At 39.0% G+C, this 115,343-nt stretch carries 104 protein-coding genes, 3 tRNA genes, 1 other RNA gene and 1 pseudogene (2 of these 109 only partly in view); 72 read left to right on the top strand and 37 right to left on the bottom strand.

The annotated features are described in order from the left end of the window. The 3 genes from AB8525_RS01770 to AB8525_RS01760 form a co-directional block, all read left to right on the top strand. On the top strand, positions 1–166 hold the 3' portion of the coding sequence (locus AB8525_RS01770; protein WP_369178235.1) for a beta strand repeat-containing protein. The gene continues 7,481 nt to the left of window position 1, outside the view; 166 of the gene's 7,647 nt are visible here — the last part of the coding sequence; its start codon lies off the left edge, out of view; its stop codon occupies positions 164–166. Between the two features lie 117 nt (positions 167–283). After that, on the top strand, positions 284–439 hold the full coding sequence (locus tag AB8525_RS01765) for a hypothetical protein (protein WP_369151063.1): 156 nt from the start codon (positions 284–286) through the stop codon (positions 437–439). Between the two features lie 49 nt (positions 440–488). Beyond that, positions 489–6,575 carry an FG-GAP-like repeat-containing protein gene (locus tag AB8525_RS01760; protein WP_369178233.1) on the top strand — a complete coding sequence of 2,029 codons (6,087 nt, stop codon included), beginning with the start codon at positions 489–491 and terminating at the stop codon, positions 6,573–6,575. A gap of 105 nt (positions 6,576–6,680) precedes the next feature. Here the strand turns inward: AB8525_RS01760 and AB8525_RS01755 are convergent, their stop codons facing one another. Further along, positions 6,681–6,830, bottom strand: a complete 150-nt coding sequence (locus tag AB8525_RS01755; RefSeq protein ID WP_369150026.1) for a hypothetical protein — start codon at positions 6,828–6,830, stop codon at positions 6,681–6,683. A 60-nt stretch (positions 6,831–6,890) separates the two neighbouring features. On the opposite strand from AB8525_RS01755, the gene AB8525_RS01750 reads away from it, so the two are divergent. The 6 genes from AB8525_RS01750 (at position 6,891) to AB8525_RS01725 (ending at position 32,643) form a co-directional block, all read left to right on the top strand. After that, the gene (locus AB8525_RS01750; protein WP_369178232.1) at positions 6,891–19,799 is read left to right on the top strand and encodes an FG-GAP-like repeat-containing protein; all 12,909 of its coding nucleotides are present in this window, start codon (positions 6,891–6,893) and stop codon (positions 19,797–19,799) included. Between the two features lie 86 nt (positions 19,800–19,885). Next, a complete protein-coding gene (locus AB8525_RS01745; RefSeq protein WP_369178231.1) occupies positions 19,886–31,537 on the top strand; it encodes an FG-GAP-like repeat-containing protein in 11,652 nt (3,883 codons plus the stop codon). A gap of 118 nt (positions 31,538–31,655) precedes the next feature. Then, positions 31,656–31,808, top strand: a complete 153-nt coding sequence (locus AB8525_RS01740) for a hypothetical protein (RefSeq protein ID WP_369149986.1) — start codon at positions 31,656–31,658, stop codon at positions 31,806–31,808. Between the two features lie 113 nt (positions 31,809–31,921). Further along, positions 31,922–32,077: a hypothetical protein gene (locus tag AB8525_RS01735; RefSeq protein ID WP_369151063.1), complete on the top strand. Its 156-nt coding sequence runs from the start codon at positions 31,922–31,924 to the stop codon at positions 32,075–32,077. Positions 32,078–32,100: 23 nt separating this feature from the next. Beyond that, positions 32,101–32,481, top strand: a complete 381-nt coding sequence (gloA, locus tag AB8525_RS01730) for a lactoylglutathione lyase (RefSeq protein WP_369178229.1) — start codon at positions 32,101–32,103, stop codon at positions 32,479–32,481. A 15-nt stretch (positions 32,482–32,496) separates the two neighbouring features. Then, the gene (locus AB8525_RS01725) at positions 32,497–32,643 is read left to right on the top strand and encodes a hypothetical protein (RefSeq protein WP_369151727.1); all 147 of its coding nucleotides are present in this window, start codon (positions 32,497–32,499) and stop codon (positions 32,641–32,643) included. Positions 32,644–32,701: 58 nt separating this feature from the next. Here AB8525_RS01725 and recR read toward each other — a convergent pair whose 3' ends face one another. The 12 genes from recR to AB8525_RS01665 form a co-directional block, all read right to left on the bottom strand. After that, a complete protein-coding gene (gene recR, locus AB8525_RS01720; protein ID WP_369178228.1) occupies positions 32,702–33,286 on the bottom strand; it encodes a recombination mediator RecR in 585 nt (194 codons plus the stop codon). Beyond that, positions 33,286–33,609 (bottom strand): YbaB/EbfC family nucleoid-associated protein, encoded by a 324-nt coding sequence (locus AB8525_RS01715; protein ID WP_369178226.1) that lies wholly within the window; start codon positions 33,607–33,609, stop codon positions 33,286–33,288. The genes recR and AB8525_RS01715 overlap by 1 nt, the downstream gene beginning before the upstream one ends. Then, the gene (locus AB8525_RS01710) at positions 33,602–33,964 is read right to left on the bottom strand and encodes a DNA polymerase III subunit gamma/tau C-terminal domain-containing protein (protein WP_369178224.1); all 363 of its coding nucleotides are present in this window, start codon (positions 33,962–33,964) and stop codon (positions 33,602–33,604) included. The genes AB8525_RS01715 and AB8525_RS01710 overlap by 8 nt, the downstream gene beginning before the upstream one ends. An 86-nt stretch (positions 33,965–34,050) precedes the next feature. Continuing rightward, positions 34,051–35,157 (bottom strand): DNA polymerase III subunit gamma/tau, encoded by a 1,107-nt coding sequence (dnaX, locus tag AB8525_RS01705; RefSeq protein WP_369178222.1) that lies wholly within the window; start codon positions 35,155–35,157, stop codon positions 34,051–34,053. Between the two features lie 29 nt (positions 35,158–35,186). Further along, positions 35,187–35,282: signal recognition particle sRNA small type (ffs, locus tag AB8525_RS01700), an RNA gene on the bottom strand. A 39-nt stretch (positions 35,283–35,321) separates the two neighbouring features. After that, a complete protein-coding gene (gene murU, locus AB8525_RS01695) occupies positions 35,322–35,978 on the bottom strand; it encodes an N-acetylmuramate alpha-1-phosphate uridylyltransferase MurU (RefSeq protein WP_369152111.1) in 657 nt (218 codons plus the stop codon). Further along, positions 35,975–36,904, bottom strand: a complete 930-nt coding sequence (locus AB8525_RS01690; RefSeq protein ID WP_369178220.1) for an aminoglycoside phosphotransferase family protein — start codon at positions 36,902–36,904, stop codon at positions 35,975–35,977. Before AB8525_RS01690 ends, murU begins: the two co-directional genes overlap by 4 nt. Beyond that, positions 36,897–37,730 (bottom strand): aminotransferase class IV, encoded by an 834-nt coding sequence (locus AB8525_RS01685; protein ID WP_369152108.1) that lies wholly within the window; start codon positions 37,728–37,730, stop codon positions 36,897–36,899. Before AB8525_RS01685 ends, AB8525_RS01690 begins: the two co-directional genes overlap by 8 nt. A gap of 11 nt (positions 37,731–37,741) precedes the next feature. Continuing rightward, the gene (locus AB8525_RS01680; RefSeq protein WP_369178218.1) at positions 37,742–38,872 is read right to left on the bottom strand and encodes a D-alanyl-D-alanine carboxypeptidase family protein; all 1,131 of its coding nucleotides are present in this window, start codon (positions 38,870–38,872) and stop codon (positions 37,742–37,744) included. A 15-nt stretch (positions 38,873–38,887) separates the two neighbouring features. Beyond that, positions 38,888–39,880 carry a lytic murein transglycosylase B gene (gene mltB, locus AB8525_RS01675; RefSeq protein ID WP_369178216.1) on the bottom strand — a complete coding sequence of 331 codons (993 nt, stop codon included), beginning with the start codon at positions 39,878–39,880 and terminating at the stop codon, positions 38,888–38,890. Next, a complete protein-coding gene (gene rodA, locus AB8525_RS01670; RefSeq protein ID WP_369179075.1) occupies positions 39,877–41,013 on the bottom strand; it encodes a rod shape-determining protein RodA in 1,137 nt (378 codons plus the stop codon). The genes mltB and rodA overlap by 4 nt, the downstream gene beginning before the upstream one ends. Next, on the bottom strand, positions 41,004–41,366 hold the full coding sequence (locus tag AB8525_RS01665; protein ID WP_369178215.1) for an Mth938-like domain-containing protein: 363 nt from the start codon (positions 41,364–41,366) through the stop codon (positions 41,004–41,006). The genes rodA and AB8525_RS01665 overlap by 10 nt, the downstream gene beginning before the upstream one ends. Positions 41,367–41,458: 92 nt before the next feature. On the opposite strand from AB8525_RS01665, the gene AB8525_RS01660 reads away from it, so the two are divergent. The 3 genes from AB8525_RS01660 (at position 41,459) to pdxH (ending at position 44,062) form a co-directional block, all read left to right on the top strand. Beyond that, a complete protein-coding gene (locus tag AB8525_RS01660; protein ID WP_369152101.1) occupies positions 41,459–41,908 on the top strand; it encodes a tetratricopeptide repeat protein in 450 nt (149 codons plus the stop codon). Further along, complete coding sequence (gene gltX / locus AB8525_RS01655) at positions 41,909–43,273, top strand: glutamate--tRNA ligase (protein WP_369178214.1); 1,365 nt, start codon at positions 41,909–41,911, stop codon at positions 43,271–43,273. A 156-nt stretch (positions 43,274–43,429) separates the two neighbouring features. Beyond that, positions 43,430–44,062, top strand: a complete 633-nt coding sequence (gene pdxH / locus AB8525_RS01650) for a pyridoxamine 5'-phosphate oxidase (RefSeq protein WP_369179073.1) — start codon at positions 43,430–43,432, stop codon at positions 44,060–44,062. Here pdxH and aroE read toward each other — a convergent pair. Next, positions 44,043–44,846: a shikimate dehydrogenase gene (aroE, locus tag AB8525_RS01645; protein ID WP_369178212.1), complete on the bottom strand. Its 804-nt coding sequence runs from the start codon at positions 44,844–44,846 to the stop codon at positions 44,043–44,045. The genes pdxH and aroE overlap by 20 nt on opposite strands. A gap of 5 nt (positions 44,847–44,851) precedes the next feature. Beyond that, positions 44,852–46,975, bottom strand: a complete 2,124-nt coding sequence (locus AB8525_RS01640) for a ribonuclease E/G (protein WP_369178210.1) — start codon at positions 46,973–46,975, stop codon at positions 44,852–44,854. Between the two features lie 35 nt (positions 46,976–47,010). Here AB8525_RS01640 and AB8525_RS01635 point away from each other — a divergent pair, with 35 nt between their 5' ends. Together AB8525_RS01635 and AB8525_RS01630 are read left to right on the top strand one after the other, a co-directional pair. Further along, positions 47,011–47,178 carry a hypothetical protein gene (locus tag AB8525_RS01635; protein WP_369152094.1) on the top strand — a complete coding sequence of 56 codons (168 nt, stop codon included), beginning with the start codon at positions 47,011–47,013 and terminating at the stop codon, positions 47,176–47,178. A 187-nt stretch (positions 47,179–47,365) separates the two neighbouring features. After that, positions 47,366–47,581: a hypothetical protein gene (locus AB8525_RS01630; protein WP_369152093.1), complete on the top strand. Its 216-nt coding sequence runs from the start codon at positions 47,366–47,368 to the stop codon at positions 47,579–47,581. 38 nt (positions 47,582–47,619) lie between these two features. Here AB8525_RS01630 and AB8525_RS01625 read toward each other — a convergent pair whose 3' ends face one another. Further along, positions 47,620–48,339: a pteridine reductase gene (locus AB8525_RS01625; protein WP_369178208.1), complete on the bottom strand. Its 720-nt coding sequence runs from the start codon at positions 48,337–48,339 to the stop codon at positions 47,620–47,622. Between the two features lie 85 nt (positions 48,340–48,424). On the opposite strand from AB8525_RS01625, the gene AB8525_RS01620 reads away from it, so the two are divergent. From AB8525_RS01620 to AB8525_RS01530, 19 genes are all read left to right on the top strand, one after another. Further along, entirely contained in the window at positions 48,425–49,447 is a 1,023-nt protein-coding gene (locus tag AB8525_RS01620) for a class I SAM-dependent methyltransferase (protein WP_369178206.1), read from the top strand. Between the two features lie 17 nt (positions 49,448–49,464). Further along, positions 49,465–49,623: a hypothetical protein gene (locus tag AB8525_RS01615; RefSeq protein ID WP_369152086.1), complete on the top strand. Its 159-nt coding sequence runs from the start codon at positions 49,465–49,467 to the stop codon at positions 49,621–49,623. A 10-nt stretch (positions 49,624–49,633) separates the two neighbouring features. Beyond that, entirely contained in the window at positions 49,634–52,129 is a 2,496-nt protein-coding gene (pepN, locus tag AB8525_RS01610) for an aminopeptidase N (protein ID WP_369178205.1), read from the top strand. Beyond that, positions 52,126–52,596 (top strand): CinA family protein, encoded by a 471-nt coding sequence (locus AB8525_RS01605; protein WP_369178204.1) that lies wholly within the window; start codon positions 52,126–52,128, stop codon positions 52,594–52,596. The genes pepN and AB8525_RS01605 overlap by 4 nt, the downstream gene beginning before the upstream one ends. Positions 52,597–52,637: 41 nt before the next feature. Beyond that, positions 52,638–52,877, top strand: a complete 240-nt coding sequence (locus tag AB8525_RS01600; protein ID WP_369152080.1) for a hypothetical protein — start codon at positions 52,638–52,640, stop codon at positions 52,875–52,877. Positions 52,878–52,892: 15 nt separating this feature from the next. Continuing rightward, complete coding sequence (locus AB8525_RS01595; RefSeq protein ID WP_369178202.1) at positions 52,893–53,168, top strand: hypothetical protein; 276 nt, start codon at positions 52,893–52,895, stop codon at positions 53,166–53,168. Between the two features lie 232 nt (positions 53,169–53,400). Then, positions 53,401–55,134: a hypothetical protein gene (locus AB8525_RS01590; protein WP_369178200.1), complete on the top strand. Its 1,734-nt coding sequence runs from the start codon at positions 53,401–53,403 to the stop codon at positions 55,132–55,134. 120 nt (positions 55,135–55,254) lie between these two features. Continuing rightward, a complete protein-coding gene (locus AB8525_RS01585; RefSeq protein ID WP_369152073.1) occupies positions 55,255–55,485 on the top strand; it encodes a hypothetical protein in 231 nt (76 codons plus the stop codon). Further along, positions 55,482–55,847: a type II toxin-antitoxin system VapC family toxin gene (locus AB8525_RS01580; RefSeq protein WP_369178198.1), complete on the top strand. Its 366-nt coding sequence runs from the start codon at positions 55,482–55,484 to the stop codon at positions 55,845–55,847. The genes AB8525_RS01585 and AB8525_RS01580 overlap by 4 nt, the downstream gene beginning before the upstream one ends. Further along, positions 55,847–56,803, top strand: a complete 957-nt coding sequence (gene dusA / locus AB8525_RS01575; protein WP_369152070.1) for a tRNA dihydrouridine(20/20a) synthase DusA — start codon at positions 55,847–55,849, stop codon at positions 56,801–56,803. Before AB8525_RS01580 ends, dusA begins: the two co-directional genes overlap by 1 nt. Next, entirely contained in the window at positions 56,803–58,050 is a 1,248-nt protein-coding gene (gene ftsA, locus AB8525_RS01570) for a cell division protein FtsA (protein WP_369152068.1), read from the top strand. Before dusA ends, ftsA begins: the two co-directional genes overlap by 1 nt. Position 58,051: 1 nt before the next feature. After that, positions 58,052–58,963, top strand: a complete 912-nt coding sequence (lpxC, locus tag AB8525_RS01565) for a UDP-3-O-acyl-N-acetylglucosamine deacetylase (RefSeq protein WP_369152067.1) — start codon at positions 58,052–58,054, stop codon at positions 58,961–58,963. Positions 58,964–59,050: 87 nt separating this feature from the next. Then, entirely contained in the window at positions 59,051–60,784 is a 1,734-nt protein-coding gene (gene ilvB, locus AB8525_RS01560; RefSeq protein ID WP_369152066.1) for a biosynthetic-type acetolactate synthase large subunit, read from the top strand. Further along, positions 60,781–61,263: an acetolactate synthase small subunit gene (gene ilvN / locus AB8525_RS01555; protein ID WP_369178196.1), complete on the top strand. Its 483-nt coding sequence runs from the start codon at positions 60,781–60,783 to the stop codon at positions 61,261–61,263. The genes ilvB and ilvN overlap by 4 nt, the downstream gene beginning before the upstream one ends. Before the next feature lie 28 nt (positions 61,264–61,291). Continuing rightward, positions 61,292–62,296: a ketol-acid reductoisomerase gene (gene ilvC, locus AB8525_RS01550; protein WP_369152062.1), complete on the top strand. Its 1,005-nt coding sequence runs from the start codon at positions 61,292–61,294 to the stop codon at positions 62,294–62,296. A gap of 55 nt (positions 62,297–62,351) precedes the next feature. Beyond that, positions 62,352–63,098 (top strand): CDP-diacylglycerol--serine O-phosphatidyltransferase, encoded by a 747-nt coding sequence (pssA, locus tag AB8525_RS01545; protein WP_369152060.1) that lies wholly within the window; start codon positions 62,352–62,354, stop codon positions 63,096–63,098. A gap of 199 nt (positions 63,099–63,297) precedes the next feature. Beyond that, positions 63,298–64,830 (top strand): 2-isopropylmalate synthase, encoded by a 1,533-nt coding sequence (locus AB8525_RS01540; RefSeq protein WP_369178194.1) that lies wholly within the window; start codon positions 63,298–63,300, stop codon positions 64,828–64,830. Then, positions 64,827–65,273 carry a hypothetical protein gene (locus tag AB8525_RS01535; protein ID WP_369178192.1) on the top strand — a complete coding sequence of 149 codons (447 nt, stop codon included), beginning with the start codon at positions 64,827–64,829 and terminating at the stop codon, positions 65,271–65,273. The genes AB8525_RS01540 and AB8525_RS01535 overlap by 4 nt, the downstream gene beginning before the upstream one ends. Continuing rightward, positions 65,261–65,959 (top strand): epoxyqueuosine reductase QueH, encoded by a 699-nt coding sequence (locus AB8525_RS01530; RefSeq protein ID WP_369178191.1) that lies wholly within the window; start codon positions 65,261–65,263, stop codon positions 65,957–65,959. Before AB8525_RS01535 ends, AB8525_RS01530 begins: the two co-directional genes overlap by 13 nt. Before the next feature lie 3 nt (positions 65,960–65,962). On the opposite strand, the gene AB8525_RS01525 is transcribed toward AB8525_RS01530, so the two are convergent. From AB8525_RS01525 to AB8525_RS01510, 4 genes are all read right to left on the bottom strand, one after another. Continuing rightward, positions 65,963–66,112 carry a hypothetical protein gene (locus AB8525_RS01525; protein ID WP_369150368.1) on the bottom strand — a complete coding sequence of 50 codons (150 nt, stop codon included), beginning with the start codon at positions 66,110–66,112 and terminating at the stop codon, positions 65,963–65,965. A gap of 16 nt (positions 66,113–66,128) precedes the next feature. Beyond that, positions 66,129–67,025 carry an ornithine carbamoyltransferase gene (gene argF / locus AB8525_RS01520; RefSeq protein ID WP_369178189.1) on the bottom strand — a complete coding sequence of 299 codons (897 nt, stop codon included), beginning with the start codon at positions 67,023–67,025 and terminating at the stop codon, positions 66,129–66,131. Positions 67,026–67,039: 14 nt separating this feature from the next. Next, positions 67,040–68,191, bottom strand: coding sequence for an aspartate aminotransferase family protein (locus AB8525_RS01515; protein WP_369178187.1), 1,152 nt, complete (start codon positions 68,189–68,191; stop codon positions 67,040–67,042). Between the two features lie 62 nt (positions 68,192–68,253). Beyond that, positions 68,254–68,457: a hypothetical protein gene (locus tag AB8525_RS01510; protein WP_369178185.1), complete on the bottom strand. Its 204-nt coding sequence runs from the start codon at positions 68,455–68,457 to the stop codon at positions 68,254–68,256. Between the two features lie 170 nt (positions 68,458–68,627). Between AB8525_RS01510 and raiA the strand changes: the two genes are divergently transcribed. Then, positions 68,628–68,921: a ribosome hibernation-promoting factor, HPF/YfiA family gene (raiA, locus tag AB8525_RS01505; RefSeq protein WP_369178183.1), complete on the top strand. Its 294-nt coding sequence runs from the start codon at positions 68,628–68,630 to the stop codon at positions 68,919–68,921. 24 nt (positions 68,922–68,945) lie between these two features. Beyond that, complete coding sequence (mgtE, locus tag AB8525_RS01500; protein ID WP_369178181.1) at positions 68,946–70,298, top strand: magnesium transporter; 1,353 nt, start codon at positions 68,946–68,948, stop codon at positions 70,296–70,298. Here the strand turns inward: mgtE and AB8525_RS01495 are convergent. Beyond that, on the bottom strand, positions 70,284–71,669 hold the full coding sequence (locus AB8525_RS01495) for a phosphomannomutase/phosphoglucomutase (protein ID WP_369178179.1): 1,386 nt from the start codon (positions 71,667–71,669) through the stop codon (positions 70,284–70,286). The two genes, mgtE and AB8525_RS01495, sit on opposite strands and share 15 nt — an antisense overlap. Positions 71,670–72,123: 454 nt before the next feature. Between AB8525_RS01495 and AB8525_RS01490 the strand changes: the two genes are divergently transcribed. The 3 genes from AB8525_RS01490 to AB8525_RS01480 all read left to right on the top strand — a co-directional run bounded on the left by AB8525_RS01490 (position 72,124) and on the right by AB8525_RS01480 (position 75,561). Continuing rightward, entirely contained in the window at positions 72,124–72,501 is a 378-nt protein-coding gene (locus tag AB8525_RS01490) for a SoxR reducing system RseC family protein (RefSeq protein ID WP_369178178.1), read from the top strand. Positions 72,502–72,564: 63 nt separating this feature from the next. Continuing rightward, positions 72,565–75,213, top strand: a complete 2,649-nt coding sequence (gene aceE / locus AB8525_RS01485; protein WP_369178176.1) for a pyruvate dehydrogenase (acetyl-transferring), homodimeric type — start codon at positions 72,565–72,567, stop codon at positions 75,211–75,213. 9 nt (positions 75,214–75,222) lie between these two features. After that, entirely contained in the window at positions 75,223–75,561 is a 339-nt protein-coding gene (locus AB8525_RS01480; protein ID WP_369152038.1) for a HopJ type III effector protein, read from the top strand. A 30-nt stretch (positions 75,562–75,591) separates the two neighbouring features. Here the strand turns inward: AB8525_RS01480 and AB8525_RS01475 are convergent, their stop codons facing one another. Genes AB8525_RS01475 through AB8525_RS01465 form a run of 3 tightly spaced genes read right to left on the bottom strand, consistent with a single transcriptional unit; the run spans position 75,592 to position 77,616 of the window. Continuing rightward, positions 75,592–76,470 (bottom strand): DMT family transporter, encoded by an 879-nt coding sequence (locus AB8525_RS01475; RefSeq protein WP_369178174.1) that lies wholly within the window; start codon positions 76,468–76,470, stop codon positions 75,592–75,594. Then, positions 76,455–76,601 (bottom strand): hypothetical protein, encoded by a 147-nt coding sequence (locus AB8525_RS01470; RefSeq protein WP_369149988.1) that lies wholly within the window; start codon positions 76,599–76,601, stop codon positions 76,455–76,457. The genes AB8525_RS01475 and AB8525_RS01470 overlap by 16 nt, the downstream gene beginning before the upstream one ends. Before the next feature lie 28 nt (positions 76,602–76,629). Then, positions 76,630–77,616, bottom strand: coding sequence for a cupin domain-containing protein (locus AB8525_RS01465; protein ID WP_369152034.1), 987 nt, complete (start codon positions 77,614–77,616; stop codon positions 76,630–76,632). An 86-nt stretch (positions 77,617–77,702) separates the two neighbouring features. On the opposite strand from AB8525_RS01465, the gene glyA reads away from it, so the two are divergent. From glyA to radA, 3 genes are read left to right on the top strand one after another with little or no spacing between them, the layout of a single operon-like run. After that, on the top strand, positions 77,703–78,956 hold the full coding sequence (glyA, locus tag AB8525_RS01460) for a serine hydroxymethyltransferase (protein WP_369178172.1): 1,254 nt from the start codon (positions 77,703–77,705) through the stop codon (positions 78,954–78,956). Between the two features lie 8 nt (positions 78,957–78,964). Beyond that, positions 78,965–79,429 (top strand): transcriptional regulator NrdR, encoded by a 465-nt coding sequence (gene nrdR / locus AB8525_RS01455; protein WP_369178171.1) that lies wholly within the window; start codon positions 78,965–78,967, stop codon positions 79,427–79,429. Then, the gene (gene radA, locus AB8525_RS01450) at positions 79,416–80,777 is read left to right on the top strand and encodes a DNA repair protein RadA (RefSeq protein ID WP_369152028.1); all 1,362 of its coding nucleotides are present in this window, start codon (positions 79,416–79,418) and stop codon (positions 80,775–80,777) included. The genes nrdR and radA overlap by 14 nt, the downstream gene beginning before the upstream one ends. 53 nt (positions 80,778–80,830) lie before the next feature. On the opposite strand, the gene AB8525_RS01445 is transcribed toward radA, so the two are convergent. Further along, positions 80,831–80,906 (bottom strand) — tRNA-His (locus tag AB8525_RS01445). A 52-nt stretch (positions 80,907–80,958) separates the two neighbouring features. Then, on the bottom strand, positions 80,959–81,543 hold the full coding sequence (locus AB8525_RS01440; RefSeq protein WP_369178169.1) for a hypothetical protein: 585 nt from the start codon (positions 81,541–81,543) through the stop codon (positions 80,959–80,961). 63 nt (positions 81,544–81,606) lie between these two features. Here AB8525_RS01440 and AB8525_RS01435 point away from each other — a divergent pair, with 63 nt between their 5' ends. Then, positions 81,607–82,155, top strand: coding sequence for an undecaprenyl-diphosphatase (locus AB8525_RS01435; RefSeq protein WP_369178167.1), 549 nt, complete (start codon positions 81,607–81,609; stop codon positions 82,153–82,155). Here AB8525_RS01435 and AB8525_RS01430 read toward each other — a convergent pair. Together AB8525_RS01430 and lptG are read right to left on the bottom strand one after the other, a co-directional pair. Then, the gene (locus AB8525_RS01430; protein WP_369179071.1) at positions 82,144–83,640 is read right to left on the bottom strand and encodes a phosphoethanolamine transferase; all 1,497 of its coding nucleotides are present in this window, start codon (positions 83,638–83,640) and stop codon (positions 82,144–82,146) included. The two genes, AB8525_RS01435 and AB8525_RS01430, sit on opposite strands and share 12 nt — an antisense overlap. A 28-nt stretch (positions 83,641–83,668) precedes the next feature. Then, positions 83,669–84,754, bottom strand: a complete 1,086-nt coding sequence (gene lptG / locus AB8525_RS01425; RefSeq protein WP_369152022.1) for an LPS export ABC transporter permease LptG — start codon at positions 84,752–84,754, stop codon at positions 83,669–83,671. 72 nt (positions 84,755–84,826) lie between these two features. Between lptG and AB8525_RS01420 the strand changes: the two genes are divergently transcribed. The 3 genes and pseudogenes from AB8525_RS01420 to AB8525_RS01410 all read left to right on the top strand — a co-directional run bounded on the left by AB8525_RS01420 (position 84,827) and on the right by AB8525_RS01410 (position 86,181). Continuing rightward, positions 84,827–84,976 (top strand): hypothetical protein, encoded by a 150-nt coding sequence (locus tag AB8525_RS01420; RefSeq protein ID WP_369150120.1) that lies wholly within the window; start codon positions 84,827–84,829, stop codon positions 84,974–84,976. Between the two features lie 92 nt (positions 84,977–85,068). Then, positions 85,069–86,032 (top strand): annotated as a pseudogene (gene galE / locus AB8525_RS01415) (UDP-glucose 4-epimerase GalE); the annotation flags it as partial. A gap of 2 nt (positions 86,033–86,034) precedes the next feature. After that, positions 86,035–86,181 carry a hypothetical protein gene (locus AB8525_RS01410; RefSeq protein ID WP_369149988.1) on the top strand — a complete coding sequence of 49 codons (147 nt, stop codon included), beginning with the start codon at positions 86,035–86,037 and terminating at the stop codon, positions 86,179–86,181. On the opposite strand, the gene AB8525_RS01405 is transcribed toward AB8525_RS01410, so the two are convergent. After that, positions 86,178–87,365: a pyridoxal phosphate-dependent aminotransferase gene (locus AB8525_RS01405; RefSeq protein ID WP_369178165.1), complete on the bottom strand. Its 1,188-nt coding sequence runs from the start codon at positions 87,363–87,365 to the stop codon at positions 86,178–86,180. The genes AB8525_RS01410 and AB8525_RS01405 overlap by 4 nt on opposite strands. Positions 87,366–87,424: 59 nt before the next feature. Between AB8525_RS01405 and uvrB the strand changes: the two genes are divergently transcribed. From uvrB to queE, 5 genes are read left to right on the top strand one after another with little or no spacing between them, the layout of a single operon-like run. Continuing rightward, entirely contained in the window at positions 87,425–89,413 is a 1,989-nt protein-coding gene (gene uvrB / locus AB8525_RS01400; RefSeq protein WP_369178164.1) for an excinuclease ABC subunit UvrB, read from the top strand. Beyond that, positions 89,410–90,183: a pentapeptide repeat-containing protein gene (locus AB8525_RS01395; RefSeq protein ID WP_369178162.1), complete on the top strand. Its 774-nt coding sequence runs from the start codon at positions 89,410–89,412 to the stop codon at positions 90,181–90,183. The genes uvrB and AB8525_RS01395 overlap by 4 nt, the downstream gene beginning before the upstream one ends. Before the next feature lie 4 nt (positions 90,184–90,187). Further along, positions 90,188–90,547, top strand: a complete 360-nt coding sequence (locus tag AB8525_RS01390; RefSeq protein ID WP_369178161.1) for a hypothetical protein — start codon at positions 90,188–90,190, stop codon at positions 90,545–90,547. After that, positions 90,540–90,755: a hypothetical protein gene (locus AB8525_RS01385; RefSeq protein ID WP_369152018.1), complete on the top strand. Its 216-nt coding sequence runs from the start codon at positions 90,540–90,542 to the stop codon at positions 90,753–90,755. The genes AB8525_RS01390 and AB8525_RS01385 overlap by 8 nt, the downstream gene beginning before the upstream one ends. Then, on the top strand, positions 90,752–91,390 hold the full coding sequence (gene queE / locus AB8525_RS01380) for a 7-carboxy-7-deazaguanine synthase QueE (protein WP_369178159.1): 639 nt from the start codon (positions 90,752–90,754) through the stop codon (positions 91,388–91,390). Before AB8525_RS01385 ends, queE begins: the two co-directional genes overlap by 4 nt. Before the next feature lie 22 nt (positions 91,391–91,412). Here the strand turns inward: queE and AB8525_RS01375 are convergent, their stop codons facing one another. The 4 genes from AB8525_RS01375 to AB8525_RS01360 all read right to left on the bottom strand — a co-directional run bounded on the left by AB8525_RS01375 (position 91,413) and on the right by AB8525_RS01360 (position 94,988). Further along, complete coding sequence (locus AB8525_RS01375; protein WP_369178157.1) at positions 91,413–91,901, bottom strand: Hsp20/alpha crystallin family protein; 489 nt, start codon at positions 91,899–91,901, stop codon at positions 91,413–91,415. 74 nt (positions 91,902–91,975) lie between these two features. Next, positions 91,976–93,499, bottom strand: coding sequence for a SulP family inorganic anion transporter (locus tag AB8525_RS01370; RefSeq protein ID WP_369179069.1), 1,524 nt, complete (start codon positions 93,497–93,499; stop codon positions 91,976–91,978). A 28-nt stretch (positions 93,500–93,527) separates the two neighbouring features. Beyond that, complete coding sequence (gene aroC, locus AB8525_RS01365) at positions 93,528–94,625, bottom strand: chorismate synthase (RefSeq protein ID WP_369152014.1); 1,098 nt, start codon at positions 94,623–94,625, stop codon at positions 93,528–93,530. Continuing rightward, entirely contained in the window at positions 94,626–94,988 is a 363-nt protein-coding gene (locus AB8525_RS01360; protein WP_369152012.1) for a GFA family protein, read from the bottom strand. A gap of 102 nt (positions 94,989–95,090) precedes the next feature. On the opposite strand from AB8525_RS01360, the gene AB8525_RS01355 reads away from it, so the two are divergent. Then, positions 95,091–95,243, top strand: a complete 153-nt coding sequence (locus AB8525_RS01355; protein ID WP_369152011.1) for a hypothetical protein — start codon at positions 95,091–95,093, stop codon at positions 95,241–95,243. A gap of 4 nt (positions 95,244–95,247) precedes the next feature. Here the strand turns inward: AB8525_RS01355 and AB8525_RS01350 are convergent. Together AB8525_RS01350 and AB8525_RS01345 are read right to left on the bottom strand one after the other, a co-directional pair. Next, positions 95,248–95,324 (bottom strand) — tRNA-Arg (locus tag AB8525_RS01350). A 207-nt stretch (positions 95,325–95,531) separates the two neighbouring features. After that, positions 95,532–95,681: a hypothetical protein gene (locus AB8525_RS01345; RefSeq protein ID WP_369150026.1), complete on the bottom strand. Its 150-nt coding sequence runs from the start codon at positions 95,679–95,681 to the stop codon at positions 95,532–95,534. Positions 95,682–95,811: 130 nt separating this feature from the next. Here AB8525_RS01345 and pyrF point away from each other — a divergent pair, with 130 nt between their 5' ends. After that, complete coding sequence (pyrF, locus tag AB8525_RS01340) at positions 95,812–96,513, top strand: orotidine-5'-phosphate decarboxylase (RefSeq protein WP_369152010.1); 702 nt, start codon at positions 95,812–95,814, stop codon at positions 96,511–96,513. A 24-nt stretch (positions 96,514–96,537) separates the two neighbouring features. Beyond that, a tRNA-Val gene (locus tag AB8525_RS01335) sits at positions 96,538–96,614 on the top strand. A gap of 62 nt (positions 96,615–96,676) precedes the next feature. Here AB8525_RS01335 and AB8525_RS01330 read toward each other — a convergent pair. Beyond that, positions 96,677–96,823, bottom strand: a complete 147-nt coding sequence (locus AB8525_RS01330) for a hypothetical protein (RefSeq protein WP_369149988.1) — start codon at positions 96,821–96,823, stop codon at positions 96,677–96,679. Positions 96,824–97,009: 186 nt separating this feature from the next. Here AB8525_RS01330 and AB8525_RS01325 point away from each other — a divergent pair, with 186 nt between their 5' ends. The 10 genes from AB8525_RS01325 (at position 97,010) to pcnB (ending at position 107,360) form a co-directional block, all read left to right on the top strand. Next, on the top strand, positions 97,010–97,522 hold the full coding sequence (locus AB8525_RS01325) for a hypothetical protein (RefSeq protein ID WP_369152008.1): 513 nt from the start codon (positions 97,010–97,012) through the stop codon (positions 97,520–97,522). Between the two features lie 107 nt (positions 97,523–97,629). After that, positions 97,630–98,628, top strand: a complete 999-nt coding sequence (locus tag AB8525_RS01320; RefSeq protein WP_369152006.1) for an SEL1-like repeat protein — start codon at positions 97,630–97,632, stop codon at positions 98,626–98,628. A gap of 84 nt (positions 98,629–98,712) precedes the next feature. Then, complete coding sequence (gene ubiM, locus AB8525_RS01315; RefSeq protein ID WP_369178154.1) at positions 98,713–99,927, top strand: 5-demethoxyubiquinol-8 5-hydroxylase UbiM; 1,215 nt, start codon at positions 98,713–98,715, stop codon at positions 99,925–99,927. Between the two features lie 175 nt (positions 99,928–100,102). Beyond that, entirely contained in the window at positions 100,103–100,270 is a 168-nt protein-coding gene (locus AB8525_RS01310) for a hypothetical protein (RefSeq protein ID WP_369152001.1), read from the top strand. Next, the gene (gene glnD, locus AB8525_RS01305) at positions 100,234–102,792 is read left to right on the top strand and encodes a [protein-PII] uridylyltransferase (protein WP_369178152.1); all 2,559 of its coding nucleotides are present in this window, start codon (positions 100,234–100,236) and stop codon (positions 102,790–102,792) included. The genes AB8525_RS01310 and glnD overlap by 37 nt, the downstream gene beginning before the upstream one ends. Before the next feature lie 84 nt (positions 102,793–102,876). Then, positions 102,877–103,203, top strand: coding sequence for a thioredoxin TrxA (gene trxA, locus AB8525_RS01300; protein ID WP_369151996.1), 327 nt, complete (start codon positions 102,877–102,879; stop codon positions 103,201–103,203). A 105-nt stretch (positions 103,204–103,308) separates the two neighbouring features. Further along, positions 103,309–104,571, top strand: coding sequence for a transcription termination factor Rho (rho, locus tag AB8525_RS01295; protein ID WP_369151994.1), 1,263 nt, complete (start codon positions 103,309–103,311; stop codon positions 104,569–104,571). Between the two features lie 83 nt (positions 104,572–104,654). Next, on the top strand, positions 104,655–105,749 hold the full coding sequence (gene lptF, locus AB8525_RS01290; protein ID WP_369178150.1) for an LPS export ABC transporter permease LptF: 1,095 nt from the start codon (positions 104,655–104,657) through the stop codon (positions 105,747–105,749). Positions 105,750–105,781: 32 nt separating this feature from the next. Then, positions 105,782–106,168 carry a preQ(1) synthase gene (gene queF / locus AB8525_RS01285; protein ID WP_369151990.1) on the top strand — a complete coding sequence of 129 codons (387 nt, stop codon included), beginning with the start codon at positions 105,782–105,784 and terminating at the stop codon, positions 106,166–106,168. A gap of 1 nt (position 106,169) precedes the next feature. Further along, positions 106,170–107,360 (top strand): polynucleotide adenylyltransferase PcnB, encoded by a 1,191-nt coding sequence (pcnB, locus tag AB8525_RS01280; RefSeq protein ID WP_369178149.1) that lies wholly within the window; start codon positions 106,170–106,172, stop codon positions 107,358–107,360. A 12-nt stretch (positions 107,361–107,372) separates the two neighbouring features. Here pcnB and AB8525_RS01275 read toward each other — a convergent pair whose 3' ends face one another. Continuing rightward, positions 107,373–107,525, bottom strand: a complete 153-nt coding sequence (locus AB8525_RS01275; protein ID WP_369151987.1) for a hypothetical protein — start codon at positions 107,523–107,525, stop codon at positions 107,373–107,375. Between the two features lie 60 nt (positions 107,526–107,585). Between AB8525_RS01275 and AB8525_RS01270 the strand changes: the two genes are divergently transcribed. The 9 genes from AB8525_RS01270 to AB8525_RS01230 all read left to right on the top strand — a co-directional run. Continuing rightward, a complete protein-coding gene (locus AB8525_RS01270; RefSeq protein ID WP_369151985.1) occupies positions 107,586–107,807 on the top strand; it encodes an exodeoxyribonuclease VII small subunit in 222 nt (73 codons plus the stop codon). Then, complete coding sequence (locus tag AB8525_RS01265) at positions 107,807–108,649, top strand: polyprenyl synthetase family protein (protein ID WP_369178147.1); 843 nt, start codon at positions 107,807–107,809, stop codon at positions 108,647–108,649. The genes AB8525_RS01270 and AB8525_RS01265 overlap by 1 nt, the downstream gene beginning before the upstream one ends. A gap of 1 nt (position 108,650) precedes the next feature. Beyond that, a complete protein-coding gene (locus AB8525_RS01260) occupies positions 108,651–110,030 on the top strand; it encodes a mannose-1-phosphate guanylyltransferase/mannose-6-phosphate isomerase (protein WP_369178145.1) in 1,380 nt (459 codons plus the stop codon). 3 nt (positions 110,031–110,033) lie between these two features. Continuing rightward, positions 110,034–111,065, top strand: a complete 1,032-nt coding sequence (gene gmd, locus AB8525_RS01255) for a GDP-mannose 4,6-dehydratase (RefSeq protein ID WP_369151981.1) — start codon at positions 110,034–110,036, stop codon at positions 111,063–111,065. 9 nt (positions 111,066–111,074) lie between these two features. Continuing rightward, positions 111,075–112,409, top strand: a complete 1,335-nt coding sequence (locus AB8525_RS01250) for an RNA-binding domain-containing protein (protein ID WP_369178143.1) — start codon at positions 111,075–111,077, stop codon at positions 112,407–112,409. 15 nt (positions 112,410–112,424) lie between these two features. Continuing rightward, positions 112,425–112,571 carry a hypothetical protein gene (locus AB8525_RS01245; RefSeq protein ID WP_369149988.1) on the top strand — a complete coding sequence of 49 codons (147 nt, stop codon included), beginning with the start codon at positions 112,425–112,427 and terminating at the stop codon, positions 112,569–112,571. Beyond that, positions 112,572–113,531: a GDP-L-fucose synthase family protein gene (locus AB8525_RS01240; RefSeq protein WP_369178141.1), complete on the top strand. Its 960-nt coding sequence runs from the start codon at positions 112,572–112,574 to the stop codon at positions 113,529–113,531. A gap of 128 nt (positions 113,532–113,659) precedes the next feature. Further along, a complete protein-coding gene (locus AB8525_RS01235; RefSeq protein WP_369151976.1) occupies positions 113,660–114,940 on the top strand; it encodes a flippase in 1,281 nt (426 codons plus the stop codon). 88 nt (positions 114,941–115,028) lie between these two features. Then, positions 115,029–115,343, top strand: the 5' portion of a protein-coding gene (locus AB8525_RS01230) for an FkbM family methyltransferase (RefSeq protein WP_369178139.1). The gene runs 405 nt beyond the window's last position; only the first 315 of its 720 coding nucleotides appear in the window; it begins with the start codon at positions 115,029–115,031; the stop codon falls past the right edge of the window.

Genomic DNA, 115,343 nt, shown 5'->3' with positions numbered 1-115,343 from the left:
CACTGCAGGTAGTGCCAAACTAACGATTGATGCTGATGGCACGGTTACAGATGATGTTGCTGATTTGGTTATCAATCTACAAGGGGTTTCTGGTATTGGTGGCTCCCCTGCTCCCGACACAGTTGCATTAGGGCACTTCATAACTGATAATCTTATTCTTGTATAAAGTAAGACACCTATAAAACAAAAACCCGCCTTATTAAAGCGGGTTTTTTTATGGAAAAATATCAACCAAAAATTTAAAAATTTAAAAACTTGAACCTAGAGAGACCTTTGCATAAATATGAATAATCATCAAAACGCCATCTTTCATCAAATTACAAACTTTTTAAAAACACCCTTAGCCCTGCTAGGAGTGGATTTAAAAAATTTCCAATTTAATAAAATCTGTCATTTTGCTAATCATCCCTATTTATGCAAAGGTCTCTTAGAGGAATAAGTAAATTATGTATAATAATAATCAATTATAACACCCAAAGGACAATCTCATGCCAGGACAAACAAAATACTTCATCAGCAACACCAACGGCTTCTTCGTCAACTGGTATTCCGATATCACCGGACTTGAATCTCACGGACAAGCATTAAAAGTATCTGGCAATAGTGGAGACGATGCCGTCTATGTAGGACAAGGCACCAAAGTCGATGCAACAGGGCTTACTTCAACAGGTGGCAATGATTCAATTTATTTAACCGGCACTTTTAACAACTACGAACAAACACTAGATGGCAATACCTACACCTTCAAAAGAACGGTTACTATTAACGATACTGAATACCAAGAAGAAGTCTCCTTCACAGCCTCTAATGGCGACAGGGTTTATTTTGCAAATGGTTTTTTTAAGATTGATATAGCAGGCAATGATGGGCTATCAAATGCAGGCGTTTTTCAGAAAATTAAATCCACTGATATTAACTCCAGTTCAAGCACACCCACCGACCCTTTAACCAGTCAACCCGCCATTGACAAAGGTGGTGCTACTAAAGTATTTATTTCTGATAACAACGGTGAGCACATTACCCCTGGTGTCAAAGGCTCAGTATTTAAGATATCTGGCAATAGTGGCAATGACACGGTTTATGTTGCCAAAGGCACAAAAGTCGATGCAACAGGACTCACCTCAACAGGTGGTAACGATGTTGTTTATTTAACCGGCACTTTTAACAACTACGAACAAACACTAGATGGCATTACCTACACCTTCAAAAGAACTGTTAATATTAACAGTACTGATTACCAAGAAGAAGTCTCCTTCACAGCCTCTAATGGCGATAGGGTTTATTTTGCAGATGGTTTTGTTAAGATTGATATAACAGGCGATGATGGGCTATCAGAAGCAGGTGTTTTTAAGAGAATTATATCCACTGATATTGACGGTAGTGAGTCAACTCCAGGTTTGGGGATTGGTTTAAGTATTACTGATGATTTAGCAGAAACAAGCATCATTAACAAGGCAAAGGTAGGCACAGATATTACCTATACTTTTACTTTTAAAGATGATGTTACTGGTTTTGATAAAACTGATATTGAAGTGACAGGTGGAACAAAAGGTGCTTTCAGTGGCAGTGGTAGTGTTTATTCGTTAGTAGTCAGAGTGACAGATAACTCAACAACTGACTTATTTGTTCGTGTGGTAAAAGATGCGGCAATTGGAGGAAGTATTGGCACAGAATACGCTAGTAATAGTCATAAAGTTGATACCGTTGTACCCAGCAAACCCATAAGTTTAGATTTAGCCACAGAGGACGATTCAGGCACAAGTAATAGTGACAACCTAACTAATAAAACCTCAAACCTCACCATCACAGGCAGTGCAGAAGTCGGTGCTACTATAAGGTTATACAATGGTACCAACACAACAGCCATAGGCTCTGAAATAGTAAAGGCTAATGGCACATTCTCTATTGATATCAGTTTAACCCAAAGCACAACTCCACACAGCATTACCGCAAGAGCAACAGATGCTGCGGGTAATGAAAGTTTGGTTTCTGATGCTTTGGCGATTACTGTGGATACTACTACTGCTACTCTCACCGCACAAGCAATGAGCGTTATCTTGGGTGAAGACTCTAACCTAGTAATTGACTTTAGTGAAAACATCAAAGCCGGCACAGGCAATATTGTCATTCATAAAGCCAGCGACAATACCATTGTAGAAACCATTGCTATTGACAATAGTAAAATTAGCATTGCTAACGATAAACTTACTATTAATCCTACTGCTGATTTAACTGAAGGCACTTATTACATCAAAATGGCATCTGGCGTAATCACCGATATGGCAGGCAATGTCTTTGCAGGTATCACTAATTTAGGTGCTGACACCACTTGGGCATTTGCAACCAAAGCACTTTCTACCACAATCGCTTGGATAGGTGCCGATGATAACTACATTAATTATAGTGAAAAAGACGCAACCGCACTCTCAGGCACAGTAGTGGGAGCAGGTACCTTATCTATTACTAAGATTGAGTTTTTTGAAGGTAGTAATACAGTAGGCACAGCAATAACTTCAGGATTACCAGCTGTTGCAGCTGACGGCACTTGGGCACTCGCACATTCTGCTATGCCATCTGAATTAGCCGATGGAAAAACCTACACGGCTGTAGTAACGCTTAGTGATGGCACCAATTCAACAACTATCACTAGCACAGCAGTAACTTATGACACCATTAACCCAACCCCAATCACGACCAATCCATGGACTTTAAGCGATACTCCAGCGGGACAATCTGCTTTTAAGACAGGCGATGTTATCAGCCTAACACTGACAATGAGCGAGACCTTGAAACTTAACAACACCACAGACTCTAAAGTGGTCATTGCAGGCAAAGACTTTGTTTTGGATAAAACTGCCTCTACAACTGCAGGTGATAAGAAACTGGTGTTTAAATATAGTGTTCAAGCTGGAGATAGCATTGCCGCTACAGACTTTGATATTGACAATCCAACAAGCGATATTACGCTAAATAATATAACAGATGTCGCAGGTAATGCACCAGTATTTACCGCTGATAGAGTAGTGTTGGCTAAGACTAAGCTTGAGTATATTAAAAAAACAGGTTCGGGCAATAATCCTTTTGAGGGTATTTATGTGGGGGATTTATCTGCACCAACCCTGGCCGATATTGACGGCGATGGCGACCTGGATTTGGTGGTGGGTGAGGCTTATGGCACCCTTAAATACTATCAAAATACAGGTACTACTTCTAGCCCTGCTTATGAAGCAAAAACTGGAGGCAATAATCCTTTTAATGGCATTGATGTGGGAAATTATTCCTCACCAACCCTAGCCGATATTGACGGCGATGGCGACCTAGATTTGGTGGTGGGTAAGAATGATGGCACCCTTAAATACTATCAAAACACAGGCACTACTTCTAACCCTGCTTATGAAGCAAAAACTGGAGATGACAATCCTTTTAATGTCATTGATGCGGGATATTCTTCCTCACCAATCCTAGTCGATATTGACGGCGATGGCGACCTAGATTTGGTGGTGGGTGAGCGTGATGGCACCCTTAAATACTATCAAAATACAGGTACTACTTCTAACCCTGCTTATGAAGTAAAAACTGGAGACAGCAATCCTTTTGATGGCATTGATGTGGGAAATTATTCCTCACCAACCCTAGCCGATATTGACGGCGATGGCGACCTAGATTTGGTGGTGGGTGAGACTGATGGCACCCTTAAATACTATCAAAATACAGGTACTACTTCTAACCCTGCTTATGAAGTAAAAACTGGAGACAGCAATCCTTTTGATGGCATTGATGTGGGAAATTATTCCTCACCAACCCTAGCCGATATTGACGGCGATGGCGACCTAGATTTGGTGGTGGGTGAGAATGATGGCACCCTTAAATACTACTACAATCAACAACCTGCTTCTGTAGATGGACAAGCCCCAACTCTAACAACACAAGCTTCGGCCGAATTGGGTGAAACCTCAGACCTGATACTTGATTTTAATGAAGACATTCAAGCAGGTAGTACAGGTAGTATTGTTATTAAAGGTAGTGATGATGGAGTAATAGCAACCATTAATATTACTGAGACAACTAAATTCAGCATTGCTGGCGATAAACTCACCATTGATGTGTCAGCATTAGGTTTAACTGATAATAAATTAACCCAAGGCAGTTACTATATCACCATGGATGCAGGCACAGTAACTGACATAGCGGGTAACGATGCTGCTGCCATTACTAAAGATACTAACCAATGGGCATTTGAAATCATCGTCCTTACTACCGACATTGTTTGGGCAGGTGCCGATGATAATTACATTAATAATAACGAGAAAGATGCAACCACACTCTCAGGCAAAGCAACTGGAATAGGCACTTTAACGATTACCAAAATTGAGTTTTTTGAAGGTAGTAATACAGTAGGCACAGCAATAACTTCAGGATTACCAGCTGTTGCAGCTGACGGCACTTGGGCACTCGCACATTCTGCTATGCCATCTGAATTAGCCGATGGAAAAACCTACACGGCTGTAGTAACGCTTAGTGATGGCACCAATTCAGCAATTAGCACTAGCACAGCAGTAACTTATGACATCATTAACCCAACTCCAATCACGACCAATCCATGGACTTTAAGCGATATTCCAGCAGGACAATCTGCTTTTAAGACAGGCGATGTTATCAGCCTAACACTGACAATGAGCGAGACCTTGAAACTTAATAACACCACAGGCTCTAAAGTAGTCATTGCAGGCAAAGACTTTGTTTTGGATAGAACCGCCTCTATAACTGCAGGTGATAAGAAACTGGTGTTTAAATATAGCGTTCAAGCCGGAGATAGCATTGCCGCTACAGACTTTGATATTGACAACCCAACAAGCGATATTACGCTAAATAATATAACAGATGTCGCAGGTAATGCACCAGTATTTACCGCTGATAGAGTAGTGTTGGCTAAGCTTGAGTATATTGAAAAAACAGGTTTGGGCAATAATCCTTTTGAGGGTATTGATGTGGGGAAAGCTTCTGCGCCAACCCTGGCTGATATTGACGGCGATGGCGACCTAGATTTGGTGGTTGGTGAGTTTTATGGCACCCTTAAATACTATCAAAATACAGGCACTACTTCTAACCCTGCTTATGAAGCAAAAACTGGAGATGACAATCCTTTTAATGACATTGATGTGACAGGTTATTCCACGCCAAACTTGGCTGATATTGACGGCGATGGCGACCTAGATTTGGTGGTGGGTGAGAATTATGGCACCCTTAAATACTATCAAAATACAGGCTCTACTTCTAACCCTGCTTATGAAGCAAAAACTGGAGATAGCAATCCTTTTAATGGCATTAATGCGGGGTATTTCCCCAAACCAACCCTAGCTGATATTGATGGCGATGGTGATCTAGATTTGGTAGTGGGTGGGAATGATGGCACCCTTAAATACTATCAAAATACAGGCACTACTTCTAACCCTGCTTATGAAGCAAAAACTGGAGATGACAATCCTTTTAATGGCATTAATGTGGGATATTCTTCCAAACCAACCCTAGCCGATATTGATGGTGATGGCGACCTAGATTTGGTGGTGGGTAAGGATTATGGCACCCTTAAATACTATCAAAATACAGGCACTACTTCTAACCCTGCTTATGAAGCAAAAACTGGAGGTAGCAATCCTTTTAATGGCATTGATGTGGGAGGTTATTCCACGCCAAACTTGGCTGATATTGATGGTGATGGCGACCTAGATTTGGTGGTGGGTGAGGAGAATGGCACCCTTAAATACTACTACAATCAACAACCTGTAGATGGACAAGCTCAACAACCTCTGTCTGTAGATGAACAAGTTCCAACCTTTACAGAAAAAACCAGCGATACCAATGTCTTAGGCGAGCCTTCAAATCTAGTAATTGAGTTTTCTGAAAACATCAAAACAAATGGTGGCATTGTTGAAATCTGGAATAGCGCAGAAAAAGTTGCAACTATTAGCATTACTAATGCTAATATTAGCGACACAACACTCACTCTTAACCCAAGTAGTTTAACTTCGGGCGTTTATTACATCAAAATGGCATCAGGCGTTATAACTGACACCTCGGGTAATGACTTTGCAGGTATTGATAATACCTCAGGTAAAACTTGGGCATTTGCATATAATTTTTATATCGGCACCGATAACGCCGATACTATAACGGGTAGTGCAGGTGACGATACTATAAATGGCGGTGCAGGCAACGATACTATAAATGGCGGTTCAGGCAGTGATATTTTTGTTTATGCAAATACAGATAATGGCGAAGACACCATAACTGGCTTCATATTTGGTGCTGGTGGCGATAAATTAGATTTAAAAGATTTTATTACTGCTAGTGGCAACCAAGCGACACTTTTTGCTAATATTGATAAATATATTACAGTGTCAGATACTGGCACTGCAGGTAGTGCCAAACTAACGATTGATGCTGATGGCACGGTTACAGATGATGTTGCTGATTTGGTTATCAATCTACAAGGGGTTTCTGGTATTGGTGGCTCCCCTACTCCCGACACAGTTGCATTAGGGCACTTTATAACTGATAATCTTATTCTTGTATAAAGTAAGACACCCATAAAAACAAAAACCCGCCTTATTAAAGCGGGTTTTTTTATGGAAAAATATCAACCAAAAATTTAAAAACTTGAACTTAGAGGAATAAGTAAATTATGTGAGACCTTTGCATAAATAGGGATGATTAGCAAAATGACAGATTTTATTAAATTGGAAATTTTTTAAATCCACTCCTAGCAGGGCTAAGGGTGTTTTTAAAAAGTTTGTAATTTGATGAAAGATGGCGTTTTGATGATTATTCATATTTATGCAAAGGTCTCTATGTATAATAATAATCAGTTATAACACCCAAAGGACAATCTCATGCCAGGACAAACAAAATACTTCATCAGCAACACCAACGGCTTCTTCGTCAACTGGTATTCCGATATCACCGGACTTGAATCTCACGGACAAGCATTAAAAGCATCTGGCAATGGTGGAGACGATGCCGTCTATGTAGGGCAAGGCACCAAAGTCGATGCAACAGGACTTACCTCAACAGGTGGTAGTGATTCAATTTATTTAACCGGCACTTTTAACAACTACGAACAAACACTAGATGGCAATACCTACACCTTCAAAAGAACTGTTAATATTAACGGTACTGAATACCAAGAAGAAGTCTCCTTCATAGCCTCTAATGGCGACAAGGTTTATTTTGCAAATGGTTTTGTTAAGATTGATATAACCGGCAATGACGGGCTATTAAATTTAAATACAGGCGCTTTTAAGAGAATTGAATCCACTGATATTGACAACAGCGAGTCAACTCCAGGTTTGGGGATTGGTTTAAGTATTACTGATGACAAGTCCGACACCGCTAAAGTTGGTGAAGTTATTACCTATACCTTTACTTTTGATGAAGCAGTTACAGATTTTGATATAAATGATATTACAGTTACAGGCGGTACAAAAGGTACTTTTGCCTCTGTTAATGGTAGTGAAAGTGTCTATACTTTAGAACTAACCCCTCCTGCAAACAGCAAAGGCATAATAAGCCTTACAGTAGCCGTTGATGCTGCTACTTCTAAAGTTAACACAGCACTAAAATCAGTTGCTGCCAGCAATAATCAAAGTTTTGATACTCAAGCCCCAACTTTGATTATCAGCGATGACAAGGCTGATGCTTTAACCCTTAAAACTGGCGATACAATCACCTATACCTTTACCTTTAGTGAAGCAGTAACAGGTTTTGATAAAAGCGTTATCAACATCAGCAATGGTGCTATTAAGACAGGTACTGATTTAATTGCCAGCACAACACCTGCTGATGCAGGTAAAGTCTATACCTTGACCGTTGTACCTAGCAGTGACCTAGATGTAGGTTCTAACTTAACAGTGTCAGTGTCTGCTAATCCTGCAATTACAGACAGTGCGGGCAATGCTTACAGCACAACAGCAGCAAATAACGAGCAAGCAATTGACACCAAAGCCCCAGTAGCAGCACTCAGTGGCAATATGGCACCTAATGCAAACTTAACGATGACCTTTTTAGAGGCAGTTACAATAAACACAGCAGGCAGTATTGTCATTTATGATAAAGCCAACTCTGACACTCTTATTACGATTGATATAGCTAACCAAGTTAGTCTTGATAGCACCAAAAAAATTATCACTATTAATCCAGGTAGTGATTTAACAGTCAACAAGAATTACTATGTCAAAATTGATGCAGGCACTTTTAAAGATACTGCAGGTAATGATTACGAGGGTATTGACAGCGATAGTGGTTGGGGCTTTCTGGTTTCTTCATTCACCACCACAGCACAATGGGTAGATGCAAGTGGCAACTCTGTTAGCGACAATGGTATCAATGCCAGTGAATTTAGCACACTTGCCATTCAAGGCACATTAACAAATTCTGGCGGTGCAACAGGCGTTGTTATCAGTGCTATTACATTTAAAGCAGCCAGTGGAACAGCCAATGACAAAGTTGTAGATACCAGTAACCTACCCACTTTTGCATCTGCCGATGGTACCGAATGGACATTAGCCAATAGTAAAATACCGACTTTAGTCAGTGGTGAGACCTATACGATTGAGATAAATTTATCTTCAACAGGCGGCGGCACAAGCACAGGTGGCAATACCACCCCTGTTTTAATTGACACTGCTGCCCCAATCATAACAAGCTGGGCAGTCAATTCACCAACAGATGGACAATCAGGCTTTAAAGTAGGTGATGTTATTGAGCTAACCATGACAACTAATGAAGCACTCTCGTTAAGCAATGCTACCAGTAGCAAAGTGACCATTGGTAATAAGGAATTTACACTAGATACCGGCAAAGGTGCCGCCAAAGCAGGGGCATCAGTAGATGAGTTAAAACAATTATTCTTTACCTACACTGTCAAAGTCGATGATAGTATCAATAAAGCAGATTTTGAGATTACCAATGAAAGTGCAATTACCTTGACAGGGGTAACCGATGTAGTAGGTAATATAGTTACCACCACAGGTACTTATCCTGTTGAATTAGACCGTAATGTTGATGGTGTTGTACCAACTATTGGAGACATTACACTAAACTGGGGAGATATTTTAAACGCTATTGAAGACAACAGAAATGGCACTGTAACAGTTGCCACAACTGGTGTAGAAAACAATCAAGAAGTCTCACTAGTTATTAACCAAAAAACTTATACAGGCACTGTTACCAGCAATAGTGCAACCATTACTGTTACAGCTACAGATTTACAAGCATTAACCCATGGACAAACTTACAGCTATAAAGTCAATATAAAAGATACTGCTAGTAACCCAGCGATAGAGAAAATAGGTGATTTTAAAGTTGATACGGTTGCACCAACCTTGACCATTACCGATAATGAAGACGCTACAACCAAAGCAGGTGAAGAAATCATCTTTACCTTTACCTTTAACGAGGTAGTAACAGAGTTTACCAAAGAGGACATTGTTATTACCAATGGCACTATTAAAGGTGGTGCTGATTTAGTATTGGTTACCACAGGTGTTAATGCCAATAAAGCCTATACCTTAGTTGTTGTGCCTAATACAGATACTCAAGGCAATCTAGAAGTTAGCGTTGCTGCTGATAAATTTGTAGATATTGCTGGTAATAGAAATATGGTTGCAGCAAATGATATTCAGGTTATTGATACCCTTGCGCCAAATGCACTCACTGCAACAGCACTTATTTCAGCTGAATCTAATGATGTGGTAGTGGACAACACTGCCCCAATCCTAACAACACAAGCTTCGGCCGAATTGGGTGAAACCTCAGACCTGATACTTGATTTTAATGAAGACATTCAAGCAGGTAGTACAGGTAGTATTGTTATTAAAGGTAGTGATGATGGAGTAATAGCAACCATTAATATTACTGAGACAACTAAATTCAGCATTGCTGGCGATAAACTCACCATTGATGTGTCAGCATTAGGTTTAACTGATAATAAATTAACCCAAGGCAGTTACTATATCACCATGGATGCAGGCACAGTAACTGACATAGCGGGTAACGATGCTGCTGCCATTACTAAAGATACTAACCAATGGGTATTTGCAACCAAAGCACTTTCTACCACAATCGCTTGGATAGGTGCCGATAATAACTACATTAATGATAGTGAAAAAGACGCAACCGCACTCTCAGGCACAGTAGCGGGAGCAGGTACCTTATCTATTACTAAGATTGAGTTTTTTGAAGGTAGTAATACAGTAGGCACAGCAATAACTTCAGGATTACCAGCTGTTGCAGCTGACGGCACTTGGGCACTCGCACATTCTGCTATGCCATCTGAATTAGCCGGTGGAAAAACCTACACGGCTGTAGTAACGCTTAGTGATGGCACCAATTCAACAATTATCACTAGCACAGCAGTAACTTATGACACCATTAACCCAACTCCAATCACGACCAATCCATGGACTCTAAGCAATATTCCAGCAGGGCAATCTGCTTTTAAGGCAGGCGATATTATCAGCCTAACACTGACAATGAGTGAGACCTTGAAACTTAATAACACCACAGACTCTAAAGTGGTCATTGCAGGCAAAGACTTTGTTTTGGATAAAACTGCCTCTACAACTGCAGGTGATAAGAAACTGGTGTTTAAATATAGTGTTCAAGCTGGAGATAGCATTGCCGCTACAGACTTTGATATTGACAATCCAACAAGAGATATTACGCTAAATAATATAACAGATGTCGCAGGTAATGCACCAGTATTTACCGCTGATAGAGTGGTGTTGGCTAAGACTAAGCTTGAGTATATTGAAAAAATAGGTTCGGGCAATAATCCTTTTAATGGCATTGATGTGGGAGGTTATTCCACGCCAATCTTGGCTGATATTGACGGCGATGGCGACCTAGATTTGGTGGTGGGTAAGTATGATGGCACCCTTAAATACTATCAAAATACAGGCACTACTTCTAACCCTGCTTATGAAGTAAAAACTGGAGATAGCAATCTTTTTAATGGCATTGATGTGGGGGATTTTGCTACGCCAACCCTAGCCGATATTGACGGCGATGGCGACCTAGATTTGGTGGTGGGTGAGAATAATGGCACCCTTAAATATTATCAAAATACAGGCACTACTTCTAACCCTGCTTATAAAACAAACACTGGAGGTAGCAATCCTTTTAATGGCATTGATGTAGGACATCGTTCCACGCCAAACTTGGCTGATATTGATGGCGATGGTGATCTAGATTTGGTAGTGGGTGAGCTTTATGGCACCCTTAAATATTATCAAAATACAGGCACTACTTCTAACCCTGCTTATAAAACAAAAACTGGAGATGACAATCCTTTTAATGGCATTGATGTGGGGCTTTACTCCACACCAACCTTGGCTGATATTGATGGCGATGGTGATCTAGATTTGGTAGTGGGTGAGGTTTATGGCACCCTTAAATACTATCAAAATACAGGTACTACTTCTAACCCTGCTTATGAAGCAAAAACTGGAGATAGTAATCCTTTTAATGGCATTAATGTGGGGGAATTTTTCGCACCAACCCTAGCCGATATTGACGGCGATGGCAACCTGGATTTGGTGATGGGTAAGGATGATGGCACCCTTAAATATTATTACAATCAACAATCTTTTTTTGTAGATGGACAAGCCCCAACTCCAACGGCTACTAACTCATGGACTCTAAGCAATATTCCAGCAGGACAATCTGCTTTTAAGGCAGGGGATGTTATCAGCCTAACTTTGACAATGAGTGAGACCTTGAAACTTAATAACACCACAGGCTCTAAAGTGGTCATTGCAGGCAAAGACTTTGTTTTGGATAAAACTGCCTCTACAACTGCAGGTGATAAGAAACTGGTGTTTAAATATAGCGTTCAAGCCGGAGATAGCGTTGCCGCTACAGACTTTGATATTGACAATCCAACAAGCGATATTACGCTAAATAATATAACAGATGTCGCAGGTAATGCACCAGTATTTACCGCTGATAGAGTAGTGTTGGCTAAGGTTGAGTATATTGAAAAAACAGGTTCGGGCAATAATCCTTTTGAGGGTATTGATGTGGGAAGTTATTCCACGCCAATCTTGGCTGATATTGACGGCGATGGCGACCTAGATTTGGCGGTGGGTGAGAGTGCTGGCACCCTTAAATACTATCAAAATACAGGCACTACTTCTAACCCTGCTTATGAAGTAAAAACTGGAGATAGTAATCCTTTTAATGGCATTGATGTGGGGTATTATTCCACACCAGCCTTGGCTGATATTGATGGCGATGGTGATCTAGATTTGGTAGTGGGTGAGCTTTATGGCACCCTTAAATACTATCAAAATACAGGCACTACTTCTAATCCTGCTTATGAAGTAAAAACTGGAGATAGCAATCCTTTTAATGGCATTTATGTGAGGAATTTTTCCGCACCAACCCTGGCCGATATTGACGGCGATGGCGACCTAGATTTGGTGGTGGGTGAGCAGAATGGCACCCTTAAATACTATCAAAATACAGGCACTACTTCTAACCCTGCTTATGAAGTAAAAACTGGAAACAGCAATCCTTTTGATGGCATTGATGTGGGGCGTTATTCCGCACCAACCCTAGCCGATATTGACGGCGATGGCGACCTAGATTTGGTGGTGGGTGAGAGTGCTGGCACCCTTAAATACTATCAAAATACAGGCACTACTTCTAACCCTGCTTATGAAGCAAAAATTGGAGACAGCAATCCTTTTAACGGCATTGATGTGGGGAATTATTCCACACCAACCCTGGCCGATATTGACGGCGATGGCGACCTAGATTTGGTGGTGGGTGAGGAGAATGGCAACCTTAAATATTATTACAATCAACAACCTTCTTCTGTAGATGGACAAGCCCCAACTCCAACGGCTACTAACTCATGGACTCTAAGCAATATTCCAGCAGGACAATCTGCTTTTAAGGCAGGGGATGTTATCAGCCTAACACTGACAATGAGCGAGACCTTGAAACTTAATAACACCACAGGCTCTAAAGTGGTCATTGCAGGCAAAGACTTTGTTTTGGATAAAACCGCCTCTACAACTGCAGGTGATAAGAAACTGGTGTTTAAATATAGCGTTCAAGCTGGAGATAGCATTGCCGCTACAGACTTTGATATTGACAACCCAACAAGCGATATTACGCTAAATAATATAACAGATGTCGCAGGTAATGCACCAGTATTTACCGCTGATAGAGTGGTGTTGGCTAAGGTTGAGTATATTGAAAAAATAGGTTTGGGCAATAATCCTTTTAATGGCATTGATGTGAGAGATTATTCCAGACCAACCCTAGCCGATATTGACGGCGATGGCGACCTAGATTTGGTGGTGGGTGAGAATTATGGCACCCTTAAATACTATCAAAATACAGGCACTACTTCTAACCCTGCTTATGAAGCAAAAACTGGAGGCAATAATCCTTTTAATGGCATTGATGTGGGAGGTTATTCCTCACCAACCCTAGCCGATATTGACGGCGATGGCGACCTAGATTTGGTGGTGGGTGGGTATAATGGCACCCTTAAATACTATCAAAATACAGGCACTACTTCTAACCCTGCTTATGAAGCAAAAACTGGAGGCAATAATCCTTTTAATGGCATTGATGTGGGGCATTATTCCGCACCAACCCTAGCCGATATTGACGGCGATGGCGACCTAGATTTGGTGGTGGGTGTGGCTTATGGCATCCTTAAATACTATCAAAACACAGGTACTACTTCTAACCCTGCTTATGAAGCAAAAACTGGAGATAGTAATCCTTTTAATGGCATTGATGTGGGGTATCATTCCAAACCAACCCTAGCCGATATTGACGGCGATGGCGACCTAGATTTGGTGGTGGGTGGAGGTAATGGCACCCTTAAATACTATCAAAATACAGGCACTACTTCTAACCCTGCTTATGAAGCAAAAATTGGAGATGACAATCCTTTTAATGGCATTGATGTGGGGTATTCTTCCTCACCAACCCTAGCCGATATTGACGGCGATGGCGACCTAGATTTGGTGGTGGGTGAGGTTGGTGGCACCCTTAAATACTACTACAATCAACAACCTGCTTCTGTAGATGGACAAGCCCCAACTCCAACGGCTACTAACTCATGGACTCTAAGCAATATTCCAGCAGGACAATCTGCTTTTAAGGCAGGGGATGTTATCAGCCTAACTTTGACAATGAGTGAGACCTTGAAACTTAATAACACCACAGGCTCTAAAGTGGTCATTGCAGGTAAAGACTTTGTTTTGGATAAAACTGCCTCTACAACTGCAGGTGATAAGAAACTGGTGTTTAAATATAGCGTTCAAGTTGGAGATAGCATTGCCGCTACAGACTTTGATATTGACAACCCAACAAGCGATATTACGCTAAATAATATAACAGATGTCGCAGGTAATGCACCAGTATTTACCGCTGATAGAGTAGTGTTGGCTAAGTTTGAGTATATTGAAAAAATAGGTTCGGGCAATAATCCTTTTGAGGGTATTGATGTGGGGTATTATTCCACACCAACCTTGGCTGACATTGACGGTGATGGCGACCTGGATTTGGTGGTGGGTGAGATTTATGGCACCCTTAAATACTATCAAAATACAGGAACTACTTCTAACCCTGCTTATGAAGCAAAAACTGGAGATAGCAATCCTTTTAATAGCATTGATGCGGGAAGTGCTTCCTTACCAACCCTAGCCGATATTGACGGTGATGGCGACCTAGATTTGGTGGTGGGTGAGCTTTATGGCACCCTTAAATACTATCAAAATACAGGCACTACTTCTAACCCTGCTTATGAAGTAAAAACTGGAAACAGCAATCCTTTTGATGGCATTGATGTGGGGATTTATTCCGGACCAACCCTAGCCGATATTGACGGTGATGGCGACCTAGATTTGGTGGTGGGTGAGAGTGCTGGCACCCTTAAATACTATCAAAATACAGGCACTACTTCTAACCCTACTTATGAAGTAAAAACTGGAGATAGTAATCCTTTTAATGGCATTGATGTGGGGAATATTTCCGCACCAACCCTAGCCGATATTGACGGCGATGGCGACCTAGATTTGGTGGTGGGTGAGAGTAATGGCACACTTAAATACTATCAAAACACAGGCATTACTTCTAACCCTGCTTATGAAGCAAAAACTGGAGACAGCAATCCTTTTAATGGCATTGATGTGGGGCATTCTTCCTCACCAACCCTAGCCGATATTGACGGCGATGGCGACCTAGATTTGGTGGTGGGTGAGGAGAATGGCAACCTTAAATATTACTACAATCAACAACCTTCTTCTGTAGATGGACAAGCCCCAACTCCAACGGCTACTAACTCATGGACTCTAAGCGATATTCCAGCAGGACAATCTGCTTTTAAGGCAGGCGATGTTATCAGCCTAACACTGACAATGAGTGAGACCTTGAAACTTAATAACACCACAGGCTCTAAAGTGGTCATTGCAGGCAAAGACTTTGTTTTGGATAAAACCGCCTCTATAACTGCAGGTGATAAGAAACTGGTGTTTAAATATAGTGTTCAAGCTGGGGATAACATTGCCGCTACAGACTTTGATATTGACAATCCAACAAGCGATATTACGCTAAATAATATAACAGATGTCGCAGGTAATGCACCAGTATTTACCGCTGATAGAGTAGTGTTGGCTAAGGTTGGGTATATTGAAAAAATAGGTTCGGGCAATAATCCTTTTGAGGGTATTGATGTGGGAAGTTATTCCACGCCAATCTTGGCTGATATTGACGGCGATGGCGACCTAGATTTGGTGGTGGGTAAGGATAATGGCACCCTTAAATACTATCAAAATACAGGCTCTACTTCTAGCCCTGCTTATGAAGCAAAAACTGGAGGCAATAATCCTTTTAATGGCATTGATGTGGGGATTTATTCCGCACCAACCCTAGCCGATATTGACAGCGATGGCGACCTGGATTTGGTGGTGGGTGAGTTTTATGGCACCCTTAAATACTATCAAAATACAGGTACTACTTCTAACCCTGCTTATGAAGCAAAAACTGGAGATGACAATCCTTTTAATGGCATTGATGTGGGGTATTATTCCAAACCAACCCTAGCCGATATTGACGGCGATGGCGACCTAGATTTGGTGGTGGGTGAGTTTTATGGCACCCTTAAATACTATCAAAATACAGGTACTACTTCTAACCCTGCTTATGAAGCAAAAACTGGAGATGACAATCCTTTTAATGGCATTGATGTGGGATATTTTTCCTCACCAACCCTAGCCGATATTGACGGCGATGGAGACCTAGATTTGGTGGTGGGTGAGAATAATGGCACCCTTAAATACTATCAAAACACAGGCACTACTTCTAACCCTGCTTATGAAGCAAAAATTGGAGATGACAATCCTTTTAATGGCATTGATGTGGTAAATTTTTCCGCACCAACCCTAGCCGATATTGACGGCGATGGCGACCTAGATTTGGTGGTGGGTGAGGAGAATGGCAACCTTAAATATTACTACAATCAACAACCTGCTTCTGTAGATGGACAAGCCCCAACTCCAACGGCTACTAACTCATGGACTCTAAGCAATATTCCAGCAGGACAATCTGCTTTTAAGGCAGGGGATGTTATCAGCCTAACTTTGACAATGAGTGAGACCTTGAAACTTAATAACACCACAGGCTCTAAAGTGGTCATTGCAGGCAAAGACTTTGTTTTGGATAAAACTGCCTCTACAACTGCAGGTGATAAGAAATTGGTGTTTAAATATAGCGTTCAAGCTGGAGATAACATTGCCGCTACAGACTTTGATATTGACAATCCAACAAGCGATATTACGCTAAATAATATAACAGATGTCGCAGGTAATGCACCAGTATTTACCGCTGATAGAGTAGTGTTGGCTAAGGTTGAGTATATTGAAAAAACAGGTTCGGGCAATAATCCTTTTGAGGGTATTGATGTGGGGTATTTTTCCAAACCAACCCTAGCCGATATTGACGGCGATGGCGACCTGGATTTGGTGGTGGGTAAGGATGATGGCACCCTTAAATACTATCAAAATACAGGCTCTACTTCTAGCCCTGCTTATGAAGCAAAAACTGGAGGCAATAATCCTTTTAATGGCATTGATGTGGGAGGTTATTCCTTACCAACCCTAGCCGATATTGACGGCGATGGCGACCTAGATTTGGTGGTGGGTGAGCTTTATGGCACCCTTAAATACTATCAAAATACAGGCACTACTTCTAGCCCTGCTTATGAAGCAAAAACTGGAGATGACAATCCTTTTAATGGCATTGATGTGGGATATTCTTCCTCACCAACCCTAGCCGATATTGACGGCGATGGCGACCTGGATTTGGTGATGGGTGAGGCTTATGGCACCCTTAAATACTATCAAAATACAGGCACTACTTCTAACCCTGCTTATGAAGCAAAAACTGGAGATGACAATCCTTTTAATGGCATTGATGTGGGGCGTTCTTCCAAACCAACCCTAGCCGATATTGACGGCGATGGCGACCTGGATTTGGTGGTGGGTGAGATGTATGGTACCCTTAAATACTATCAAAATACAGGCACTACTTCTAACCCTGCTTATGAAGTAAAAACTGGAGATAGCAATCCTTTTAATGGCATTGATGTGGGGCGTTATTCCGCACCAGTCCTAGCCGATATTGATGGCGATGGTGATCTAGATTTGGTAGTGGGTGAGGCTTATGGCACCCTTAAATACTACTACAATCAACAACCTTCTTCTGTAGATGGACAAGCCCCAACTCCAACGGCTACTAACTCATGGACTCTAAGCAATATTCCAGCAGGACAATCTGCTTTTAAGACAGGCGATGTTATCAGCCTAACACTGACAATGAGCGAGACCTTGAAACTTAATAACACCACAGGCTCTAAAGTGGTCATTGCAGGCAAAGACTTTGTTTTGGATAAAACCGCCTCTACAACTGCAGGTGATAAGAAACTGGTGTTTAAATATAGCGTTCAAGCTGGAGATAGCATTGCCGCTACAGACTTTGATATTGACAATCCAACAAGCGATATTACGCTAAATAATATAACAGATGTCGCAGGTAATGCACCAGTATTTACCGCTGATAGAGTAGTGTTGACTAAGCTTGAGTATATTGAAAAAACAGGTTCGGGCAATAATCCTTTTAAGGGTATTGATGTGGGGGATTTTTCCAAACCAACCCTAGCCGATATTGACAGCGATGGCGACCTGGATTTGGTGGTGGGTGAGATGTATGGCACCCTTAAATACTATCAAAATACAGGCACCACTTCTAACCCTGCTTATGAAGCAAAAACTGGAGATGACAATCCTTTTAATGGCATTGATGTGGGGCGTTCTTCCAAACCAACCCTAGCCGATATTGACGGCGATGGCGACCTAGATTTGGTGGTGGGTGAGCTTTATGGCACCCTTAAATACTATCAAAATACAGGCACTACTTCTAACCCTGCTTATGAAGTAAAAACTGGAGATAGCAATCCTTTTAATGGCATTGATGTGGGAAATGCTGCCTCACCAACCCTAGCCGATATTGACGGCGATGGCGACCTAGATTTGGTGGTGGGTGAGTATTATGGCACCCTTAAATACTATCAAAATACAGGCACTACTTCTAACCCTGCTTATGAAGTAAAAACTGGAGGTAGTAATCCTTTTAATAGCATTGATGTGGGGGTTTTTTCCGCACCAACCCTAGCCGATATTGACGGCGATGGCGACCTAGATTTGGTGGTGGGTGAGAGTGCTGGCACCCTTAAATACTATCAAAATACAGGCACTACTTCTAACCCTGCTTATGAAGCAAAAACTGGAGATGACAATCCTTTTAATGGCATTGATGTGGGAGGTTATTCCACGCCAAACTTGGCTGATATTGATGGTGATGGCGACCTAGATTTGGTGGTGGGTGAGGAGAATGGCACCCTTAAATACTACTACAATCAACAACCTGTAGATGGACAAGCTCAACAACCTCTGTCTGTAGATGAACAAGTTCCAACCTTTACAGAAAAAACCAGCGATACCAATGTCTTAGGCGAGCCTTCAAATCTAGTAATTGAGTTTTCTGAAAACATCAAAACAAATGGTGGCATTGTTGAAATCTGGAATAGCGCAGAAAAAGTTGCAACTATTAGCATTACTAATGCTAATATTAGCGACACAACACTCACTCTTAACCCAAATAGTTTAACTTCAGGTGTTTATTACATCAAAATGGCATCAGGCGTTATAACTGACACCTCGGGTAATGACTTTGCAGGTATTGATAATACCTCAGGTAAAACTTGGGCATTTGCATATAATTTTTATATCGGCACCGATAACGCCGATACTATAACGGGTAGTGCAGGTGACGATACTATAAATGGTGGTGCAGGCAACGACACTATAAATGGCGGTGCAGGCAGTGATATTTTTGTTTATGCAAGTACAGATAATGGCGAAGACACCATAACTGGCTTCATATTTGGTGCTGGTGGTGATAAATTAGATTTAAAAGATTTTATTACTGCTAGTGGTAACCAAGCGACACTTTTTGCTAATATTGATAAATATATTACAGTGTCAGATACTGGCACTGCAGGTAGTGCCAAACTAACGATTGATGCTGATGGCACGGTTACAGATGATGTTGCTGATTTGGTTATCAATCTACAAGGGGTTTCTGGTATTGGTGGCTCCTCTACTCCCGACACAGTTGCATTAGGGCACTTTATAACTGATAATCTTATTCTTGTATAAGGTAAACTAATAAAAAACTTAAACTTAAAGGAATAAGTAAATATGTATAATTAATAATCAGTTATAACAACACAAAGGACAACCCCATGCCAGGACAAACAAAATACTTCATCAGCAACACCAACGGCTTCTTCGTCAACTGGTATTCCGATATCACCGGACTTGAATCTCACGGACAAGCATTAAAAGCATCTGGCAATAGTGGAGACGATGCCGTCTATGTAGGACAAGGCACCAAAGTCGATGCAACAGGGCTTACTTCAACAGGTGGCAATGATTCAATTTATTTAACCGGCACTTTTAACAACTACGAACAAACACTAGATGGCAATACCTACACCTTCAAAAGAACTGTTAATATTAACGGTACTGAATACCAAGAAGAAGTCTCCTTCATAGCCTCTAATGGCGACAGGGTTTATTTTGCAAATGGTTTTGTTAAGATTGATATAACCGGCAATGACGGGCTATTAAATTTAAATACAGGCGCTTTTAAGAGAATTGAATCCACTGATATTGACAACAGTGAGTCAACTCCAGGTTTGGGGATTGGTTTAAGTATTACTGATGACAAGTCCAACACCGCTAAAATTGGTGAAGTTATTACCTATACCTTCACCTTTGATGAAGCAGTAACAGATTTTAATGCAAATGATATTACAGTTACAGGTGGCACAAAAGGCGCTTTTACCTCTGTTAATGGTAGTGAAAGTGTCTATACTTTAGCACTAACCCCTCCTGCAAACAGTAAAGGCATAATAAGCCTTACAGTAGCCGTTGATGCTGCTACTTCTAAAGTTAACACAGCACTAAAATCAGTTGCTGCCAGCAATAATCAAAGTTTTGATACTCAAGCCCCAACTTTGATTATCAGCGATGACAAGGCTGATGCTTTAACCCTTAAAACTGGCGATACAATCACCTATACCTTTACCTTTAGTGAAGCAGTAACAGGTTTTGATAAAAGTGTTATCAACATCAGCAATGGTGCTATTAAGACAGGTACTGATTTAATTGCCAGCACAACACCTGCTGATGCAGGTAAAGTCTATACCTTGACCGTTGTACCTAGCAGTGACCTAGATGTAGGTTCTAACTTAACAGTGTCAGTGTCTGCTAATCCTGCAATTACAGACAGTGCGGGCAATGCTTACAGCACAACAGCAGCAAATAACGAGCAAGCAATTGACACCAAAGCCCCAGTAGCAGAACTCAGTGGCAATATGGCACCTAATGAAAACTTAACGATGACCTTTTTAGAGGCAGTTACAATAAACACAGCAGGCAGTATTGTCATTTATGATAAAGCCAACTCTGACACTCTTATTACGATTGATATAGCTAACCAAGTTAGTCTTGATAGCACCAAAAAAATTATCACTATTAATCCAGGTAGTGATTTAATAGCCAATAAGAATTACTATGTCAAAATTGATGCAGGCACTTTTAAAGATACTGCAGGTAATAATTATGAGGGTATTGACAGCAATAGTGGTTGGGGCTTTCTGGTCTATTCATTCACCACCACAGCACAATGGGTAGATGCAAGCGGTAACTCTGTTAGCGACAATGGCATCAATGCCAGTGAATCTAGCACACTTGCCATTCAAGGCACATTAACAAATTCTAGCGGTGCAACAGGCGTTGTTATCAGTGCTATTACATTTAAAGCAACCAGTGGAACAACAGCCAATGACAGAGTTGTAGAGACCAGTAATCTACCCACTTTTGCATCTGCCGATGGTACCGAATGGACATTAGCCAATAGTAAAATACCGACTTTAGTCAGTGGTGAGACCTATACGATTGAGATAAATTTATCTTCAACAGGTGGTGGTACAAGTACAGGTGGCAATACCACCCCTGTTTTAATTGACACTGCTGCCCCAATCATAACAAGCTGGGCAGTCAACTCACCAACAGATGGGCAATCGGGCTTTAAAGTAGGTGATGTTATTGAGTTAACCATGACAACCAATGAAGCACTCTCGTTAAGCAATGCTACCAGTAGCAAAGTGACCATTGGTAATAAGGAATTTACACTAGATACCGGCAAAGGTGCCGCCAAAGCAGGGGCATCAGTAGATGAGTTAAAACAATTATTCTTTACTTACACTGTCAAAGTCGATGATAGTATCAATAAAGCAGATTTTGAGATTACCAATGAAAGTGCAATTACCTTGACAGGGGTAACCGATGTAGCAGGTAATATAGTTGCCACCACAGGCACTTATCCTGTTGAATTAGACCGTAATGTTGATGGTGTTGTACCAACTATTGGAGACATTACACTAAACTGGGGAGATATTTTAAACGCTATTGAAGACAACAGCAATGGCACTGTAACAGTTGCCACAACTGGTGTAGAAAACAATCAAGAAGTCTCACTAGTTATTAACCAAAAAACTTATACAGGTACTGTTACCAACAATAGTGCAACCATTACTGTTGCAGCCACAGATTTACAAGCATTAACCCATGGACAAACTTACAGCTATAAAGTCAATATAAAAGATACTGCTGGTAACCCAGCGATAGAGAAAATAGGTGATTTTAAAGTTGATACGGTTGCACCAGCTGTAACCATTACTGACAATGAAGACGCTACAGCCGAAGCACTTTCTACCACAATCGCTTGGATAGGTGCCGATGATAACTACATTAATGATAGTGAAAAAGACGCAACCGCACTCTCAGGCACAGTAGCGGGAGCAGGTACCTTATCTATTACTAAGATTGAGTTTTTTGAAGGTAGTAATACAGTAGGCACAGCAATAACTTCAGGATTACCAGCTGTTGCAGCTGACGGCACTTGGGCACTCGCACATTCTGCTATGCCATCTGAATTAGCCGATGGAAAAACCTACACGGCTGTAGTAACGCTTAGTGATGGCACCAATTCAGCAATTAGCACTAGCACAGCAGTAACTTATGACACCATTAACCCAACCCCAATCACGACCAATCCATGGACTTTAAGCGATATTCCAGCAGGACAATCTGCTTTTAAGGTAGGGGATGTTATCAGCCTAACACTGACAATGAGCGAGACCTTGAAACTTAATAACACCACAGGCTCTAAAGTGGTCATTGCAGGCAAAGACTTTGTTTTGGATAAAACTGCCTCTACAACTGCAGGTGATAAGAAACTGGTGTTTAAATATAGCGTTCAAGCTGGAGATAGCATTGCCGCTACAGACTTTGATATTGACAACCCAACAAGCGATATTACGCTAAATAATATAACAGATGTCGCAGGTAATGCACCAGTATTTACCGCTGATAGAGTAGTGTTGGCTAAGACTAAGCTTGAGTATATTGAAAAAACAGGTTTGGGCAATAATCCTTTTGAGGGTATTGATGTGAGGTATTATTCCACACCAACCTTGGCTGATATTGATGGCGATGGTGATCTAGATTTGGTGGTGGGTAAGGATGATGGCACCCTTAAATACTATCAAAATACAGGCTCTACTTCTAGCCCTGCTTATGAAGCAAAAACTGGAGGCAATAATCCTTTTAATGGCATTGATGTGGGGATTTATTCCGCACCAACCCTAGCTGATATTGATGGCGATGGTGATCTAGATTTGGTAGTGGGTGAGAATGATGGCACCCTTAAATACTATCAAAACACAGGCACTACTTCTAACCCTGCTTATGAAGCAAGAACTGGAGATAGCAATCCTTTTAATGGCATTGATGTGGGACATCATTCCACGCCAAACTTGGCTGATATTGATGGCGATGGTGATCTAGATTTGGTAGTGGGTGAGCTTTATGGCACCCTTAAATACTATCAAAATACAGGCACTACTTCTAGCCCTGCTTATGAAGCAAAAACTGGAGATGACAATCCTTTTAATGGCATTGATGTGGGATATTCTTCCTCACCAACCCTAGCCGATATTGACGGCGATGGCGACCTGGATTTGGTGATGGGTGAGGCTTATGGCACCCTTAAATACTATCAAAATACAGGCACTACTTCTAACCCTGCTTATGAAGCAAAAACTGGAGATGACAATCCTTTTAATGGCATTGATGTGGGATATTCTTCCAAACCAACCCTAGCCGATATTGACGGCGATGGTGATTTAGATTTGGTAGTGGGTGAGGCTAATGGCACCCTTAAATATTACTACAATCAACAACCTTCTTCTGTAGATGGACAAGCCCCAACTCCAACGGCTACTAACTCATGGACTCTAAGCAATATTCCAGCAGGACAATCTGCTTTTAAGGCAGGCGATGTTATCAGCCTAACACTGACAATGAGCGAGACCTTGAAACTTAATAACACCACAGGCTCTAAAGTGGTCATTGCAGGCAAAGACTTTGTTTTGGATAAAACTGCCTCTACAACTGCAGGTGATAAGAAACTGGTGTTTAAATATAGTGTTCAAGCTGGAGATAGCATTGCCGCTACAGACTTTGATATTGACAATCCAACAAGCGATATTACGCTAAATAATATAACAAATGTCGCAGGTAATGCACCAGTATTTACCGCTGATAGAGTAGTGTTGGCTAAGGTTGAGTATATTGAAAAAACAGGTTCGGGCAATAATCCTTTTGAGGGTATTGATGTGGGAAGTTATTCCACGCCAATCTTGACTGATATTGACGGCGATGGCGACCTAGATTTGGTGGTGGGTGAGAGTGCTGGCACCCTTAAATACTATCAAAATACAGGCACTACTTCTAACCCTGCTTATGAAGTAAAAACTGGAGATAGTAATCCTTTTAATGGTATTGATGTGGGGAATTATTCCACACCAACCCTGGCCGATATTGACGGCGATGGCGACCTAGATTTGGTGGTGGGTGAGCAGAATGGCACCCTTAAATACTATCAAAATACAGGCACTACTTCTAACCCTGCTTATGAAGTAAAAATTGGAGATAGCAATCCTTTTAATGGCATTTATGTGAGGAATTTTTCCGCACCAACCCTGGCCGATATTGACGGCGATGGCGACCTAGATTTGGTGATGGGTGAGTCTTATGGCACCCTTAAATACTATCAAAACACAGGTACTACTTCTAACCCTGCTTATGAAGTAAAAACTGGAAACAGCAATCCTTTTGATGGCATTGATGTGGGGCGTTATTCCGCACCAACCCTAGCCGATATTGACGGCGATGGCGACCTAGATTTGGTGGTGGGTGAGAGTGCTGGCACCCTTAAATACTATCAAAATACAGGCACTACTTCTAACCCTGCTTATGAAGTAAAAACTGGAGATAGTAATCCTTTTAATGGCATTGATGTGGTAAATTTTTCCGCACCAACCCTAGCCGATATTGACGGCGATGGCGACCTAGATTTGGTGGTGGGTGAGGAGAATGGCACCCTTAAATATTACTACAATCAACAACCTGCTTCTGTAGATGGACAAGCCCCAACTCCAACGGCTACTAACTCATGGACTCTAAGCAATATTCCAGCAGGACAATCTGCTTTTAAGACAGGCGATGTTATCAGCCTAACCCTGACAATGAGCGAGACCTTGAAACTTAATAACACCACAGGCTCTAAAGTGGTCATTGCAGGCAAAGACTTTGTTTTGGATAAAACCGCCTCTACAACTGCAGGTGATAAGAAACTGGTGTTTAAATATAGCGTTCAAGTTGGAGATAGCATTGCCGCTACAGACTTTGATATTGACAACCCAACAAGCGATATTACGCTAAATAACATAACAGATGTCGCAGGTAATGCACCAGTATTTACCGCTGATAGAGTAGTGTTGACTAAGCTTGAGTATATTGAAAAAATAGGTTCGGGCAATAATCCTTTTGAGGGTATTGATGTGGGAAGTTATTCCACGCCAATCTTGGCTGATATTGACGGCGATGGCGACCTAGATTTGGTAGTGGGTGAGCTTTATGGCACCCTTAAATACTATCAAAATACAGGCACTACTTCTAACCCTGCTTATGAAGCAAAAACTGGAGATGACAATCCTTTTAATGGCATTGATGTGGGATATTCTGCCAAACCAACCCTAGCCGATATTGATGGCGATGGCGACCTAGATTTGGTGGTGGGTGAGAGTGCTGGCACCCTTAAATACTATCAAAATACAGGCACTACTTCTAACCCTGCTTATGAAGTAAAAACTGGAAACAGCAATCCTTTTAATGGCATTGATGCGGGATATTCTTCCTCACCAATCCTAGCCGATATTGACGGCGATGGCGACCTAGATTTGGTGGTGGGTGAGAGTGCTGGCACCCTTAAATACTATCAAAATACAGGTACTGCTTCTAACCCTGCTTATGAAGCAAAAACTGGAGATGACAATCCTTTTAATGGCATTGATGTGGGGGATTCTTCCAGGCCAACCCTAGCCGATATTGACGGCGATGGTGATTTAGATTTGGTAGTGGGTGAGGATAATGGCACCCTTAAATACTATCAAAATACAGGCACTACTTCTAACCCTGCTTATGAAGTAAAAACTGGAGGTAGTAATCCTTTTAATGGCATTGATGTGGGGAATATTTCCGCACCAACCCTAGCCGATATTGACGGCGATGGCGACCTGGATTTGGTGGTGGGTAAGAATGATGGCACCCTTAAATACTACTACAATCAACAACCTTCTTCTGTAGATGGACAAGCCCCAACTCCAACGGCTACTAACTCATGGACTCTAAGCAATATTCCAGCAGGACAATCTGCTTTTAAGGCAGGGGATGTTATCAGCCTAACTTTGACAATGAGTGAGACCTTGAAACTTAATAACACCACAGGCTCTAAAGTGGTCATTGCAGGCAAAGACTTTGTTTTGGATAAAACCGCCTCTATAACTGCAGGTGATAAGAAACTGGTGTTTAAATATAGCGTTCAAGCTGGAGATAGCATTGCCGCTACAGACTTTTATATTGACAATCCAACAAGCGATATTACGCTAAATAATATAACAGATGTCGCAGGTAATGCACCAGTATTTACCGCTGATAGAGTAGTGTTGGCTAAGTTTGAGTATATTGAAAAAATAGGTTTGGGCAATAATCCTTTTGAGGGTATTGATGTGGGGGATCGCTCCAAACCAACCCTAGCCGATATTGACGGCGATGGCGACCTAGATTTGGTGGTGGGTGAGATTAATGGCACCCTTAAATACTATCAAAATACAGGCACTACTTCTAACCCTGCTTATGAAGTAAAAACTGGAGATGACAATCCTTTTAATGGCATTGATGTGGGGAATCTTTCCGCACCAACCCTAGCCGATATTGACGGCAATGGCGACCTAGATTTGGTGGTGGGTGAGTATTATGGCACCCTTAAATACTATCAAAATACAGGCACTACTTCTAACCCTGCTTATGAAGTAAAAACTGGAGATGACAATCCTTTTAATGGCATTGATGTGGGGATTTATTCCGCACCAACCTTAGCCGATATTGACGGCGATGGCGACCTAGATTTGGTGGTGGGTGGGAGGAATGGCACCCTTAAATACTATCAAAATACAGGCACTACTTCTAACCCTGCTTATGAAGTAAAAACTGGAGATGACAATCCTTTTAATGGCATTGATGTGGGGTATTATTCCACACCAATCCTAGTCGATATTGACGGCGATGGCGACCTAGATTTGGTGGTAGGTGAGAGTGATGGCACCCTTAAATACTATCAAAATACAGGCACTACTTCTAACCCTGCTTATGAAGCAAAAACTGGAGATGACAATCCTTTTAATGGCATTGATGTGGGGCTTTACTCCAAACCAACCCTAGCTGATATTGATGGTGATGGCGACCTAGATTTGGTGGTGGGTGAGAAGAATGGCACCCTTAAATATTATTACAATCAACAACCTTCTTCTGTAGATGGACAAGCCCCAACTCCAACGGCTACTAACTCATGGACTCTAAGCAATATTCCAGCAGGACAATCTGCTTTTAAGGTAGGCGATGTTATCAGCCTAACACTGACAATGAGCGAGACCTTGAAACTTAATAACACCACAGGCTCTAAAGTGGTCATTGCAGGCAAAGACTTTGTTTTGGATAAAACTGCCTCTACAACTGCAGGTGATAAGAAATTGGTGTTTAAATATAGCGTTCAAGCTGGAGATAACATTGCCGCTACAGACTTTGATATTGACAATCCAACAAGCGATATTACGCTAAATAATATAACAGATGTCGCAGGTAATGCACCAGTATTTACCGCTGATAGAGTAGTGTTGGCTAAGACTAAGCTTGAGTATATTGAAAAAATAGGTTTGGGTAATAATCCTTTTGAGGGTATTGATGTGGGGGATCGCTCCAAACCAACCCTAGCCGATATTGACGGCGATGGCGACCTAGATTTGGTGGTGGGTGAGGCTTATGGCACCCTTAAATACTATCAAAATACAGGCACTACTTCTAACCCTGCTTATGAAGTAAAAACTGGAGATAGTAATCCTTTTAATGGCATTGATGTGGGGAATTATTCCACACCAACCCTGGCCGATATTGACGGCGATGGTGACCTAGATTTGGTGGTGGGTGAGTATTATGGCACCCTTAAATACTATCAAAATACAGGCACTACTTCTAACCCTGCTTATGAAGTAAAAACTGGAGATGACAATCCTTTTAATGGCATTGATGTGGGGATTTATTCCGCACCAACCTTATCCGATATTGACGGCGATGGCGACCTAGATTTGGTGGTGAGTGAGAATTATGGCACCCTTAAATACTATCAAAATACAGGCACTACTTCTAACCCTGCTTATGAAGTAAAAACTGGAGATAGTAATCCTTTTAATGGCATTGATGTGGGATATTCTTCCAAACCAACCCTAGCCGATATTGACGGCGATGGCGACCTGGATTTGGTGGTAGGTAAGAATGATGGCACCCTTAAATACTATCAAAATACAGGCACTACTTCTAACCCTGCTTATGAAGCAAAAACTGGAGGTAGCAATCCTTTTAATGGCATTGATGTGGGGCGTTATTCCGCACCAGTCCTAGCCGATATTGATGGCGATGGTGATCTAGATTTGGTAGTGGGTGAGGTTTATGGCACCCTTAAATACTACTACAATCAACAACCTTCTTCTGTAGATGGACAAGCCCCAACTCTAACAACACAAGCTTCGGCCGAATTGGGTGAAACCTCAGACCTGATGCTTGATTTTAATGAAGACATTCAAGCAGGTAGTACAGGTAGTATTGTTATTAAAGGTAGTGATGATGGAGTAATAGCAACCATTAATATTGCTGAGACAACTAAATTCAGCATTGCTGGCGATAAACTCACCATTGATGTGTCAGCATTAGGTTTAACTGATAATAAATTAACCCAAGGCAGTTACTATATCACCATGGATGCAGGCACAGTAACTGACATAGCGGGTAACGATGCTGCTGCCATTACTAAAGATACTAACCAATGGGCATTTGAAACCAAAGCACTTTTTACCACAATCGCTTGGATAGGTGCCGATGATAACTACATTAATTATAGTGAAAAAGACGCAACCGCACTCTCAGGCACAGTAGCGGGAGCAGGTACCTTATCTATTACTAAGATTGAGTTTTTTGAAGGTAGTAATACAGTAGGCACAGCAATAACTTCAGGATTACCAGCTGTTGCAGCTGACGGCACCTGGACACTCGCACATTCTGCTATGCCATCTGAATTAGCCGATGGAAAAACCTACACGGCTGTAGTAACGCTTAGTGATGGCACCAATTCAACAATTATCACTAGCACAGCAGTAACTTATGACACCATTAACCCAACTCCAATCACGACCAATCCATGGACTCTAAGCAATATTCCAGCAGGGCAATCTGCTTTTAAGGCAGGCGATATTATCAGCCTAACACTGACAATGAGTGAGACCTTGAAACTTAATAACACCACAGACTCTAAAGTGGTCATTGCAGGCAAAGACTTTGTTTTGGATAAAACTGCCTCTACAACTGCAGGTGATAAGAAACTGGTGTTTAAATATAGTGTTCAAGCTGGAGATAGCATTGCCGCTACAGACTTTGATATTGACAATCCAACAAGCGATATTACGCTAAATAATATAACAGATGTCGCAGGTAATGCACCAGTATTTACCGCTGATAGAGTAGTGTTGGCTAAGACTAAGCTTGAGTATATTGAAAAAACAGGTTCGGGCAATAATCCTTTTGAGGGTATTGATGTGGGGGATTTATCTGCACCAACCCTGGCCGATATTGACGGCGATGGCGACCTAGATTTGGTGATGGGTGAGTCTTATGGCACCCTTAAATACTATCAAAATACAGGCACTACTTCTAACCCTGCTTATGAAGCAAAAACTGGAGATGACAATCCTTTTAATGGCATTGATGTGGGGTATTATTCCACACCAACCTTGGCTGATATTGACGGCGATGGCGACCTAGATTTGGTGGTGGGTGAGGTTTATGGCACCCTTAAATACTATCAAAATACAGGCTCTGCTTCTAGCCCTACTTATGAAGTAAAAACTGGAGATGACAATCCTTTTAATGGCATTGATGTGGGATATTCTTCCAAACCAGCCCTAGCCGATATTGATGGCGATGGCGATCTAGATTTGGTGGTGGGTGAGTATTATGGCACCCTTAAATACTATCAAAATACAGGCACTACTTCTAACCCTGCTTATGAAGCAAAAACTGGAGACAGCAATCCTTTTAATGGCATTGATGTGGGAAGTGCTGCCTCACCAACCCTAGCCGATATTGACGGCGATGGCGACCTAGATTTGGTGGTGGGTGAGGATGATGGCACCCTTAAATACTATCAAAATACAGGCACTACTTCTAACCCTGCTTATGAAGCAAAAACTGGAGATGACAATCCTTTTAATGGCATCGATGTGGGGTATCGCTCCAAACCAACCCTAGTCGATATTGACGGTGATGGCGACCTAGATTTGGTGGTGGGTGAGGTTGGTGGCACCCTTAAATATTACTACAATCAACAACCTTCTTCTGTAGATGGGCAAGTTCCAACCTTTACAGAAAAAACCAGCGATACCAATGTCTTAGGCAAGCCTTCAAATCTAGTAATTGAGTTTTCTGAAAACATCAAAACAAATGGTGGCATTGTTGAAATCTGGAATAGCGCAGAAAAAGTTGCAACTATTAGCATTACTAATGCTAATATTAGCGACACAACACTCACTCTTAACCCAAGTAGTTTAACTTCAGGTGTTTATTACATCAAAATGGCATCAGGCGTTATAACTGACACCTCGGGTAATGACTTTGCAGGTATTGATAATACCTCAGGTAAAACTTGGGCATTTGCATATAATTTTTATATCGGCACCGATAAAGCCGATACTATAACGGGTAGTGCAGGTGACGATACTATAAATGGTGGTGCAGGCAACGACACTATAAATGGCGGTGCAGGCAGTGATATTTTTGTTTATGCAAATACAGATAATGGCGAAGACACCATAACTGGCTTCATATTTGGTGCTGGTGGTGATAAATTAGATTTAAAAGATTTTATTACCGCTAGTGGTAACCAAGCGACACTTTTTGCTAATATTGATAAATATATTACAGTGTCAGATACTGGCACTGCAGGTAGTGCCAAACTAACGATTGATGCTGATGGCACGGTTACAGATGATGTTGCTGATTTGGTTATCAATCTACAAGGGGTTTCTGGTATTGGTGGCTCCCCTACTCCCGACACAGTTGCATTAGGGCACTTTATAACTGATAATCTTATTCTTGTATAAAGTAAGACACCTATAAAAACAAAAACCCGCCTTATTTAGGCGGGTTTTTTTATGGAAAAATATCAACCAAAAATTTAAAAATTTAAAAACTTGAACCTAGAGAGACCTTTGCATAAATATGAATAATCATCAAAACGCCATCTTTCATCAAATTACAAACTTTTTAAAAACACCCTTAGCCCTGCTAGGAGTGGATTTAAAAAATTTCCAATTTAATAAAATCTGTCATTTTGCTAATCATCCCTATTTATGCAAAGGTCTCATAAAGTAAGACACCCATAAAAACAAAAACCCGCCTTATTTAGGCGGGTTTTTTTATGGAAAAATATCAACCAAAAAATCAAAAATTTAAAAACTTGAACCTAGAGAGACCTTTGCATAAATATGAATAATCATCAAAACGCCATCTTTCATCAAATTACAAACTTTTTAAAAACACCCTTAGCCCTTCTAGGAGTGGATTTAAAAAATTTCCAATTTAATAAAATCTGTCATTTTGCTAATCATCCCTATTTATGCAAAGGCCTCTTAGAGGAATAAGTAAATTATGTATAATATAACAAATGAGAATTTTGCATACAATGTTACGCGTCGGGGATATGGACAAATCCATTGCTTTTTATACCAAGGTTTTGGGGATGCGTGTGCTACGCCAAAAGGAATATCCAAAGGGTAAATTTACCAATACATTTTTAGGTTATGGAGTAGAATCGGAAGAATGTGCGTTAGAATTAACTTACAATTGGGACAAGAGTGATTACGATATTGGTACAGGTTTTGGACATATTGCCATTAATGTAGAAGATGTTTATCGGGCAACAGTAAAAGCAAAAGAACAAAGTGTTGAAATTATACGAGAGGCTGGACCAATGAATGCAGGTGATACGATTGTTGCTTTTTTAAAAGACCCTGACGGGTATGAAATTGAACTGTTGTCTAAGTGAGACCTTTGCATAAATATGAATAATCATCAAAACGCCATCTTTCATCAAATTACAAACTTTTTAAAAACACCCTTAGCCCTGCTAGGAGTGGATTTAAAAAATTTACAATTTAATAAAATCTGTCATTTTGCTAATCATCCCTATTTATGCAAAGGTCTCTAAGTAATTTTAAGTGTAATTTGTTCAGTTGGGTGTATTTTAACTGTCAAAATATTCAAAGTTAATTGTATTCTTTTCTGCCTGATAAGGCATGAGCGATGGTATTGATGTCGGCGTATTCTAATTCGCCCCCGATGGGGATTCCGTGGGCAATGCGGGTGATGCGGACATTGAATTGTTTTGCCATATTGCTGATGTAATGGGCAGTAACTTCACCTTCAATGGTGGCGTTGGTGGCAAGAATGATTTCTTCGATGTTTTGGCAGTGTAGTTTTTGTTCTAATTCGTTTAAGCCTAGTTCAGCAGCACCAATGCCGTCAATAGGAGATAGGTAGCCGCTGAGGACGAAATATTTTCCTTTATAGGCACCACTTTGTTCGATAGCATGGATATCGGTTGGGGTTTCAACGATGCAGAGCTGGGCGTTAGTGCGGTTGTCGTTGGCACAGATTTTGCAGAGGGTTTTTTCGCTGAGTGTGCGACATGATGTGCAGTGTTTTACATGTTTCATTGCACCAACTAATGCTTTGGCGAGTTCAAAACCACCGTTGCGGTCGCGTTCTAATAGATGATAGACGAAGCGTTGTGCGGTTTTTTTACCAACACCGGGTAGGGCACAAAATGCTTGATTTAGAGTTTCAATCATTAGAAAGGTAGGCTCATTCCGCCAGGAATTTTTATGCCACCTGTTGCTGCTTTCATTTTGGCAGTAGAGGCATCGGCAATTTGTTGGTTAGCGTCGTTGATAGCGGTTAAGATTAAATCTTCTAGCATAGTCTTGTCGTTCATTACGCTATCGTCAATTTGAATATTACTTACTTGATGTTCGCCGTTGATATTGATTTGTACAGCGCCATTTGCAGCCACACCTGTGGCAGTTAGTAATTTTATTTCTTCTTGTGCTTGTTGCATATTGTCTTGCATTTGTTGGGCTTTTTTCATCATCCCTGTCATTCCACCTTTAAACATTGTTGTTCTCCTTGATTGAGTTTTTATCTATTTTTGTATTAAATACTTGTTGTAATTTTTGCACGCCTTTGTCGGCTAAAAATTCTTTTTGCAAGGCATTTGTTTTTTCATTTTTTTTCTGTGTTTCTTTTTGTGCTAAGGTTTGTTCTGTGAGTTTATTCAAGTTAATGCTCAGCGTAATGTTTTTAAAATTTGCTTGTAATGTGGATTGAATTGAGTTTTGAATTGTATCTGTTAGTAAACTGGAAAATTGCGTGTCTAAACTCAGTGTTAATATTTGCTTATCAATGCTTTTAAATAAAGTATTTTTGAGTAATATCTTGGCAGGTATGTTAAAACCAAGATTTTCAACCAAGTCCTCCCATTTTGTTTGAGAATTAATGTTAAATACTGGTTTTTCGCTATTTTTTACCGATTTTTGTACTGTTTTTTGCGCTTTTGCTAATTTAGGTGTTTTTTTTTCTGAGAATGAGATTCCGAGTGGAATGTTAGCATACGCAAAAGTGTCATTTCAAGTCCAATTTGCTCACTCGGTGCAATAGGTAGTTCCTTATTACCGTTGATGGCAATGTGATAAAACAATTGTAAGTCTTGGTTAGAAATCTGTGTAGAAAGTACTTTTACATCGTCAGAAACACCTGAATTATCAATAATTTGGGTGATAGAGATTTGATGGAATAGGGCGCTTAAATCTTTGAGTGCCTGCGTTAAGTTTTCACCTTTGTGCGACAATTCTTTCACAAAACTAATACAGGCTTTAGCATCTTGATTAATCAGGTGTTTTGCCAAAGTGATAATATCGTCGTGAGCGACTAAGCCAAGCATGGCTTTAATGTCTGCTACCATTACACTGCCGTTGCCATACGAGATAGATTGGTCAAGTAAACTCAGGGCGTCACGCATAGATCCGTTGCCAAAATCAGCGATTTGACCAAGGGCTAATTCTTCATATTTGAAACCCTCGGTGTCCATAATGAATTTTAATTGCCCGAGAATTTCTTCGTGGGTTAATTTTTGCAAGGTAAATTGCAAGCAGCGAGAAAGTACGGTTACTGGGACTTTTTGTGGGTCAGTAGTTGCGAGTAAAAACTTAATGTGTTCTGGTGGCTCTTCAAGGGTTTTAAGCAGTGCATTAAAACTGCTTTTTGAGAGCATATGCACCTCATCAATCAAGTAAATTTTATAGCGATTTTTGGTCGGCATATACTGAGCATTTTCCAAAATATCACGCATATTGTCAACGCCTGTATGCGAGGCAGCGTCGAGTTCAATAAGGTCAATGGATTGCCCACTGTCGATTTCAATACAAGTTGGGCAAGTGCCACAAGGGGTAGAACTAACACCGCTTTCACAGTTGATGGATTTGGCAAAAATTCTAGCAATAGTGGTTTTGCCGACACCACGCGTGCCTGTAAATAGGAATCCGTGGTGTAAATTATCCGCATCAAGTGCATTGATCAAAGTTTTAGTTGTGTGCGATTGACCAACCATTTCACCAAAGGTGCGGGGACGGTATTTGCGTGCTAAAACTTGATAAGGTTCGCTCATGTTAGATTCATTAAATTTAAAAGTGGCAGTGCCGAGAATAACAGCCAACACCTGAAAAAATTATTACCGTTGCTTCCTTCCGGACCTGGCGGAGTTTATAATCATTCATTGTCAGTGCACCCTCAACACTACCAAGAATGATTTTACTCAAAAATGAAAGTGTTTTAGCACTTATTAATTAATTCAAGGCGTTTAGGTGTGCCGATATCTTGCCAGTTGCATTGACAATGTTCACCAGTGATTTTTTGGTTATTTATAGCTTCTTTAAATAGAGTGATGAGAGGTAATTTTTGCTCGCTTTGTCGGTATGATGTGAAAAAATTAGGGTGATAAATGCCGATACCTGAAAAAGTGTAAGTTTGTTGTTGTGCGGGGATAATTTGATTACCGTTTAAGGAAAAATCGCCATTGGGGTTGTGTTTTGGGTTGTTGATTAATGCTAAATGTGCCAATGAGTTATCAGGGAGAATGAGAGTGGATAGGTCCAGGTCGCAGAATACATCGGCATTAATTGCCATAAAAGAGGTGTTGCCTAATAAGGGTAATGCTTGAATGATGCCGCCAGCAGTTTCTAAGGCGGTTTCTTCGAAACTGTATTGAATATTGACATTGAATTGATTGCCATTGCCTAGGTGTGTTTGAATTTGTTCACCGAGATAAGCGGTATTAATGACAATGTCTATAATACCTGCTTTTTTTAGGCGGTTTATGGTGTACTCAATTAAGGGTCTTCCGTGTACTTTAAGTAGGGGTTTTGGCGTATTTTTGGTGAGTGGCATCATACGCTTTCCTCTGCCAGCAGCGAGAATGATTGCTTTCATAAAATCTCCTTGAGTAAGGCAAACTCTGAGTATTTATTGGCAATTTGTAGCACATATTTTTTAACCAAAGGTATGTCGTCTAAATATTGATTTTTACCGTCACGAAGGGACAAGCGTTTAAAAATACCTAAGATTTTTAAGTGTCGTTGTAAGCCCATTAATTCAAATTGCTTTTTAAATTTGGAAAATTTAATTTCACTATTTGTTTGCTGGTGATAATATTGCAAGAGAATTTTAATTTCAATAGGCTCTAATTGAAGGTAAGCATCTTTTAATAATGAACACAAGTCATAGGTATTTGAGCCGATGACTGCATCTTGAAAGTCAATTACAGTAACTTCGCTGTCAAGCATCATCATATTGCGCGCATGATAATCACGATGGACAAAAACTTGTGGTGAATTGAGTGCGTTGTTGCTCAGTATTTGGAAAATATCGGTTAATTGCTGTTGCTGTTTATCGCTGATGTCCTTTGGTAAATACCAATCAATTAATAATTGCATTTCCTTTTTTAATAAGGTATCGTCATATAAAGGCAAGTCATTATAACAATCAATTGCTTGCATTTTGATGAGCTCATCAATGGCTTTTTTATACAAAGTAATCAATTTTTCTTTGCTTAGTGCTTTTAGAAAAGTCAGATTTCCCAAGTCTTCAATCAGTAAAAATCCTTGCATTAAATTGGCTTCAATAATTTTCGGTGCGTGAACATTATTAACTCGCAACATTGCCGAAATTTTAATGAAGGCTTTGCTGTCTTCTTTTTCAGGTGGCGCATCCATTGCAATAAAGGTATTATTTTCGCGTTCCACTCTAAAATAACGGCGGAAACTTGCGTCATCACTGGTGCTATTAATTACAAAATTTTCATCACCAAAGAAAGTTTCTAGCCAATCAGTGAGTGCATCAAGTCGTTTATCAGTCATTTTTCAACCTCTGATAATGGGTATAAACGCACGCCCAATATTGCCCAACTTTGCCATCATTCACAGTTTGCCCGTTTATCTGAGTGATGGGCATAATTTCACGAGTGGAACTGGAAATCCACACTTCATCGGCATTGATTAATGCATTAATATTAAAACTTGATTCTTCAATAGTTAAATCACAGGCTTGCGCACTTTCTAATGCCAAATCACGAGTGATACCTGAAAGGATATTTACCCCTGTTGGGTGCGTGTGCAAAGTGCCATTTTTAAGCATAAAAACATTGGAAGTTGCACCTTCGGTAATAATGGTCTCACGGTGTAAAATCACTTCTTCGACTTGATGCTCTTTGGCAGTTTGTGCGTATAATGTATTTGCCAGCAGAGAAGTGGCTTTGATGTCGCATCGAGACCAGCGAATATCTGACTGAGTAATAGCGCTGAAACCCTGTTCTAACATCTGCTTAGTTTTTGGTATTAATGGATTTGCTTCAATATAAACAGTTGGTGTCAGCACATCAAAACTGTGTTTTCTACATATATCAACCCCCCGAGTAATTTGAAGATAGAGCGACTGGTTGCCTGTTTCAGCATAGGTGAGTAATTGATTGAAAATTGCTAACCACTCATTTTCAATATGTGGGTTGGGGATTTTGACAGAATCTAAACTTTTTTGCAGGCGTTTTAGGTGTGCACTTAAACGGAATATTTTGCCTTGATAAACGGGAATGACTTCATACACACCATCACCAAATAAAAAGCCTCTATCCATAACGGGAATAGAGGCTTTATTTTTTGCAATAAAATTGCCGTTAAGATAGACCATTGAGTGTGTTATTACAATCCAATACTGTCTAATAGTCGAGAAAAGAAACCTGATTCAGGTGCATCTTCTAATGCAACGATAGGTAATCTTACTAACTCATTGTCTTCAAATTTAAGTACAAGATGACCGATATTATCACCTTTATTGATTGGTGCGGATAGATTGTCATTTAGTTCAATGGCTTGTTGTGACAATCTGTATTGTCCACGAGGTAAAGTGATGGCTTGTGGGCTATTAAAACCGACTTTGATTTCTTCTTTAGTTGATCCGGGAATAGGAATTACATTGTTGATTTTGCTAATTTTTTTGGTTTCAAAGAAACGGAAAGCATAATCTAAAATAGTTTGCGTTTGTTCAGTTCTGGCTTGTGTACCTGTTGAACCAAGCACCACAGAAATCAAGCGCATATCATCAACGCGTTTGGCACTGGCAACAAGATTATATCCTGCTCTTTCGGTGTGGCCAGTTTTCAATCCATCTACCGTATGGTCAGACCAAAGTAATTTGTTACGATTACGCTGTTTGATGCCGTGGTAAGTAAATTCTTTTTGCGAATACCAAGAATAAAACTGTGGAAAGTCTCGAATAGTTGCCGAAGCTAATTTTGCCATATCGGCAGCGGTGGTGTGCTGTGCTGCGTTTGGTAGGCCTGAGGCGTTTTCAAAATTGGTGTTATTCATCCCTAATTCTTTGGCATATTCATTCATATAGGTAGCAAATGTGCCTTCAGTCCCAGCGATATGCTCGGCCAATGCTACAGCTGAATCATTGCCTGATTGGATAATCATACCTTGAAGTAAGGTCTTTAATTTGATAGTTTTACCAACTTCAACGAAACTTTTTGAACCTCCTGTTTTCCATGCCTTTTTACTGATTCTTACATCGTCTTTTAGATTAGCTCTGCCATCATTAATCAGTTGAAAAACCACATAAGCCGTCATTAATTTAGTCAAACTTGCAGGCGAGCGTTCCACATTGGCTTTATTTGAGGCAATAACCACACCTGAGTCATGGTCTAAGACGATATAGGCTGCTGCATTAATTGAAGGGGCTTTAGGGGTGATAAAAATCGCTGCTTGTACATTGAGTGATAAAACACCAAAGGTGAAAATTAATTTTTTAGTAAGTGATTGATATTGCATAATTTTTTATTTTGTTTATTGGTTAAATTGTTGTTTTATTTTTTCTGAGAGATGGTAGGCCGCCATTGCATATCTATTGTCGTGATTATAACGGGTTAGCACATAAAAATTCCAAAAAGTGAGCCAATTTTCGTCAATTTTTTTTTGTGGTAGGCGAACAAAGGCTAATTTTGTTTTATTGTTAATATCAGTATCAATATCAAAACCTTGTTTACGCCAATACTTTGCAGTCATTTTTGGCTTGGAATTGGCACGCTTGGCGTGTTGAAGTTGCTTGGTATGTAGTGAGATAGGGCGAGCGATTTCACCAAAATCGTGCCAATGATGCTTGTCAAAATAATTGGCAATTGAACCAATAGCATCGGCTGGGGAAGAAAATAAATCTACCACGCCATCGTGGTCAAAATCCACCGCATAGTGACGATAAGAACTGGCAATAAATTGTGTATAGCCCATTGCTCCTGCATATGAGCCTTTGATAGACAAAGGAGCAATAGCATTTTCGCGTGACATCAATAAAAAGTTTTCCAACTCATTACGATAAAAACGCTGTCGTCGATAATTGGTAAAGGCGCGTATGGTGAGTGTTTTGAAAGTGGGGTGCGTGCCTTTTTTGGCGCCATAACTGGTTTCTATGCCTAAAATAGCCACGATAATCTCAGCAGGGACATTGTAAGTCTTCTCAGCACGCTTGAGTGTTGCTAAGTTGTCTTGCCAAAATTTCACCCCATTGTTGATGCGTGCTTCGGTGAGAAATAAGCCTCTATACTTGTCCCATGCCATTGGTGGTTTTTTCACATATTTCTTTTTGTCTTTCTTTTTAATAGATTTATCGGTAATTTTAAATTTAACGGTAGCAAAAATAGTGAGTAATTCATCACGATTAAAATCGTGCTTTTTTACCATTTTATCAATAAAATTTTGCGTGGTTTTAAAATAGGTTGCTGGGACTATTTTGGCAGAAACCAATGACGATATCAGCAATAGGGTAAGTGTAAAAAATCTCATGATAAATAGCCTGGGATTTTGTGTTTTCGGATTGACATAATAATGCCAAAACTAGCAAATAGTGTAATTAACGATGAGCCACCATAGCTAATTAGTGGCAATGGGACACCAACAACAGGTAATAGGCCTGAAACCATACCGATATTAACGAACACATAGGTAAAGAAAATCAGCGTCAAACTGGCACCTAGTAATTTGGAAAAAGTGTCTTCTGATTCAATAGAAATGACAAAACAACGCCAAATAATTAAACCATAAAAGCACAGTAATAATAACACACCAATAAAGCCTAATTCTTCTGCAATTACAGCAAAAATAAAGTCAGTTGTGTGCTCAGGTAAAAAATTGAGTTGCGCTTGAGAGCCTTGTTCAATACCTTTACCAAATAAACCACCAGAACCGATGGCAATCTTAGATTGTAGGATGTGATACCCCGCACCGAGCGGGTCAAGTGTAGGGTCAATCATTGTCATAATGCGTTTCTTTTGATACGCCATTAGCAAATAATTCCAAGCGATATATCCACCACCAAGACTACCTGCGCTGATGACACCGAAATTGAGCCAACTATTGCGTAGAATTTGAATGCGAACACCTGAGAAAAGCAACACATAACCCCCGCTTGCACCGATGAGTAATGAAGTGCCTAAATCAGGCTGTTTGGCAATCAATAAAACAATCACAATAATTGCAGCCAATGAAGTAAAAATCGATATAGGCTGCGGTGGCAGAGTTTTTTCACTCAGAATGGAGGCAATCGCAATCGGCACAATGACTTTCATTAATTCTGATGGCTGAAAGCGTATCAGACCTAAATCCAGCCAGCGTTGAGCGCCACCACTACTGGAACCAAAGAGCAAGACTAACAACAATAAAAAGATACCAAGTAACATTAAATACGGGGAATAACGCCTAAAGACACGGGGAGGTATCTGTGCAATAATCAACATCACGCCGATAGCAAAGATAAAATGTAACATTTGCTTATAAACCAAAAAGATTGATTCAGCAGAGGCACTATAAAGTATCGTTAATCCAAAAATACTAATTCCCATCAACATTAAAAACAACGGTGTATCCATTTTGAAATAATGCCAATAATGGCGTAATTTATCAATCTGTGTCATAATAATAATAATCCAACACGCCTAACATCGGACAATAATAAGTTAAAACTGTGGCAAGCAGAATCAGTGCTCATGGTTTCAACACCAATCCCCATTTGTTGAATAGCCACTTGCTGTTGTGGGTTTAAAAATTGACCTGCTGCTCCTGTGCCAACAATCAATATATCAATATCATCTTTTGAAACAAGAGGAAATAGCGTCATTTTATCTAGCTGTTTTAATGTCATTTCAACCATTTCTGTGTGATAATTAGTTGAGACAAAACAAGGTGTAGAAAGACTTGTATGTGACAATGAGATTGTTTCATCGCTCACGGAAATAACGCTATTTTGTTGATTGTCTTGTTGATTAAATTCCACGGAACTATTCTTTGATAACGATGTAATAGGGTTGATTATACCTATAACAATAACCGTGTAAAATTACACTCTTTTAAAAATACAAAATATTTATGTCAAATACCAACGAAACAGATGCATTTAGTGCAGATTTAGTTAGCGGTTTAGCTGCCTTTGATTCTAAAAATTTTACAATGGCTTACCAGTTATTAGCTCCACTTGCTGCTCAAGGTAGTGCGGAAAGCCTGTGGCGTTTAGGAATGATGCAAATGAATGGCTTGGGCATGGTGGAAAATCAACCGCTGGGTTTTGAGAATTTTGTTCACGCTGCCAAACAAGGACACGCTTTTGCACACCATATGATTGCTGTGGCATATATGACAGGTGAAGGTGTTGAAAAAGACATTACCAAGGCAATTGAATGGTTTGAAAAAGCCGCTAAATTTGGCTTACCAGGGGCAATGTATGCGTTGGGTATGCTATATGAAGACGGCAAAGAAGTGACAAAAGATTTAGAAAAAACCCAATATTGGTACGACCAAGCAGCTGCGGTGGAGGCATAAATGAAATCACGATTTGCTCCCTCCCCGACCGGTTATTTACACATTGGTGGTGCACGCACCGCTCTATTTGCTTGGGCATATGCCAAACAACAACAAGGACACTTTGTCTTACGGATTGAAGACACAGACAGAGCGCGCTCAACACAAACCTCCGTTGATGCGATTTTAGACGGAATGAACTGGCTCGGGCTTGATTATGACGAAGGCCCATTCTACCAAACCGAACGATTTGCGCGCTATGACGAAGTGATTCAGCAACTACTAGCGACAGACAAAGCCTATTATTGCGCCTGCTCAAAAGAACGCCTAGACACCCTAAGAGCAGACCTGATGGCAAAAGGCGAAAAAGCAATGTATGACGGCTGCTGTCGGCATAAAAACTTGTCCTCAGGCGTAGTGCGTTTTAAAAACCCCATCGCAGGCGTCGTTACTTTTGCAGATGCAGTCAAAGGTAAAATCTCAATCGCCAACCAAGAAATCGACGATTTAATTATTGCCCGCACCGACGGCACACCGACCTATAATTTAACCGTTGTGGTCGATGATCACGACATGGCAATCACCCATGTCATTCGTGGCGACGACCATATTAACAACACACCAAGACAAATTAACCTATATACAGCACTCAATTGGACACTCCCCGAATTTGCACACTTACCAATGATTCTCGGCAGTGACGGCGCTCGTTTATCAAAACGCCACGGTGCTGTGAGCGTGATGGCATACAGAGATGCAGGATTTTTACCCGAAGCATTACTGAATTATTTGGTGCGTTTAGGTTGGTCACATGGCGATCAAGAAATATTTTCACTTGAAGAAATTGTCTCACTATTCGACCTAAAAGACATCAACAAAGCCCCCGCAAGTTTTAATGAAGAAAAACTACTGTGGCTCAATCAAGAATACATTAAAAACGCCACCCCCGAATATCTAATACAACAACTAGACTGGCACCTCAACCATCAAAAAATAACCACCGAACAAGGCGCTGATTTGGCATCAGTCGTTGCACTATTGCAACAACGCTCAAAAACCTTGGTAGAAATGGTAGCAGGACTGAAAATGTTCTATCAAGATTTTGATGCTTTTGATAAAAAACTTGCTGACAAACAATTTAAAGATACCAAGCCACTTGCGGTATTGCTTGAAAAACTCAGCGTATTAGACACTTGGCAAGCTGATGAAATCAAAGGTTGCATCAAGCAGGTTTGTAATGACTTAGAAATTGGTTTTGGCAAAGTAGGGCAGCCCTTTCGCCTAGCATTGAGCGGCAATGGTAACGCAGGTAATATTGATGCCGTAGCCGAACTGATTGGCAAGCCAACCACACTTAAACGCCTAGAAAAAGCCATTCAGTATTAAGAAGCTCTTGTGAACAATTTATGAAACATATAAAACAGCATCTCTCCCACCCAAAAACTCGTCAAATAGTTAGTTATCCTCCTTATTTTTGGGTGAAAAATGCACTACTTTCTATATTTTCTAAGCCACACTAAGTTAGCAGGAATTTTTATGGATATTGACTTAAATCAGTTACGACGAGAATTTACCAGCACAGGTATCTCTCGTGCTGAATTAAATACTGATCCTTTTGCCCAATTTAAACTGTGGATAGAGCAGGCAGTCCAAGCAAAACTGACCCTACCAAATGCTATGAGTCTAGCCACCAGCGATGACCAAGGTATCGGCGTAAGAACCGTCCTATTAAAAACCTTTGACCAACAAGGCTTCGTGTTTTTCACCAATTACCACTCCAAAAAATCCAAACAAATAGACAACAACCCAAAAGTAGCCGCCTTATTCCCATGGTTAGACCTAGAACGACAAGTAAAAATTACAGGCACAGTAGAAAAAATCTCAACCCTCGACTCCATCAAATATTTCGCCTCCCGTCCAAAAGCATCCCAACTCGGCGCCTGGGCATCCCCCCAATCTTCAATTCTAAGCTCAAGACAAATTCTATTATCCGAATTTGATGCCATGCAACGCAAATTCAAAAAAGGCGAAGTCCCTCTACCTGATTTTTGGGGTGGCTATCGCATTGTACCCACAACGATTGAGTTCTGGCAAGGCAGAGAAAACCGCCTACACGACCGTTTTCTTTATACCTGTGAAAATAGTGAATGGGTCATTAATCGTTTAGCGCCTTAATCACAGCTTGAGCGTTGGGTTGTTTGCCTGTCCAAAATTCAAAAGCTGCCGCTGCTTGCTCTACTAACATTCCCAAACCATTAACCACCTTTGAGGCATTATTTTTCTTTGCCCATTGCATAAATGGTGTGGCTTTACCATACATTAAGTCATAGCAAATTGCACCATTTGCTACACTGTTAGGAATGTCTAACATTTTTCCACTGAGTGAAGCACTAGTGGCATTGATAATCACATCAACCCGTTCGGACTTGACTTTTTCCAATCCAAAGCCACAAGTTTTGCCATATTTGGCAAAGTCATTGGCTAACGCTATTGCTTTGGAAGCGGTGCGATTGGCAACCATTGTTCGTGCAGGGTTTTGTTGCAATAAAGGTAGTAAAATTCCGCGTGTCGCACCACCAGAGCCTAAAATAAGCACAGTTTTATCGCTTAAATCAATGCCAAGATTTTTGGTTAAGTCATTAACTAATCCAGTACCATCAGTATTTTCACCGATGATCATATTACCATCGACTTTAATAGTATTTACGGCACCTGCGGTTTGAGCGTTGAGCGTGTGTTGCGTGGCAAAATTAAAGGCGTCAATTTTAAATGGTATAGTAATATTAAAGCCTATACCACCTTTTTGAATAAAGTTAGCTGCCGATTCTGTAAAAGCGTCAATCGGTGCTAATTCCTTTGTATATTGGACTTTTACACCTACTTGCTGTGCAAATAGGGTATGAATGGTAGGCGATAAACTGTGCTCAATCGGATTACCAAAAACAGCTAGCTTATACATTATTCCTATTTGTTGCCGTCAGCGTCAGGGGTTGCATCTACCTTGTTGCCTGCGCTTGTTTTTGTTTCTTTTTTAACTTCTCTCTTAGCTTCAGGCTTAGATTTAGCGGGGCTTTCTATTTTTACAACTGCTTTTTTTATTGTTTTTGTTTTACTCTTTACTTCTTTTTTAACCTCTGGCGACTTTGCTTCCTTTTTTACTTCAGGTTTAGTGACCTGCTTTACTTCTGACTTCGCCTGTGATTTTTCTTGTGGTTTAGATGTTGCGTTATTTTGCTTTAGCTGATTGTTATTTTTCGGTTTCAGTTTTTGATTTTGTTGTTGTTTTTGGTTATTGTTTTGTTGTTTATTTTGACCGCGATTACGATTTTGATTTTTGTTACGATTTCTATTACGATTTTTATTATTATTATTTCTATTATTACGCTTTTTATTAGGCTGCTTTTTATTCTTGTCAATACCAGGCAATGATTTTAACCACTCAAAGAAAGAAAATGAAGACTTGTTTTTAGTTACTTCTTTATGCTCAGACACGCGTGTTGTTGGATGGTTGCTGTTAATCGCAGGGATGTCTCTTTTATCATTTAAACCATTGTCAGCAAGGGTATTTTGCGGTTTAGAAATACCTTGGTAACTTTTATGATGTGATTTTTTATCACCTTTTTGTTTATTAATATTAAAATTCGGAAATTGCATATACGGATTAGGCAATAAAGTGATTTTTATTCCGTGTTTGTTTTCTAAGCGGGTGATGTCACTGCGTTTTTCATTCAATAAATAAGTAATAACATCAATACTGGATTGAATTGTTAGCCGTTGCATATGATTGGAAGCATTACAGCCATCTTCAAGTTGTCTAAGAATGTTGAGCGCCAAACTTGGAACGGTTGGCGTTGTGCCACGCCCATCACAAGAGGGGCAAGTCTTTTCTACTGATTCAGTTACTGAACTCATCAGGCGTTGTCTTGACATTTCTAACAAGCCGAAGCGAGAAATAGTGCCAATTTGGATACGCGCACGGTCTGAATCTGTGGCTTTTTCCATCGCTTTTTCAATAGATTTACGATGCTCTTCGGAAGTCATATCAATAAAGTCAATCACCACTAAACCACCAATATCTCTCAGTTGTAATTGCGTGGCAATCTCTTTTGCCGCTTCTAAATTGGCATTATAGGCCGTTTCTTCAATGTCAGCACCTTTAGTGGCACGGGCAGAGTTAATGTCAATTGCAGTCAATGCTTCCGTTGGGTCAAATACGATGGTTGCACCTGAACGCAACGACACTTCGCGATCAAACACACTTTTTACTTGCGTCTCAATACCCATATGATTAAACAAAGAATGCTCGGAAACATCAAACTGTTTAATGCGGTCCAAGTAATGTGGTAGTACAAAACTAACGAATTCTTTAGCGCTTTGGAAAGTGGCTAAATCGTCAATAATAACACTATCGGTATCTTCTCTTAAATAGTCACGCAAAGTACGAATAACGATGTCACTTTCTTGATAAATTAAGAAAGGGGCTTTGCGATTTTCCGCCGCAATATTGATTGAGGACCATAATTCAGATAAGTAATCAACTTCCCATTGTAATTCTTCTAAAGTCTTGCCTGAGCCTGCAGTACGAATAATCAAACCTGAGTTATCAGGCATATTGATTTTGTTGATAATATCTTTAAGATCCGATCTATCAGATGAAGTGATTTGTCTTGAAATACCGTGACTTTTCGCATTATTTGGTGTCAAAATCATATAAGCACCCGCCAAGTTGATGTAAGTACTTAACGCTGCACCTTTATTGCCCCGTTCTTCTTTTTCAACTTGAATGATAATCTCTTGACCTTCTTTTAATACATCTGAGATGGCTATTTTTTCGCCTTTGATTTCTGCATTTGCACGCAATGCTTCGGTAACTTCCTTAAAGGGTAAAAAACCTTGTCTTTCTTTGCCGTAATCGACAAATGCAGCCTCTAAAGATTGCTCGACACGGGAGATTTTCCCCTTGTAAATGTTGCCTTTATTTTTTTGATTAAGGCTGGTTTCTATATTTAAATCGGTTAGTTTTTTATTCTTAACGATCGCAACTCTGATCTCTTCCGAGTGAGTTGCATTGATTAAAATTTGATTCATGGTTTAGTCCTTTAGTAGGAGACCTTTGCATAAATATGAATAATCATCAAAACGCCATCTTTCATCAAATTACAAACTTTTTAAAAACACCCTTAGCCCTGCTAGGAGTGGATTTAAAAAATTTCCAATTTAATAAAATCTGTCATTTTGCTAATCATCCCTATTTATGCAAAGGTCTCAGTAGGGCTTTTTTCCACGCATAGAAAATCAACACCAAGGTGTTGATATTGAGTTTTAGAGTATTTTATTTGATGTGTCAATGTTCCAAAATCCTGTTTTTATTGGGTTGTTACTCCCTTGTTATTTGTTGCTTTATAAAACGAATAAACTTATATTTTCTATGTGTGGCAAAGAAAGCCAATTAATTTAATATGAGACCTTTGCATAAATATGAATAATCATCAAAACGCCACCTTTCATCAAATTACAAACTTTTTAAAAACACCCTTAGCCCTGCTAGGAGTGGATTTAAAAAATTTCCAATTTAATAAAATCTGTCATTTTGCTAATCATCCCTATTTTATGCAAAGGTCTCAATATGTTGCTTTTACGATGTTTCGTCTTGCACCCAAAACATCAAATTCTTTACTAATTCAACGAGTTTAGTTTTCACACTCGCTGCAAGTTTTTGTATTATAGCATAATTATTGATTTAATGTGCGTCCGCCGTCAACAGAGATAATTTGTCCTGTAATATAAGAGGAATTAGCTAGAAATAAAACTGCATTAGCAATGTCTTTTGGCGAACCTTGCTTGTTGAGTGGAATTTTATTCAGTATTTTATTTTTTTGCCCATCATTTAATTTTACTTTATTTTCTGGCCACAAAATCGAACCAGGGGCAACACCACAAACGCGAATATCAGGAGCTAATTCTTTAGCTAAGGTTTGTGTCATCATCATTATTCCTGCTTTGGAAATGTTGTAAATTGCGTGATTTTTTAAAGGGCGTTGTGCGTGAATGTCAACGATATTAATAATACACCCTTGATTTTTTGACAGAGTGGCAGACAAAGATTGCGATAAGAAAAATGGCGCCATTACATTGGTATCCATAATTTTTTGCCAATCTTCTTCACTGGCATTTTGCATTGGTGTTGGGTAAAAAACTGACGCATTATTGACTAATACATCCAAATTATCAATAGAATTTGCTAATATTTTGACTGCTTGAATATCGGACAATTCTGCTTGTAGAAGGCTTACAGAGTCAGTACGCACTTGATTGAGCGTATCCGCCAATGCCCGTGCTTCCTTATCTGAATTGCGATAATGGATAATAATATTGTAGTCGTGTGCATGTAGTGTTTTGGTAATTTGTGCACCAATACGCAATGCACCGCCTGTAATAAGTGCTGTTTTCATATAAAATGATTTTTCGATGACATTAGAAAAAATAATTAAAGATACTATTATACAAAAATCTGAGCCTATCGGGTTTGATGTATTTATGAATTTAGCACTCTATTATCCTGCCAAAGGATATTATATGGGCGGCTCGCAGAAATTCGGCGAGCAGGGGGATTTTATCACTGCTCCCGAAACTTCAGATTTATTCGGGTTTTGCTTAGCACGGCAATGTGCTCAAATATTAGAAGGCGATGATGATTTGTTAGAATTCGGTGCAGGCAGTGGAATTTTAGCGTCACAAATTTTATTTGAATTAGGACGATTGAATAAACTACCTCGTAAATATTACATATTGGAACTCAGTGCCGAGTTGCAACAAAGACAAAAAGACACGATTAATAAAACCTTGCCAGAATTGTTAGACAGGGTGGTATGGCTCAGTAGTTTACCCAATAATTTTTCAGGCACGGTAATTGCTAATGAAGTTTTAGATGCAATGCCCGCCAAACGCTTAATTAAAAAAGACAACGATTTTGTAGAATTAGGCGTTAATTGTCAAAATAATAAATTAATGTGGCAACTCCTAGCCCCTTATAGAAACGACAAAATGCAGTTGCCCATCGGTGTTGAGCAAGGCTACACCACTGAAGTTAATGAAAGAGCGATGGCGTGGATTAGCAGTTTAGATAATTTTATAGATAAAGGCGTGGTGTTGCTGATTGACTACGGAATGGGACGAGATGAATATTTTCATCCACAACGGGGTGCAGGCACTTTACAATGTTATTATCAGCACAAAGCAAATGATAATCCGTTTGAACATATCGGCGAACAGGATATCACTACTTCGGTAAATTTTTCAGATATCGCTGACCAAGCAAAAAACAGCGGTTTCTCCGTCGAAGGTTACGCTACACAAGCAATGTTTTTAATTTCTCTTGGCATTGACGAATATTTATTAGCTGAAAAAGATGAGAAAAAACGCGCCTTATTAGCACAACAAGTCAAATTATTGGTATTGCCCAGTGCAATGGGTGAGAGTTTTAAAGTATTGACACTTAGTAAAAATAAACAAGTAGAATTACAAGGTTTTAAAGAACAAAATTTAGTGTATAAATTATAAGAGACCTTTGCATAAATATGAATAATCATCAAAACGCCATCTTTCATCAAATTACAAACTTTTTAAAAACACCCTTAGCCCTGCTAGGAGTGGATTTAAAAAATTTCCAATTTAATAAAATCTGTCATTTTGCTAATCATCCCTATTTATGCAAAGGTCTCTATAAGACGGATTAAAAAAAGAATTATGACACAAGTAAAGCCCCAGCCCATCTATCGTAAAGACTATCAGCCCAGTCCTTATTTAACTCACACCACAGAACTTAAATTTCAGTTAAGTGAAAATGAAACCCTTGTTTATTCCAAGATAGATTTTTATCAAAACCCGTTGAGCGTTGACACCAAGGGTGGTTTGTTCTTAAATGGCATAGATTTAGAGTTGGTTTCCATTTTAGTTAATGGCACAAAACCTAATTATCAAGTGAGTAAAGAGGGTTTGACACTAAATGATTTACCAGAAAAATTTTTGTTAGAGATTCAAACTAAAATTCATCCAGAAGCCAATACTAGTCTAAATGGTTTGTATCAATCCAGTGGCAATTTTTGCACACAATGTGAAGCACACGGTTTTCGTCAAATCACTTATTATCTCGACCGTCCCGATGTGCTCAGCGTCTTTACCACGCACATTATTGCCGATCACGATAAATATCCGATATTATTAAGTAACGGTAATTTAGTCAGTCAATCTAATGGTAAAGCCACTTGGCATGACCCAAGCCCCAAACCGTGTTATTTATTTGCTTTGGTGGCAGGGGATTTTTCTGTTTTGGAAGACATTTATACAACGCTTTCAGGTAGGGAAGTTGCCTTAAAAATTTATGTCCAAGCGCACAATATTAACAAAACAGAATTTGCAATGCAGGCACTAAAACGCGCTTTTAAGTGGGATGAGGAACGCTTTGGCTTGGAATACGATTTGGATATTTATATGATTGTTGCCGTTGATGATTTCAATATGGGGGCAATGGAAAACAAAGGGCTAAATATCTTCAATTCTTCCTGCGTCTTAGCCAATACAAAAACAGCGACAGATGCTGATTTCATTAACATTGAGGCTATCATCGGGCATGAATATTTCCACAACTGGACGGGTAATCGTGTTACTTGTCGAGACTGGTTTCAACTCAGTTTAAAAGAGGGTTTAACAGTATTCAGAGAGCAGGAATTTACCGCCGACCTACACGCTCGTTCCATCAAACGCATTGCAGATGTCGATATAGTTCGCACCTATCAATTTGCCGAAGATGCAGGGCCAATGTCGCATCCAGTCCGCCCTGAAAGTTATATTGAAATGAATAATTTTTACACCGTAACCGTCTATGAAAAGGGGGCTGAGATTATTCGTATGATGCACACTTTTCTTGGTGAGTCAGGCTTTCAGGCGGGAATGAAATTATATTTTCAACGCCATGATGGACAAGCAGTCAGCATCGACGATTTTGTTGCCTCAATGCGTGATGCCAACGACTTTGATTTTACCCAGTTTGCCCATTGGTATTCACAATCAGGCACACCAGAACTCAATATTGCAACAGAATATAACGACGGCACTTACACTGCAACCATTACCCAAAAGGGCAACTATTTCTTACCACTCGCCTTTGCCTTATTAGACCAATCGGGCAATGAATTAGAAAGTGGGGTGTTGACAATCAAAGACAAAAAACAATCGTTCACTTTTAAAAACTTACACTCAGAGCCGACGCCATCATGGTTGCGTGGTTTTTCTGCACCAATTAAACTCACTGATACACTGACTTTTGAGCAAAAAATATTTTTAGTCCAACACGACACCGACAGTTTTAGTCGATGGGACAACGCACAGCAACTTTGGCAATCGTTAATATTAAATCCTGAGCAAGTTGATGAAACACTATTTTTCAACGCAATAGAATCTGTCATAAACACAACAGACGACCAATCTCTAGTTTGTGAATTGCTCACTTTGCCAACAGAGCGTGCATTACACAACAGCCAAAGCATCATTGATGTTTTTGATATTCACAACAAACGCAAACAAGTTATCCAAAAAATCCGCACCCGATTTTTGCCACGCCTACTTGATTTATACCAATCACTAAACACCAACGAAGCCTACAAACTGACCTCAATAGCCGTCGGACAACGAGCCTTAAAAAACATCTGCCTATTTTATTTAGCCGAAGATACGAAAATCGCACACAGCCAATTTCAATCAGCCAACTGTATGGACGACAAAATTTCAGCATTCAGGGTTTTATTAAACAGCGACAATCCATACCGTCAACAAGCATTAGCCGATTTCTACCAAGAATTCAAAGACGATACGCAAGTAATGGACAAATATTTCTCAGTCCAAGCAGGCAGTAAACTATGCAATATCAAAGTCATTAAAGAATTGATGCAACACGAACTATTCTCATTCAACACCCCAAACCGCCTGAATGCAGTTGTCGGCACATTCGCCCAAAACTACACCCGTTTTCACAATCAGGCAGGCTATGAATTTTTCACCGATATTATCATCCAACTCAATGCCAGTAACCCTCAAGTGGGTGCCAGATTAGTCGCCGTTTACAACCACTGGAAACGCCACACACCCGAATTGAAGGCCTTACAAAAGCAACAATTAGAAAAAATTCTAAACACCAAAGACTTATCAAAAGACATTTTTGAAATTGTCCAAGCCGCCCTAAAGTGAAGAAACTAATCCAACTACTCACCGAAAAAAAACTCACCATCGCCGTAGCAGAATCCTGCACAGGTGGCAATTTATCCGCCTTACTCACCAGTGAAAATGGTTCATCCGTCTATTTTGACAGGGGTTTTATTACTTATAGCAATCAAGCCAAAATGGATATGCTCGGTGTCAATGCAAACACCCTTAAAAATTTCGGTGCCGTTAGCGAACAAACCGCCTTAGAAATGGTGCAAGGTGTTATCAAAAACTCATCGGCTAATATTGGTGTCTCCATCACCGGCATTGCAGGACCGACAGGCGGGACAAAAGACAAACCTGTGGGCACTGTGTGTTTTGGGTTTTGTATTTTGGGTGAGTGTAGCATTACTACTCAATATTTTAGTGGTGATAGATACAGCGTGGTTGAACAGAGTGTTGCATTTGTTGTTGATGTTTTACAAAAACAGTTGCAATGCATTATAATGTAAATATGTTAATACATCACTTATAGGAGAAAACCATGCATCGATTGAATTTAACTATTGACGAATCGCTTTACGAACAAGCTAGATCACATAGTTTTGTGAGCAAGAAATCTATTTCTCAAATTGTCCGCGAGGGGTTAAGTCTTTATTTAGCAAAAGAAACGAATGACAGTGTAAAGGCACAATTAGTGCTAGAAGCTAAAGACGAGCAAGAGATTTTAGAGATTTTGGCTGAGGATGACTATATTACAGAAGATGAATTTGTGAAAAAATTCAACTTATGAGACCTTTGCATAAATATGAATAATCATCAAAACGCCATCTTTCATCAAATTACAAACTTTTTAAAAACACCCTTAGCCCTGCTAGGAGTGGATTTAAAAAATTTCCAATTTAATAAAATCTGTCATTTTGCTAATCATCCCTATTTATGCAAAGGTCTCCCTATATCTAAAAGATTTAATCTTATATCTTTTAGATATAACCTTATATCTTTTGGGTACAAGGTTAGAACCCCGCACTACGAAAGCATTTCAACTCTCAACATCCATATTTATCACTCGTTTAACTTTTAACAAGACAAAACCATATCCCTCGTTCCCAAGCTGCTCCTACCTGGGTGCGTTTCTTTGGTGTTAGGAGTTGTATTCCCAAGCAGAGTTTGGGAACGAGGTCATAGTGTGATAAAATTTACCCCCTTGCCAAATTTGCCAAAGGCTTGCGGTATCACCTTGGCGGTAGTTTTACTTTTGCTCCCAAGCAGGAGTTTGGGAACGAGGCACTTTAAAAAATACAAGAACATATAAAATGACAGATAAAACAGAAGTTTCTGAGCAAAGATGTAGCGTTAATGGGTGTGATTTAGAAATATATCCCCCTCATGAAGAGTGTATTTTGCATTGTGGAAAATCGACTGATGGTCATCATTACCAAGGGTTTCCTAGTGAAAGAGATGAATTTATTAAAGAGTTAAAAATATATATATCTAAAGAGAAAGAGACTGTTATATCTAAAGAGACTGTTAATACTTTTATTTATTTAAAGAACATATACTTTCCAAGACCAGATTATCAAGGAAACAACTATATTAGGTTGTTAGACCAGATACAACAAATATATTTTGATTGTTGCCATTTTTATGGTAGAGAGTTGGAATTAAAAAAAGAAGTATTTTTTGATGAGTGTAAATTTCATAACAAATGGTCATTATTTGATTACAAGTTACTAAAAAATGCAGACAATGTAATTTATGCTCATTGCACTTTTGAAGAAGATGTAGTATTTGAGTCAGCAGAATACAAAGGTATTAACGATTTATCACAATCTCAATTTAATTATTATTGTAAATTTGAAGGGCAATTAAAAATCAATAATGCCATTATCAAAAAGAATATTTTTAATGACAATCAAAATAATTTTCTTGATAATAATTTTGGTAGCGAAATAATTTTTAATGGCTGCACTTTTGAAGATAATCAAGAACTTTATCTTTCTTATAATGATAAAACTGATTTTTTGTTTAATGACTGTTATTTTGGTAAAAAATTAAAAATTCGTAGTGTGGAAGAGGGTGATTATGAAGAGCAACAAAACAACAAAACAAAGTTAAAATCTCTCAAATTAATTAATTGTAATGCTGATGAAAGTGATTATTTAAGAATTGGTTTTTTGGAGGTTGAAAACTTTGAATTATCTAATTTACGCTTACCGAAAAATGCAGAATTGAATATTGGCGATTGCCATTTTAAAAATTTTAAGTTGACTAATTTTAGAAATATTGGCAAGTTTAAACTTTATAAAATTAATATTTTAAAAAGAAAAGATATTGACGAAACAAGCAATAATGAGGAATTTCAAATTGACAACACTTCTATAGGTAAAACTGATTTTCAGAGTGTTAAGTTAGACTCATTTGCTAGAGTAATAATGTTTGATAATATTTTTCCGGAAGTGGATTATACAAATGTGCAATGGGAGCGAGAAATAGAAGTTGGGCAATACGGATTTGAAGATATTAAAGTAAGGGTAAAAAATAAAGAATCAATATGTAAGATTGCATATGAAATGTTTAATTCTAGTACTAGGATTGCTAAAAAGCGAGATACATACAGAACCTTAAAAAATGTAATGATAAGAAACAATGACCAGCAAGAAGCTTTAGTTTTTTACACTCAAGAAATGAAAGAACACAGAAAAATTACACTTAAGAATAACGGGTTATTGAGTATAGATAGAATAACTTTAGCCTTTAATTATTGGACAAATGAATTTGGCTTGAATTGGTGGAGACCTGTCTGGCTATTGATAATTTTCTCTATTGTGTTTTATGGTTTACTACTTTGCAGTTTTTCTGATGGCTACAATTCTGAATATTGGCAGAATTTTTTTGAATTTTTAAACCCAACCCATAAAACAGAATTTATAGCAGGGGAGTGCTGGGGATTTTGGAGTTATACGATTGATTTTTCTTTCAGAATTATTGAGGGTTTATTCATTCACCAAACTATTCAAGCCTTTAGAAAATACAGCAGAAAATTATGAGGGGGTTTATGTTCAACAACAAGTGCATCTGCGAATGAGTTTTATTGGTTGGCGATATTTGAGAAAAAGTTAAGCGTTAATGATGTATAATTCTGATGTATAAAATACAAGAGGGGTGTTATGCATAGAACACAGATTTATTTTGAACAAGATTTATTCAATCAAGTGAAACAAATGGCGGTGCGGAAAAGTCAAAGTACTTCTGCTTATATTCGTGATGTATTGCGAACAGAAATTGAGCGGGAGGCGACGACTAACAATATTGATGTTTCGGATGTTTTGGGAATGTGGAGTGATTATAATATTAGCCAAAAATCGCTACGAAGTAAGGCTTGGGGCAAGGGTAAATGATTTGCTTAGATACCAATGTTTTAATCGAAATTACCAAGAATAACACAGAAACCATTAAACGACTTTCTACTTTAAATGCTACTTTTTGCGTGTCATCTATTAGTGTAATGGAGTTGATTGTAGGCGCAAGAAACAATAAGGAAAAAACAAAATTATTGGCTTTTGTTAATCAGTTTACAATTCTTTATACGGATAAAAATTCATCTTATTTGGCAAATGAATTGATTATTAAATACGCCAAAAGTCATCATTTAGACATACCGGATTCACTCATTTCGGCGAGTTGTATCAAGGCAAAAGCGACGCTTTGGACTTATAATATTAAGGACTTTCAATATTTACCTGAGTTAATGTTATTGTAATGACGCATAAATTCTCAGTAGCACCGATGATGGACTGGACGGATCGCCATTGTCGATATTTTCATAGATTACTATCGAAAGAGACGCAGTTGTGGAGTGAGATGGTAACGACTAAGGCAATTATTTATGGGGATAAGAATCGCTTGCTTGATTTTGATGCGGCGGAGCATCCATTGGTGTTACAGCTCGGCGGGAGTGAGCCTGATGAGATGGCGCAGTGTGCTAAAATTGCCCAAGATTGGGGTTATGATGAGGTTAATATCAATGTTGGTTGTCCATCGGATAGGGTGCAATCGGGCAGTTTTGGGGCGTGTTTAATGCAAACGCCAGAGGTGGTGGCACAGTGTGTGGATGCGATGCGTCAGGTGAGTGATATTCCTGTAAGTGTGAAGTCGCGTATTGGTGTGGATGATATGGAGCATTATGATGAGTTGGTTAATTTTATTACTCAGGTGGAGAATGCGGGTTGCAATAATTTTGTGATTCATGCGAGGAAGGCGTGGTTAAAGGGGCTGAGTCCCAAAGAAAATCGCACTGTGCCACCGCTTAATTATGAATGGGTGTATCAAATTAAGAAAGATTTCCCGCATTTAATGATTGGGATTAACGGTGGTATTAATAGTATGGATAGTGCGTTAGTGCATTTGGAAAAAGTTGATAGTGTAATGTTGGGTAGGGTGGCATATCATCAGCCGTATTTGTTGAGTGAGGTGGATGGGCGGATTTATGGCAAAAAAACCGACATTTTGCTGCGTGAACAAGTATTATTACAGTTCATTGACTATATGAAAAAGCAGAGCGAACAAGGGGTGCCAATTCGCTCAATGACTCGGCATATTTTGGGTTTGTATCACGGGCAGCCGAATGCTAGGAGGTTTAAGCAGTTGTTAAGTGGCAAAACGGTTGAGTTAGGGCATTTGTATGAGTGGTTGGCTTTTGTGGAGGAATCTTTATAATGCCAAAAAATAATGATGGACATTACATCGTCAGTATTGATATTGGCAGTAGTAAAATTGTGGTTTTGCTTGCGAATGAAAAGGACGGACGATTAGAAGTTTTTGGTCAAGCACGAGGCAAGTCTGCAGGTGTCCACAAGGGTGAAATTGTTGATATAGAGGCAGTGGCTAATGCCATTAAAGCCGTGGGAGAAAAGGCTTGTTTAAGTTGTAATACGAAGTTTGATGGCGCGGTGACGAATATTTCAGACTCAGACATTAGAGTGTTTAATGTCAACCCACACAAACATGTGGAAAGTGGCAAAGTAAAAGAAGGAGATGTCAAAAGCATTATCAAAACTGCTGAAGCAGGAAAAGCAGGAAAAGCAGGCCGACTAATTAGTAGCGTAACACATCATTATGTTTTGAACAAAGATGAGCACAGTTCAGGGGTTGTTGTTCAATATCCGATTGGTGAAAGAGCAGAAACGCTTGGAGTGAATATGCATATTGTGGTTGCTTCTGAACAAAAGGCCAAAAATATTGAAAGAGGGCTTGAACGCAATGACAAAAAAGCACTCAATTTGGTGCCCAGTTCAATGGCAAGTAGTGAGCCGTATTTAACCCAAGAACAAAAAGACGATGGAGTTTGCTTAGTAGATATTGGCTCTGGAGTGATGGATTTGTCTGTCTTTAAAGGTGGCGGTATTTGTTATAGTGCAGTGATCCCAGAAGGTTCTGACAGGGTAACGAATGACATTGCTAATGCGTTTAAGACTTCTTTTGAAGAGGCAGAGCGTCTAAAAATATACAAAGGACGGGCGCAAGCCAAAACTCTAATAGGTGACAAATTGATTCCATTTAAACAAGAAAATGACGATAGACAATATTACTTATCGCATCGTTCACTCGTTGAAGTGATTGAAGAATCTTATTTAGAATTATTTGCGTTAATTAAAAGTAAATTAGAAGATGAAAAAATTTATCGTTCACTTAATTCAGGTTTTGTTTTGGTAGGTGGTGGTGTAAAAATTAAAGGCTGTGCGGATTTAATGTTGAGTTGTTTTACTAGAAGAACTAAAATTGGGTGTGTGAATACTGATTTAATTGTCTTGCCTCCTGCACATGAAAATTTATCATCACTAGAATACGCTTGTGCACTCGGTTTATTATTGTTTAATGACGATGAACGCGGGCTTGAAGAACAACAATCTATCAATAAAACATCAATTATGAGTAAAATCAAGGAAATGGGAAGGAAATTTTAAAATGATAAAGCAAAGAACAGTCAAAAAATCTGTCAAAGCACGCGGTATCGGTATCCATAGCGGCAATATGGTAAATATGACGCTAATTCCCGCAGAAAGTAATCATGGTATTGTGTTTAAGCGTATGGATGCAGGCGGAAAAATTGTCAAGGCACACAATGCGTTTGTGAATGAAGTGGTGTTGTCAACCAGTATTGAAAATGGAGGTGTCAAGGTTTCCACAGTTGAACATTTGATGAGTGCATTTTCTGCGTTGGGTATTGACAATATTTTAGTGGAATTGGACTCATTTGAAGTGCCAATTATGGACGGTTCATCAGCACCATTTATTTTCTTGGTTCAATCAGCAGGGATTGAAGAACAAAATGAGTCTAAAAAATTCTTTGTGATTAAAGATACAGTGCGAGTGGAAAATAACGATTCATGGGCACAAGTATCTCCTTATGAAGGTTTTAAAGTTAGTCTTGAAATTGATTTTAATCACAAGAAAGTCAGAGAAAGTGGGCAAAAACTCAGTATTGATTTTGCACAAAAATCGTATCTTAAAGAGATTTCAAGAGCCAGAACTTTTGGCTATGTGAAAGATATGGAAATGCTACAAGCCAAAAAATTGGCAATGGGCGCGAGTATGGATAATGCGATTGCCCTGACTGATGATGATATTCTGAATGAAGATGGAATGCGTTATGAAGATGAGTTTGTGAAGCATAAGATTTTGGATATTGTTGGTGATTTGTATTTGCTTGGCGGCAGTTTGATTGGGCATTATGAGGGCTATAAAACAGGGCATTTACTCAATGACAGGTTGTTGTCTACTATTCTTAAAAAGCCAGAAGCTTGGGCAATTGAAACTTTTGAAATTGAAAACTCGCCAATTCAATTCTATTCAGAAGATTGGCAAAATTCTTTATAGAGAGCGAGAATCTGCTAATCATCCCTATCTATACAAATGGCATCCTTAGGGTATAATCTAGATTTTTTTTCGACTTAAAAGAAGCAAATGAAATTAAATGGTGCTCAAATATTGGTTAAATGCCTTCAAAGCGAAGGTGTGGAGTACATTTTTGGCTATCCAGGTGGTGCAGTGTTGCATATTTACGATGCACTGGATGCTTGCAAGGAAATCAATCATGTTCTAGTGCGTCATGAACAAGGTGCTGTACATGCGGCAGACGGCTATGCACGCGTTAGTGGCAAATGTGGCGTTGCACTGGTTACTTCAGGGCCTGGTTTGACGAATGCTGTTACGGGTATTGCCACCGCACATATGGATTCTATTCCGATGGTGGTGATTTCTGGACAGGTATCTTCTGCCGTGATTGGTAATGATGCTTTTCAGGAAGTAGATTCAGTGGGTATTACCCGTTCATGCGTTAAGCACAATTTTTTAGTTACTGATATTGGTGATTTAGCAACTGTTATTAAAAAAGCTTTTCACATTGCTACCACAGGCCGTCCTGGACCTGTACTGATTGACATTAGCAAAGATACTACTATTGATGATATTGAGTTTGGTGGTTATCCAAAAACCATTAATATGCGTTCGTATCAACCTGAAATCAAGATTGAGAGTAGTCAAATTGATAAAGCCATTGCGTTAATTATACAGGCAAAAAAGCCGATTATTTATTCGGGTGGCGGTAGTGTGATTGGCAATGCCGATGTAGAGCTTATCGCCCTGACACGCGATACTGGATTTCCAATCACACAGACTTTGATGGGGTTGGGTGCGTATCCTGCCACGGATAAACAATCTCTGGGTATGTTGGGTATGCATGGCACTTATGAAGCCAATATGGCAATGCATGATGCGGATTGTATTATTGCAGTGGGTGCACGATTTGATGATCGTATTACTGGTAACTTAGACTTATTTTGTCCGTATGCGAAAATTATCCATATTGACATTGACCCTTCTTCGGTGGGCAAAACGGTAGGTGTGGATGTGGCAATTATTGGGCAAGTAACAGATGCATTAAATGCACTTTCAACAGGTTTAAAAGGTAAAAAATTAGCGGATATCAGTGCGTGGTGGCGGCAAATTAATGAGTGGAGAGCAGTTGATTCGATGGCTTACCAAACCAAAGCTGGAGTAATTAAGCCACAAAGTGTGATTGAAGCTTTGTATGAAGTAACTAAGGGCGAGGCGATTGTAACTTCTGATGTTGGTCAGCATCAAATGTGGGCAGCACAATATTACCCATTTGATAAGCCGCGTCGCTGGATTAATTCGGGTGGTTTAGGCACGATGGGTTTTGGTCTGCCAGCAGCGATGGGGGCGAAACTCGCAGAACCGAATTCAGATGTAGCTTGTGTTACAGGTGAGGGCAGTATTCAAATGATGTTGCAAGAATTATCAACAATGTTACAATATGACACCCCCGTTAAAATTATTAATTTGAATAATGGTTACTTAGGAATGGTAAGACAATGGCAAGAATTTTTCTATGATAAGCGTTATTCAATGTCATATATGGATGCGTTGCCTGATTTTGTCAAATTGGCTGAAAGTTATGGACACATAGGGATTAAAGTTGAGAAAGAAGCAGATTTAATGCCTGCTTTAAAAGAGGCTTTTGCACAAAAAGACAGAACTGTATTCTTAGATATTTTGACCGACCCAACTGAAAATGTATTTCCAATGATTCCATCGGGTGCAGGACATCATGAGATGTTGCTAGCGGGGCGTGATGAAATGGCATCAACAAATGATAAAGGATTGAATTTAGTATGAAGCACATTATTTCAATACAATTAGAAAATGAATCAGGCGCATTGTCAAGAGTATCAGGTTTGTTTTCAGCGCGCGGCTTTAATATTGAATCATTGACGGTAGCACCTACTAACGATGCAACGCTGTCACGAATGACGATTGTGAGTATTGGCGATGAAGATATTATTGAGCAAATCGTTAAGCAATTGAATAAATTAATTGATGTGGTGACGGTGACTAATTTGACGGCAACTGAACATATTGAACGCGAGTTGATGTTAGTTAAAATTAATGTAGAACCAAGTACACAAGCGGATATTGACCAGCATATTGATGAGTATGCGGGCAAGATAGTTGATGTCAGCGAAAATACTTATACTGTTGAAATAGCAGGTAAAAGTCAAAGAATAGATGATTTTTTAGCATCGCTTGATGTGAGTAAAATTTTAGAAGTTTCAAGAACAGGCGTTACCGGCGTTTGTCAGAAAAGAGAATATTAAATATTAATTAAACAAAGAGGAAAATAAAATGAATAGATATTACGATAAAGATGCAGATTTAAACATTATTAAAGGTATGAAAGTAGCGGTTTTGGGTTATGGTTCACAAGGTTATGCCCATGCAAATAATTTGAAAGATTCGGGTGTTGATGTGGCTGTGGGTTTAAGAGCGGGTTCAACATCAGCAGCGAAAGCAGCGGAATCTGGTTTGACTGTTAAGTCCGTCGAAGAAGCTACTGCGTGGGCAGATTTAGTAATGGTGTTAGCGCCAGACGAGTTTCAGGCACAAATTTATACTGATGCGATTGAGCCTAACCTTAAACAAGGTGCTACTTTGGCATTTGCACATGGGTTGAATATTCATTTTGAAATGATTAAACCAAGAGCGGATTTGAATGTAATTATGATTGCACCAAAAGCACCAGGACATACCGTGCGTTCTGAGTTTGTTAAGGGTGGTGGTATTCCTGACTTAATCGCTGTATTCCAAGATACTTCTGGCAACGCAAAAGAAATCGCATTGTCTTACGCTTCTGCTATTGGCGGTGGTCGCACTGGTATCTTAGAAACTTCATTTAGAGAAGAAACTGAAACCGATTTATTTGGTGAGCAAGCCGTTTTATGTGGCGGCACAACGGCATTGGTTCAAGCGGGTTTTGAAACTTTGGTTGAAGCCGGTTACGAGCCAGAAATGGCTTACTTTGAGTGTTTGCACGAATTGAAATTAATCGTTGATTTAATGTATGAAGGTGGTATTGCCAATATGCGTTATTCAATCTCAAACACTGCTGAATACGGTGATGTAACCCGTGGCCCACGCATTATCACCAGTGAAACAAAAGCAGAAATGAAGAAAATCTTAGCAGAAATTCAAGACGGTTCATTTGCCAAAGAATTTGTTGCTAATGTGGGTGAATTGCCTGCTCGTCGTGAAGTTCAACGCGAACATCAAATTGAGCAAGTGGGCGAATCACTGCGTGCTATGATGCCTTGGATTTCAAAGAATAAAGTGGTTGATCAAGCCAAAAACTAACAACCTTTAAAAATGCCCAAATAGTTTGGGCATTTTTAATGGGGAGAAGGTAAAAATGACAGAAAAAAAACCAAGAAGAGGTGTGTATTTATTACCCAACGTGTTGACGACATTTGGCTTGTTTTCAGGATTTTTTGCGATTATTCTTGCGACCCAAGGGCAGTATGCAGAATCGGCTATCGCTATTTTTGTGGCAATGTTATGGGATGGTTTGGATGGGCGTGTTGCTCGACTGACGAACACCCAAAGTGCGTTTGGTGAGCAGTATGATTCAATGGCAGATATGGTGTCATTTGGTGTAGCGCCTGCGTTGTTGATGTATTTTTGGCTGTTTGAAGGTGTAGGAAAGATTGGCTGGATAGGGGCTTTTGTCTATGTGGCTGCGGGCGCATTGCGTTTGGCGCGTTTTAATACGCAAATTGGTATTGAAGATAAGCGTTATTTTCAAGGTTTGCCCTCTCCTGCTGCCGCTGCCTTGGTGGCGGGTATGGTGTGGACCAAGGAAATGATTGGGGTTACCGTTTATGATCCCTATTTGCTGATTGCCAGTTGGGTTATTTTGGTGGGTGCTGGTGTGTTAATGGTGAGTAATATTCGTTATTACAGTTTTAAGAAGGTTAATCTCAAAGGTAGGGCGTCCTTTAAATTATTATTGATTGCTATTTTAGCGATTGTCATTATTACTCTATATCCGAGCACTATTTTATTTGCATTTTTCTTTATTTATGCCTTGTCTGGTTTGATTGTTACGACGATTGATGTGCGTAAAAAACGCGCCTTGAAAAAAAAGGCAAGAAGTTGATGCGGCTTTAGTTTATAATCACTGCCATAATGAATAAGATGAAAAAAATTTACAACACGCAAAACACTCTCCTAGTGTTACGATTATTACCGTAAGGTAATCAAATCATATTGCATTGCTGAAAGGCAGGCAACCAAAACCACGCAAGTAATACAATAACATAGTAATACAGTAACAAACACAAACAGGAGAGACAAAAATGTCCAATAAGCTTATTATTTTTGATACGACGCTAAGAGACGGTGAGCAATCACCAGGTGCGTCAATGACTAAAGAAGAAAAAATCCGCATTGCCAAAGTGCTAGAAAAAATGCGGGTCGATGTCATCGAAGCAGGATTTGCCATCGCTTCACTGGGCGATTTTGACGCCGTTCAAGCCGTCGCCAATACCATTAAAGATGCCACTATTTGCTCGCTCGCTCGCGCACTGGATAAAGACATCGACCGTGCAGGGGAAGCCTTAAAAGGCGCCAACTCATCACGCATTCACACCTTTATTGCCACCAGTGATATTCATATGCAGATGAAGTTGAATATGACACCCGACCAAGTGCTGGAGCAAGCCGTTCGCTCGGTAACCCGTGCTAGAAATTGGACAGACGATGTGGAATTTTCGCCCGAAGATGCAGGACGCAGTGATGAAGATTTTCTTTGTCGTGTGATTGAAGCAGCCATTAAGGCAGGTGCAACCACGATTAATATCCCCGATACCGTGGGCTACAATATGCCACATCAATTTGGTGCAATCATTAAAAATCTAATGCAACGCATTCCCAATTCTGACCAAGCCATTTTTTCTGCACATTGCCATAATGATTTAGGGCTGGCAGTTGCCAATTCCCTGTCAGCAGTGTTGAATGGAGCCCGTCAAGTTGAATGCACCATTAACGGTTTGGGCGAACGAGCAGGCAACAGCTCACTGGAAGAAGTAGTGATGGCAGTGCGAACCCGTCAAGATATTTTTGATTGCGACACCCATATTGACAGCACGCAAATCCTGTCTGCCTCTCGTCTAGTATCGAGCGTAACCGGCTTTATCGTGCAACCTAACAAGGCGATTGTGGGTGCTAACGCCTTTGCTCACGAAGCGGGTATTCACCAAGATGGCGTTCTCAAACACCGTGAAACTTACGAAATTATGCGGGCAGAGGATGTCGGCTGGAATACCAATCAATTAGTAATGGGCAAGCATTCGGGTCGTAACGCATTCAAAGTCAGACTGAATGAACTGGGTGTTGAATTTGATTCTGATGACAGTTTGAATAAAGCGTTTGTGCGTTTTAAAGAATTGGCAGACAAAAAACACGAAATCTTTGATGAAGACTTGCAAGCACTGGTGTCGGAAGGGCAAATTGAAGAACACGAAAGCATCTGTTTGGTGTCGCTAAAAGTATCCAGTGAAACAGGCAAACAAAATGCAGCCGAAGTCAAACTGACTATTGATGGACAAGAAAAAACCGCTACTGCCAACACTTCAGGCGCAGTTGATGCGACATTTAGTGCCATCAATTCACTGGTTGATATTAAGGTGAATTTGCAATTGTATTCCGTCTCAAATGTTACCCATGGCACCGATGCACTCGGCGAAGTCAATGTGCGTCTTGAATCTGACGGGCGTATCGTCAACGGACAAGGGGCAGATACCGACATCATCATTGCCAGTGCTAAAGCGTATATTAACGGACTCAACAAAATTCTAGTTGCGACCGATAAAGCGCATCCACAAATATGAATCAGGCACAACGCAATGATTATTTAGAAGCACTGGGTGTGCCTGATTTTCTCTATCTTGAGAAATCCAACACTGCTGACACCGCCAACACTGCTAATGTAGCAACAACGACGCCAAAAATAAACACCCAATGCTTGGTGATTGAAACCCAGAACGCCCATTCTTTCTGCCAAGCAGGCAATACCCAAGTATTTTTATTTAAAATGCTGGGTGCGATTGGGTTGAAAACAGCCGATATTCAATGCGTTAGCATTCAAGCAAATGCGTTAACAGCAACACTGGAAAAATACAATGCCAAAACCGTATTATTAATGAGTGCAACATTAAAACCCTCATTACCACAGCACTTTAGCACACACCATCCCAGTGAAATTTTAGTCAACGAGTCATTCAAACGAGCGGCTTGGGAAGTATTAAAAAAGGTGCAACAATGCCTAAAGTAGATTACAGTTTGCAGGGCTATGAGCGTCCAAAATTACAAACCCCCAATGGCGAGAAAAAGTTATTAATGCACTCTTGTTGCGCCCCTTGTGCAGGGGAAATTATGGAAGCTTTGGCAGTATCAAAGATTGAAACCACCATTTTCTTCTACAACCCCAATATCCACCCAAGAGAAGAATACGAATTACGCAAAGAAGAAAACATCCGCTTTGCCGAAAAATTGGGCATGCCTTTTATTGACGCAGATTACGACAAAGACAACTGGTTCAAACGCACCCAAGGACAAGAAGATGCGCCCGAACGCGGCGAACGGTGCACCACTTGTTTCGATATGCGTTTCGAAGTAACCGCCGAATATGCCAAAACCCACGGCTTTGATTTAATCTCATCCACTTTGGGTATTTCCCGCTGGAAAGATATGAATCAAATCAACGGCTGCGGCGTGAGAGCAACCAACCCATTTGCAGGCGTTACTTATTGGGATTTTAATTGGCGTAAGCAGGGCGGTTCGTCCAGAATGCTGGAACTCAGTAAGCGCGAATCGTTTTATCAACAAGAATATTGCGGCTGTGTATATTCCCTACGAGATACTAACCGCTGGCGTACCTCTCGTGGGCGAGAGAAAATTGAACGAGGGATTAAATTTTACCAAGAAGCGATGAACAAACTCAAACCTGAAAACATTTAACTTTTAATTGAGACCTTTGCATAAATAGGGATGATTAGCAAAATGACAGATTTTATTAAATTGGAAATTTTTTAAATCCACTCCTAGCAGGGCTAAGGGTGTTTTTAAAAAGTTTGTAATTTGATGAAAGATGGCGTTTTGATGATTATTCATATTTATGCAAAGGTCTCTAATTCAATAAATAAAGTAATAATGCTTTTTGTGCATGTAGGCGATTTTCAGCTTCATTCCATACCAAGCTTTGTTTACCATCAATGACATCAGCACTCACTTCTTCGCCCCGGTGAGCAGGCAGGCAGTGCATAAAACTGGCGTCAGCATTGGCATTAGCCATCAACGCCTTATCAACTTGGAAATTGGAAAAGGCAAGTTCGCGTTTGACTTGCTCTTCTTCTTGTCCCATACTCGCCCAAACATCGGTTACTACTAAATCTGCACTTTCACAGGCTAAGGTTGCATCAGTATACAAATTGATACAGTCTTGATATTTGTCAATAAAGGATTTCTCAGGCTCATAACCTACGGGTGTGGCAATGTTTAAAGTAAAGCCAAACACACTAGCGGCTTGCATATATGTATGGCACATATTGTTGCCGTCACCAATCCACGCTACTGTTTTATCTTGAATATTGCCTTTGCGTTCTTTGTAAGTCATCATATCTGCCAATAATTGACACGGATGAGACTCATCAGATAGGGCGTTAATAATGGGGACATCAGCATTTTTAGAGAATGTAACAATGTCATCATGTGAAGACACACGCATCATAATAGCATCAACCATTGAGCCAATGACAATCGCAGTATCAACTGTCGGCTCGCCACGGCCAATTTGAATATCACGATCTGACAGAAATAATGCATGTCCACCGAGTTGTGCCATCCCTGCCTCAAACGAGACACGGGTGCGAGTGGAGGCTTTATCAAAAATCATTGCCAAAGTTTTGTTCTCTAATGTGTTGTTGATTTGTCCTAATTTATGTTCTTTTTTCAACACAATTGCATTATCAATGATTTGATTTAAATCCTTATTTGACAAGTCATCTAAGTTAATAAAATGTTTCATACAATTCTCCTATGCTATAATTCGCCTATCAACTCACCAAGAGTATTGATGATGATATCCGCCTCATTTTGGTTCAGAATCAGTGGCGGTAACAGACGGATGGAATTTCCAGTAATATTGATAAGTAAATGCTTTTGTAATGCTGCATTTAACAAGCCAGCACAATTTTGATTAAGTTGAATCGCAATCATTAGTCCTTTAATGCGTATCTCTATAATTTTATCTGAGGATAATGCTTGTAGTCCAGCCAGTAAATAATCACTCATTACCGAAACATTTTTAAGAATTTTGTCCCTTTCAATCACCTCAAGCACAGTCAGTGCAGTTTTGCACACCAAAGGATTACCACCAAAAGTAGAGCCGTGTGTGCCTGTGGTTAATAATTTTGCCGCTTCACCCTTTGCCAAGCAAGCACCAATCGGCACGCCATTGCCCAACCCTTTGGCAAGTGTGAGTATATCAGGCGTAATATCATTGTATTGATGAGCAAACATTTTTCCTGTGCGTCCAATACCTGTTTGTACCTCGTCTAAAATCAACAGCCAATTATTTGTTTGGCAAATAGATTGTACTTGATTGATATAATCATCCGCAGGCACAATCACACCACTTTCCCCTTGAATCGGCTCAAGCATCACTGCCACAACATCAGTATTATCACTGTATGCTTTGACAGCATCAATATCATCAAAATCAATGTGAATAAACTCACTCACTAGTGGTGAAAACCCTGACTGCACCTTCGGATTTCCCGTAGCAGAAAGTGTTGCCATCGTCCGTCCGTGGAAACTTTGCTTAACTGTGAGAATAATTGGGTTATCAATATTATTAGCGTGAGCATGTAAACGCGTAATTTTGATTGCTGCTTCATTGGCCTCTGCACCCGAATTACCAAAGAAAGCCCCATCCATATTTGCCAAGGTGCATAACTTTTCAGCCAAGGTTTCTTGATGCTGAATATGATACCAATTACTGGTATGTAATAACTCTGCTGCCTGTGACTGAATAGCAGTAGTAATGTCAGGATGGCAATGTCCTAAACCAACTACACCAACACCGGATAGAGCGTCTAAGTATTGCTGACCTTTTGTGTTTGTTAGATAGCAGCCTTGTCCTTTAATAAAGGTAACTTCAAGCGGCGCATAGTTTGACATTAAATAAGACATTATGTTTTCTCAAGAAAGCAAAAAGCCCCAAAATGGGGCTTTTATGACCAATCAAAAATTGATTATGATTGGTATTGTAAAGGGGGAGCCATTTGGTTGTTGATATCGTCCAATTCTCTCTTGTAATTTTCGTAGAAATGACCTGCTGGTGGGTTTACCCACTCTTCATAGTTGAAACCATTTTCTTCGTTAAATACTTTAAAAGTGTTTTGTAAAGCAATCCTCTTTGCACTCAATTCATTACTCTCTTTGCTTACTGCGTCCATATTAATCTCCTGAATCTTTAAATATGTAAAAAAAGGACAATTATAGTCTAAAAATAACTTTTGTAAAGGTTTTTATTTGTTAAAAAAACCAATAAATACTTTATTATGCAGTTGAGTTTATGGCACAATTCGTTCGTAACATAAATGTATAACAACAATGAGGAGAATCTATGCAATTAAGTATTTCAGGTCATCATCTTGACATTACCGATGCAATTAAACAACACGCAGAAGAAAAATTATCCAAAATTAAACACCACTTTGATCATTTAATTAATATTAATATGATTTTAGAAGTAGAAAAAGATGTGCAAAAAGCCGAAGCAACTATTCATATTAGCGGTGCAGATTTATTTGCTAAAGCAGAAAGCAAGGATATGTATGTTTCAATTGACCAAATGGTGAATAAATTAGACGCACAAGTCAGAAAGCACAAAGAAAAGCTTAACAATCATAGAAAGTAACGCTCTATATTTTAAGGGAAACCTATGTCGGAAGTTGAAAATACTACTTTCGAAGATTGCCTACAGAGATTAATGATATCTTTGGAGGCGTCTTTGTATGAAGAAGCCACTACCCAGCTCGCCAATCTACACTCGGCTGAAATTGCTCGTCTATTAGAAGGCGTCCCACCAAAAGACCGTACGCAACTTTGGCTCAATATTGATACTGGCACACAAGGCGATATTCTTAAAGATTTAAGCGAAGAAGTTCGCACCCAGCTACTAAGTGAGATGGAAGTCGATGCCATCGTTCAAGCCACTGAAGGTTTGGACACAGATGACTTGGCAGATATCGTGCCTAATTTACCCGAATCAGCATTACACAACCTCCTGTTAACACTTGATCATAAACACCGTGAACATTTAAAGCGTGTATTGTCCTATCCTGAGGATTCTGCAGGTGGTTTGATGAATATTGATATTATCACTGTTCGTAATGATGTTAGTGTTCGCACTGTCATTCGCTATCTGCGTTTGTTAAAAGAAATGCCGATTGACACCAATCAAATATTTGTGGTTGACCCTAATTATAAATACATTGGCTCAGTTTACATTTCTACCCTATTAACAAATGAAGCCGAACAAAGTATCGCCCCTCTAATCAACAAAGACCTGCAACCAATTGCTGTTAATACCTCAGAAAAACAAGTAGCAAATTTATTTGTACAGCGTGATTTGATTTCTGCCCCTGTGGTTGATGAAGACAATGAATTAATTGGACGAATTACCATTGATGATGTAGTCGATGTCATCCGTGATGAAGCCGAACAATCAGTAATGTCAATGGCAGGATTAGACGGCGAAGAAGATGTCTTTGCCCCTGTAATGCAAAGCACCAAACGCCGCAGTATTTGGCTCGGTGTAAACTTAGTCACAGTGTTTATCGCAGTATTTTTTATCGGATTATTCGAAGCCACTTTGCAAGAAAAAATCGCCCTCGCCATCCTTATGCCAGTCGTTGCATCAATGGGCGGTATCGCCGGTACGCAGACCTTAATTTTAGTTACCCGTGGCATTGCCACTGGTAGAGTAACCGCTTCCAATCTTAAAGTACTGATGAGCAAAGAAGTCGCTATCGGCGTTCTCAATGGCACGATTTGGGCAGTGGTAATCGGCGTTGCCACTTATCTATGGTTTACAGATTTACTACTGAGTGCCGTCATTGCGTTAGCGATTATTGTCAACCTCATTTTCGCCGCCTTTTCAGGCGCATTTTTACCGCTTTTATTAGTCAAGTTTAAAATCGATCCCGCACTTGCCGGTGGTGTCATTCTCACCACCATCACTGATGTCATTGGTTTTGTCGCATTCCTAGGACTTGCCTCATTGATGATTTAAAATACCTGAAGTTGAAACACCATTCCCCTCTAACCAAACCCTAAATTCCTCTTGAATTTTAACCAAAGTTTGCTCATCATCCGCCTCAAATCTAAGCACTAAGCAGGGTGTGGTATTGGAAGGGCGCACCAAGCCCCAGCCATTATCATAATCCACCCGCACGCCATCAATGGTGGTGATTTTTGCCTTGGGAAAGTTGATATTTTTAACCAATTTATCCATCGCCTCAAACTGCTGACCTTGTTTGTCAAAGTGAATATTGATTTCTGGTGTATTGAAACTGTCAGGCAATTGTGCAAAAACCTGTGCACAAGTTTTGTTGGTTTTGGATAGGATTTCTAATAATCTCGCCCCCGTATAAAGCGCATCATCAAAGCCATACCAGCGTTCTTTAAAGAAAATATGGCCACTCATTTCACCGCCGAGCAATGACCCTGTTTGTTTGAGTTTGGCTTTGATAAAACTGTGCCCTGTGCGTGACATAATCGCCTCACCACCGTGTTCAATAATATCTTTTGGTAGATTTGAGCTGCATTTAACATCAAAGACGATTTTTGCCCCCTCATTGCGACTTAAAACATCTCTAGCATATAAAATCATTTGCCTATCCGCCCAAATGACATTGCCTTTATTGTCAATCAAACCCAGCCTATCGCCATCACCGTCAAATGCAAACCCCATATCAGCATTGGTACTTTTAACTTGTTTGATAATATCTTCAAGATTGGTAAGTTTTGACGGGTCAGGGTGGTGGTTGGGAAAACTGCCATCTACCAAGCAGAATAATTTACTTACTTTTGCACCTAAGGCTGTAAATAATTTTGGTGCAATATTGCCTGCAACGCCATTACCAGCATCTACCACGATATGCAATGGCTTGTTTAATTTAACATCACTGATAATACGCTCTATATAGTCTTGCTCAATATCCACCTTAGTCGAAGTGCCATGACCCGTAGAAAAGTCTTTATTTTTAATGCGTTGATAAAGCGCCTGTATTCTCTCCCCTGACAATGTTTCACCTGCAATCATAATCTTAAAACCATTATATTCAGGTGGATTATGCGAACCAGTAATCATCACCCCCGAAGTTGCCGCTTTAGTATAGGTAGCGTAATACACCAGCGGCGTAGGCACCATACCAATATCCACCACATGACAACCACTTGATTTAAGCCCATCCTTTAAAGCATCCATTAACTCAAGGCCACTCAAGCGACCATCACGACCCACCACCACACCTCGCTCGCCTTTAGCAATAGACTCACTACCAATCGCCAAACCAATGAGTTTAACAACCTCAGGCGTGAGTCCACTCCCAACCACTCCACGAATATCATAAGCCTTAAAAATCCCAGATGAAATCAACATAACAAAACCTCAACAACAAAAAAACCGCATTTTACCAACTAACCATTCAACACTCAACACTCAACCAAAAAATTCAAACAGCATCCCTGAAAGCACGGCAAAAAACAGTTATTTTATAAAAATTTATGGCATAACAACCTCTCATTATTAAACAAACAACACCCATGGATAAAGAGGAAAACCCACTCGCTTCGCCAATCTTGAATATAAATTTGACATTCGCAGAAACAGCACCAACTACATCAGCAAAAATGCCGAACAAGAAGTAAACATAAAACTAGGCATCAACCACCAACGCACCTAATCCACCAATGACAATTAACAGTATTGAAAGCACTATACACTGGAGTTTATAAATCTTGACAAGGTCGAACCTTGTCAAGGTGGAAAAAAGGTGTATTGGATTTTTTAGTTTTTAATGCTAAAATAAGACAAAAAAATAAAGAGTTTCTAAATGAAAGAGCAATTTAAAGTGATTGAAATCCAGCCTCAAACGATGAAACTTAAAGTCAATCGTGCGTCAGGCTGTCATTCTTGCTCGGCGAGTAGTGGGTGTGGCACGGGGATTTTGGCAAAATACTTTGAGCATTATTCGGTTTTTAATAAACCTTTGCAAGAGGGGGTTATGGCTGGTGATTTTGTTACTTTGGAAATTTCGTCAAGTGAATTGTTTTATCGCGCCTTTCAATTATATATATTGCCCCTATTAGCACTATTCGCAGGGGGGATTCTCGGCGATGGCTTATACCCTGAACAAGAAACTATGCAAATTGCTTTTGCATTTAGTGGGTTTTTTACCTCATTATTACTGACAAAATATTTTGTAAAGTAAGGCGATAAGCTTGTGTAAATTTGGGATAATTACGCCATTATTATTTAACAATAAAATGTTATTATGTCAACACAAGATTTAGACCCCCTAGAAACCCAAGAATGGCTAGAAGCCTTTAAATCCGTCGCTCGTATTGAGGGTGATGACCGTGCAAAATTCCTACTCAATCAGTTGATGGATATGGCGCATAAAGAAGGTATGGATTTGCCGACGGGTGTGAATACAGCGTATTTGAATTCGATTGCTAAAGACAAAGAAATTGCCACTAATATTAATGCTGATATTGAAGAAAGAATTTCTGCTATTGTGCGTTGGAATGCGATGGTAATGGTGGTTAAAGCTAATCAGTTGCCTTATGATTTGGGTGGACATATTGCTTCTTTTGCCTCCTCTGCGACTTTGTATGAAGTTGGTTTTAATCATTTTTACCGAGGTCCTGATGCCGAGCAGGGGGCAGATTTAATCTTTTTTCAAGGGCATATTTCCCCTGGTATTTATTCTCGTGCTTTCTTAGAAGGGCGTATTACCGAAGCACAAATGCTGTTATTCCGTCAGGAAGCGGGCAAAGATGGGCTGAGTTCTTATCCGCATCCTTGGTTAATGCCTGATTTTTGGCAATTTCCGACTGTGTCAATGGGGTTGGGACCGATTATGGCAATTTATCAAGCCCGTTTTATGAAATATTTGCATCATCGTGAGATTAAACAGACGGATAAACGCACGGTTTGGGCTTATATTGGTGATGGGGAAACGGATGAGCCTGAATCTTTGGGGGCAATTTCTATGGCGGGGCGTGAGAAATTAGATAACTTGATTTTTGTTATTAATTGCAACCTCCAGCGTCTTGATGGCCCCGTGCGTGGTAACGGTAAAATCATTCAAGAATTGGAAGGTATGTTTCGTGGTGCAGGTTGGAATGTGTTGAAAGTTATTTGGGGTGGCGAGTGGGACAAGTTACTTGAAAAAGACACACAGGGCTTACTTAGAAAGCGTATGGAAGAAGTGGTTGATGGTGAATATCAAGCCTATAAAGCCAAAGATGGTGCTTATGTGCGTAAGCATTTTTTCGGAAAATATCCAGAATTATTAACCATGGTTGAGCATTTGAGCGATGATGAGATTTATGCTTTAAATCGTGGCGGACATGACCCATTCAAGGTTTATCAAGCCTACAACGCCGCCAAAGAATGTAGTGATAAGCCAACGGTTATCCTTGCGAAAACTGTTAAAGGTTACGGTATGGGCGAGGCAGGTGAAGGTCAAAATACCACGCATTCGCAGAAAAAACTCGGACTTGAGCAAGTAGCAAAATTTGCCGAACGCTTTAATCTGCCAGTTACCGAAGAGGGTGTAAATGAATTGCACTTTTACAAACCAGCGGCAGACAGTAAAGAAATGATTTATATGAATGCTCAGCGCCAAAAATTAGGCGGTTCATTACCTGTGCGTTCCTTTGAATTAGAAGGTTTAAGAGCCCCAGAATTAGACATTTTTAAAGCTTTATTAGTGTCTAGTGGTGAGCGTGAAATGTCAACCACCATGGCACTTAATCGTATTATGGCTTTACTCGTGCGTGACAAACAACTTGGCCCTAAAATTGTGCCAATTATCCCTGATGAAGCCCGTACTTTTGGCATGGAAGGCTTGTTTAGGCAGTTGGGTATTTACTCGGCTTCTGGACAACTTTATCAGCCAGAAGATTCTGATAAAGTAATGTGGTATAAGGAAGATAAAAAAGGGCAAGTTTTGCAAGAAGGCATTAACGAAGCGGGTGCTATTTCTGATTGGATTGCGGCGGCAACTTCGTATGCAACGCACAATACGACAATGATTCCGTTTTATATTTATTATTCTAAATTCGGTTTCCAGCGTGTCGGTGATTTAGCATGGGCAGCGGGCGATATGCAAGCCAAAGGTTTCTTAATCGGTGGCACTGCAGGACGCACCACACTAAATGGCGAAGGTTTACAGCACCAAGATGGTGACTCACATTTGGTCGCAAACACCATTCCAAATTGCGTGTCTTATGACCCTACTTATGCCTATGAAATGGCAGTTATTATTCGCAGTGGCTTGGAAAGAATGTATGAAAAGCACGAAAATATTTTCTACTATATTACCACTATGAACGAACTTTATGCACATCCAGAAATGCCAATAGGTACGGAAGAGGGTATTATTAAAGGTATTTACCCACTTAAAGAAGTTGGTGTTGGTAATAAAGAAGTGCAATTAATGGGTTGTGGCACAATTTTGAGAGAAGTTGAAAAAGCCGCAAAAATGCTGGCAGATGATTGGGGAGTGAAATCTAACATTTGGTCGGTTACCAGTTTTAACGAGTTAACCCGTGAAGCACAAGCCATTGATAGAGAAAATAGATTTAGCACAGATGCACCAAAAATTCCTTATATTAACCAGTGTTTAGCCGATGCTAAAGGTCCGGTAATTGCCACCACCGATTATATGCGTAACTATGCTGAGCAAGTACGCAAGTATATTCCAGGTCGTTATGAAGTTTTAGGTACCGATGGTTTTGGTCGTTCTGATTCGCGTGCGGCGTTGCGAGATTTCTTTGAAGTGGATGCAAATTATGTAACAATTGCTGCACTTAAAGCCTTAGTTGATGAAGGCGAGATGGAAGCATCTGTTGTTGCAGAAGCGATTGAGAAATATGGCGTTGATGCCAGCAAGCCAAATCCAATGACAATATAGGAGAAAATTATGACACAAGAAGCGTATTTAGAAGCGTTAAGATCAGGTGCACAAATGGACTTTAACGACCTAATGACGCTGATTGATGATAATTTCAACTACACATCTGCATCTTTTACCAATGGTGATTTGCAAAACGCTGCTGATGAAAACCAAGGCAGTGCCAAGTTATTTTGTTTTGGTGCTATCAATCAACTTACTCAGCTTGAAACTCTACATTGCTTTGGGCAATATTACCAAGAAGTGCTTGCCGACTCAAATGGCACTGCGCACCAAAATATTCGTAATTTTATTATTTATGGGTGGGAAGGGTTGAAATTTGATTCGCCAGTGCTTACGAAAAAATAGCAGTTAGATCTTAGACCAAGCGTTACATATTTATTTACTTCCATATTCGTAATAGGCTAAGCCAATCAAAACGAGTGCAATGCCACTAATTTGTGTTAGTGTCAATGTTTCGTTATTGAAGAAAGCCCCTAATAGCAGGGAAAATACAGGCGTTATTAAAGGTATGATGCTAACAACCCTAACGCTGGTGTGGCGAATTAAATAATAATAAGACATAAAACCGATAACTGATCCAAATAAAGCTAAATAACCAATGGATAAAGTGGCTTTTAGATTAACAGCAGGGACAACACCTTCGCTAAAAAACCACACAATGACGAATAGAGGCGCACTGAATAGTAAAGCGCCAGTGGTAGTTTCCAAAGCAGATATGCGTGCATTGATTTGTTTGAGTTTGACAGAAATGAAGGCTTGAAAAACCATACTTATTGTAACAATGGACAGTCCATTGGTTAAATCTCTGGATTCAGATAAAGTGTGTGCGAAAATTACCATCAGCCCACCCAAGCCTAACAACAATCCAACTATCCTATTAATGCTAAAAAGTGTTTCTTTGAGTAATACCAATGCGAACACGCCAGTGATGATAGGGGTAAGTCCAAAGACGATAGAAATAATACCAGAAGGTAAATTGCGTGCAGAATAATAGACTAAACTTAGGGTGATGAATATGCCAAGTCCTGCATAAATATAGTTCCAAATTGCAATCGGTGTTAAGGTGAGTTTTTGTCTTTTAACGAGCAATAATAGCAAGCAAATCGCCAGCCCAACTACCATTCTAGAGGCAGCACTAAAACTGTTGCTCGCACCAAGTGTTGACCAAACAATGGCCAAGGGTGTGGTTGACCAAATGACAATAATGGATAAAAAAACTAAATAAATTGACATACTATTTAGAGACCTTTGCATAAATAGGGATGATTAGCAAAATGACAGATTTTATTAAATTGGAAATTTTTTAAATCCACTCCTAGCAGGGCTAAGGGTGTTTTTAAAAAGTTTGTAATTTGATGAAAGATGGCGTTTTGATGATTATTCATATTTATGCAAAGGTCTCTATTTAATCGTTTATCCATTTTTCAACAGGTCGGACCTGTTGAAAAGTTCACCATTGAGAAAAGTTTGGTGTTTGCCATTTGTTTTTATGTAGGCAGCCTTACTGGCAGGGTGTGAAGTGATAGATTTGCTTGGATTGTCGTATTCAAATTCTTGTAGGATTTTCACATCGTTTGTATCGAGTTTAGTAACAAATTCGGCGAATTGTTCAGCACTAATCTTCAGTAATTTTTGCGCTTGTTTGATGGCAGGTTTTGGAATTAAATTTGGGTTTTGGTTGGCTTGCCATTCTGGGTCTTGGTAGTAGGCATTTTCTAGTTCTTTGGGGCAAGGTTTTTCAAGGAAATCGTGCATTTCTTCAGCGCTATAAGAACGATATCCAAAAGATAAGGTGGTGCAATTATCATCCAAACTGACACCGTGATGCGCAACCTTTGGCGGCACATATAAAACATCACCAGGCTCAACATCAAAGATTTGCTCAGCATTGAATTTGTCCATAATTCTAAGTGGCACATTGTCCAAATAATTATCCATTTCACAATTTTTGCTACTCAAATGCCAGCGTCTTTTGCCGCTGCCTTGTAGTAAAAATACATCGTAATAATCAAAGTGTGGACCAACACTACCGCCTTTTGCTGCATAAGAAATCATCACATCGTCAAAACGCCAACGAGGAATAAAATCGAAATGTTGAATGAGGTCGTGGATTTCCTCAATGTATCTGTCCACACCTTGCACCAACAGCGTCCAATCTTGTTCTGCCAGTTCGGCAAAGTCTTGTTCACTAAACGGACCATTGCGTAACGACCAGTTTTGTAATTTTATTGAGCCAGTGATTAGGCGGGATTCAAAAACTTCTTCGAAGGACAAACCTGCCAATTCATCAGCAGGCATTGGTGAGATAAAATTAGGTAAGGCTTGTTTTATCAGCAGGGGTTTTTTTTGCCAATATTCTTTTAAGAACTGCTGTTGAGATATTTTTCCAAAATGTAGCATGCGTTTGTGATTTTTTTATGTCTATTGATTATTTTAATTTAGTTTTGTGCGTTAAAATAATTCCATTCAAATAAAAAGGAAAAATTATGTTCAAAAAATCTGACACCCTAGCCAAAGTAGATAGCGATATCGCCAACGCAATTGCCAAAGAAGAAGCCCGCCAAGAAGCACATATTGAGTTGATTGCCAGTGAAAACTATACCTCAGTTGCGGTAATGGAAGCACAAGGCTCTCAACTTACAAATAAATATGCAGAAGGTTATCCAGGTAAGCGTTATTACGGTGGTTGTGAGTATGTAGATGTGATTGAGCAGTTGGCAATTGACCGTGCAAAAGCCTTGTTTAATGCGGATTATGCCAATGTGCAGCCTCATTCCGGTTCACAGGCGAATGCTGCTGTTTTTCAGGCGTTATTGATACCGGGGGATACGATTTTAGGGATGAGTTTGGCACATGGTGGACACCTAACACACGGTGCAGCGCCGAGTTTTTCAGGTAGAAACTTTAACGCCATTCAATACGGTTTAGATGAAAGCACCGGCGAGATTGATTATGCTCAAGTAGAGGCACTTGCCAAAGAACATCAGCCAAAAATGATTATCGCTGGTTTTTCCGCCTATTCACGCATTGTAGATTGGCAGCGTTTTAGAGACATTGCCGATTCAATCGGTGCGTATTTAATGGTGGATATGGCACATGTTGCTGGCTTGATTGCCGCTGGAGAATACCCGTCACCCGTCGGCATTGCCGATGTAACCACCACCACCACGCATAAAACTTTGCGTGGGCCACGAGGTGGTTTGATTTTGGCAAAAGCCAATGCAGAGATTGAGAAAAAACTCAATTCTGCCATTTTCCCTGGTATTCAGGGAGGGCCATTAATGCACATTATTGCTGCCAAAGCAGTGAGTTTTAAAGAGGCAATGAGCGATGACTACAAACTCTATCAAAAACAAGTGGTTAAAAATGCACAAGCAATGGCGACTGTGTTTATTGAACGAGGCTTTGATGTGGTGTCAGGCGGCACAGATGACCATTTGTTTTTAGTCAGTTTCATCAAGCAAGGTTTAACTGGTAAAGCTGTTGACGCAGCCCTTGGTAATGCACATATCACTGTGAATATGAATGCTGTACCAAATGACCCACAATCCCCATTCATCACCAGTGGCATCCGCATCGGCACACCCGCGGTAACAACCCGTGGTTTTGGCGAATCAGAATGTGGTGAATTGGCATTAATGATATGTGATATTTGTGATAATTTAGACAATCAATCCGTCATTAATGCGGTTAAAACTAAGGTGGCAGCGCTTTGTGCTAATCACCCAGTTTACGGTTAAAGAAAATAATGCATTGCCCCTTTTGCCAATCCGATGAAACCAAAGTATTAGATACGCGTTTATCTGACAATGGGGCACAGGTTCGCAGACGCAGAGAATGTGCTGCCTGTGGGGAACGCTATCCAACCTGTGAAATGATGGACTTAAACCCACCTAGATTGATTAAAAAAGATGGTAAACGCGAAGCATTTGATGAATACAAACTCCGTTCTGGACTGCTAAAGGCCTTGGAAAAACGCAATGTTGAATCTGAAGCGATAGAAACTTCGGTATGTGATATTGTGCATAGATTGACAACCCAATCTGAAAGCGAAGTTCCTGTTGAAAAACTTGGTGAGTGGGTAATGGAAGAACTCAAGCTGTTAGATGAAGTGGCTTATATTCGTTTTGCTTCTGTCTATCGTCAATTTCAAGATGTTGAGGCTTTTCGTCAAGAAATCGATAAATTAATGGACAAAAATGGCAAAAACTAAGTCAGAATTCCTCTGTCGAGAATGCGGTGCATCTTGTCATCAGTGGGCAGGGCAGTGTTTAGAGTGCAAAGAGTGGAATACTTTAGAAGAAGTGGCTTTGTTCAAGATTACCTCTTCAAAACCAGAAAGCCTACAAGATTTACCTCCTTCAAAAGTGCAAAAACTCTCTGAAATTAAATCTGAAAGAAAATCTAGACTGACCACAGGGCTGACGGAACTTGACCGCACTTTGGGCGGTGGTTTGGTAGATGGCTCAGTAGTATTAATCGGTGGCGACCCAGGTATCGGCAAATCTACCCTGATTTTGCAAGCCATGGCTGTCATCAACAAAGAGAATACCGTCTTATATGTGAGCGGCGAAGAATCCGCACAGCAAGTAAGCGATAGGGCAGTGCGTTTGGGTATTAAAGAAGATGTGTTGTTTTTAAACGAAACCCATTTAGAGAAAATTATCCGACTTGCCAAAGAATTACATCCTAAAGTTATCGTTATTGACTCCATTCAAACCATGGCAACCGATGGTTCAACTTCCGCCCCTGGATCCGTTACCCAAGTACGAGATTGTGCCGCGCAACTGACGCAATATGCTAAACAAACCAGCACCATTTTATTTTTAATTGGGCATGTGACTAAAGGCGGTGCATTAGCGGGGCCAAGGATTTTAGAGCATATGGTGGATTGTGTTTTGTATTTTGAAGGCGATGCAGGTGGTCGTTATCGTATTATCCGTGCCGTTAAAAACCGCTTTGGTGCTGTGAATGAAATCAGTGTTTTTGCCATGAGCGAAACTGGATTGCAGCAGGTGGAAAACCCTTCTGCCATATTCTTATCCAATCAAACCAAGCCACTTCCAGGTGCAATGGTTATGGTTACTCGCGAAGCTACTCGCCCTCTAATGATAGAACTACAAGCACTGGTTGATCAAGCTAATGGCAACCCAAAGCGTATCTGCGTAGGCTTGGATCAAAACCGTTTAGCACTGCAACTCGCCATTTTGCATAAACACGGAGGCATTGCCACTTTTGACCAAGATGTTTTCGTTAATGTGGTTGGTGGTATCAAAGTCAATGAAACTGCATCAGACCTAGTAGTAATGCTCACAATTTCATCCAGCCTTAGGAACAAAGTCATCCCCAAAGACTGGATTGCCTTCGGTGAAGTCGGACTCACAGGCGAAGTTCGTCCTGTTTACAACGCTATCGAACGCCTATCTGAAGCTCAAAAACACGGATTCAAAACTGCCATCATCCCCAAAGCCAATACCCCAAAAAAACTCATTAAAGGTATCAAAGTCATTCCTGTGGAATACCTTTACCAAGCTTTGCAATATATGGCTGAAAATAGTTAATTTTTTAACAAAAACAAAAAAGGGATTGCTTGCGCAATCCCTTTTTTAGAATATGGGGCGAGAAACGGGGCTCGAACCCGCGACAGCCGGAATCACAATCCGGGGCTCTACCAACTGAGCTATTCCCGCCATAAACTAAGTGCGTATTTTAACCATAACGGACAAGGGTTTGTAAAAGATTTTAATTAAAATTTACACTATTAAGCTTATAGGTGAAGTCCTTGTTGCGGATTAGGACGGGGATGTAGTATTTGTTTCTGGCGAAGTAAACCTCTGTATTTCCGTCTGAGCTAATGACATGGATGAGGTTGCTGCTATTATTCTGGACTTGTTGATAGTATTTTTTGGCGATGCTTTCGCCGTTATTTAACAACAAGTAAAAATTCTTTTCATTTGAATTTTTTGCTAGTGCATTGCTAATGGATAAGGTTTGGTTGAGTGGGTCAACTTGCATTTTTTTAAGGTAAATATCAATGTCTTTTTTGACTTGGTTACCATCGCGTTCAAAATTTTGATAGCGTTGCGATTGTAGCCCAAACTGGTTAAGGGTAAAAGTAGATTTTGAGCGAATTTGATAGTCTTTAATTAGGAAGGCTAACCCTTCGGTTTGTGCATCTAGCGTATAAGTATAGACATCCCCCTTCTTGCGTAAGGCTATTTTCACCTGTGCAATTTCAAAGTCCGACACTGACAAAGTGTAAGTTGCTGTGTGGGGTTTAAGTGCCAGTACTGAGGTGGAAAGTAAGAGTAATATTAAAAATTTCATTGTGTTATTATAATGTAATAAGGGGCAGGTAACTATATAATATGCACAATATTGGAGAGTGAATTGAATCAAGAACTATTTTTATATATTAATGCATTTGCAGGAAAAAATCAATATCTTGATGCAATTGGTATTGGTTTGGGCGAGTATTTTCCATATCTACTAATCACACTTGTGGTTTATTTATATTTTGTAATGCAACATAAAAACGAAACCATTTTTGCTTTTTTGAGTACGATTTTGGCATTATCCATCAGTCGTATCATTGGCTTGTTGTATTTTCATAATCGCCCCTTTATGGATAATATCGGCGTTACTTTAAAGGAACATATTGCCGATTCTTCATTTCCATCAGATCACACGACTTTTGTATTTGCCGTTATTGGTACTTTGTTGCTGTTCAAGCCTACACGGAAAATAGGTGCTATACTATTGCCTTTCGGGATTATCAGCTCATTTTTACGAGTTTTTGAGGGGGTGCATTATCCATTGGATATTGTAGCAGGTATCGTTGTTGGTGTTATGAGTGCACTTATTGTCTATCAATTAAGATATAGGTTGTTCGTTATTAATGGTGTTATTCTGAAGATAGAAAAAATGCTATTTAAATAAGTCGAGAGAGGGGTTATAAACCTCAGTTTTAACTTTAAACAACCCTAACAAAGAGTGGGAAATGTTGTCGTGAGATGATGGTTTATCAACGGTAGCCGATTTTTCATCGCTAAACCACGCTAACATCGGTACATGAGTTTGTTCTTTAGGTGCAATAATGTAAGGTAGTCCGTGTAAATATACACCTCTTTCCCCCAGTGATTCGCCATGGTCAGAGGCGTAGAAGACAAAGCCATTGGTGTAGTTATCTTTAATCAGTTGTATGCTGCTGTCAATTAGGTAGTCGGTGTATAAAATACTGTTATCATAGGCATTATCTACTTCTTCATGGCTGCATTTTTCTGGAGTATTTTCACACACAGGGGTAAATTTACCAAAAGCTTTGGGGTAGCGACGATAGTATCTTGGTCCGTGAGATCCAAGCGAGTGTAACACAATCAGCACATCAGAATTTTGCTTATCAATGGTATTTTTTAAATCATCCAACATTGCAATATCCAACTTATTTTCAGAGAGCATATTTCTATTTTCAATCCGAGCACAAACCCCTTTACAACTGGAATTATTGTCTAGCCAAAAAACTTTCACCCCTGCTTTCTTCAATATATCCAGCACATTAGATTGATTATCTGCCTTTTGTGGCGAGTAGTCGTCTTTACCTAATAATGAAAACATACAAGGTACTGAATATGCCGTCGAAGTACCACAGGAAGCGGTATTACTAAAATTTATCAGATTGCGCTTGGACAATCTCGGATTTGTGTCTTTGTCATAGCCATTCAAAGCAAAACGATCAGCTCTTGCGGTTTCCCCAACAATAAAGATACCCACAGTTTTTTTCTGCTTACCTTCAATAACTGCATCACCACCAATCACTTTAAAATATTCTTTACGACTTGGAAAATAAACATCATCCACATAAGAATACCCGGCATTAATCACAAATAACGGATTGATAAAATAACGCAAATCCCGATTTTCTCTCCCAAAATAGGTGACAGATTTCATATTAGCCCAAATCATCATAATGCAAACTGTTACCACTACAAGCGTTGCTAAAACCCTATTTCTGCTTTCAATCAAAAAAGACTGTCGTTTAATTTTAACCATCCATAGCAATACAATCGGCACAAGCCCAAAAATACTAATATGTATTACCAGCGGAACAGACAGTAATTCCAACGCTTCTTTGGTATTCTGCTCTTTAATATTGTCAATGATATTAGCGAGCATAAATTGGTCAAATACCACGCCGAGCTTAGAAAAATAACCAATAATGGCAGAGACTAATAATATAATGGATAAAAATACTTTGAGTGTAATCTTGTTACTGAATAACACCAATACGATATATAAAATCGCAAAAAATAAACCCATAAAACCCACTGTAAATCCAAATCCAGATGCTTCAAAAAAATTAATCCTTTGGAATAATTTATCCCAAAATACCAAGTTATCGAATACAACAATAAAGCTACAAACCATGAATAATAAGCGATTGACAGTCATTACCCTATACCTCATCTGATTTTCTTTTCAATAGTAAAAATGCAATCGTTAAAGCCACGATAGTAGGCACTGAGGCACTGAAGAGTGGGTCATAGTCAAAACGCAACGAGATTACCCCGCCAATGCGTGATGACAATTCAAAAAACAAACTAATAACCACCCCTAAAAATATTTTCTTACCGAGTGTCGCATCGCGCAATGAGCCGAAGATAAACAGCATTGCCATCATTAGCATTGCCACCAAAGTAATCGGCTTAACCAATCGTTTGTATAATTCCACCTTAAAAGCCCCTGAAGCCAGATAATTGTCATCCAAAAACACCATGTGTCGATATAATTCCCAGCTGGACAATTCTTCCGGATCTTTCTTTAAGGAATCAATTAGCCCTTGGTCAAAAGACACACTAGTATCATAACGCTGATAATCATTAGACTGAATATTTGTCAACTTTCCATCTAATTTTAATTGATAATGTTTGGCTTTTTCAAGGTTAAGATTGCCTTTATTAAATACTGCTTTTTTAGAATGAAAAACCGAGTCTAATTGATATTTGTCGTTAACTTTAATTAGTGTTACATCGCCAAAAATATTACCACCAAAGTTCTTTTTAACATTGATAATTGTATCGTCATTTTTAAGCCAAAAACCCTGTCGACTGACATTAGAAACGGCATACCCTAATGACTTAGTTTTATAAGATTCTGCATATTTTTCGGTAACAGGTGCGATAAACTCACCTAGCAACATTACCGTAAAAATAAATAACAGAGCAATTATCACCACTTTTTGTACAATCTGCATAATAGAAAGCCCGCCACTACGCACAACAATTAACTGAGAAGTGGAAGCTAAATGCCCTAAGCCCAGTAAACATCCCAACAAAATGATTACCGAGGAATGAGAGTAAATCACCGCAGGTAAATCCGCAACCACATAAATAATTGCCGATACAATCGTATAATTCTGCTGCCCAATCAAATCCACCTCATTAATAAAATTAAACAACGCATAAACCCCCACCCAAATCCCCATTACGCTCAAAGTGTAAATGAGTAATGTCATGGCAATATAACGGTCAAGAATTTTCATAGTGAATATTTTAGTTTATTTTGATTAAACCCAGTACCTTTAATTTAATAATATAGAGACCTTTGCATAAATATGAATAATCATCAAAACGCCATCTTTCATCAAATTACAAACTTTTTAAAAACACCCTTAGCCCTGCTAGGAGTGGATTTAAAAAATTTCCAATTTAATAAAATCTGTCATTTTGCTAATCATCCCTATTTATGCAAAGGTCTCATATAGTATTACTACATTTTTAAATAAAATACCATATGAAAAAAATACTAGTAACAGGCGGTGCGGGCTATATCGGTACACATACTTGCATTGAGTTGATTGAGGCGGGATATAAGATTATTGTGGTGGATAATTTGTGCAATGCGTCGTTGGAGGGATTGAAGCGCGTTAGGCGGATTGTGGGTGTAGATATTCCTTTTTATCAGGTGGATGTGCGGGATAAAGTAGGGCTAACGAAAGTTTTTGAAGTGCATAATTTTGATGGGGTGATTCATTTTGCGGGGGCTCAAAGCGGTGGGAGAGTCGGTGGAGATGCCGATTAAATACTACGATACCAATGTCGGCGGGACTTTTATTTTGGCTGAGGTAATGCGTGATTTTGATTGTAAAACTTTTGTGTTCAGTTCTTCAGCAACAGTTTATGGTAATCCAAAAATGGTGCCAATTCGCGAGGATTTTCCCTTGTCAGCCACCAATCCTTACGGGCGTTCAAAGTTGATGATTGAGGAATTTTTGCAAGATGTTTTTGTGGCAGACGATGCCTGGAATATTGCCTTGCTTCGTTATTTCAACCCTATTGGTGCACACAAAAGTGGGTTGATTGGCGAAAATCCGAACGGTGTGCCTAACAATCTTATTCCATATATCTCACAAGTGGCAGTTGGGAAACTTGATAAATTAAATGTATTTGGCGGCGATTATGATACAGCTGATGGCACTGGCGTTCGGGATTATATCCATGTGGTGTATTTGGCAAAAGGGCATGTGAAAGCCTTGCAAGCATTGGACGAACCACAGGTGCTCATCGTTAATCTTGGCACAGGCAACGGTTACTCAGTGTTGGATATGGTTAAGGCTTTTGAAAAATCATCGGGCAAAATTGTGGCTTACAAAATTGTTGATAGGCGTGCTGGCGACATTGCTACTTGCTACGCCGATGTAAGTTTTGCCAAAACGAAATTAGGCTGGCAGGCTGAACGCGAGTTAGATGAAATGTGTGAAGACACTTGGCGTTGGCAAAGTCAAAATCCTGATGGGTTTTTAAATGAGACCTTTGCATAAATATGAATAATCATCAAAACGCCATCTTTCATCAAATTACAAACTTTTTAAAAACACCCTTAGCCCTGCTAGGAGTGGATTTAAAAAATTTCCAATTTAATAAAATCTGTCATTTTGCTAATCATCCCTATTTATGCAAAGGTCTCTAAATATTACTTAGTTTCTCAACAGCAATTTTAATATTGTCCATACTCGTAGCAAACGAAAAACGTACATAACCTGCAGCACCAAAGGCAGATCCAGGCACAAGAGCAATATTAAGTTTTTCAAGGCAGTAGGTAGAAAGTTCCACATCATCTTTTAATTCCAATCGCTTGATTAAGCCTTCCACGCGTGGGAATGAATAGAATGCACCTTGTGATTTTGGGCATTCAATGCCGTCAATTGCATTGAGTGTATCAACGATGAAATCATGTCTTTCACTGAACGCTGCTACCATGGTATCAATAATATCTTGGTCACCATTTAAAGCTTCTAATGCTGCTGCTTGAGCGATAGAACATGGATTTGAGGTGGATTGACCTTGAATTTTTTTCATTGTTTTGATAATGGCTTCTGGACCTGCACCATAGCCGATACGCCAACCGGTCATGGCATAGCCCTTAGACACGCCATTAAGAATAATAGTGCGTTCTTTCAGACTTGCATCCGCCATAACGATATTGATAAAATCATCTTTGCCATTGTTGACGCCCCAACGAATATGCTCGTAGATATCATCAGTGATAATAAGCACTTGTGGATATTTCCTCAACACTCTTGCCAACGCTTGTAATTCTGTTTTGCTATACACAGCACCCGTCGGATTAGATGGGCTGTTAATGACAAAAAGTTTAGTTTTATTGGTAATATTGGCTTCTAATTGTTCAGGTGTAATTTTAAAATCTTGTTCTAATCCTGTTTCTACAATGATTGGTGTGGCGTTTGCCAAAATCACCATATCGGGGTAACTGACCCAATAAGGCGATGGAATGATTACTTCGTCGCCTGTATTGAGCACAGCCTGACACAGATTGTAGAATACTTGTTTACCGCCTGAGGATACCATGACTTCGTTATTATTGTAGCTCAAGTCGTTATCGCGTTTGAATTTGCTGATAATCGCATTTTTCAATTCAGGTGTGCCATCAACTGCTGTATAGCGGGTTTGCCCATTTTTAATCGCAGCAATTGCCGCATCTTGGATATTTTTTGGTGTGTCAAAATCTGGTTCTCCTGAGCCCATTGGAATGATTTGAATGCCTTGTGCTTTTAATTCATTGGCTTTAGCGGTAACGGCTAATGTGGCAGAAGGTTTAACTTTGCCAACTCTGTCTGAAAGAATATAGTTCATAGTTTCTTTGTGTTTAAAATGTTAAAATTCAGCGTTTATGATAATCAAAAAATTGCTTAATGGGTAAGAAATTTCAATTAAGGTCACAATTTTCTCCGATGGGAGATCAGCCAAGTGCGATTAAGACACTGGTGGATGGTATTAATGCGGGTGAAAAATTTCAGACATTGCTTGGTGTAACAGGCTCTGGAAAGACTTTTACTTTGGCAAATGTGATCGAACAAACCAAACGAGCAAGTTTGATTATGGCACCAAATAAGACACTTGCGGCACAATTATATAGTGAAATGAAGGCATTTTTTCCGAATAATGCGGTGGAATATTTTGTTTCTTACTACGATTATTACCAGCCCGAGGCGTATATGCCAGCGAGTGATACTTATATTGAAAAAGATTCGTCTATTAATGAACAAATTGAACAAATGCGTTTGAGTGCAACTAAGGCGTTGTTGGAACGGGATGATGTGATTATCATTGCTAGTGTCTCGGCGATTTATGGCTTAGGCGACCCTGAGAGTTATCTGCAAATGTTGTTGCATTTGAGCGTGGGTGAGATTATTAATCAACGAGAGATTTTGTCGCGCTTATCGCAAATGCAATACACCCGGAATGATGTTAGTCTGACGCGTGGGCATTTTCGAGTTAAAGGAGAGGTGATTGATATTTTTCCTGCGGATTCGGAGGAGCAGGCGGTGCGATTGGAATTATTTGATGAAGAAATCGAATCAATTTACTGGTTTGACCCGTTGACGGGTGAGAAATATAAACGCTTACAACGCATTACCATTTACCCGCAAACGCATTATGTAACGCCGAAATCTAAAATTTTGAATATGATTGATGACATCAAAGCGGAACTTAAAATTAGACAAAAAGAACTTTTAACGCAAAATAAATTGGTAGAAGAGCAACGCCTCACACAGCGAGTGCGTATGGACATTGAAATGATGACTGAACTGGGTTATTGTAATGGTATTGAAAATTATTCACGCTATTTATCGGGTAGAGAGGCAGGACAACCGCCACCAACGCTATTTGATTATTTACCCGAAAATGCATTAGTAATTTTGGACGAGTCGCATGTAACAGCCAGTCAAATTGGCGGTATGTATAACGGCGATAGGGCGCGTAAAACCACACTGGTGGAATTTGGATTTAGGCTGTCATCAGCACTTGATAATCGTCCGTTGAAGTTTGCCGAATTTGAAGATAAAGTGCATCAATGTCTGCTGGTTTCAGCTACGCCTGCGCAGTATGAGTTGGATATTTCCACCACGGTTGCCGAGCAAGTGGTGCGACCAACGGGGTTACTTGACCCAGAGATTGAAATACGCGGTGCAGAAACACAAGTGGACGATTTGCTCAGTGAAATACGCAAACGCGTTGCAGTAGGAGATCGTGTTTTGGTAACCACTTTAACCAAACGAATGTCTGAACAATTAAGTGATTATTTGAATGAACATCAAGTTAAAGTGCGTTATTTACACTCTGATATTGATACTGTTGAACGAGTGGAAATTATTCGTGATTTGCGTTTGGGTGTTTTTGATGTATTGGTTGGCATTAACTTACTCAGAGAAGGTTTAGATATTCCAGAAGTGTCTTTGGTGGCAATTTTAGATGCTGATAAAGAGGGTTTTTTACGCTCTGAACGCTCACTCATTCAAACCATGGGCAGGGCTGCACGAAATATCAACGGCCATGTGATTTTATATGCCGACAAAATTACCAAATCAATGCAAAAAGCGATGGATGTCACCGACAGTCGCCGTAAAAAACAAGAGCTCTATAACAAAGCCAACGGCATTACCCCTAAAAGCGTAGTGCGCCCAATTGTTGATATTTTAGACGCTGATTCGATAGTCTCCGATCCAAAAGGTGAGTATAACACCCCAATTATGACAAAATTAACCCCTGTGCAACTCGCCAAAGAACTAAAAATATTAGAAAAAGAGATGATGAGCTTTGCAGAAAACTTGAAATTTGAACAAGCTGCAGGTGTGCGTAACCAAATTAAAACACTTAAACAGGGGCAGTTTTTGTCATGAGTCCTATACTAACTAGTGTTGAAAAAATTATTAAGGGTAAAGAAGAATATTTGCGTTTTTATGTTAAAGATCCTAATTTTTATACAGACTATCTTATCAATACCAAAAAAAATGGATGCCGTTTCATTATTAAGCCTTGTTACAGAAATCTTCTAGATGAAGGTAATAAAACTTACTACCTAATTGAAGAGGTATCACAAGTTGATATGCGCTTAAAAACAGAAGATTTTAAGTACTGTATTTTTTTAATAGACGCTGACTTTAGATCTTTCTCATTCGTTAAAAAATCTAATTTTTATAAGGCTATATTTACCCAACATGCTAATTTTTCTCTTGCTGTATTCAATCAAATAGTTGTTTTTTCTAGAGCTAAATTTATGCAAGATGTTGATTTTTCTAATGCTGAATTTACGCAATCTACTTATTTTCTTGGTGCTAAATTTATTAAAAATGTTAATTTTTTTAATGCACGCATACACCATATCGTGAATTTTGCATATGCTACCATTGGTAGCCTTGATTTAAGCCATGCAATCATTGAGCGCATTATGTATGAGGATATAGTACTTACCTCTGCCAATCGCCAGACATTTTTAATATTTAGAGACCTTTGCATAAATATGAATAATCATCAAAACGCCATCTTTCATCAAATTACAAACTTTTTAAAAACACCCTTAGCCCTGCTAGGAGTGGATTTAAAAAATTTCCAATTTAATAAAATCTGTCATTTTGCTAATCATCCCTATTTATGCAAAGGTCTCATTTAAAAATATGGCACTTAAACAAAACGATCAAATTAAAGCCTTAAAATTTCATATAAACGAGTATCAAGAGTATTTAGTAGAATTAAGAAAAAACAAAACAGTTAAAAATTTCTTAGACAGATTTATTTTAACTTTTGAATCTTGGGCAAGTACTTTTAATACTAGTGTTATTCGCTCGATAACGCGCCTTGTTGGTATTGTTTTGTTGTTTTATGTTTTGATTAATGGTTTTAATTACGATGCAAAAACTATTATTGATTTTGCCTCACCGTTAAGTTACGATATTGATAAGATATTTACTTCTGTAAGTGATACAGATAGATATCTATTTTTCTTTTATAAGAGACCTTTGCATAAATATGAATAATCATCAAAACGCCATCTTTCATCAAATTACAAACTTTTTAAAAACACCCTTAGCCCTGCTAGGAGTGGATTTAAAAAATTTCCAATTTAATAAAATCTGTCATTTTGCTAATCATCCCTATTTATGCAAAGGTCTCTATAAAATATTACAAGTTGTATTAATTTATGAAATCATCAAATCCTTTAGAAAATTTTCTCGTGCATTATGAATATTGAGCTTAATATTAATGAAATTTTTTATTCTTTGCAAGGTGAAGCTCGTGAAGTTGGTCTACCGACTGTATTTGTACGCTTGACAGGCTGCCCATTGCGATGCACTTATTGTGATACTGAATACGCGTTTAAAGGCAATAACCTATTAAATATTGATGATATTTTAAACAAGGTCAAAAAATACAACACCCAATATGTTTGCGTTACAGGTGGTGAACCGTTGGCGCAGACTAATTGTCATATTTTGTTAGATAGATTGGTTAAAGAAAATTATCGGGTGTCATTAGAAACCAGTGGCAGTATTGATATTGGTGATATTAATCCAGGTGTGTCAATTGTGATGGATGTTAAAACCCCATCGTCAAATGAGTCGGATAAAAATCGATACAACAACATAGAAAAGTTAAAAACTAAAGACCAGTTAAAATTTGTGATTGGCTCAAAGGCTGATTTTGATTGGAGCGTGGAGATTTTAAACAAATATCAAGCAACAGCGGGAGTGTTGTTTTCCCCTGTGTTTAACACCGTCATGCCAAGCGAATTGGCACAATGGATTTTAGATGCCCAACTTAATGTACGCCTGCAAGTGCAACTGCACAAACTGCTTTGGGGCGACGAAAAAGGAAAATGAGGAAATCCTTATTTCTCATTTTTTATTGAATGGTTATTTTTCTAATCTGAGACCTGGGTTTGTTAAGTTTTGGGATGGATATTTTTAACACTTTTTCTTTAAACTCAGCAGTGATATTATCTGTATCGCCATCTTTGGGAATAGAGACAACTTGTGAGAAACTGCTTGATGAACTTTTGTTGTTGCTACTTGAATTTTGTTTGGCTTTGATAATAAGTCTGTTGTTAGCACTAGAGATATTGAAGTTGCCTTTATCAATGTTTGGGGTTTTAATCTCCATTACATAACTGTTAGTGCCCTTGTCAAAATACTGTTTTGAATGGGAGTTTAGGGCGTAGGTGTCATTTTTTAGTTTGTTTATTTGATGGTCAAATTGTTGAAATTGACGGTTAAAATCATGCCAGAAGTCATCATTAAACATAGAATGATTAAATAAATTTGACTGAGAATAACCGTGTGCACTGAGTGTTGTTGATATTAATAGCGTCATAATGACTAATGTTTTTTTCATGTTTTATCTCCAATATTTGTTAAATACAAGTTTGTCATTTTTATTATATGGATTTTAAAACAAAATTTCAAGTGCTAAGCCAACTTATCATCTGCTACATGATAAGTTGGGTCTTCTAAAACATTAACTTCTACCAAGTTTTTAGCGGTTTTTAATAGTAAATGACACTCAGCACTTAGGTGCTGCAGGTGCAAGGTTTTTCCGACGCGTGTGTAACGGGTAGCAAGTTTGTCAATGGCTTGAATGGCCGAATGGTCTAACACTTTGGAGTTGCCAAAGTCAATATAAACATCATTTGTATCTTCCTTGGGGTTGAATAATTCTTGAAAATGCTCTTTTGAAGCAAAGAACAAAGTACCGTTGACTTCGTAAACATTATTGCCTTTATCATTTTGACTTTGTTTGATGTAAATTTTGCTGGCTGATTCCCAGGCGAATGAAAGAGCAGATAAAATCACACCAACAATCACTGCAAGTGCCAAATTATCAGTCAAAACGGTAATCACTGCCACTGAAATACCTGTAATGATATCTAATACAGGTATTTTTCCAAACAAACTGAGTGTACACCACTCAAATGTACCAATAACCACCATCATCATCACCCCAATCAGCACGGCAATTGGAATCATTTCGATATATTCAGATAAATAAAGGATAAATAATAGCAGTGCAACGGAAGCCACGATACCTGAAAGGCGACCACGACCACCTGACTTGACATTGATAATACTTTGCCCCACCATCGCACAACCACCCATACCTCCGAATAAACCCGTAACAAGGTTGGCAGCGCCTTGCCCCACGCTTTCACGGTTAGGCTGACCTGTGGTTTCTGTGAGGTCATCTACAAGATTTAGGGTTAATAGGCTTTCAATCAAACCCACCAACGCCATGGTTAGTGCATAAGGGAAAATAATCATTAGGGTTTCTAAATTGAATGCCACATCAGGAATATGAAAAGCAGGCAACCCTCCTTTAATAGAAGCGACATCACCAACTGTGCGCGTATCCAACCCAAGCCAAATAACCGCCAAACTGCCGACAATCACGGCAACTAAAATTTCAGGTACAGCTTTGGTGAATTTGGGCAGGAATTGAATAATTGCCATTGTTGCAATGATAATAGCCAGCATAATCATTAGTGGTTCACCTGTAATCCAGGCATCACCTACTTTAAATTGTTTGATTTGTCCGATGAAAATCACCATTGCGATACCGTTTACAAAGCCCAAAAAAACTGGGTGTGGTACAAGGCGAATGAATTTACCCAATTTAAGTGCACCGAATGCGATTTGTAACAAACCTGTTAGCACTACAGCGGCAAACAAATATTCCACTCCATGTACAGCCACTAAAGTGCCAATTACCACAGCAATTGCACCTGTAGCACCAGAAATCATCCCTGGACGACCGCCGACAATAGAAGTTACCAAGCCAATAGTGAAAGCAGCGTATAAACCCACTAATGGAGAAACGCCAGCGAGTAGAGCAAAGGCAACGGCCTCAGGCACTAAGGCGAGGGCAACGGTTAAGCCCGATAAAAGGTCGTTTTTTGGATGGGTAGAGAGATACTTATGGATAAGCGAGAACAGCATAATTTCCTTGGGTTGAGTGGTTAATGGTTTATTTTTTGGCTGGCACAATGGGCGTTGATGATTTGACCCTTGCATTTTGTCCACGATGACGCAATACATGGTCCATCAATGTGATTGCCAACATTGCTTCAGCAATTGGTGTGGCACGAATACCCACACAAGGATCATGACGACCGGTAGTGATTACTTCTGCCAGTTTACCCTCTACATTAATACTATCAATTGGCAAACGCAAACTTGAAGTGGGTTTGAGGGCGATCGACACCAATAAATCCTGTCCAGAACTAATGCCACCGAGCGTACCACCTGCATTATTTGACTCAAAACCTTTGGTGCTGATTTTGTCACGGTGCTCAGTACCTTTTTGAGTGATAGAATCAAAACCAGCCCCAATTTCCACACCCTTAACCGCATTAATGCTCATCATTGAATGTGCCACATCGGCTTCTAGCCTGTCAAAAATTGGCTCACCCAATCCTACTGGCATATTTGTAGCAACAATATTAATGCGTGCACCGATAGAATCACCTGCTTTTCTCAGTGCATCCATATAATTTTCAAGTTCGGTAATTTTACTAACATCAGGGCAAAAAAATGGATTGTTATGAATCTCGTTCCAATCCAATGTTTCCATTTTAATTGGGCCAAGTTGTGCGAGATAGCCTTTAATCTCAATCCCAAATTCTTGTTTTAAATATTTTTTAGCAATACCGCCACACGCCACTCGCATTGCAGTCTCGCGAGCAGAAGAGCGACCACCACCACGATAATCACGCACACCATACTTTTGCTGATAAGTGTAATCTGCGTGACCAGGACGAAAAGTATTGGCAATATTACTATAATCCTTAGAACGCTGATCAGTGTTTTGAATAATGAGTGCAATCGGCGTCCCCATGGTTTCACCCTCAAAAGTACCCGATAAAATTTTCACCAAATCAGCTTCACGGCGTTGCGTTGTATGACGAGAGGTGCCAGGTTTCCTTAAATCCAAATCTCCTTGTAAATCCGCTTCACAAAGCATCAACCCTGGCGGGCAGCCGTCAACAATACCTACCAACGCCTCACCATGCGACTCGCCAGCAGTTGTTACTGTGAATAATTTACCGACACTATTACCACTCATTTACCACTCCTTGTGTTGCGGAATATCATCACAGATAGTATCCCAGTTTGCCTTTGATTTGACAAAAATATGTTTTTCAATAGATTCACTTACTTCAGTGGTCATTGTGCCTAGCCTTACTCTTATATAGTCAGGGTTGCTTTTAAGTTTTGCCATAATTGGTGCACCGCAAGATTGACAAAAGAACCGACTTTTATTGTCATTTTCTTTAAACTCAGTCAAATTACTCTCACCCTTTAAAAATTTAAAATTTTTATTCTCTACATTACCATTAGTGGCAAATGCACTACCTTGCACACGCCTACATTCACTGCAATGACACATAATAATATCCGTAATTTTCTGTGCAATTTGAAATTTCACCTTACCACACAAACATTGACCTTGATGCATAAGAAAATCCAGTTAAATAATTAATTATACCTTAAAGGTTATTTATTAATAGATTGAGACCTTTGCATAAATATGAATAATCATCAAAACGCCATCTTTCATCAAATTACAAACTTTTTAAAAACACCCTTAGCCCTGCTAGGAGTGGATTTAAAAAATTTCCAATTTAATAAAATCTGTCATTTTGCTAATCATCCCTATTTATGCAAAGGTCTCAGATTATGAAAAATGGTGCCCTCGAGAAGATTCGAACCTCTGACCTGCCACTTAGGAGGCGGCTGCTCTATCCAGCTGAGCTACGAAGGCATTTATACATTATCGTATCATTGCGGGATAAAATCAAGATAAAATTACCTATTATTTGTGAAAGATTGTCAACAAACACTAACATTGGCTCAGAAGGGTGATGCTGAAGGTCGACACACATCAGGCTTAGCGTATGAAGATTTTGGGCAGGAATTTGAGTAATATGAAAAATCTGCCAATCAAGAGTAAGCAAAAGCACAGTATAATTTAGGTGAGACCTTTGCATAAATAGGGATGATTAGCAAAATGACAGATTTTATTAAATTGGAAATTTTTTAAATCCACTCCTAGCAGGGCTAAGGGTGTTTTTAAAAAGTTTGTAATTTGATGAAAGATGGCGTTTTGATGATTATTCATATTTATGCAAAGGTCTCAGGTGTCTTTTTGGCATTTGGGAAAGGCGTGAAAAAAACATAATGCAATCAAAACATTGGATGCGAATGAGAATGGATATCCGGGTGTGAGTATTTTTTAAAAGGAAAAAAACATGAAAACAAAAGACATTAAGCCGAAAGATAGGCTAATTTTTGCATTAGATGTGCCAGAAATAGGGAAGGCTAAGGAGCTGGTAAAGCAACTTGATGATAATGTGACTTTTTACAAAATCGGTATGGAATTGCTGATGACAGGGCAATATTTTCAGTTGATGGATTGGTTAATTGCACAAGATAAAAAAGTTTTTGTAGATTTAAAGTTTTTTGATGTGCCAGAGACAGTAGGTAGAACAATTAGTCGTTTGAGTGATTATGGTGCAACTTTTGCTACCATTCACGGCAACCAAGCGTTAATGGAAAAGGCAGCTGAGAATAAAGGCGACCTTAAAATCCTTGCTGTAACTGCATTAACCAGTCTTGATAGGGGTGATTTAGATGATTTAGGCTTTAAGTGTGATGTGCAAGATTTGGTAATTTCTCGTGCCAAACGCGCCTTTGAAGCGGGCTGTGATGGCGTAGTGTCTTCGGGTTTAGAAGTGCCATTTTTGCGTGAATTTGTAGATAACAAACTGATTGCGGTAACACCAGGTATTCGCCCCGTGGCAAATGATGATGACCAAAAACGCGTGGTTGATGTGGCAACTGCATTTAAATCAGGATCAGATTATATTGTTGTTGGTCGCCCGATTAAAAATGCTATCAATCCTTATCAAGCAGCCAGTGAAATTCAAGAAATTATTAAAACTTGTTTTTAAAACCCTTTATAATTACCTATTTTTAGTCGCGTAGCTCAGTTGGTTAGAGCACTACCTTGACATGGTAGGGGTCGGTGATTCGAATTCACTCGCGACTACCAAATTTTAAAGAGTCCATCTGAATTAGATGACTTTTTTATTTTGTTTAAATTTTTTTTATCTTTTAGAGACCTTTGCATAAATAGGGATGATTAGCAAAATGACAGATTTTATTAAATTGGAAATTTTTTAAATCCACTCCTAGCAGGGCTAAGGGTGTTTTTAAAAAGTTTGTAATTTGATGAAAGATGGCGTTTTGATGATTATTCATATTTATGCAAAGGTCTCTTTTAAACCCTTTTATAGTAAGGGCTTATATATTATAATATTATTATATTCTAATATAGAGTTGACTTTCGATATGGTTACCGTATAATATGCACTTGTCAGGCAAATACTTGACGCAAATCAAAGCATATCAATAACGATGTGTTAAATTTCATTTTGGGAGAATACTATGAAAAAAATTATCGCAATTACTGCTCTAGTAGCAGCAACATCAGCTTCGGCTTTCTTTAACAACGGTTCTAATGGCTATAATGGCAATAACTGGGGTGGCGCTAACAACTGGGGTCCTTTTGATTCAGGTTCAAACTTCGGCCCTATGAATGGCGGCTCTAACTGGGGTCCTATGACTGGTGGTAATAACTGGGGTCCTTTCAATGGCGGTTCTAACGCAGGACCTTTCAATGGTGCTCAAAACTGGGGTCCATTTAAGGGCGGCAACAACTGGTTGAATGACACTGATTTTGGCATGAACTTTGACACTAAGAACAAGAATAACGCAACCGGTTCAGGTTCTGCAGACGGTAGTGCAACTGGTGTTGCTGATGCAACCGCCAAAGGTCAAGCTGATGCTTTCGCTAAAGGTCAAGCAGATGGTTTCGCTAAGGCTCAAGCTGATGCATATGCTAAAGGTTATGCTGATGCACAAGCAAGAGGCGCCTCTAACAATAACACTGCTAAGTAATTTTCAGTTTTGTTAGTTGCTGATTAAATTCAGCAATCGCTAAAAAAACCACCCTTTGGGGTGGTTTTTTATTGCCTGCAATACCATTCTCATATACAATTCACACTATGAAAAAAATATTATTATTATTGCTATTGTTTAGTTATTTAATATTAGCTAAAGAAGATATTTACGAGCAAGGTAAAGATTATTTTTATGGTATAACAGTTGAACAAAATTATAATAAGGCATTTAAACTATTCTCCCATGCAGCTAAATTAGATAATATCAATGCACAAACTGCATTAGGTTTAATGTATATACAGGGCAAGGGGGTTAAGCAAAATGATAAAAAAGGAATCGAACTACTGAGAAAATCTGCTCACAGTAATAGTGCCAAAGCACAATATTATCTTGGCACTATGTATTATTTAGGGATTGGAGGTAAGCGTGATTTTAATATTGCCTTTAGGTGGATTAAAAAATCTGCAGACCAAAATTATGCAGATGCACAACAAAATTTAGCTGAATTTTATGAACAAGGTAAGGGCACTAAAAAAGATTTAAAAAAGGCGAATAAATGGTTTTTGATGGCTGCAAAATCGGGTAATGCAGATGCACAATATCGCATTGCCAGCGATTATTTAAAAGAAGATAATATTGAAAAAGCAAAACCTTGGCTGTTAAAAAGTGCCGAACAAGACAATGCAGACGCACAATATCAGTTAGGTTGGTTGGTTTTGCAAGATATCGTACCTAATTACGAGATCTCTTTTGATTGGTATAAAAAATCCTATGACAATGGAAATGATAAAGTGGCTTATATCTTGGCAAGTTTGTATGATCAAGGTTTAGGGGTTGAGAAAGATTACCGCCAATCGCATATTTTTTACCAAAAGTCGGTTAAACAAGGTAATTTAGACGCTTATTTGGACATTGCACGACATTATCAAAAAGGGCAAGGGGTTGGTAAAAATCTAATCAAGGCTTATAATTTTACTCTTGCTGCTGCAAGAGCAGGGCATCGTATTGCACAACGCGAAGTTGCGCAGATGTATCGAGTAGGCAAAGGGGTTAAAAAGTCAAATAAAAAAGCAAAATACTGGTCTAAAAAATTCAGAAAGTAAAAGGTTGGGCAAGTGCATAAATTGCAATTAACAGACGCTTGGTCGTTATAATACCTACCATTATCTCTAAAAATAACTAATAAAATGCAAACTAACTACGATATTGTGATTATTGGCGGTGGACCGGCAGGACTGAGCTTTGCTTGTTCGATGATAGAAGCGAATATCAAGGTTTTGGTGGTGGAAAGGTCTAATTTAGAAGCAATTTCTAAGCCGACTTATGACGGCAGGGAGATTGCGTTAACACATCAATCGTTGAATACTTTGACCAAGTTGGGGGTTTGGGCGTTGGTGGATCAGGATGAAGTGTCTTTACTTAAAGAGGCTAAAGTATTTGACGGTGATTCATCGTCGTTATTAAATTTCAAAAGTGAGACATCAGGTATTGAAGCCTTGGGTTATTTAGTGCCGAATTATCAGATACGACAGGCGTTGTATCAGCGTGTATCACAAGCAGATAATATAACAATAATGACTGATGCAATGGTAAAGGATGTGAATTATTGTGAATCGCATTCCAAGGTAATTTTTGCAGACAAATCAACGATTGAGACAAAATTAGTGATTGCAGCAGACAGTCGTTTTTCGGGTATTCGCCGTAAAGTTGGCATTCCATCAACAATGAAAGATTTTTCCAAGGTGATGGTTGTGACTAAGATGAAGCATGAAAAAAGTCATCAAAATATTGCTTTAGAGCGTTTTGATTATGGGCAAACTTTGGCGTTGTTGCCAATGATAGGTAACGAATCTTCAGTGGTGTTGACAGTAAAAACAGAGCAATCTCAGGCAATAATTGATATGAGTGAAGCAGATTTTAATGCCAAAATGACGCAAGATTTTAGAGGAGAGTTGGGGCAATTAACCCAAGCTGGTGAGCGACATTTTTATCCTTTGGTGGGTGTGCATGCAGCCACTTTTATTGCTGATCGTTTTGCTTTGATTGGGGATGCGGCAGTTGGGATGCACCCGGTAACTGCGCATGGATTTAATTTGGGCTTAAGAGGACAGGATATTTTAGCAACTTTGGTAAAAGAGGCATTAGAATGTGGGCAAGATATTGGTTCAAATGCTTTATTGCGTTTGTTTGAGAAAAAGCAAATACACCTGACTCGTGTGATGTTTTACGGCACCAATGGCATTGTGGCGTTATTCACCAATGACACGCCTATTGCCAAACAAGTCAGAAGATTTGTATTAAATTTTGCAGAACGCTTTCCACCGATTAAGTATTTAATTACACAACATTTAACTGAGTCTAGCAAAGGTTTTCCAGGCTTGAAAAAATTATTACAGAAATAAAATAAGACCATAGAATTAACCTAGTACAATTTATGAAACACACAAAACAGCACTTTTTTCACCAAAAAAACTCGTCAAATAACTGGCTATTCTTCTTATTTTTTGGTGAAAAATACACTATTTTCTACATTCCCAACGACACATTGGATTAATATAGTGAGACCTTTGCATAAATATGAATAATCATCAAAACGCCATCTTTCATCAAATTACAAACTTTTTAAAAACACCCTTAGCCCTGCTAGGAGTGGATTTAAAAAATTTCCAATTTAATAAAATCTGTCATTTTGCTAATCATCCCTATTTATGCAAAGGTCTCATAGTGATATCAAAATGGAATTAGCCACTTTTAAAGACAGATATCAGGCGCTACAAGCGTTATTACAGAGGGATTTTTTGGCAAATCCCGATAGTGTGGATAGTTTAGTGCAAAAGCGTAGCGATGGGGTAGATGCGTTATTGCGTGATATTTGGAAGGCTTTTGAGATTGGTGGACAGTTGTGCTTGTCAGCGGTGGGTGGCTATGGTCGCCGTGAGTTACATTTGCATTCGGATATTGATTTGTTAATTTTAATACCTAATGGTACGCACGATGTGCACCAACAAAATCTCTCTCAATTTTTAACTTTCTTATGGGATATCGGGCTTGAAGTTGGACATGCCACTCGTGATATAGCAGACTGCGTAGCGAATATTCACGATTTGAGTATTGCCACGAATTTATCTGAATCTCGTATTTTAATTGGCAAAGAATCTTTATTTTTAAGAATGAAATTGATGATTAAGTCAAGCGACTGGTCGTCTCGTTCCTTTTTTGTCGGTAAACAAAAAGAACAGAAGAGCCGTCATCTAAACTATTCTAATACAGCATATAACTTAGAGCCCAACCTGAAAGAAAGCCCTGGAGGGCTGCGTGATATTCAAACAGTGGCATGGGTGGCAAAATGGTATTTTAATGTGGATTTGCTCTCTGATTTGGTGGAAAAAAAGTATTTAACCCAAGGTGAATATGATTTATTGATAGCAGCACAGTCATTTTTGTGGAAGGTGCGTTTTGCCCTACACATTATTGCTAAACGCCGTGAAGACCGAGTGGCTTTCCAATATCAACGCGAGGTGGCAACGGTATTAGGTTATATTGACGATAACAATGGCGGCCCAATGGCAGTAGAACAATTGATGCGTGATTATTATCAAACAGCCACCAAAGTGACACGACTGAATGATATTTTATTGCAATTATTTGAAGAAAATGTATTGCATACACAATATTTGAACGAACGCTTTGCCATTAGTCACGGTTATATTTATATGACTGATAGCAAGGTATTTAGTCAATATCCTTCTGCTTTTATTGAGATTTTCTTGCTGATAGCAAAGCACAATTATATCAGCGGTATCAGTGCGGATACACTCAGACAGATGCAAACAGATATCGATTTAATTGATAATAATTATTACAAAAAACGTCAAAATAATCGCTTATTTATTGAGTTATTACAGCAGAAAAAAGGGGTGAATAAAGCACTCAAATTAATGAACCGCTATGGCGTGTTAGAGCGTTATATCCCTGCTTTTGGAAAAATAACGGGCTTGATGCAATACGATTTATTCCACGCTTACACGGTGGATCAACACACCTTATTTGTGATTCGTAACCTTAGGCGTTTTTTTGTTAATGAGTTTGTCAAAGAATTTGATTTATGTAGTGAAATTGCACAAAATATTGCCAAGCCTGAGTTGTTATTTTTAGCGGGACTGTTTCATGATATTGCTAAAGGGCGGGGTGGTAACCACGCAGTTTTAGGAGCAAAAGATGCACAAGATTTCTTAGGGCATCATCGTTTTAAAGCCAAGGATATTACTTTAGTATCAAGGCTTGTAGAGCAACATTTGTTGATGACAACAGTGGCACAAAAACAAGACCTTGAAGATTTCGAAGTGATTCAGAAATTTACTAATAGTGTAAAAACAGTTGAATTTTTAGAGTTTTTATATTTGCTTACAGTGGCGGATATCCGTGCCACTAAAGCTGATTTATGGAATGACTGGAAAGATTCTTTGCTCAAAAAGTTGTTTTATAAAGCCAAAGAACAGTTATTAGAGTATGCAAAAGCACCGAGTGTCAATAGGGAAATTAAAGAAGTTAAACAAGTGCTGATAGAAGCGGTGATACAGCAGGGATACGATATAGAGCAGGTAGATGTGATATTAGATAGTCTGCCAAAAGATTATTTCTTGCGTTATCAGGTGGACGATATACTGTGGCATTTGCAGTTATTGACAAGACAAAGTGATAAAACCATTAGAGTTCTAAGCCACCTATCAGAGCACAGTGTGGTGGATATTTTTGTTTATAGCGAAGATCATAAAGGTTTATTTTTTAATTTAGTCAGTGTAATCGAAAAATTAGGCTTGGATATTGTCGATGCAAAAATCCTGACGAGTAAGAATAACATGGCTTACAACACGATTAGTGTCTTACAAGATGAGATTTTGAAAAATACTGACATTAACCAAGTGATAGAAGAAGAATTGGCAGGTTTGGTGCAAAGTAATACCAGTGTTAAACAAATGAGCGAAAAATATACCCATCGCCATTTTGACCATAAAATGGCGATTAGTTTTGCTCATAATGACAAGTGGAATTTGACCAAAGTTGAAATCAGTGTGATTGATAAACAAGGTTTATTGTCTAATATTGCCCATATTTTTTATGAATTGGATATTTATTTGGTTAATGCACGAATTTCTACGATGGGTGAACGCGTGGAAGATGTATTTTTCATTGCTAATGCAGACCATAAGCCACTCAGTAAAGCAGAAAAAATGCAGTTAAAGCAGTATTTACAAGAAAAATTGTAAAATAATGGATTGGTTGCCAAAAATGATACTATAATCTCCCTAAATTCAATTGCTTTTCCTAGCAATAACAATCAAAAATAAAATATGAACGATAAAATCAAAGTAGTAACAGATGATTCTTTTGAAGCTGATGTAGTTAATTCATCATCCACAATTTTAGTTGACTTTTGGGCACCATGGTGTGGTCCTTGTAAAGCGTTAGCGCCAACATTAGATGAAATCGCTGATGAGTATGAGGATAAGATTGTGATTGCTAAATTTAATGTTGATGAAAACGACCAAACTCCGCCAAAATATGGTATTCGCGGTATTCCAACTATATTGTTATTTAAGAATGGTGAGGTTGTAGCAACAAAGATGGGGGCGCTCTCGAAAGCTGAATTAAGCACCTTTATTGATTCAAATATTTAAACTTACAAACTAACTCATTTTTTTTAACAACCCTCAGTTAAAACTGGGTGATATTCTATGTTGGTCATTCTGACTAACGCTAACCTTCCCACACTTGGAAACATAATGAAACTATCTGAACTAAAACGCTCTACAGCTGCTGAATTATTAGAATTGGCACAATCTCTTGGCATTGAAAATATTGCCAGAGCCAAAAAACAAACTCTTATTTTTGCCATCTTAAAACACAAGGCATCGAATGACGAAGAAGTGGTGGGTGATGGTGTTTTGGATATATTACAAGAGGGTTATGGCTTTTTGAGGTCAGCAGATGACTCTTATGTGTCTGGACCTGATGATATTTATGTATCGCCAAATCAAATTCGTCGTTTTAATTTATCCACGGGTGATGTGGTTGCAGGAAAAATTCGTGCACCAAAGAAGGGCGAAAAGTATTTTGCATTGGTCAAGGTTTATGAAGTCAATGGTGAAGAGCCTGATAAGGTAAGAAATCGTATTCCTTTTGCATCACTTACACCTTTACACCCCGATGAGCGTATTGAATTAGAGATTGGTAATGGTGGTACGGAAGACTTAACCGCACGCGTGATTGACCTGGTTGCGCCTTTTGGCAAGGGACAAAGGGGTTTATTAGTCGCACCACCTAAGGCAGGTAAAACCATGATTATGCAACATATTGCATCTTCTATTTCTCGTAATCATCCAGAGTGTGAATTGATTGTTTTATTGATTGATGAGCGCCCTGAGGAAGTAACGGAAATGGCGCGCACTGTGCGTGGTGAAGTGATAGCTTCGACTTTTGATGAGTCGGCAAAACGCCATGTGCAAGTTGCTGAAATCGTCATTGAAAAAGCCAAACGCCGTGCAGAACAGGGTAAAGATGTAATTATTTTATTAGATTCTATCACTCGTTTAGCCCGCGCTTATAATACCATTGCACCATCTTCGGGTAAAGTATTGACAGGTGGTGTGGATGCGAGTGCTTTACAGCGTCCAAAGCGTTTTTTTGGTGCGGCAAGAAATATTGAAAATGGCGGCAGTATCACTATTATCGCCACTGCCTTAGTTGATACAGGTTCTAAAATGGATGAAGTGATTTATCAAGAATTCAAGGGTACTGGTAATATGGAATTGCATTTGGAGCGTCGTTTAAGTGAAAAACGCATATTCCCTGCGATTAACATTAATGCATCTGGCACACGCCGTGAAGAGTTAATTACCGATGAAAAAGAACTACAAAAAATTCGGATTTTGCGTAAGATTTTGCATCCTATGGACACTGTGGAAGCAGCAGAGTTTTTGATTGACCGTCTAAAACTAACCAAAACCAATGATGAATTTTTTGCATCAATGGCACAAAAGAAATAAAAATTGTTATACTTTAAGGCATGAAAATTTCTGTCTTTACACAAGTCTATCGCACAACTGACACCATTATTGCGAAATACTTAATGCGTAATATCTGGATAGTGTTAGGTGCAATTTTTTTAATTATCGGCTTGGTAATTTTTGGTAATCAAGTGGTGTTAATGGTGAAAGAAAGCCTAAAATATGGTATTCCCACTACTGATTTATTGCCGTTAATTGCCTTAAATATGATTAGGGATATCCCTTTAATTTTATCTCTATCCTTGTTTTTGGCTATTATTTTAGCAGTCAATAAGTTTTATAAAGATTCAGAAGCGATTGTGATGAACTCATTGGGCGTGGGAGATAAGCACTTTATGGTGTTTATCCAGCCAGTGGTATTGCCAATTTTTATCTTTATTTTATTGCTGACGACGCTGGTGGTACCTTGGACTAAACAACAAAAAAGTTTGATTATGAGCCACAGTGACGCCACTTCAGAATTTGCCTTTATCAGGCAAAAAGAATTTCAAAAATTCAAAGGAGGGGATATTGTTTTCTACGCCAACAAAGTGAAAGATGGAACCGAAGGAATACAGCAAACGATGGAAGAAGTATTTATTTACGCTTTGGCGAATGGCGAGCCGATTATCATTTTAGCAAAAGAGGCGCAAAAATATACTAATTTAGATACCAATAGTGCCTACCTTCGTCTTAAAGATGGGGTGCGTTATCACGGCTTTCCAGGCGATACTAACAAGCGTATTTTAAACTTTGATTTATATGATTTACAGATTGTGGATGGAGAACAACGCCAGGACAATATTGTCTTCGCACAAACAGAATCAAAAAGTATGATTGATTTACTTTATTCCAATGATTCTAAAGATACGGCAGAATTTCAATGGCGAATATCACAGCCGCTCAGTATTTTTATTCTGTCATTTTTAGGGGTATTGTTAGGTAAGGCATCTCCAAGAGGCGGAAAAAACTTAGGTTTGTTATTTGGTGTTGCTATCTTTATTTTGTATAACAATGCCTTAATGGTGGCTAAATCAACTTTAGAACACGGTGAAATTTCCGCATGGATAGGACTGTGGTGGGTGCATTTACTGGTGTTTTTCATCATTGTTCTTTTGTATGGATATCGACATGAAAAGTTAAGTACTGCGTGGCGATTCTTGCTAAGGAAAGTGTAAAATAGCCTTTTTTTAAAGGAAAAATCATTCAAATGTCATCACAGCCTAGCAAAACCTTAGAAGTTTTTGATAACCCAAATCCTGAACGCGATTATGTTATTCAAATTGATATGCCAGAATTTACTTGCCTATGTCCAAAGACAGGGCAACCCGATTTTGCCACACTGCATTTAGAATATATCGCTGATAAGGCGTGTGTTGAACTAAAATCTTTGAAAATGTATATCTGGTCATTTCGTGATGAGGGTGCTTTTCATGAGGCAGTGACTAATCAAATTTTAGAACATTTGGTGACAGCAACTGATCCGCGTTTTATGCGTTTGAAAGCCATCTTTAATGTGCGTGGTGGTGTTTACACTACTGTCGTCGCCGAACATCAGAAACAAGGTTGGACGCCAAAGCCTGCCGTCAACTTATAATTTGAAAAATTTCTTTAAAAAAATATTTAAAAAAAGCAATGGTTTTGCCAATGGTAAACCTACCCGTCAACACATTGAGTTTGATGATAATCTGCTAGATAAAAATGCAATCAAAGTGATTAAAACCATTTACAAAGCAGGCTATGAGGTTTATTTAGTCGGTGGCTGTGTCAGAGATTTGTTACTCGGCTTAAAGCCAAAAGACTTCGATATTGCCACCAGCGCCAAACCTGAGCAAGTACATAAGCTCTTTAAACGCTCGCGTTTGATTGGCAAGCGTTTTCGCTTGGTGCATGTGTTGTTTGGTGTGCGTGATTTTCTTGAAGTTGCTACTTTCCGTTCTGGCAAAGTCAAAACGGCTAAAAATGGTGTGATTGTACGCGACAATCACTACGGTAGAATAGAAGACGATGTAGTAAGACGCGATTTTAATATCAACGCTCTGTATTATGACATTCACACAAAAGAAGTGATTGATTATGTTGGTGGCTTGGAAGATATTAGAGCGGGTGAAATCCATGTAATTGGCAATGCTGCAAAACGCTTTGCAGAAGACCCTGTGCGTATGATTCGTGCAATTCGTTTTGCTGAAAAACTCGGCTCAGAAATGAGTGAAGAAATTAAAGTTGCCATTCTTAAGCAAGCCCCTTTACTGGGCAATGTTTCTTCGGCTCGACTGTATGAAGAGTGCATCAAATTATTTCAAAATGAATATTCATTTGCGGTATATGAGCAATTAGAAAAATACGGTTTACTTAGGTATTTATTTAAACAAACTCATAAAAATGATTTTATTAAAAAGGCGTGTAATAACACTTCTGAGCGTATTAAACAAGGAAAACCCGTTACCCCTGTATTTTTATTTGCGGTGTTTTTATGGCAAGCACAAAATGAACGCTTTGCTTTAATCAAAAAGAAACAACGCTCTTTCCATTTGGCACAATTACAAGCCTGTGATGAAGCGATTATCAATCAAATTAAGCAAGTATCTATGCCGCGTTATATAACGGCAAAAATGCGAGATGTATGGATGATGCAACACAAGTTAGAAAAAATGCAGCCTAAAAAAATACAGTTTTTACTAGAACATCGAGGCTTTAGAATTGCGTATGATTTTTTAGTATTACGCTCACAAAGCATTAACCCAGAACTTAAAAAAACAGCAGATTTTTGGACTAAAGCACAGCAATGATAGATAGTGTTATTATTCAATGAGACCTTTGCATAAATAGGGATGATTAGCAAAATGACAGATTTTATTAAATTGGAAATTTTTTAAATCCACTCCTAGCAGGGCTAAGGGTGTTTTTAAAAAGTTTGTAATTTGATGAAAGATGGCGTTTTGATGATTATTCATATTTATGCAAAGGTCTCTCAATGTTAAAATGTGCTATCTATCTACATTCAGAGAAATAATATGGCGAAAAAATTTGATTTTAACGAGGGCTTAAAAGAACTGGAAGCTATTGTACAAACAATGGAAGACGGTGACTTAAATTTAGAAGATTCACTAAAATACTTTGAACAGGGCGTTGCACTCACGCGTCAATGCCAAGTAGCACTCAGCAAAGCCGAGCAAAAAATTGCACTGCTCAGTGCTGATGATAACTATCAATCTGAGAAACCCTTAGACGCATAATGAACTACACGGAACGCGTCAATCGGCACTTAGACAAATATCTGTCTAATCAAGGCAGTTTAACCAAAGCAATGCGTTATAGCGTTTTGTCAGGCGGTAAGCGTTTTCGACCAATCTTAACTTACACAGTTGCCGATACTTTTGGCACACCTCTTAATTTGGCAGATTCCAGTGCCTGTGCCGTTGAATTAATCCACGCTTATTCTTTGATTCACGATGATTTACCCGCAATGGACGATGATAATATTCGTCACAATCAACCCGCTTGCCATAAGCAATTTGGTGAAGCACAAGCTATTTTAACGGGCGATGGCTTACAAGCCCTAGCATTTGAGGTGTTGGTGAATAGTAAGCAACTATCGGTAGAAGTGAGAATTAACACGCTTCAAGCACTCACTCACGCTGCTTTTGAGATGGCAGAAGGTCAGTCAATTGATTTAAATGCAGTTACACAAGTCATTGATATTGATACTTTGAAAAATATGCACCAAAAGAAAACGGGTGCTTTGCTTAGTTGTGCAGTGCAATTAGGCGTGCTAATCTCTGATTGTAATGAAAATGATGCGAAAATACTCAATCAATTTTCCCAGCACATTGGTTTGGCATATCAAATTCAAGATGATGTTTTAGATGTGCTAACACCTGAAGAGATATTGGGCAAAAGGCAAAACTCTGATGCAGATAAAGGCAAGCCAACTTATCCCACTTTGCTAGGTTTGGAAGCATCACAAACAGAATATGAAAGATTGTATCAGTGTGCATCAAATGATTTAAATGGGCTTAGTGTGGACGCAGGGCGTTTACAAACTTTAATTCAGCAACTTAAAAATAGGATATTTTAAGATGATTAATATTATCCTATGTGGAGGCAGTGGCACTCGACTTTGGCCGATTAGTCGTACTTTAATGCCTAAACAGTTTGTTAAATTATTTGCGGATAAATCACTTTTTCAACTCACGGTTGAACGCAATTCAAAAATATGCGACAGTCAAATGATTGTATCAAATATAGAACAATATTTTTTAGCATTGGATCAATTAGCGGAATTACAACAAACAAATAATCAATATTTATTAGAGCCAGTAGCAAGAAATACCGCTCCTGCAATCGCATTGGCTTGTATGGCATTGGCAGATGAGGGTGATGGTGATGAAATGGTGTTGGTAACGCCATCGGATCATTTAATCAAGAACGAGGCAAAATATCAAAAAGTATTGCAACAAGCGCAAACATTAGCACAGTCAGATAATTTGGTAACTTTTGGCATCGCCCCGACTTTTGCAGAAACTGGCTTTGGCTATATTGAAGCCGATGATTTTGATGTACTTGCTTTCCACGAAAAACCCGACTTGAAAACAGCAGAGCAATACTTAGAAGCAGGTAATTATTATTGGAATAGCGGTATGTTTATGTTTAAGGCGAGTGTATTTTTAGCCGAACTTAGAACCCATTCTTTAGCGACTTATGAAGCCACGCAAACTGCATTTAAAAATGCTAACAAGGGTGAGATGATAAGGGTTAATTATCACGATATGTCTAACATCCCAGAAAATAGTATCGACTATGCAGTGATGGAAAAAAGCGATAAAGTCAAAGTCATTCCAGCGAATATTGGCTGGAGTGATGTCGGTAGTTTTGATGCTTTATTTAATGAATTGCCAAAAGATGAAAACAACAATACCCTTAATGAAAATCACATTGCCATAGATTCTAAAAATAATCTGATTTATGGCGAAGAAAGGAAAATTGCCACCATTGACATAAAAGACATTATTGTAGTGGATACTGGGGATGCGTTATTGATTAGTAAAAAAGGCAGTTCGCAAAAAGTTAAGCAAGTAGTAGCACAAGTCAAAAAAACCACAGAACTGCACAATATCCACCTAACAGGGCATAGACCCTGGGGCACTTATACGGTGCTGGAAGAGGCAAAAGGCTATAAGATAAAACGCATTGAAGTATTGCCTAATAAGCGATTAAGCCTACAAAGTCATCAACACAGAAACGAGCATTGGGTAGTGATCAAAGGCAGAGCAGAAGTTGTTAATGCTGATAAAATATTAACTCTATATGAAAACGAAAGTACCTACATCAAGGCAGGCGATAAACACAGGTTATCAAACGCTACCAATGAAGTTTTAATCATTATTGAAGTGCAGGTGGGGGGTTATATGGGTGAAGACGATATAGAAAGATTTAAAGATGATTTTCAAAGGAGTTAAGCAGTGAAAAAAGCGTTTATAACAGGAGTTACCGGGCAAGATGGTTCATATCTAGCAGAGTTGTTATTAGAAAAAGACTACGAAGTCCATGCAATTTTGCGCAGGGCTTCGGTTTTTACCACACAACGCATTGAGCATATTTTTAAGCATCCAAATTTACACACTTATCATGGCGATTTAACCGATTCGAGTAATCTGCATAGATTGCTGATGAAAATAAAACCCGATGAAATCTATAATCTGGGTGCGCAATCTCATGTTGCAGTGAGTTTTGAAGTGCCAGAATATACTGCTGATGTAGTTGGATTGGGTGCGATTAGACTGTTAGACGCTGTTCGTGATTTAGGTCCAAACTGTAAATATTATCAAGCCTCAACTTCCGAGTTATTTGGCGGCATCCCTGGCACAGAGCCACAAAGTGAAACCACGCCTTTTTACCCAAAATCCCCTTATGGCGCCGCCAAACTTTATGCTTATTGGGTAACGGTTAATTATCGAGAGTCTTATGATTTATTTGCCTGTAATGGCATTTTGTTTAACCACGAAAGTCCAAGACGAGGTGAAACTTTTGTTACCAAAAAAATCACCCAAGCCGTTGCCCGCATTCATCAAGGCAGACAGCAGGTGCTAAAACTGGGCAATATGGACGCCAAACGCGACTGGGGTCATGCCAAGGATTTTGTTTATGCACAATGGCTAATGCTACAACAAGATGAACCACAAGACTTCGTTATTGCCACTGGAGAAACTCATACTGTTAGAGAGTTTGTCGAAGTCGCCTTTAAGGAAGTTGATATAAATATTGAATGGCAGGGTGCAGGTATTGCTGAAAAGGGTATTGACAGCAATACTGGCAAGATACTGGTAGAAGTGAATGAAAAATACTTCCGTCCAGCCGAAGTTGAATTGTTACTGGGCGACCCATCCAAGGCAGAAAAAGAACTTGGTTGGGAGCGTCAAGTATCCTTTCAAGAGTTGGTTTCAGGTATGGTGCAATACGACCTTGAAAATGATGATTTCGGCGGGAAAGAATAATAAAAAGTAATGCCAAATTTAAAAGAATCTCAAACAGTAGAACTAAAGCAACTTTGGAAAGATGAGTATTTAAAAACCATTTGTGCCTTTGCAAATAGTAATGGCGGTTGCCTTTATATCGGTATTGACGACAATAGTAAAATTGTCGAAATTGACAGTATTGATAAACTTGTTGAAATATTACCTAATAAGATTAATAATAGGTTGGGTTTATTGGCGGATGTTTTTCTTAAAAAAAATCAAGAAAAAAAATATATAGAAATAAAAGTAGGCAGCACTTATGCACCCATTTCTTTTAATGGTAAATTTTATAAAAGAAGTGGCAGCAATACCTTGGAATTAAATGGCAACAATCTTACAAATTTTTTGCTTAAAAAATATGGAAAAACTTGGGATGATGTAGCGGTAGAAGAATTTACACTGGATGAGATTGACTTAAACACGATAGCAAAGTTTAAAAAATTAGCCAAAGACAGGATGCCTGATATTGATAAAGAAAATAACTTAAAGGCGTTGTTGCAAAAGTTAAATCTTTATGATGGTAAATTTTTAAAGAGAGCGGCAATTTTATTATTTGCTAAAAATCCCCAACAATACTTCATACAATCTCATTCTAAAATAGGTAGGTTTTTAACCGAAACAGAGATACAAAGTAGCGACATTATAGAAGGTAATCTTATTAATCAGGTTGATAAAATAATGGATATTTTAAGGCTTAAATACCTTAAGGCTTACATATCTTATGAGGGCGTACACAGAAGAGAAAAACTAGAATACCCTTATGACGCACTAAAAGAAGCCGTTATAAATGCTTTAATTCACCGAGATTATTCCAATACATCGAATCTACAAATAAAAGTGTATGACAAAAAACTAGCTATATACAATGGCGCACTACTGAGTGCCGAAGTCCCTATCGATAAATTTGATAAACCACACCAGTCAAAGCCTTTTAACCCAACTATAGCCTCTGTATTTTACAAAGCAGGATTGATAGAAAACTGGGGAAGAGGCACTTTAAATATTATTGAACAATGCATAAAGCATGGTTTACCACGACCTACATTTGAATACGAGTGGACAGCAGTATTAACCACTTTTTATCAAACACCAAAGGCTACCGAGCAAGCTACCGAGCAAGCTACCGAGCAAGCTACCGAGCAAGCTCTTTTAGTTTATTGTAAAACACCTAAAAATACCACTGAAATAATGAGTTTCTTAGGTTTAAAGCACAGAGAACATTTTCGATCTGCTATTTTAAAGCCTATGTTGGAGCAAGACCTGTTAAAACTCACTATTCCAGATAAACCCAACAGCCCAAAGCAAAAATATACAACTAAATGAGACCTTTGCATAAATATGAATAATCATCAAAACGCCATCTTTCATCAAATTACAAACTTTTTAAAAACACCCTTAGCCCTGCTAGGAGTGGATTTAAAAAATTTCCAATTTAATAAAATCTGTCATTTTGCTAATCATCCCTATTTATGCAAAGGTCTCTAAATGAATAAAAACTCAAAAATTTATATTGCAGGACACAGGGGTTTGGTTGGCTCAGCAATTATACGCGAATTAGAAAAACAAGGTTTTAACAATCTAATCACACGCACCCATAAAGAATTGGATTTAATTAATCAAGCGGAGGTTCAATCATTTTTTCAACAAGAAAAACCTGATTATGTTATTTTAGCCGCTGCAAAAGTCGGTGGCATTCACGCAAATAATGTCTATCCAGCAGACTTTATCTATCAAAATATGATGATTGAGGCGAATGTTATTCATTCGGCCTATGAATACCAAGTCAAACGCTTGTTATTCCTAGGTAGCACTTGTATTTACCCTAAAGCAGTTCAGCAGCCAATGCGTGAAGATGCATTATTGACCGATGTTTTAGAGCCGACAAATGAGCCGTATGCGTTAGCAAAAATAGCAGGTGTCAAACTTTGTGAATCTTACAATCGACAGCACAGCACTGACTTTCGCTCAGTAATGCCCACTAATTTATATGGTATTAATGACAACTTTCACCCAGAAAATTCCCATGTTATCCCCGCCCTAATGCGTCGTTTTCACGAGGCAAAAATCAACAATGATGCTGAGGTAATTGTATGGGGTAGTGGCAAGGCAATGCGTGAATTTTTGTTCGTTGATGATATGGCACAAGCCTCCTTATTCGTCCTAGCCCTGAATGAAGAAACCTATCAAGCTAATACCAAACCAATGCTATCGCACATTAATGTCGGTACAGGCGTGGATGTAACCATTCGTGAAATGGCACAGACAATGAAACAAGTAGTTGGCTTTAAGGGTAAACTTGTTTTCGATACCACAAAGCCTGACGGGGCACCAAGAAAATTGATTGATGTTGCTCGCTTGTCTAAAATGGGCTGGCAATATAGTGTGACTTTAGAAGAAGGTCTTGCGCAAACTTATCAATGGTATTTAGAACAAGACAATAAATGAAAATAACCACCGACTATGAAAATAACCATCAACTATGCAGGACTCTCAAATGTAACGAAAATCATGAGACAGTTGCCATTAATGGATAATAATTAATGATTTCCAAACTAAGAAACCTGCAAAATTACATGGGATTTATAAAGTATTTCAAGAATACTTCATGGCTTTTTGCTGAAAAAATCTTGAGAATAATAGTTGGAATTTTTGTCGGTATTTGGGTCGCTAGATATTTAGGTCCTGAGCAATTTGGTTTATTTAGTTATGCACAAAGTTTTGCTGGTCTTTTTACTGTATTTGCAACTCTTGGACTGGATGGAATAGTAGTACGAGAATTGGTTAAGGATAAAAATCGACAAAATGAGTTAATTAGTACTGCATTTTGGTTGAAAGTTATAGGTGCATTTGTTGCATTGGTTATTTTAGTAATAGCCGTTAATTTTACTTTAAACGATAATTATACAAATTTATTAGTTTTTATTATTGCCTCAGCCACTATTTTTCAAAGTTTTAATGTGGTTGATATGTATTTTCAAGCCAAAGTGTTGAGTAAATATGTGGTGTATGCAAATGTATTTAGCCTACTTATATCCTCTATTATAAAAATAGTTTTTATCTTAAACGAAGCACCACTGATAGCATTTGCTTGGGTTGTTTTATTTGATAGTTTTGTATTGGCAGTTGGCTTTATAGTTTTATTTTTAAAGAATTCAACATTTCAGATAAAAAATTTAACATTCAATAGATCAATAGCAGTTAGGTTATTGCAACACAGCTGGCCTTTGATTTTAGGTGGTATTGTTATTTCAATTTATACAAGGATAGATCAAGTAATGATAAAAGAAATGTTGGGCAATGAATCTGTGGGGCAATATGCAGCGGCAGTCCAGTTGAGCAATGCTTGGTATTTTATACCTGTGGCTATAAGTATGTCAGTATTTCCAGCAATTATAAACGCCAAAAAGATAAGTGAAATTTTGTATTACGAAAGACTACAAAAACTCTATAATTTAATGGTATGGGTGGCAATAGTTATTGCATTATTCACAACTTTTTTGAGTGATTGGGCTGTAAATTTGCTTTATGGGGGGCAATATAACCAAGCAGGAAGTATATTAGCGATACATATTTGGTCTATAATTTTTGGTTTTTTAGGCATAACTAGTGAAAAATGGTTACTTAGTGAAAATTTACAATTAATCTCTTTTTATAGAACATTTTTTGGGGTGGTTATTAATATAATATTAAACTTTATATTAATACCAAAATATGGCGTTCAAGGTGCTGCATTTGCAACATTAATTACCCAAATGAGTGTATCTTATATATTTGATATTTTCAATAACAAAACAAAAAAGATGTTTTTTATGAAAACAAAAACAATGTTTATTTGGAGATTTTTCAAATATTAATTGTGGATGAAGTGGTAAAATTCAAGTTTGCTTGCTTGGAAAAAAATAACCCAATTTAAATATTAAAAGGAAGCATGAAGCATGAAGAATGAATATTAAACACCGAATTAAAAGAATTTTATGGAAGTTTGGCTACGATGTTAGTCGTTTTGATTTTAATCATCCAATAGCCAGAAGAAAGGCTTTGCTTAAATCATATGATATACAGTTGGTTTTAGATGTGGGTGCCAATATTGGGCAATTTAGTGAGCAAATGAGGCAAGATATTGGATACACTGGTGCTATTATTTCTTTTGAGCCACTTAGCTCAGAGTTTAAATTACTTAAAGAAAAAGTTGACAATGATAAAAACTGGAAAGCATTTAATTGTGCACTTGGAGATATAGAGCAACAATTAGAAATA

Source organism: Candidatus Thiodubiliella endoseptemdiera (genome assembly GCF_964212635.1).
Lineage (GTDB): Bacteria > Pseudomonadota > Gammaproteobacteria > PS1 > Pseudothioglobaceae > Thiodubiliella > Thiodubiliella endoseptemdiera.
The sequence above is the reverse complement of the archived record's forward strand: the minus strand, read 5'-3'. Positions and strand labels throughout refer to the sequence as shown.

Bases quoted from the DNA above. Each gene is read 5' to 3' on its own strand.
- AB8525_RS01765 (WP_369151063.1), top strand. From the start codon at position 284: ATGAATAATCATCAAAACGCCATCTTTCATCAAATTACAAACTTTTTA.
- AB8525_RS01760 (WP_369178233.1), top strand. From the start codon at position 489: ATGCCAGGACAAACAAAATACTTCATCAGCAACACCAACGGCTTCTTC.
- AB8525_RS01755 (WP_369150026.1), bottom strand. From the start codon at position 6,830: ATGAATAATCATCAAAACGCCATCTTTCATCAAATTACAAACTTTTTA.
- AB8525_RS01750 (WP_369178232.1), top strand. From the start codon at position 6,891: ATGCCAGGACAAACAAAATACTTCATCAGCAACACCAACGGCTTCTTC.
- AB8525_RS01745 (WP_369178231.1), top strand. From the start codon at position 19,886: ATGCCAGGACAAACAAAATACTTCATCAGCAACACCAACGGCTTCTTC.
- AB8525_RS01740 (WP_369149986.1), top strand. From the start codon at position 31,656: ATGAATAATCATCAAAACGCCATCTTTCATCAAATTACAAACTTTTTA.
- AB8525_RS01735 (WP_369151063.1), top strand. From the start codon at position 31,922: ATGAATAATCATCAAAACGCCATCTTTCATCAAATTACAAACTTTTTA.
- gloA (WP_369178229.1), top strand. From the start codon at position 32,101: ATGAGAATTTTGCATACAATGTTACGCGTCGGGGATATGGACAAATCC.
- AB8525_RS01725 (WP_369151727.1), top strand. From the start codon at position 32,497: ATGAATAATCATCAAAACGCCATCTTTCATCAAATTACAAACTTTTTA.
- recR (WP_369178228.1), bottom strand. From the start codon at position 33,286: ATGATTGAAACTCTAAATCAAGCATTTTGTGCCCTACCCGGTGTTGGT.
- AB8525_RS01715 (WP_369178226.1), bottom strand. From the start codon at position 33,609: ATGTTTAAAGGTGGAATGACAGGGATGATGAAAAAAGCCCAACAAATG.
- dnaX (WP_369178222.1), bottom strand. From the start codon at position 35,157: ATGAGCGAACCTTATCAAGTTTTAGCACGCAAATACCGTCCCCGCACC.
- murU (WP_369152111.1), bottom strand. From the start codon at position 35,978: ATGAAAGCAATCATTCTCGCTGCTGGCAGAGGAAAGCGTATGATGCCA.
- AB8525_RS01690 (WP_369178220.1), bottom strand. From the start codon at position 36,904: ATGACTGATAAACGACTTGATGCACTCACTGATTGGCTAGAAACTTTC.
- AB8525_RS01685 (WP_369152108.1), bottom strand. From the start codon at position 37,730: ATGGTCTATCTTAACGGCAATTTTATTGCAAAAAATAAAGCCTCTATT.
- AB8525_RS01680 (WP_369178218.1), bottom strand. From the start codon at position 38,872: ATGCAATATCAATCACTTACTAAAAAATTAATTTTCACCTTTGGTGTT.
- mltB (WP_369178216.1), bottom strand. From the start codon at position 39,880: ATGAGATTTTTTACACTTACCCTATTGCTGATATCGTCATTGGTTTCT.
- AB8525_RS01660 (WP_369152101.1), top strand. From the start codon at position 41,459: ATGTCAAATACCAACGAAACAGATGCATTTAGTGCAGATTTAGTTAGC.
- gltX (WP_369178214.1), top strand. From the start codon at position 41,909: ATGAAATCACGATTTGCTCCCTCCCCGACCGGTTATTTACACATTGGT.
- aroE (WP_369178212.1), bottom strand. From the start codon at position 44,846: ATGTATAAGCTAGCTGTTTTTGGTAATCCGATTGAGCACAGTTTATCG.
- AB8525_RS01640 (WP_369178210.1), bottom strand. From the start codon at position 46,975: ATGAATCAAATTTTAATCAATGCAACTCACTCGGAAGAGATCAGAGTT.
- AB8525_RS01635 (WP_369152094.1), top strand. From the start codon at position 47,011: ATGAATAATCATCAAAACGCCATCTTTCATCAAATTACAAACTTTTTA.
- AB8525_RS01630 (WP_369152093.1), top strand. From the start codon at position 47,366: ATGAATAATCATCAAAACGCCACCTTTCATCAAATTACAAACTTTTTA.
- AB8525_RS01625 (WP_369178208.1), bottom strand. From the start codon at position 48,339: ATGAAAACAGCACTTATTACAGGCGGTGCATTGCGTATTGGTGCACAA.
- AB8525_RS01620 (WP_369178206.1), top strand. From the start codon at position 48,425: ATGAATTTAGCACTCTATTATCCTGCCAAAGGATATTATATGGGCGGC.
- AB8525_RS01615 (WP_369152086.1), top strand. From the start codon at position 49,465: ATGAATAATCATCAAAACGCCATCTTTCATCAAATTACAAACTTTTTA.
- pepN (WP_369178205.1), top strand. From the start codon at position 49,634: ATGACACAAGTAAAGCCCCAGCCCATCTATCGTAAAGACTATCAGCCC.
- AB8525_RS01595 (WP_369178202.1), top strand. From the start codon at position 52,893: ATGAATAATCATCAAAACGCCATCTTTCATCAAATTACAAACTTTTTA.
- AB8525_RS01590 (WP_369178200.1), top strand. From the start codon at position 53,401: ATGACAGATAAAACAGAAGTTTCTGAGCAAAGATGTAGCGTTAATGGG.
- AB8525_RS01585 (WP_369152073.1), top strand. From the start codon at position 55,255: ATGCATAGAACACAGATTTATTTTGAACAAGATTTATTCAATCAAGTG.
- AB8525_RS01580 (WP_369178198.1), top strand. From the start codon at position 55,482: ATGATTTGCTTAGATACCAATGTTTTAATCGAAATTACCAAGAATAAC.
- dusA (WP_369152070.1), top strand. From the start codon at position 55,847: ATGACGCATAAATTCTCAGTAGCACCGATGATGGACTGGACGGATCGC.
- ftsA (WP_369152068.1), top strand. From the start codon at position 56,803: ATGCCAAAAAATAATGATGGACATTACATCGTCAGTATTGATATTGGC.
- lpxC (WP_369152067.1), top strand. From the start codon at position 58,052: ATGATAAAGCAAAGAACAGTCAAAAAATCTGTCAAAGCACGCGGTATC.
- ilvB (WP_369152066.1), top strand. From the start codon at position 59,051: ATGAAATTAAATGGTGCTCAAATATTGGTTAAATGCCTTCAAAGCGAA.
- ilvN (WP_369178196.1), top strand. From the start codon at position 60,781: ATGAAGCACATTATTTCAATACAATTAGAAAATGAATCAGGCGCATTG.
- ilvC (WP_369152062.1), top strand. From the start codon at position 61,292: ATGAATAGATATTACGATAAAGATGCAGATTTAAACATTATTAAAGGT.
- pssA (WP_369152060.1), top strand. From the start codon at position 62,352: ATGACAGAAAAAAAACCAAGAAGAGGTGTGTATTTATTACCCAACGTG.
- AB8525_RS01540 (WP_369178194.1), top strand. From the start codon at position 63,298: ATGTCCAATAAGCTTATTATTTTTGATACGACGCTAAGAGACGGTGAG.
- AB8525_RS01535 (WP_369178192.1), top strand. From the start codon at position 64,827: ATGAATCAGGCACAACGCAATGATTATTTAGAAGCACTGGGTGTGCCT.
- AB8525_RS01530 (WP_369178191.1), top strand. From the start codon at position 65,261: ATGCCTAAAGTAGATTACAGTTTGCAGGGCTATGAGCGTCCAAAATTA.
- AB8525_RS01525 (WP_369150368.1), bottom strand. From the start codon at position 66,112: ATGAATAATCATCAAAACGCCATCTTTCATCAAATTACAAACTTTTTA.
- argF (WP_369178189.1), bottom strand. From the start codon at position 67,025: ATGAAACATTTTATTAACTTAGATGACTTGTCAAATAAGGATTTAAAT.
- AB8525_RS01515 (WP_369178187.1), bottom strand. From the start codon at position 68,191: ATGTCTTATTTAATGTCAAACTATGCGCCGCTTGAAGTTACCTTTATT.
- AB8525_RS01510 (WP_369178185.1), bottom strand. From the start codon at position 68,457: ATGGACGCAGTAAGCAAAGAGAGTAATGAATTGAGTGCAAAGAGGATT.
- raiA (WP_369178183.1), top strand. From the start codon at position 68,628: ATGCAATTAAGTATTTCAGGTCATCATCTTGACATTACCGATGCAATT.
- mgtE (WP_369178181.1), top strand. From the start codon at position 68,946: ATGTCGGAAGTTGAAAATACTACTTTCGAAGATTGCCTACAGAGATTA.
- AB8525_RS01495 (WP_369178179.1), bottom strand. From the start codon at position 71,669: ATGTTGATTTCATCTGGGATTTTTAAGGCTTATGATATTCGTGGAGTG.
- AB8525_RS01490 (WP_369178178.1), top strand. From the start codon at position 72,124: ATGAAAGAGCAATTTAAAGTGATTGAAATCCAGCCTCAAACGATGAAA.
- aceE (WP_369178176.1), top strand. From the start codon at position 72,565: ATGTCAACACAAGATTTAGACCCCCTAGAAACCCAAGAATGGCTAGAA.
- AB8525_RS01480 (WP_369152038.1), top strand. From the start codon at position 75,223: ATGACACAAGAAGCGTATTTAGAAGCGTTAAGATCAGGTGCACAAATG.
- AB8525_RS01475 (WP_369178174.1), bottom strand. From the start codon at position 76,470: ATGCAAAGGTCTCTAAATAGTATGTCAATTTATTTAGTTTTTTTATCC.
- AB8525_RS01470 (WP_369149988.1), bottom strand. From the start codon at position 76,601: ATGAATAATCATCAAAACGCCATCTTTCATCAAATTACAAACTTTTTA.
- AB8525_RS01465 (WP_369152034.1), bottom strand. From the start codon at position 77,616: ATGCTACATTTTGGAAAAATATCTCAACAGCAGTTCTTAAAAGAATAT.
- glyA (WP_369178172.1), top strand. From the start codon at position 77,703: ATGTTCAAAAAATCTGACACCCTAGCCAAAGTAGATAGCGATATCGCC.
- nrdR (WP_369178171.1), top strand. From the start codon at position 78,965: ATGCATTGCCCCTTTTGCCAATCCGATGAAACCAAAGTATTAGATACG.
- radA (WP_369152028.1), top strand. From the start codon at position 79,416: ATGGCAAAAACTAAGTCAGAATTCCTCTGTCGAGAATGCGGTGCATCT.
- AB8525_RS01440 (WP_369178169.1), bottom strand. From the start codon at position 81,543: ATGAAATTTTTAATATTACTCTTACTTTCCACCTCAGTACTGGCACTT.
- AB8525_RS01430 (WP_369179071.1), bottom strand. From the start codon at position 83,640: ATGGTTTGTAGCTTTATTGTTGTATTCGATAACTTGGTATTTTGGGAT.
- lptG (WP_369152022.1), bottom strand. From the start codon at position 84,754: ATGAAAATTCTTGACCGTTATATTGCCATGACATTACTCATTTACACT.
- AB8525_RS01420 (WP_369150120.1), top strand. From the start codon at position 84,827: ATGAATAATCATCAAAACGCCATCTTTCATCAAATTACAAACTTTTTA.
- AB8525_RS01410 (WP_369149988.1), top strand. From the start codon at position 86,035: ATGAATAATCATCAAAACGCCATCTTTCATCAAATTACAAACTTTTTA.
- AB8525_RS01405 (WP_369178165.1), bottom strand. From the start codon at position 87,365: ATGAACTATATTCTTTCAGACAGAGTTGGCAAAGTTAAACCTTCTGCC.
- uvrB (WP_369178164.1), top strand. From the start codon at position 87,425: ATGGGTAAGAAATTTCAATTAAGGTCACAATTTTCTCCGATGGGAGAT.
- AB8525_RS01395 (WP_369178162.1), top strand. From the start codon at position 89,410: ATGAGTCCTATACTAACTAGTGTTGAAAAAATTATTAAGGGTAAAGAA.
- AB8525_RS01390 (WP_369178161.1), top strand. From the start codon at position 90,188: ATGGCACTTAAACAAAACGATCAAATTAAAGCCTTAAAATTTCATATA.
- AB8525_RS01385 (WP_369152018.1), top strand. From the start codon at position 90,540: ATGAATAATCATCAAAACGCCATCTTTCATCAAATTACAAACTTTTTA.
- queE (WP_369178159.1), top strand. From the start codon at position 90,752: ATGAATATTGAGCTTAATATTAATGAAATTTTTTATTCTTTGCAAGGT.
- AB8525_RS01375 (WP_369178157.1), bottom strand. From the start codon at position 91,901: ATGAAAAAAACATTAGTCATTATGACGCTATTAATATCAACAACACTC.
- AB8525_RS01370 (WP_369179069.1), bottom strand. From the start codon at position 93,499: ATGCTGTTCTCGCTTATCCATAAGTATCTCTCTACCCATCCAAAAAAC.
- aroC (WP_369152014.1), bottom strand. From the start codon at position 94,625: ATGAGTGGTAATAGTGTCGGTAAATTATTCACAGTAACAACTGCTGGC.
- AB8525_RS01355 (WP_369152011.1), top strand. From the start codon at position 95,091: ATGAATAATCATCAAAACGCCATCTTTCATCAAATTACAAACTTTTTA.
- AB8525_RS01345 (WP_369150026.1), bottom strand. From the start codon at position 95,681: ATGAATAATCATCAAAACGCCATCTTTCATCAAATTACAAACTTTTTA.
- pyrF (WP_369152010.1), top strand. From the start codon at position 95,812: ATGAAAACAAAAGACATTAAGCCGAAAGATAGGCTAATTTTTGCATTA.
- AB8525_RS01330 (WP_369149988.1), bottom strand. From the start codon at position 96,823: ATGAATAATCATCAAAACGCCATCTTTCATCAAATTACAAACTTTTTA.
- AB8525_RS01325 (WP_369152008.1), top strand. From the start codon at position 97,010: ATGAAAAAAATTATCGCAATTACTGCTCTAGTAGCAGCAACATCAGCT.
- AB8525_RS01320 (WP_369152006.1), top strand. From the start codon at position 97,630: ATGAAAAAAATATTATTATTATTGCTATTGTTTAGTTATTTAATATTA.
- ubiM (WP_369178154.1), top strand. From the start codon at position 98,713: ATGCAAACTAACTACGATATTGTGATTATTGGCGGTGGACCGGCAGGA.
- AB8525_RS01310 (WP_369152001.1), top strand. From the start codon at position 100,103: ATGAATAATCATCAAAACGCCATCTTTCATCAAATTACAAACTTTTTA.
- glnD (WP_369178152.1), top strand. From the start codon at position 100,234: ATGCAAAGGTCTCATAGTGATATCAAAATGGAATTAGCCACTTTTAAA.
- trxA (WP_369151996.1), top strand. From the start codon at position 102,877: ATGAACGATAAAATCAAAGTAGTAACAGATGATTCTTTTGAAGCTGAT.
- rho (WP_369151994.1), top strand. From the start codon at position 103,309: ATGAAACTATCTGAACTAAAACGCTCTACAGCTGCTGAATTATTAGAA.
- lptF (WP_369178150.1), top strand. From the start codon at position 104,655: ATGCGTAATATCTGGATAGTGTTAGGTGCAATTTTTTTAATTATCGGC.
- queF (WP_369151990.1), top strand. From the start codon at position 105,782: ATGTCATCACAGCCTAGCAAAACCTTAGAAGTTTTTGATAACCCAAAT.
- AB8525_RS01275 (WP_369151987.1), bottom strand. From the start codon at position 107,525: ATGAATAATCATCAAAACGCCATCTTTCATCAAATTACAAACTTTTTA.
- AB8525_RS01270 (WP_369151985.1), top strand. From the start codon at position 107,586: ATGGCGAAAAAATTTGATTTTAACGAGGGCTTAAAAGAACTGGAAGCT.
- AB8525_RS01265 (WP_369178147.1), top strand. From the start codon at position 107,807: ATGAACTACACGGAACGCGTCAATCGGCACTTAGACAAATATCTGTCT.
- AB8525_RS01260 (WP_369178145.1), top strand. From the start codon at position 108,651: ATGATTAATATTATCCTATGTGGAGGCAGTGGCACTCGACTTTGGCCG.
- AB8525_RS01250 (WP_369178143.1), top strand. From the start codon at position 111,075: ATGCCAAATTTAAAAGAATCTCAAACAGTAGAACTAAAGCAACTTTGG.
- AB8525_RS01245 (WP_369149988.1), top strand. From the start codon at position 112,425: ATGAATAATCATCAAAACGCCATCTTTCATCAAATTACAAACTTTTTA.
- AB8525_RS01240 (WP_369178141.1), top strand. From the start codon at position 112,572: ATGAATAAAAACTCAAAAATTTATATTGCAGGACACAGGGGTTTGGTT.
- AB8525_RS01235 (WP_369151976.1), top strand. From the start codon at position 113,660: ATGGGATTTATAAAGTATTTCAAGAATACTTCATGGCTTTTTGCTGAA.